This is a genomic window from Microcoleus sp. PH2017_28_MFU_U_A (assembly GCF_020738035.1).
Classification (GTDB): Bacteria; Cyanobacteriota; Cyanobacteriia; order Cyanobacteriales; family Microcoleaceae; genus Microcoleus.
The window spans coordinates 1-81967 of sequence record NZ_JAEQCX010000092.1; the positions used below are offsets into that span (position 1 = coordinate 1).

84 protein-coding genes are annotated in these 81967 nt (G+C 45.7%); 24 read left to right on the plus strand and 60 right to left on the minus strand.

What is annotated here, in order from left to right; translation table 11 throughout:
• The first annotated feature begins 105 nt into the window (after positions 1 to 105).
• Together JGK14_RS22285 and JGK14_RS22290 are read left to right on the plus strand one after the other, a co-directional pair.
• Positions 106 to 474, plus strand: a complete 369-nt coding sequence (locus tag JGK14_RS22285; protein ID WP_293192172.1) for an SDR family NAD(P)-dependent oxidoreductase — start codon at positions 106 to 108, stop codon at positions 472 to 474.
• A 39-nt stretch (positions 475 to 513) separates the two neighbouring features.
• The gene (locus tag JGK14_RS22290) at positions 514 to 1116 is read left to right on the plus strand and encodes a GAF domain-containing protein (RefSeq protein ID WP_293209065.1); all 603 of its coding nucleotides are present in this window, start codon (positions 514 to 516) and stop codon (positions 1114 to 1116) included.
• An 85-nt stretch (positions 1117 to 1201) separates the two neighbouring features.
• On the opposite strand, the gene JGK14_RS22295 is transcribed toward JGK14_RS22290, so the two are convergent.
• The 9 genes from JGK14_RS22295 to JGK14_RS22335 form a co-directional block, all read right to left on the minus strand.
• Positions 1202 to 1846, minus strand: a complete 645-nt coding sequence (locus tag JGK14_RS22295; RefSeq protein ID WP_442921471.1) for an NADPH-dependent F420 reductase — start codon at positions 1844 to 1846, stop codon at positions 1202 to 1204.
• Between the two features lie 29 nt (positions 1847 to 1875).
• Entirely contained in the window at positions 1876 to 2340 is a 465-nt protein-coding gene (locus JGK14_RS22300) for a DUF6640 family protein (RefSeq protein WP_293192174.1), read from the minus strand.
• A gap of 332 nt (positions 2341 to 2672) precedes the next feature.
• Positions 2673 to 3314, minus strand: a complete 642-nt coding sequence (locus JGK14_RS22305) for an isochorismatase family protein (RefSeq protein WP_293213027.1) — start codon at positions 3312 to 3314, stop codon at positions 2673 to 2675.
• A gap of 168 nt (positions 3315 to 3482) precedes the next feature.
• The gene (locus tag JGK14_RS22310) at positions 3483 to 3926 is read right to left on the minus strand and encodes a DUF6640 family protein (RefSeq protein WP_325315500.1); all 444 of its coding nucleotides are present in this window, start codon (positions 3924 to 3926) and stop codon (positions 3483 to 3485) included.
• Positions 3927 to 4117: 191 nt separating this feature from the next.
• Complete coding sequence (locus JGK14_RS22315) at positions 4118 to 5020, minus strand: helix-turn-helix domain-containing protein (RefSeq protein WP_293187074.1); 903 nt, start codon at positions 5018 to 5020, stop codon at positions 4118 to 4120.
• A gap of 64 nt (positions 5021 to 5084) precedes the next feature.
• A complete protein-coding gene (locus JGK14_RS22320) occupies positions 5085 to 5555 on the minus strand; it encodes an SRPBCC family protein (RefSeq protein ID WP_293187075.1) in 471 nt (156 codons plus the stop codon).
• 244 nt (positions 5556 to 5799) lie between these two features.
• Entirely contained in the window at positions 5800 to 6456 is a 657-nt protein-coding gene (locus JGK14_RS22325) for an SDR family NAD(P)-dependent oxidoreductase (protein WP_293187076.1), read from the minus strand.
• Positions 6457 to 6633: 177 nt separating this feature from the next.
• Entirely contained in the window at positions 6634 to 7194 is a 561-nt protein-coding gene (locus JGK14_RS22330; RefSeq protein WP_293219077.1) for an antibiotic biosynthesis monooxygenase, read from the minus strand.
• 15 nt (positions 7195 to 7209) lie between these two features.
• Entirely contained in the window at positions 7210 to 8127 is a 918-nt protein-coding gene (locus tag JGK14_RS22335; RefSeq protein WP_293192178.1) for an SMP-30/gluconolactonase/LRE family protein, read from the minus strand.
• Positions 8128 to 8310: 183 nt separating this feature from the next.
• On the opposite strand from JGK14_RS22335, the gene JGK14_RS22340 reads away from it, so the two are divergent.
• Positions 8311 to 9018 (plus strand): winged helix-turn-helix transcriptional regulator, encoded by a 708-nt coding sequence (locus tag JGK14_RS22340; protein WP_325315501.1) that lies wholly within the window; start codon positions 8311 to 8313, stop codon positions 9016 to 9018.
• A 62-nt stretch (positions 9019 to 9080) separates the two neighbouring features.
• On the opposite strand, the gene JGK14_RS22345 is transcribed toward JGK14_RS22340, so the two are convergent.
• The 10 genes from JGK14_RS22345 to JGK14_RS22390 all read right to left on the minus strand — a co-directional run bounded on the left by JGK14_RS22345 (position 9081) and on the right by JGK14_RS22390 (position 14715).
• The gene (locus JGK14_RS22345; protein WP_293207550.1) at positions 9081 to 9473 is read right to left on the minus strand and encodes a VOC family protein; all 393 of its coding nucleotides are present in this window, start codon (positions 9471 to 9473) and stop codon (positions 9081 to 9083) included.
• Positions 9470 to 9799 (minus strand): TfoX/Sxy family protein, encoded by a 330-nt coding sequence (locus JGK14_RS22350; RefSeq protein ID WP_293192183.1) that lies wholly within the window; start codon positions 9797 to 9799, stop codon positions 9470 to 9472. The genes JGK14_RS22345 and JGK14_RS22350 overlap by 4 nt, the downstream gene beginning before the upstream one ends.
• 59 nt (positions 9800 to 9858) lie before the next feature.
• A complete protein-coding gene (locus JGK14_RS22355) occupies positions 9859 to 10281 on the minus strand; it encodes an ester cyclase (RefSeq protein WP_293192186.1) in 423 nt (140 codons plus the stop codon).
• 94 nt (positions 10282 to 10375) lie between these two features.
• Positions 10376 to 10837: a GNAT family N-acetyltransferase gene (locus JGK14_RS22360; RefSeq protein WP_293192189.1), complete on the minus strand. Its 462-nt coding sequence runs from the start codon at positions 10835 to 10837 to the stop codon at positions 10376 to 10378.
• A 24-nt stretch (positions 10838 to 10861) separates the two neighbouring features.
• Positions 10862 to 11338: an ester cyclase gene (locus tag JGK14_RS22365; protein ID WP_293192192.1), complete on the minus strand. Its 477-nt coding sequence runs from the start codon at positions 11336 to 11338 to the stop codon at positions 10862 to 10864.
• Between the two features lie 74 nt (positions 11339 to 11412).
• Positions 11413 to 11973 (minus strand): DM13 domain-containing protein, encoded by a 561-nt coding sequence (locus tag JGK14_RS22370; protein WP_293230343.1) that lies wholly within the window; start codon positions 11971 to 11973, stop codon positions 11413 to 11415.
• A gap of 22 nt (positions 11974 to 11995) precedes the next feature.
• Positions 11996 to 13042, minus strand: a complete 1047-nt coding sequence (locus tag JGK14_RS22375; protein ID WP_293192194.1) for a DMT family transporter — start codon at positions 13040 to 13042, stop codon at positions 11996 to 11998.
• 151 nt (positions 13043 to 13193) lie between these two features.
• A complete protein-coding gene (locus tag JGK14_RS22380) occupies positions 13194 to 13547 on the minus strand; it encodes a cupin domain-containing protein (RefSeq protein WP_293192196.1) in 354 nt (117 codons plus the stop codon).
• Positions 13548 to 13562: 15 nt separating this feature from the next.
• Entirely contained in the window at positions 13563 to 14267 is a 705-nt protein-coding gene (locus tag JGK14_RS22385) for a DUF4079 domain-containing protein (RefSeq protein WP_325315502.1), read from the minus strand.
• 70 nt (positions 14268 to 14337) lie between these two features.
• Entirely contained in the window at positions 14338 to 14715 is a 378-nt protein-coding gene (locus tag JGK14_RS22390; protein ID WP_293182542.1) for a hypothetical protein, read from the minus strand.
• An 85-nt stretch (positions 14716 to 14800) separates the two neighbouring features.
• Here JGK14_RS22390 and JGK14_RS22395 point away from each other — a divergent pair, with 85 nt between their 5' ends.
• Positions 14801 to 15718, plus strand: a complete 918-nt coding sequence (locus JGK14_RS22395; RefSeq protein ID WP_293192200.1) for a LysR family transcriptional regulator — start codon at positions 14801 to 14803, stop codon at positions 15716 to 15718.
• A 147-nt stretch (positions 15719 to 15865) separates the two neighbouring features.
• On the opposite strand, the gene JGK14_RS22400 is transcribed toward JGK14_RS22395, so the two are convergent.
• From JGK14_RS22400 to JGK14_RS22455, 12 genes are all read right to left on the minus strand, one after another.
• Positions 15866 to 16099, minus strand: coding sequence for a hypothetical protein (locus JGK14_RS22400; protein WP_293225985.1), 234 nt, complete (start codon positions 16097 to 16099; stop codon positions 15866 to 15868).
• 94 nt (positions 16100 to 16193) lie between these two features.
• Positions 16194 to 16457 (minus strand): hypothetical protein, encoded by a 264-nt coding sequence (locus tag JGK14_RS22405; RefSeq protein WP_293225987.1) that lies wholly within the window; start codon positions 16455 to 16457, stop codon positions 16194 to 16196.
• 71 nt (positions 16458 to 16528) lie between these two features.
• A complete protein-coding gene (locus JGK14_RS22410; protein WP_293225989.1) occupies positions 16529 to 16798 on the minus strand; it encodes a type II toxin-antitoxin system RelE family toxin in 270 nt (89 codons plus the stop codon).
• Positions 16795 to 17013, minus strand: coding sequence for a hypothetical protein (locus tag JGK14_RS22415; RefSeq protein WP_293225991.1), 219 nt, complete (start codon positions 17011 to 17013; stop codon positions 16795 to 16797). The genes JGK14_RS22410 and JGK14_RS22415 overlap by 4 nt, the downstream gene beginning before the upstream one ends.
• 46 nt (positions 17014 to 17059) lie before the next feature.
• Positions 17060 to 17251 carry a hypothetical protein gene (locus JGK14_RS22420; protein WP_293225993.1) on the minus strand — a complete coding sequence of 64 codons (192 nt, stop codon included), beginning with the start codon at positions 17249 to 17251 and terminating at the stop codon, positions 17060 to 17062.
• The gene (locus JGK14_RS22425) at positions 17241 to 17834 is read right to left on the minus strand and encodes a TetR/AcrR family transcriptional regulator (protein ID WP_293225995.1); all 594 of its coding nucleotides are present in this window, start codon (positions 17832 to 17834) and stop codon (positions 17241 to 17243) included. Before JGK14_RS22425 ends, JGK14_RS22420 begins: the two co-directional genes overlap by 11 nt.
• A 36-nt stretch (positions 17835 to 17870) precedes the next feature.
• Positions 17871 to 18314 (minus strand): hypothetical protein, encoded by a 444-nt coding sequence (locus JGK14_RS22430; RefSeq protein ID WP_293225997.1) that lies wholly within the window; start codon positions 18312 to 18314, stop codon positions 17871 to 17873.
• A 170-nt stretch (positions 18315 to 18484) separates the two neighbouring features.
• Entirely contained in the window at positions 18485 to 20071 is a 1587-nt protein-coding gene (gene ndhD1 / locus JGK14_RS22435; RefSeq protein WP_293226000.1) for a photosynthetic/respiratory NAD(P)H-quinone oxidoreductase subunit D1, read from the minus strand.
• Between the two features lie 508 nt (positions 20072 to 20579).
• The gene (locus JGK14_RS22440) at positions 20580 to 22625 is read right to left on the minus strand and encodes an NAD(P)H-quinone oxidoreductase subunit 5 (RefSeq protein ID WP_293182562.1); all 2046 of its coding nucleotides are present in this window, start codon (positions 22623 to 22625) and stop codon (positions 20580 to 20582) included.
• Positions 22626 to 22748: 123 nt separating this feature from the next.
• A complete protein-coding gene (locus tag JGK14_RS22445; protein ID WP_293182564.1) occupies positions 22749 to 22967 on the minus strand; it encodes a hypothetical protein in 219 nt (72 codons plus the stop codon).
• A 274-nt stretch (positions 22968 to 23241) separates the two neighbouring features.
• Complete coding sequence (locus JGK14_RS22450) at positions 23242 to 23619, minus strand: thioredoxin family protein (protein WP_293182566.1); 378 nt, start codon at positions 23617 to 23619, stop codon at positions 23242 to 23244.
• A 45-nt stretch (positions 23620 to 23664) separates the two neighbouring features.
• A complete protein-coding gene (locus JGK14_RS22455) occupies positions 23665 to 24378 on the minus strand; it encodes an NnrU family protein (RefSeq protein ID WP_293182568.1) in 714 nt (237 codons plus the stop codon).
• 300 nt (positions 24379 to 24678) lie between these two features.
• Here JGK14_RS22455 and JGK14_RS22460 point away from each other — a divergent pair, with 300 nt between their 5' ends.
• The 6 genes from JGK14_RS22460 (at position 24679) to argJ (ending at position 29981) form a co-directional block, all read left to right on the plus strand.
• Positions 24679 to 25683 carry a LysR family transcriptional regulator gene (locus JGK14_RS22460; protein ID WP_293192219.1) on the plus strand — a complete coding sequence of 335 codons (1005 nt, stop codon included), beginning with the start codon at positions 24679 to 24681 and terminating at the stop codon, positions 25681 to 25683.
• A gap of 271 nt (positions 25684 to 25954) precedes the next feature.
• Positions 25955 to 26296: a hypothetical protein gene (locus JGK14_RS22465; protein ID WP_325315503.1), complete on the plus strand. Its 342-nt coding sequence runs from the start codon at positions 25955 to 25957 to the stop codon at positions 26294 to 26296.
• Complete coding sequence (locus tag JGK14_RS22470; RefSeq protein WP_293192223.1) at positions 26232 to 27674, plus strand: serine/threonine-protein kinase; 1443 nt, start codon at positions 26232 to 26234, stop codon at positions 27672 to 27674. Before JGK14_RS22465 ends, JGK14_RS22470 begins: the two co-directional genes overlap by 65 nt.
• Before the next feature lie 157 nt (positions 27675 to 27831).
• Entirely contained in the window at positions 27832 to 28026 is a 195-nt protein-coding gene (locus JGK14_RS22475; RefSeq protein ID WP_293183210.1) for a hypothetical protein, read from the plus strand.
• A 66-nt stretch (positions 28027 to 28092) separates the two neighbouring features.
• The gene (locus JGK14_RS22480; protein WP_293192263.1) at positions 28093 to 28233 is read left to right on the plus strand and encodes a hypothetical protein; all 141 of its coding nucleotides are present in this window, start codon (positions 28093 to 28095) and stop codon (positions 28231 to 28233) included.
• A gap of 506 nt (positions 28234 to 28739) precedes the next feature.
• On the plus strand, positions 28740 to 29981 hold the full coding sequence (gene argJ / locus JGK14_RS22485) for a bifunctional ornithine acetyltransferase/N-acetylglutamate synthase (protein WP_293192225.1): 1242 nt from the start codon (positions 28740 to 28742) through the stop codon (positions 29979 to 29981).
• Between the two features lie 119 nt (positions 29982 to 30100).
• Here the strand turns inward: argJ and JGK14_RS22490 are convergent, their stop codons facing one another.
• The 5 genes from JGK14_RS22490 to JGK14_RS22510 form a co-directional block, all read right to left on the minus strand.
• A complete protein-coding gene (locus JGK14_RS22490; protein ID WP_293183206.1) occupies positions 30101 to 30670 on the minus strand; it encodes a Uma2 family endonuclease in 570 nt (189 codons plus the stop codon).
• A gap of 124 nt (positions 30671 to 30794) precedes the next feature.
• Positions 30795 to 32165 (minus strand): hypothetical protein, encoded by a 1371-nt coding sequence (locus JGK14_RS22495; RefSeq protein ID WP_325315504.1) that lies wholly within the window; start codon positions 32163 to 32165, stop codon positions 30795 to 30797.
• Complete coding sequence (locus tag JGK14_RS22500; protein ID WP_325315505.1) at positions 32158 to 32622, minus strand: hypothetical protein; 465 nt, start codon at positions 32620 to 32622, stop codon at positions 32158 to 32160. The genes JGK14_RS22495 and JGK14_RS22500 overlap by 8 nt, the downstream gene beginning before the upstream one ends.
• Positions 32619 to 36482, minus strand: a complete 3864-nt coding sequence (locus JGK14_RS22505; RefSeq protein WP_325315506.1) for a tetratricopeptide repeat protein — start codon at positions 36480 to 36482, stop codon at positions 32619 to 32621. Before JGK14_RS22505 ends, JGK14_RS22500 begins: the two co-directional genes overlap by 4 nt.
• A gap of 411 nt (positions 36483 to 36893) precedes the next feature.
• A complete protein-coding gene (locus JGK14_RS22510) occupies positions 36894 to 37901 on the minus strand; it encodes a zinc-dependent alcohol dehydrogenase family protein (protein WP_293183198.1) in 1008 nt (335 codons plus the stop codon).
• Positions 37902 to 38073: 172 nt separating this feature from the next.
• On the opposite strand from JGK14_RS22510, the gene JGK14_RS22515 reads away from it, so the two are divergent.
• Together JGK14_RS22515 and JGK14_RS22520 are read left to right on the plus strand one after the other, a co-directional pair.
• A complete protein-coding gene (locus tag JGK14_RS22515) occupies positions 38074 to 38199 on the plus strand; it encodes a hypothetical protein (RefSeq protein ID WP_293203376.1) in 126 nt (41 codons plus the stop codon).
• Positions 38168 to 41707, plus strand: a complete 3540-nt coding sequence (locus JGK14_RS22520; RefSeq protein WP_293192229.1) for a sensor domain-containing protein — start codon at positions 38168 to 38170, stop codon at positions 41705 to 41707. Before JGK14_RS22515 ends, JGK14_RS22520 begins: the two co-directional genes overlap by 32 nt.
• A gap of 299 nt (positions 41708 to 42006) precedes the next feature.
• Here JGK14_RS22520 and ilvN read toward each other — a convergent pair whose 3' ends face one another.
• The 4 genes from ilvN to JGK14_RS22540 form a co-directional block, all read right to left on the minus strand.
• Positions 42007 to 42525 (minus strand): acetolactate synthase small subunit, encoded by a 519-nt coding sequence (gene ilvN, locus JGK14_RS22525; RefSeq protein ID WP_293128958.1) that lies wholly within the window; start codon positions 42523 to 42525, stop codon positions 42007 to 42009.
• A gap of 238 nt (positions 42526 to 42763) precedes the next feature.
• The gene (locus tag JGK14_RS22530) at positions 42764 to 43576 is read right to left on the minus strand and encodes a carbon-nitrogen hydrolase family protein (RefSeq protein ID WP_293271121.1); all 813 of its coding nucleotides are present in this window, start codon (positions 43574 to 43576) and stop codon (positions 42764 to 42766) included.
• Between the two features lie 312 nt (positions 43577 to 43888).
• Positions 43889 to 44017: a photosystem I reaction center subunit IX gene (gene psaJ, locus JGK14_RS22535; protein ID WP_293183192.1), complete on the minus strand. Its 129-nt coding sequence runs from the start codon at positions 44015 to 44017 to the stop codon at positions 43889 to 43891.
• Positions 44018 to 44139: 122 nt separating this feature from the next.
• The gene (locus JGK14_RS22540; protein WP_293183190.1) at positions 44140 to 44628 is read right to left on the minus strand and encodes a Photosystem I reaction center subunit III; all 489 of its coding nucleotides are present in this window, start codon (positions 44626 to 44628) and stop codon (positions 44140 to 44142) included.
• A gap of 342 nt (positions 44629 to 44970) precedes the next feature.
• Here JGK14_RS22540 and tsaD point away from each other — a divergent pair, with 342 nt between their 5' ends.
• Positions 44971 to 46053 carry a tRNA (adenosine(37)-N6)-threonylcarbamoyltransferase complex transferase subunit TsaD gene (gene tsaD, locus JGK14_RS22545; protein WP_293183188.1) on the plus strand — a complete coding sequence of 361 codons (1083 nt, stop codon included), beginning with the start codon at positions 44971 to 44973 and terminating at the stop codon, positions 46051 to 46053.
• A gap of 395 nt (positions 46054 to 46448) precedes the next feature.
• A complete protein-coding gene (locus JGK14_RS22550; RefSeq protein WP_293183186.1) occupies positions 46449 to 46940 on the plus strand; it encodes a GNAT family N-acetyltransferase in 492 nt (163 codons plus the stop codon).
• Positions 46941 to 47070: 130 nt separating this feature from the next.
• Here JGK14_RS22550 and JGK14_RS22555 read toward each other — a convergent pair whose 3' ends face one another.
• The 14 genes from JGK14_RS22555 to JGK14_RS22620 form a co-directional block, all read right to left on the minus strand.
• On the minus strand, positions 47071 to 47814 hold the full coding sequence (locus JGK14_RS22555) for an HAD family hydrolase (protein ID WP_293192233.1): 744 nt from the start codon (positions 47812 to 47814) through the stop codon (positions 47071 to 47073).
• A 274-nt stretch (positions 47815 to 48088) separates the two neighbouring features.
• Complete coding sequence (locus tag JGK14_RS22560; protein WP_325315507.1) at positions 48089 to 52291, minus strand: chemotaxis protein CheB; 4203 nt, start codon at positions 52289 to 52291, stop codon at positions 48089 to 48091.
• Between the two features lie 652 nt (positions 52292 to 52943).
• Entirely contained in the window at positions 52944 to 54155 is a 1212-nt protein-coding gene (locus JGK14_RS22565) for a S1 RNA-binding domain-containing protein (RefSeq protein WP_325315508.1), read from the minus strand.
• 346 nt (positions 54156 to 54501) lie between these two features.
• Positions 54502 to 55113 carry a transcriptional regulator NrdR gene (gene nrdR, locus JGK14_RS22570; RefSeq protein WP_293183214.1) on the minus strand — a complete coding sequence of 204 codons (612 nt, stop codon included), beginning with the start codon at positions 55111 to 55113 and terminating at the stop codon, positions 54502 to 54504.
• 394 nt (positions 55114 to 55507) lie between these two features.
• On the minus strand, positions 55508 to 55603 hold the full coding sequence (locus JGK14_RS22575; RefSeq protein WP_083622085.1) for a photosystem II reaction center protein T: 96 nt from the start codon (positions 55601 to 55603) through the stop codon (positions 55508 to 55510).
• A 409-nt stretch (positions 55604 to 56012) separates the two neighbouring features.
• Positions 56013 to 57542 carry a photosystem II chlorophyll-binding protein CP47 gene (gene psbB, locus JGK14_RS22580; protein ID WP_293183178.1) on the minus strand — a complete coding sequence of 510 codons (1530 nt, stop codon included), beginning with the start codon at positions 57540 to 57542 and terminating at the stop codon, positions 56013 to 56015.
• A gap of 521 nt (positions 57543 to 58063) precedes the next feature.
• On the minus strand, positions 58064 to 58393 hold the full coding sequence (locus tag JGK14_RS22585; RefSeq protein WP_293143313.1) for a hypothetical protein: 330 nt from the start codon (positions 58391 to 58393) through the stop codon (positions 58064 to 58066).
• 149 nt (positions 58394 to 58542) lie between these two features.
• Positions 58543 to 60780: a PAS domain S-box protein gene (locus tag JGK14_RS22590; protein ID WP_293183176.1), complete on the minus strand. Its 2238-nt coding sequence runs from the start codon at positions 60778 to 60780 to the stop codon at positions 58543 to 58545.
• A gap of 751 nt (positions 60781 to 61531) precedes the next feature.
• Positions 61532 to 64795 (minus strand): ATP-binding protein, encoded by a 3264-nt coding sequence (locus JGK14_RS22595; RefSeq protein ID WP_325315509.1) that lies wholly within the window; start codon positions 64793 to 64795, stop codon positions 61532 to 61534.
• 383 nt (positions 64796 to 65178) lie between these two features.
• A complete protein-coding gene (locus tag JGK14_RS22600) occupies positions 65179 to 65538 on the minus strand; it encodes a DUF5615 family PIN-like protein (protein WP_325315510.1) in 360 nt (119 codons plus the stop codon).
• The gene (locus JGK14_RS22605) at positions 65516 to 65899 is read right to left on the minus strand and encodes a DUF433 domain-containing protein (protein WP_293183168.1); all 384 of its coding nucleotides are present in this window, start codon (positions 65897 to 65899) and stop codon (positions 65516 to 65518) included. Before JGK14_RS22605 ends, JGK14_RS22600 begins: the two co-directional genes overlap by 23 nt.
• A 62-nt stretch (positions 65900 to 65961) precedes the next feature.
• Complete coding sequence (locus tag JGK14_RS22610; RefSeq protein ID WP_325315511.1) at positions 65962 to 66297, minus strand: hypothetical protein; 336 nt, start codon at positions 66295 to 66297, stop codon at positions 65962 to 65964.
• Between the two features lie 8 nt (positions 66298 to 66305).
• A complete protein-coding gene (locus JGK14_RS22615; protein WP_325315512.1) occupies positions 66306 to 66689 on the minus strand; it encodes a hypothetical protein in 384 nt (127 codons plus the stop codon).
• A gap of 97 nt (positions 66690 to 66786) precedes the next feature.
• On the minus strand, positions 66787 to 66900 hold the full coding sequence (locus tag JGK14_RS22620) for a HepT-like ribonuclease domain-containing protein (protein WP_325315513.1): 114 nt from the start codon (positions 66898 to 66900) through the stop codon (positions 66787 to 66789).
• A gap of 548 nt (positions 66901 to 67448) precedes the next feature.
• Here JGK14_RS22620 and JGK14_RS22625 point away from each other — a divergent pair.
• Positions 67449 to 68045 carry a hypothetical protein gene (locus tag JGK14_RS22625; RefSeq protein WP_325315514.1) on the plus strand — a complete coding sequence of 199 codons (597 nt, stop codon included), beginning with the start codon at positions 67449 to 67451 and terminating at the stop codon, positions 68043 to 68045.
• An 89-nt stretch (positions 68046 to 68134) separates the two neighbouring features.
• Here JGK14_RS22625 and JGK14_RS22630 read toward each other — a convergent pair whose 3' ends face one another.
• Both JGK14_RS22630 and JGK14_RS22635 read right to left on the minus strand, forming a co-directional pair.
• The gene (locus JGK14_RS22630) at positions 68135 to 68509 is read right to left on the minus strand and encodes a DUF5615 family PIN-like protein (RefSeq protein ID WP_293183160.1); all 375 of its coding nucleotides are present in this window, start codon (positions 68507 to 68509) and stop codon (positions 68135 to 68137) included.
• Positions 68493 to 68735: a DUF433 domain-containing protein gene (locus JGK14_RS22635; RefSeq protein ID WP_293192239.1), complete on the minus strand. Its 243-nt coding sequence runs from the start codon at positions 68733 to 68735 to the stop codon at positions 68493 to 68495. Before JGK14_RS22635 ends, JGK14_RS22630 begins: the two co-directional genes overlap by 17 nt.
• A 193-nt stretch (positions 68736 to 68928) precedes the next feature.
• On the opposite strand from JGK14_RS22635, the gene JGK14_RS22640 reads away from it, so the two are divergent.
• The 3 genes from JGK14_RS22640 (at position 68929) to JGK14_RS22650 (ending at position 72591) form a co-directional block, all read left to right on the plus strand.
• Entirely contained in the window at positions 68929 to 70851 is a 1923-nt protein-coding gene (locus JGK14_RS22640; protein ID WP_293183157.1) for an ABC-F family ATP-binding cassette domain-containing protein, read from the plus strand.
• Between the two features lie 77 nt (positions 70852 to 70928).
• Complete coding sequence (locus tag JGK14_RS22645) at positions 70929 to 72047, plus strand: AAA family ATPase (RefSeq protein WP_293183155.1); 1119 nt, start codon at positions 70929 to 70931, stop codon at positions 72045 to 72047.
• Complete coding sequence (locus tag JGK14_RS22650) at positions 72034 to 72591, plus strand: hypothetical protein (RefSeq protein ID WP_293271133.1); 558 nt, start codon at positions 72034 to 72036, stop codon at positions 72589 to 72591. The genes JGK14_RS22645 and JGK14_RS22650 overlap by 14 nt, the downstream gene beginning before the upstream one ends.
• 25 nt (positions 72592 to 72616) lie before the next feature.
• Here the strand turns inward: JGK14_RS22650 and JGK14_RS22655 are convergent, their stop codons facing one another.
• Positions 72617 to 73237 carry a class I SAM-dependent methyltransferase gene (locus JGK14_RS22655; RefSeq protein ID WP_293212910.1) on the minus strand — a complete coding sequence of 207 codons (621 nt, stop codon included), beginning with the start codon at positions 73235 to 73237 and terminating at the stop codon, positions 72617 to 72619.
• A gap of 204 nt (positions 73238 to 73441) precedes the next feature.
• Positions 73442 to 74044: a 2OG-Fe(II) oxygenase gene (locus JGK14_RS22660; protein ID WP_325315515.1), complete on the minus strand. Its 603-nt coding sequence runs from the start codon at positions 74042 to 74044 to the stop codon at positions 73442 to 73444.
• A gap of 647 nt (positions 74045 to 74691) precedes the next feature.
• Between JGK14_RS22660 and JGK14_RS22665 the strand changes: the two genes are divergently transcribed.
• The 5 genes from JGK14_RS22665 (at position 74692) to JGK14_RS22685 (ending at position 79703) form a co-directional block, all read left to right on the plus strand.
• A complete protein-coding gene (locus JGK14_RS22665; protein ID WP_293183147.1) occupies positions 74692 to 75921 on the plus strand; it encodes a hypothetical protein in 1230 nt (409 codons plus the stop codon).
• A 309-nt stretch (positions 75922 to 76230) separates the two neighbouring features.
• Positions 76231 to 76815, plus strand: coding sequence for a TIGR04376 family protein (locus JGK14_RS22670; RefSeq protein WP_293183144.1), 585 nt, complete (start codon positions 76231 to 76233; stop codon positions 76813 to 76815).
• A 304-nt stretch (positions 76816 to 77119) separates the two neighbouring features.
• The gene (gene mtnA, locus JGK14_RS22675; RefSeq protein WP_293219055.1) at positions 77120 to 78181 is read left to right on the plus strand and encodes an S-methyl-5-thioribose-1-phosphate isomerase; all 1062 of its coding nucleotides are present in this window, start codon (positions 77120 to 77122) and stop codon (positions 78179 to 78181) included.
• A 128-nt stretch (positions 78182 to 78309) separates the two neighbouring features.
• Positions 78310 to 78819 (plus strand): type IV pilin-like G/H family protein, encoded by a 510-nt coding sequence (locus tag JGK14_RS22680; protein ID WP_293196663.1) that lies wholly within the window; start codon positions 78310 to 78312, stop codon positions 78817 to 78819.
• Positions 78820 to 78833: 14 nt separating this feature from the next.
• On the plus strand, positions 78834 to 79703 hold the full coding sequence (locus JGK14_RS22685; protein ID WP_325315516.1) for a sulfurtransferase: 870 nt from the start codon (positions 78834 to 78836) through the stop codon (positions 79701 to 79703).
• 192 nt (positions 79704 to 79895) lie between these two features.
• On the opposite strand, the gene JGK14_RS22690 is transcribed toward JGK14_RS22685, so the two are convergent.
• Positions 79896 to 80243 (minus strand): hypothetical protein, encoded by a 348-nt coding sequence (locus JGK14_RS22690; RefSeq protein WP_293183136.1) that lies wholly within the window; start codon positions 80241 to 80243, stop codon positions 79896 to 79898.
• 241 nt (positions 80244 to 80484) lie between these two features.
• On the opposite strand from JGK14_RS22690, the gene JGK14_RS22695 reads away from it, so the two are divergent.
• A complete protein-coding gene (locus JGK14_RS22695) occupies positions 80485 to 81429 on the plus strand; it encodes a cation diffusion facilitator family transporter (protein WP_293183134.1) in 945 nt (314 codons plus the stop codon).
• A 227-nt stretch (positions 81430 to 81656) separates the two neighbouring features.
• On the opposite strand, the gene JGK14_RS22700 is transcribed toward JGK14_RS22695, so the two are convergent.
• Complete coding sequence (locus JGK14_RS22700; protein WP_293183132.1) at positions 81657 to 81782, minus strand: hypothetical protein; 126 nt, start codon at positions 81780 to 81782, stop codon at positions 81657 to 81659.
• Between the last annotated feature and the right edge of the window lie 185 nt (positions 81783 to 81967).

Consider the following 81967-nt stretch of genomic DNA (forward strand, 5'->3'; position numbering starts at 1 on the left):
CGGGTAGATTAAGCAGTCTGTCAAGATGAAGATCCATACGGTAGAAATCAATTAGTAGTATCTCATTATACACTTTTCACCAAAAAGCCAGAAGAGCCGGTTGAAGTGACTCAAGCCATGTTGCCCTTGATTCTAAAGAGCCAAAGTGGACGGATTGTCAATATGGCAAGTATCGAAGGATCGTTGACCCTTCACGCCGATCCAAGTTCGTTCATTTATGACTCCAAACCCTTTGCTTATGATGCCTCTAAAGCTGCGGTCAATTCTTTTACCGTGCATTTGGCGCACGAGTTACGAAACACACCCGTAAAGGTCAACAGTGCTCATCCCGGTTGGGTCAAAATCGAATTAGGCGGTGACGGCGCAATGATGGATATTACTGAGGGTGCGAAAACAGGTGTGCAGCTAGCAACTCTCTCTGATGATGGAGCAAGTGGGGGCTTTTTCCACCTCGGTCAGCCTGTTCCTTGGTAGTTTCGGAAACCATATTTTGCGCTTAGGAGGAATCAACCGATGTCTGACGTAAAGCCAGAAGCTCATCAAAATGTTTATTTGCAAAATGTCGTCACCGGGGCAACGGCCAATCCGGTCATGCAAAACCCGGATGCGATCGACGAGGAATTCATTGAAGCGGCAAATCGAGTTTTGAAGAATGCAGTTGAACTGATCCGAGTTCTGATTGGCGCTCATCAATCTGCGATCGCCATTATTGTGCAAGAAGATTGGAGTTCTATTCGGAAGTTCTTCTCACTCTCAGAGAAGTATGCAGCGTGGGCAAAATACGATACACCTGCAACTGGATATGGCACACACGGGTGGTTATTGCGCCACAATCAACCTGTACGAATGACCCAAGCGGAACTCGAAGCTCACCCTGAGTGGAAAGGTTTTGGCGGCGAGGCAAGCAAGCATCCACCGATGCGAGGTTGGCTTGCTGCCCCGATTGTCGGGCAAGATGGAATGAACTGGGGATTACTACAACTATCCGATAAGTACGAAGGGGAGTTCACGGAAGAGGATGAGCAACACTTCATCAGCTTTGCGAAGTTAGTGTCAGAGACATTGGAAGCACTGTGGAACGTGCGTAATCTTCGGAAGAACGCACCAGGAAGATAATAACCGTTTTGCAGCAGACAGATCGAGACTCGAACTCAGTATCATTGACTCTCAACCGTCTGCTGCATTTGATTGATTATGCTGCTCAACGTTGCAAAGCTTTCAACCCAAGGTTGGGAAATAGCTGACTCGTAACAGCGAACTGCACCCATGCACTTGCTAAGGTTTCTAAAGTGCGTGCTACCAGAAGATTACCTGCATTAACTGGTTTGTAACCGCAGTCTTCAATTAGATTTGCAGCAATTTGTTTTGATTCAACGTCATCACCACAGTAAAAAACGCTAGGAAAATCAGCACCGAATTGCCTTGAATCTGAAGCAATGATTTCTGCGAAAGTGGTATTGAATGCCTCAACAACTTTTGCATTGGGTAAAAGTTGCTGAATGACTTCAGCAACAGAAATTTTCAAGTCCGTTGCCAAGCCAATTGTTTGCCCCGTGAAGTCTGGCTGAATTCCACTCACACAAGTAATGATAATTTTCCCATCCAAAGAGCCAGCCGCGTGAATGACCTCTTCCAATGCTGGCAGCCAAACAGCTAGTAAGATAATGTCTTGTGCTGCTGCCTCTTGAATCGTTCCAGCTTTCGCAGTCGCCCCTGCCACTGTTGCCAGCTCAAGCAGCTTATTTTGATCTCGTGAGTAAGAAAAGACGACTTCATGTCCTGCCTTTGCCCAAAGTTTACCCAACCCAGCACCCATGTTGCCAGCACCAATAATGCCAATTTTCATTTCATTTTCCTTTTTTGATGTGCAAACTTTTACTTAGATCGTTCAATTGATTTTTGCTGCCCAGTTAAACAATAACCAACGACTGCGATCGCAATCGTGAGCAGTGCTGCCACAACGTTTGGATAAATCGAGATTCCACCCAATTCAGGCTCACGAACGGTTCCCAGAACCGGATCGTTGAGGAAACCATAGGATGTTCCAGGCCAAAACCCCGCGCCAATTAGCCCAACCCAGAACGCAGATCCGAGAAATGCAGCCAAACCCATTGAAAAGCGATCGCTCGTGGGACGCACTTTTAAAATTGCTAAAGCGGCACTTCCCAACGAGGCAGCCGCAAAGAAAGACATGGCACAGTGGAGTTTGGCGTGAGGCAACCAAGCCGGGTTGTTCATGTGACCGTTTGCTAACAAAACTGCATCAACTCCAATGGGTATCGTCAGGGTGGAAATAGCTGCGGTGATAAGCAACCATCTGGCGAGTTTTGCTCGATGCATACTGATATACCTCAGTTAAATTGTTAGGGAATAAGAAACGAGGCGCAACGAAACTATCGGGTTTGGCTAGAAAAAATACCTTGGTTATGGGATGAAAAGATAGACCTTTCTTGCGGAATATCTAGAATCAGTTAGGTGATTCTTGCGATTGTTCAAATCGATCGCAGCGTTCAGAATTAACTAAAGTTCTGACGCACTAAGACAGCTTCTGACCGAGCATCCTACTCGGTGCGATCGATTCCTATCGATTCTCGACCTTTTTCCAAGTCGATTGCGTATTAGCGGCGGGTCATTGACCGTGTTTCTCGGTTTCGGAGAATCGACCTCTAAAACTACTTCTGCAAGGATTTCCAGGTGTCCGACGTAAGTTGTAGCATAGACCACTCCGGCAGATGCTCGCGATAGATCTCCAGCAGTCCTTGTGCCGTCTTCTCGATCGCCCAGTCCTGTTGAAGTTCACAAGCCACACTGAGCCAGTTGGTTACCTTCACGCCGTATTGAGTCAGGTTGGCGGTTGAGGCTGCCAGCACCTGATTGCTATAGTTCCCCGAAGCGTCCATGACAAGTCGAACATCGTAGCCCTCCGCCGCCAGAGTCTTTGCGGGAATCCCAACACAGAAGTCTGCTGTGATGCCAGCCGCGATCACTTTTTTGCGACCAGTGGCTTCGATCGCTTCTCGTATACGTGGATCGTGCATCGAATTGATTTTGGTGCGATAGATGGGCTGTACGTCGGGGAACAGCTCCAGTATTTCCGGTAGGAACGGACCCAGAGGCCCTGCGGGTCCGAACGCGGCAGCGGACATCACGACTGGAATATTATGCAGTTTAAGCACTTTTGCCAACGCGATGCAGTTGTTGCGAAGGTGAATTGGGTCAATATCACCGCAAAATAACATTAATCCTGCTTGGTGGTCAATCAGCAGCGCACAGGCATTTTGGTCGTCAAGCATCTCGAACTTTTCATAATTCATGGAGATTCTCCTTCTGTTTGAACGATCTATAAAGTCTGAAACTGAGCTTTGAAGTAGATGATTCTTGCGATTGCTCAAATCGATCGCAGCGTTTTAGAGTTCAGCCTCAGCGAAAGTTTTCCGGCTCTTTGAGAAAACCTTAGTATGTTCCATGAAATTTCACGAAATTCATGAAGATTTTTTCAGTCGATTGCTTTCCGTGTAGTAGCAAGTTCCCAAAATGATAAAAAATAGAAAATCCATGTGAACTTGTGTAATTGGGAAACCCCCTAATGAAAATGATTGAAGACCACCATATTCTGGGTCAGCGAATGCCGTTCCAGGATAGAGAATTGCTGGTGCCATTGCCATCCAGTAAAGAGCCGCAAATAAGCAAGACATCTTTAAGTTTTCAATGTCAGTAGAAACCTTGCGAAACCATAGAAAATAAAGCGATATAATCCCGCAAATAAGACCCAAAGTCATCGTTTGTCCGTTATGAAATTTGGCGTGTGGCGGCCAAAGTGGATTGAAAACATGAGTTTCATTGAAATCGGCTAAGAAGGGACTCAGGGAACTAATAACGGCTATGAGAGAGATGGCAAATCTACTTAAATTCAACTTTCTGCTCATTTTTGTCTCCTTTAAGCTAACCCGAATCGTTTTAGTTTGGAAGTGAAACGATAAAGTTCATCTTCCGCCGTACCTCAGTACGCAGTCAAGCCTAGCAAAGATTTCTGCTGACTCACGATCGCGTCAGAAAAAATCCGGATTAATCATTGATTCTTGCCCCATTTATTAGAATCTTGCTATGAGGCTGGACATCAAAAGTGTTTGCGATAGTTGCTAGGTGTTGTACCCGTCAAGTTCCGAAATTGGATTGTCAATTGATTTTGATTGGCAAAACCAACCCGATCGGCAATCATCGAAATTGGTAGTGGAGTTTTTTTCAATAAATGTTTTGCTGATTCGATTCTTTGCTCCATTACATATCGATAGGGTGATACACCGATCGATTGCTTAAATAACCGTGAGAAATAATATTGACTCATCTCTAATTCATCGGCGATCGCTGCAATAGTTAGATTTTCAGCTAAATGATCGTGGATATATGCGATCGCTCGTTGCATTTTCCACTTCGGCATCCCTCCCTGGTAGTCGCGCAAGGGTTTGTGCCAATCTGAATAATGCCTCAACAGATGAATTGAAAGTGCGATCTTCAAGGAGTCTACCAATAACTGACTGCCAAATCGAGCCTCTATAAGTTCTGCTGTCAGAGACTTGCCAATGCGATCGATGAATGTATCCTGCATTGCATAATGCGGAATGAGTTCGATCCGCTCCGTTGTAAATGATTCATAGGCAATTTTAGTCAAGCGATCGGGTTCAAGGGATAACACGGAAAAGGAGGCTTCTTGATTCCAACTGCTCCGATGCTGAACCATTGCCGGGACGATCGCAATATTATTTCCGCCGCCAATCTGCTCTTGCTGCCTGCGTCCATCAAACCAACGTTCTGTCTGAACCAAATCCGAACTGAGTCCGACAACCACAATATGTGTAGTGTGAGCGTATTCAGGTGATTCCCAAGCGGGTTGACAATGTTGTTGAACATGAATTTCATTCCAGCCCAAATTTTCGCTCGATCGCAGCGGCAATCGGGGGACAACTTTCATAACATCATCTTTCTGAGTAAAATCGATAGTTAAGGGCTGTTTTTCTGGCATTTTATAAACTCTGGATGTAAGGACTTGGATCGATTCCGAATGCGATCGCTGGTTAGGTCATATTCTACTCAATCAGTGCTTTCGATCGTTGCAGCGCATTATTCATATAGTTGCGCCAGAGTAAATTGGTAATCAACCAAAGGATTGGAACCGCTAAAACAGACCGTGCATTGAATGTATAACGCCACTCGATCGTAGTCTGACCTGATGAGTTGATACTAAACCACCACTCGCCATTCGCAGAAGTTGTAAGAAACCCCAGCACCCCAGTAAAACCGCTAACCGTGTAGCTAAAGTATCGCGGATGCTCATATTTTGTCAGTAGCTCTTGGACGGAGCTATTATCTGATAAATGTACAGTGCGGGTTTGCCCTGCGATGTCCCAATTTCCAACTTGGTTCTTAATCCCCGTGACAGATGGTAGCAGCCCATAACCTTTAAATATAGAAGTGAGGTCAATAGGCACAATATGCTCAAAAGCCGCTGTTTGACTAGCTGTAACGGTAGTCTTAATGGTTGCTGAAAGTAAGCTCATGAAATCTTCGCCTTTTTGTAATATCTAATATCAAATCTGTTTGCATCGGAATGATATAAACGGAGAAGACAGAGTCCAAGGCAGTGCCGTGTCCCTACAATTCATCGCGGTAGGGAAACGGCACTGCCTTGGACTCTATATCATTCCGATGCAGCCGGATTTGATATCAAACAGCTCTCCTGGACTTGTAGTATCCATCGTCTTTTGTAGTTGAAAAGTAGTTGAGGGTTGTCAGAAGAAATTATTATTTGTAAATCACTTCGACTTCAGAATCTGCTGACGATCGATTGTGTAGCGCAATATAAGATTTAGCGATCGCATCAGGATCGAAATGCGTACCGACTTCTACTGTGCCACAGATAGTCACAGTACCTACATGAATCCCAAACTCCTTCAATTCTTGAGCTAGACAAAATGTCAAACTCCTTAGCCCTGATTTGCCGATCGCCAAAGAGACTAAATCCGCATCTGGATATAATGCTAGACCTCCACCTGTGAGCAAGATTGTGCCTTTCTTACTTGTTTTCATCGCTGGAATCACCTGCTGTGCTGCAACCAAGGCACCAATGACATTCACATTAAAATCGGCGATTAACTTCTCAGGTGTTAGTTCGCTAGGCTTACCCATCGCCATCACGGCGGCATTATAAATCAATACTTCTGGATCTGCCAATTTGCGAATCTCAGTAAAAGCTTGAATTAAGGATTCTTGATTCCCGGCATCTGCTGCAAAGGTATAAACCGTATAGCCTGCCTGACGGAGTTCTTGAGCATTTACTTCTAGTTTTTCCAAATTCCGAGCCATGAGTGCCAAACTGTAGCCTTCCTTGGCAAATGCCTTGGCTACGCCCATGCTCACTCCTGCTCCAAATCCAGCGATCGCACATATCGGTTGATTCATTTTTTTACCCGAATTTACTTCAAAATTATCGGTGTGATAATGAGTGTCATCAACAGCTCAAATTCTAATGTTGCCAATCATCCTATCGTAGATAGCCTTGACATTCGATCGACTTTTGGCAATCCGTACAAAGTGGTTTCATCGTGACCTTAGTTCATGAATAAACTTAAGAGTATTCTACTTTGGATAGAGCCACTTAGCAAATAACTTTGTCACCCGTGGCATGATGACGTAGGTCATTAACGAAACCATGAAAGCTGCACCGATCGCACTGCGTAACAAAGTTGGCAATGGAAAAAGCAATTGATTTAAGAAGGGTGGAATGATGTTAATCAATGGAAAAATCACTAGCCAAGTAACGAGTACCATTTTGTAACGGGGCGGTGGCACGATCGCCCCTTGAATTGGCAAGGTAAACCATGTCTCTAACCCCGTCAGCCGTTGATACTTGGAATTAACAGTTAGCCGCTTGATTCGTTCCAAAAGCCGATGACGAATTGGAGAATTTTCCCAACTGGTCAAATTACTCAAATGGTCGAACTTGAAGACGATGCGATATTCTCGGTTGCTGCGATCGCTTGAACGGAAGATATTCACTCCCAAATGTCCTTCAAATGCCGCAGCAGCGACTAATATATCGCTCAAAACTCGATCGAATTCATCCTCACAACCAGGCTTGACTTGTTGCAGAATATCAACAGTTACTGGAGGATCGTCAGATTGATTCAATGGATTCATGCAAAAAACTTCCAACTAGATTAGCGGTAATCCTTCAGCACCAATTTCTAGACGTACAACTTTTGCCGACTCAATTCCTGATGGCAATGGATATGACATACCACCGTTGCTTACCACGTAAATACTGGTGCGATCGCGCCCAGTACGACCGAATGCTAAGGCTGTAGTTCCTGCCATTCCTTGTTCTGCTTCGGCGATCGTGGTTATTTTACCATCTGGTGTAATCTTGACCACACTGTTATAAATGTGTGTAGTGCCGTAGAGATTACCGTTGCGATCGAAGGCAAAGTCGTCAATGTTTACGCGATCGATAAAAATTGTTGGTTCCCCTGGCTCAGCATCTTCGAGAATCGGAATCCGAACAATATGCTGCTTTTGGGTATTCGATACATAAAGCACATTGTTAAAGATTTTGAGTCCATTAGCTCCGGGAATTTCTTGCTCTGCGGAGGTTCGCGCCAACAAAGGATGTTCGAGCCAAATGCGAGTGCTGACTTGGGCTACATCTAATTCCCAAATCGCACCTCGATAGGAATCAGCGATCGCATAGCGACTACCAGTCAAATGCGTGATTCCATTCAGGAAGATTGCATCTGGCATTGTTAGTAAAGTTTCTACTGAACCTTGAGATGAAACTTTAAAGATGGTGGAAATTCCGTCTTGATTCCAACCTGTCAGCAATAGTTCTGTTTCTGACAGAAAAGCTAGACCTGCTGCCTTACCTGAGATCGTGGCATGAGTTACGGGGATTCGATCTTGCCCGATGCGAACGATCTTTCCTTCAAAATGGTTGGCAATAAATAACGTATTGTCAGAGTCGATCGCGATACTTTCTAGAAATGTATTGGCAGGAAATTCCGCGATTTGTTGGCTTGGCACCAACTCAATGGGAGTGCTTTCAAAGATAGGCGGTAATCCAATTGGTGTAGACATTGCGATCGTTCCTTTTTCGAGTATAGTCAGACAATCCACAAGTTGGTCAGACACTGAAAAGAATGGACAGTGCGACGAGACTTCGATATTATTTGCGCGAAGGGCACTCACCCAACGCTGAATCGAGAGTAGCACAGTCACATCTATAGTTACCAAATGGATACTAATGGAAATGTTTTACCTATGAAATTTGGATGTCCAGTTGAGCTGACGATTGAACGCATTAGTGGAAAGTGGAAAAGTGTGATTCTGTGGTGGCTAAGGCAGCACAGGAAAAGCTTTGGAGAACTGAAACATCTTATTCCTGGAATCTCCGCAAAAATTTTGACGCAGCAATTGCGGGAGTTGGAAAAAGATGGTTTGATCGATCGAGAAGCCTATCGTGAGATGCCTCGACGAGTAGAATACTCCATCACGCCTTTAGGTGAAACTCTCAGCCCGATCATCGAGTTAATGTGTGAATGGGGAAAAAATCAACTGCCTGAATTTAAGTTTGGTTTACGGGATTTGACAGGCTTGCGCGTTCTTATTGTTAGTCCAGAAATGGGAGGTTTTTTGCGATCGGAACTGGAATCTCACGGGGTACAAGTAGCGATCGCTACCTCCACAATCGAGGCGCTACAGACTTTCGATCTAACACAACCTCAAGCCTTAGTCATTGACACAGATATGCCAGACGACCAAGTATACACGCTCGTTCATCAAATCAAAGAGCTGGAGTCAGCGCAAGGCAAGCAAATTGCCACGATCGCACTGATCGCTGTTGCAAGTTCTGGCGATCGTCGGCAAGCTCTTCGCTCTGGTTTCCAGATTTGTCTGACTCAGCCTGTGGATATCGCAGAATTAGTTTGCTCTCTAGCTAGTTTAACTGGGTCGCTAGTAGATAACTAAAGCAGCCCAATATTCCCAATCAACGCCGATTAAGTTTTTACGGTCGGTGTGCATGGGCGTTGTTATGCGCCGATCGGAGAACAAAGCTCAATTAATGATCCTTCTCTAGAACGAACATATGCAACCACTTGACCCCAAGGCTTTATGGTCGGCTCCTTGACAGAAACCGCTCCAGCAGCAATTGCCTTGGTATAGGCAGATGCTACATCATCGGCGACAAACGCCAGCTCAACTCCAAAGGGTGTAGCACTGAGATCGCTTTTTTGATAATGTCCGTCAAGATTCATTTCACCCATCGCATGGGAGGCAAAAGCAAGAACCGTTTCGCCCGTGTTCAACTCGCCATACTCGCCAGACTCATGCAAAAAGCGCGTTTCAAAGCCGAATGCCTCCTTGTAAAAGGTCAGTGCATCTGCAACCGACGAGACGTAGATAATGGTGTAACCAAATTTCATATTTTTGCCTTTTTGAACTTTGATTTCTTTGGTTTTGGGGCCGGAAGCTCACTTGCTGTCAAACGAATAAGATTCGACATCCAATGCCGATCGTCAAGCTGTTCTCCAATCAGAAAGTATGGTTTTGCACCTGGGTATGGGGGGGCTTCTACGATACTATCAATCATCGATCGCCCACCAGCAGTCGCCTTTATGAACAGTTGGTTATCGCAAACAAGCGCGACGACTTTCTCGTCGCAGTAGATCGCATATTCGCCAAACATTTTTTTGAAAGAGACTTGCCCCGCTTGGTTTATTTGATCCAGAATATATTCAACAAAGTTCAAGTCCGAGGACATATATTCTCCTAGCGAATGTAGACAACACATTCTCAAATTGCTGGAATTCAGGATTGAAGTTGTTGCATTAAACCTGCCGCATCGGAAACAGACCAATGTTCGGCAATTTTTCCGTCTCGAACGCGATCGATCCGGATTACGGATGTTGAAATAGTTTTACCTGTTGGTGGAGTGCCATAAAACGTGCCACTGTGTGTACCTTGGCTAGTGATATATGTCGCGATTCGATCGCCTTCGACAACCTGCTGCACGATCTCAATCTCGATGTCGGGGAAAGCGGAGAAAAAATCATCAAAGAATGAATCATGATAGATCCGCAGCGCATTAAGACCGCGATTGTCTGTTCCTAGCATCGCATGGTTTACACAATCTTCTGCCCAGAAATCTTTCAATGCCGAGAGATCGCGACCGTTCCAAACCACTTGGATAAAGTTCTGGACGATCTGCTTGTTTTTATCAGATTCGTTCATCGGTTTTTCTCCGGAGATTAGTCCTTAATAGGGCAGTATACAATTTCAAAAGTCTGAATGATTTTATCGACGTAGGCGTTGATTATGCAACAAGTTAGTTCAGCGCTTTACGGAAAACGATCTTGTCCTCGCCCGCCTTGTAGAACTCGCGGATTCGTGCTTCCTCGTCGTAACCGCTCTTGCGGTAGAACGATCGAACGTACTCGAAGCTCTCCAGTCCCGATGTTTCCACAAGTAGCACGCGATCGCCGCGCTGCGCTAACATCTGTTCGACGTGGGCTAGCAGTGCTGCACCGCGTCCTTGCTGCTGACGATCGGGGTGGACGGCAATTAGATATAGATTCCACGTCCCCTCGGTCATTCGTTCCGGCGCAACATAGGCGACCCCCACCAGCCCGTCGTCATCGTCGGTGAGCCAGATGTCTTGGCTATTTTTGCCGTCGAAGTGGTCTGCCAGCATGAGGGCGAGTTCTTCGGTCTCGTGCGGCTCGAATCCAATTGCCTCAACTAAGGCGATTAATGCAGTCGTGTCATCGGGCGCGATCGATCGAATCATAGCAAACTCCGTGGGTATGCAAATCTAGGCAGATTTCTGAAACAGTTTAGACACAGCACCTCTCAAAATGTGCGGTATTAGCTTTGGCCCAGGCAAGAATACAATCCCTAACTGTTGCATTAATCCCAGTGCATCGCCCTGGCCCCAATGCTCCGCGATTTTGCCGTTTTCGATGCGATCGATGTGCATAACAGCTAAGCTAATTTGTTTTCCCGTGGGTGGCAAACCTTGAAATTCTCCGAGGTGTGTTGCTGTGAATTTTCCGCACGTCACCACTTTATCACCTGCAACTATGACCTCATCAAAAACGTGTTCACCCTGACTGAAAGCTAGATAAAACGACATCCCGAACTGCTTGAACTCCTCCCCGTTTAATGGCTTTGGCATTCCGGCCATGCGAGCAATAAAATTCGGCGCTAACAGTTCTAAGGCTTGTTCCATTTTGCGATCGTCAAAAGCTTTGTAGAACTGGAGAACGATTGCTTTGTTTTGGTCAGTCATTCGACTTTTGATTTTTGATTTTTGATTGATTCCACGGATAAATCCTCTTTCTTGTAGCATCAAGAAATTATTGGTCAGAGCCTTGCGGAACTCAATCTCTGAAGTCTGGCAGCACCAAAGGTGGCATTGAACTTGCGACACCAAATTGCCGCCGAAGCAAAATCTTCTGAGTTGATGCTGGCAGGAATCACATAGCTTTGAGCACCGCTGTATGACTTGAGTGGCGCGATCGACACATAGTCCCCTTTCTTGATGGGATAGGCTGGGGGAACTGTCGAGCCAATAACATCGGGCGATTTGTGCAAAATCACGACCAAATCAGGACCAGACGTTGAGGTTTGAAATGCTCGATCGAGTTCCAGAATGCGCTCATTCCCTTTCTGGACAATGCGGGCAGTGCCTTTCGTGGCGTGTTCGCCATCGACAAAAGTGCCAGAAGTTAGAACTTTTGCGGGTTGAGCCGTTGCGGGTGTCGTCACTGGCTTAGTTGGAGGGGAAGCTGCCACAGGCGTTGGCATTGTTTCAGAAGTACCGGATGACGCAATAGCAGTTCGATCGCCAGCGGTTTTGATGCAGCCGATCGCAATTGTTGACACAAAGGTAATACTAGCAAAGTTGAAATAGCGGCGTTTCATAAAAAGCTTCCTCCTTAAAGCATTAAACTCCCCGGAAACCGATCGCCGTTGACATTGCCTCGCGAGGACTGGGGTTAACTAATTCTCGATTTATTTTAGCCTCATATAGGTTGCCAATAAAACCCAAGACAATCCCCACAAACAACAAACTTCCCCCTAAATATTGAGCTAAAGTAGGAGCTTCCCCTAAAATTAAATATCCCATAACTATAGCTGCAATTGGATTCAATAAACTGGCTAAATTGAGTTCCGTTGAAGTTGCATTTTTTAAACCAGCCAACCAACATAATTGACCCAGGACGACAATAACCGCCGCATAGATTATCATCCATTGCCACAGAAAAGGAGATAACACTTCTGCAAAATGGTTTGGCCCGTAAAGGAGATTAGCCAATAGGAAAAAAATTACCGTCCCCAGAATATTGCGATAAATTGTAAAAATTCCCAAGGGAATCGATTGTAATTGCAGTTTACCAACGACGGTAGCAATGGAACCAATGATCGCTGCGATCGCCACACAAATTTCTCCTATTCCAATTTGAAATCCAGCCATCGTCATCATCGGCCCTGAACTCCCTAAAAAAGCAGTCACTATCACCCCAGCCAAGGAAACCAGAGCCCCTGCACTTGCCCAAAAATTGACCCGCGATCCCAACAGCCAAACACCCAACACCAGGGTTAAAATTGGTTCGATACGCCCAATTAACACGATATTAGTAATATTTGTCTGTCCGAGGGCTTGAAAAATTAACGCAGGAACGATCGCCCCCGATAAAATACCTGTAATGGTTAAACTAATCCAATCTTTACCAGTCAAAGCTTTCAGAGTCTGCGGTTGCCAATCTTGATGAAAAATTAGAGTCATTAACCCCAAAGCACAGATATTACCCACAAATAAAACATTGCACAGTGAGATGGGATTTCTGCCATCGATCGCATGATTTTGACCAATCTCAACTATTTTTTTAGTAACAGAATTAGAAGTTGCAAAAATCAAAACAGCTATGCCAAGATACATCGGGGCAGGAACTTTCATTAAAATTATATGCACTTTATTGGCAACTTTCATGCTTTTTATTGATGTTGATTTTATAAAATGAATTCAGGCAATAATTCAAAAATTTTAAACGAACCGCGAAGACGCGAAGAACGCGAAAAACCGCAACAGAAGAGAGTTTCACGACTCATTTAAACACTATACAACTTTACATTAAATTAGTTTAAGGTGATGCCTTTTCATAGCCAATTTGGGGAGCAGAATAAATGGAGATAAACACAGCATCTTCACTATTGTCATTCACTGCACCATGAATCTGATTTTTGTCTGCGATCGCAACTTCACCAGCATTCAAGCTTTGGCTTTGACCATTCCCTAAATAATACGTCAAAGCGCCCCGTAGCATCACCCAGGTATCTTGTCCATCCGGGTGACAATGAGCTTCTACAATTTGCCCAGGCTTGACTCCCCAAATAGCGATACTAGCATTTTTAGTCTTAATAATTTCAGTCACCGTAGCAGATTCATCCGAGAAACGCACATCAGCTTCCAGGGGAAAAACTCTTGATTTCATCATTTGAAAATTACCGTTTTATTTGGGTTGCGGACAGGTTTTATTGGTGAAATCACATTGATAAATGTATTGTGATTGCCAATGGAGGGGAATCTCTAGTAAATCTCTTGTACCAGTCATTCCCTGACCGATAAACAGCAGTAGAGCAAAACAATTGAGAATAATATGAGCGGTGCGCCAGCGATTTTGTCTATCCTGATAAATATCTTGGACGATCGCCACTGAAAAAATTATCAATAAAGCGGCTGTCATACCGTAGTAATAATGGGAAATAAACCATTCATTATCTCGACGATAAATTTCTGGTTGAAATCCTAAAACAATCAATCCCATTCCAGTTAAAGTGGCAAAAATGCCTCGCCATAGTTTAACTTTTGCCTTAAATAGTAGCGTGAAAGAAGCAATGCTTAACAGGAAAATGGCGATGACAAAAAAGACTCGAAATGGTTCTTTAGTAAGGGTGTCGTTACTGAGCATTTTTGAAAAAATGGGATAGGCCATTCCCAGTAGGGCAACCCCTACAACTGAGCCGCTCAACCAACTACCGATCGCTACGTGCTCGGAACCTACTACGGGCGGAATTTTACTTTTTTCGCCACCGGCAACTTGCAGACGACGTTGACGGGTGAGTAGGGCGCGATTCACCACAATGCCGATTAAGGGAAAAACCACGATAATGGCGATCGCCGGATGTAACAATGCAAAGAAGTCTTGAAGTTCCATGTTAAATATCCATTCAATTATATATATCGCGAATTTTCCCTTACTTACACTCAGCAAGGGAACAGGCAAATTACTTCACTTCAGCGGCGGGAAAACTCGCTACTCTCCCTTGTTTCACAGCGACAACAACATCAAAGGTTGCACAGTAAGAGAAGGTAACATTGTTGGCCTTGTTGTAGAGATTGACCACCATGCCTGCCCCACCGGGTTGTACTCCTAATGGTAATAAATCACCATAGAAAAATCGTCGCAATTGGTCGCCACTACCAACTTGTCCTTTACTTTTAGTAATAATCTGGATCTTTTCCTGAACCGTTATTTCCGGGGCTGCTATTGCCGTATTTTGGAATTTTGGCAAAAAGCTATGTACAGCTACATCTCCCGCACTGATAGCGCTAGCAATAGCGAGGGTGGCGAACAGAGGACTGAGGGATTTGAGTTTTAACATCTTCGTTTTTTGGTGAGAATGGTTGATGCGAACATCATCATCTATTTCAATTTTTTTGAGAAGGAGGCATAATAGAATATACTATATGCCATTTTGGAATAGGTACGGTATGGATCGAATTGCCTGTATGCAGACTTTCGTTCGGGCGATCGAAATGAAGAGTTTTTCGGCCGTAGCGCGGGAACAACAGACGACGCAACCGACAATTAGCAAGCAAATCGCCGCTCTGGAAAAATATCTGGGGGTACAATTAATCACTCGTTCAACTACCAACTTGAGTTTGACTGAGGAGGGGAAAAGATACTATCAATACTGTCAGCAAATTTTGGAAACCGTCGCCGAAGCGGAGGCCAGTTTAACAGGAAAAGAACGAGCAACAGGTATTTTGCGATTGGGCTGTCCCGTGCTGTTTGGGGAAAAGCAGATTGTCCCCCGTTTAAAAGCCTTTATGAAACGCTATCCCGATGTCAAGATCGATCTGATGATGGCCGATAGTTTTGTGGACATTGTAGAGAATGGATTAGACCTGTTGATCCGCATTGGTAATCGTCCCGATAGTTCCCTGATTAGCCATCGCATTGGCACGACTCGCCGCGTCACAGTGGCAACAACAGGCTATTTTGAGCAAGCGGGAGAACCTCAAACACCGGATGATTTAGTGGATCGTGATTGTATTGTCTATACGCATCTGTCAACAGGCAATGAATGGCATTTTCAAGGAACAGATGGCACTATCAAGGTGCAAGTTGGGGGTTGTTTTCAAACTAATAGTTCTGTGGCGATTCGAGCAGCAGTGTTATCGGGTTTGGGGATTGCGGTAGCGCCGGTCTGGATGTTTGGTGATGAAATTTACCGGGGCGATCTCAAGGTTGTGTTGGAGGATTATCAACCAACTCCGTTACCAATTAATGGGGTATATCGTCGCAGCCGTTTTTATCCAGCAAAAATAACTTGTTTTATTGATTTTTTAGAGGCAGAATTTAAGCTCGATCCGTGGGTTTGAGATTAATTAGTATTCTATTCTCTTCTGGCAATTATAGAAACAAGAACAATTAAGACTAAAAAAGAAAAGGGCGATCCCACCGAATTTTACGGCGATCGATTGGTAATTTTGAAGTCTTGGGTATGACGATCGAGGCACGATCGGTTCCTAAAAATTCTCAACTCCACCTTCTAGTTCATTCAAGTCATCTGCCGTTAAGGGCGATCGAGCGCTATGGCGGACATACAATACATAAACCGTAGTATCTCGAATCGCAAACAAGACCCGGTAAATGTTTTTGGATTTCCCATAAAGTAACTGCCGAACTTCTTCAGGAAAAATCTCGCTTTCAACGGCTCGCGCCACAGCGCCGAGGTTTTTCTGGGAGTGTGGCGATTTCATTCATCAAGCCTCGAAACCAGCGGCAAAATCGGGATTTCGCTCCCGATACCAGCGGTAGGCTTGCTCAATCTCAGAAGAGGCGATCGCGGTAATTTCAACCTGAAATGTCATATTTCTGCTGCATTTCTTGGATAAAATTTTCGATAGGGCGAGTAAGTCCGGCGTTGAGTTCCTGGAAGCCTTGCTGAATACCTGCAATTGTTTCCAATTGATCGATCAGTTGGCGCAGTTTAATTGGATCGATTTTGTTTGGATCGAGAAAGGTGACTAGAACTTGAGAGCGATCGCTAATATCTTGTGGTAGCGAGGCTAGCTGAATCTGCCCATTCTGATAAATGCCTTCGATGGTTTTTAGCATGAGTTGCAGTTTGGTTAGTATTCTTTTCTATTCTAGCAAGTAAAGTTAAATTCAAGTAGATGAAATAACCATTACAACTGAGATAGCAACCTGTCGTAGTCTGCGTGTGAACCAACCCAAAACCAGATTACAGTATCTCCATCCAATTGACCAACGGCTCGATAGTTGTTGCTGATTCTAGCAGAGTAGATTGGTAACTCTGAATGCACTTTTTTGAAACGCAGACTGGGATAACTTGGGTTTTCCTTGAACTGGCGATATGCCTCGCGTGTTTGCTCTTGAACTTGTTTTGGCAGTGCGGCAAAAGATTTACGGAATTCGGCTGTAGTACGAGACTTCACAATGTTTCTGGATCGAGTTCTTGGGTTTTACCTGCGTGATACTCAGCCATTGCGGAGGCTGCAAGTTTAGCAAGAACATCGGGAGAACTCGCAAATGCTCGATCCCATCTTAGATCGTCTTGAAGTTCTTCTAAAATCATTGAGGCGATCGCATCTTGCTCACTTGCAGACAAGGTTTTCAACTTAGCGATCGCACGATCGAGTAACTCAGTCATGGCTAGCACACTCTTAGCATCAAAATGGCATCTTATCTATTATTGCTTATTCTTGGCAAGTTGAGCGAATCACAACTTGCCAGGACGCGATCGCCCTTTCCAAAGAGCGCACTCTTCGTATAACAATAAGGATAGAAACCCGCAAGTGCGATCGCAATACCGAAATGGAGAGCGATCGACCTACTGGTAATTTTAAAGTATTGGGTATTGCGATCGAGCGTTGGGCACTACAACTCATCAATCGTCAAAGCCAAGCCCGTCCATAATGCCTCAATCGCATCAGAGATAGCCCGATCTGTGTCAGTAGATTTATGTAAGCCGATATTTTCCGACAACGCAAGGTTATGTAAGTATGAGAGTAAAAGTGTTGCTGACGACGCAACATTGTCTTTGCGAATTCGCCCTAATTCTGCCTCAGCATTCAGATATTCTGTCAGCTTACTGCCAAGTTGTATCCCAGGCATGGTGTGACGTTTCAGAAAGGTTTGCAAATCGAAGGATGGATGGCTGATGAGGGATAGAAAAACTGGCATCACCTCGCGGAAATAGACAACAATCTGCAAACTCACCGATTTAAGGTTTGCAGTTACCTGTTTTTTACCGGGCTGAACGCTGAATATTGCCTCAAGCTGCACGGACGGTGGCACCATCGCAGCAAAGAAGAGATATTCTTTCGTGCCAAATCGCTGAAAAATAACCGCCTCAGAAATCCCAGCCATTTTAGCGAGAGTTCGTGTAGAAGCTTTTGCCCCCTCCTTGAGAAAGAGCGATCGCGCCACCGCTAGAATTTCTTCATCTGTAACGGTTTTATGGCGTGGCATTGAATTTCATTTAGGTTTAGGTCTGTTTGAGCGGGTTCACAAAACAATACCGTGTTCTCGGCGAATTTCGATTATGGACTGTTGCTTGAGTTTGGAAAGTTCCTCGATAGCTAGCCTTTTTTTCATGCGTAGGCTCTTGAAAATGATGCCGATGATGCGTGGAAGGGATACAAACCAGATGCCGATCAACTTGAGATGCCCAATACCAGACAAAACATTGCGATGCTCTTGGTTAGCAACTGCGCGATGCATCTCACTGATTTTTGCTGTTGTAGCAAAGACCATCCATATGTGGGCAGCAATTTCGTCCTGAATAGAAGTGTCGCAATTAAACAAGATGTGTACTGCATCATGTTGCTCGAATGCTTGCGTTATTTCCGCCGACATTTTATTTGTCATGTCGCTTTCGTCTGATGCACGCAATTTTTGAATCGCCTCGCCGAGGGTAATTGAAGCCCCCGAACCAAAATGCTCATTCATGGCAATGTTCCTCTCTTTTATAGCCTGACAAACAATATAAGCAAGCACTTGCTAACTTAATCATATCGCAGTTGCAGTCTCATACTCCGATCACCCCCCAAAAAAACATAAAACCCCCAAACCCTTTGATAAATTAGGTTTGGGGGTTTTATTCCTCGCATCAGTTCAAATTACAACTTACTAAGCTCGATCGCCGGAGCACGCAGAGACACAGTTCGATCCGCAGCAGCCTTAGCCACTAGAGATGGCACTGAATCCCGCAACTTTGCAGTCAACTGAACAGTCGTCGCATCGTAAACCTGAGTCAGCATCTTCGGATACAAACCAATGCCAATAATCGGCACTAACAGCGCAGCAATAATAAACACTTCTCGCGGTTCTGCATCCACCAACTCTTCGTGTTCCACCAATTCCTTATTCTCAGAACCGTAGAAGATTTCCCGCAGCATCGACAGCAGGTAAATCGGAGTCAAAATTACGCCAACAGCAGCCAGAAATACCACGCAAACCTTGAACACCGGATTGTAAGCGTCGCTGGTTGCAAAGCCTACAAATACCATCAATTCTGCGACAAAACCGCTCATTCCCGGCAAAGCTAAAGATGCCATAGAGCAAGCTGTCCACATGGCGAAAACCTTACGCATTTTCTTGCCTACTCCGCCCATTTCGTCGAGCATGAGGGTGTGCGTGCGATCGTAAGTGCAGCCTACCATGAAGAACAAACTGGCCCCGATCAAACCGTGGGAAACCATTTGCAGCATAGCGCCGCTCGTTCCCAAATCGGTAAACGAAGCTATCCCAATCAGCACAAACCCCATGTGGGAAATTGAAGAATAAGCAATTTTGCGCTTCAAATTCCGCTGAGCAAAGGAGGTTAAGGCGGCGTAAACAATGTTTACTACACCCAAAATTACTAAGAGGGGTGCGAAGGTAGCGTGAGCATCCGGGAGCATTCCGGCATTCATCCGCAGCAAGGCGTAGCCGCCCATTTTCAGGAGAATTCCTGCTAGCAACATATGGGCGGGTGCGGTTGCTTCGCCGTGGGCGTCAGGGAGCCAAGTGTGCAGGGGAAAAATTGGCAGTTTGACGCCGTAGGCTATTAAAAATCCTGTGTACAGGAGCAATTCTACATTGGGGGCGAATTCTTTGGCTGCGATCGCCCGCATATCGAAAGTCACCGTATCGCCATAAAACGCCATTGTCAGGGCGCCAACCAAAATAAACAGCGAACCGCCTGCCGTGTACAAGATAAACTTAGTTGCTGCGTAGAGGCGCTTTTTGCCGCCCCAGATGGACAAAATTAGGTAAATCGGGACTAATTCTAGTTCCCAAACCAGGAAAAACAGCAACATATCCTGTACGGCAAAAACTGCGATTTGCCCGCCGTACATTGTCAGCATCAAAAAGTAAAATAGCTTTGGTTTAAGTGTGACCGGCCAAGCTGCTAAAGTCGCCAGGGTAGTAATAAAACCTGTCAGCAAAATCAACGGCATTGACAAACCGTCAGCACCGACTGACCAATTTAAATCAAGTTGCTGCACCCAAGTATAACTTTCTACCAGTTGCAAGTCTGGATTGCTGAAGTCGTACTGAGTGCAAAAAGCGTAAACAAGTAGGGCAAAATCGATCAAACCCACAATTAGTGCATACCACCGCACCGTCTTGCCATCCTTATCGGGAATCAAAGGAATTAGCAATGCCGCAGCAATGGGAAACAGAATTGTTGTTGTTAACCAGGGAAAGTTAGCTGTATCCATTGCGTTTTAAAATTATCCATCAATTATTAGGTTTAAACACATTTTGGCGATTTTGGTCTAAATTTTATACTTTCTTTATACGAAACAATTCTTTTTGTAATGTTTGCGACGATTTGTGCGATCGCACAATTTGAGTTTAATCAAAGATTTATTTCTATTGGCTAATTGTCAATTCTGAGTTATTGAGCTAATACCCGTTCTTAAAATATCTTCTGGTGGGAAATGGCAATGCCCTTCTTCGTGTCAACTTAAGCTGTCAGTCCACCAGGGAATTCATATCGTTTCCGGTTGGATCGGAATGATTTAACCACAGAGAACGCAGAGAACACAGAGGGAGATAAGAGAGATGAATACAGGACGATGAAGAGTGGATATGATATCATTCCCTGTCGGACTCTCGGTTTTACCTTAAGTTGAGACTCACAGGCAATGCCGTTGCCCTACCCGGAGGAGACGGCATTGCCGTTGCCCTACCCGGAGGACACGGCAATGCCGTTTCCCTACAGATTTAACCTACTCCAGAAACGATCGCAAAACCCAGAACTGCGACAAACACAATCAGGGCATAAAATTGAGCGCGACCGTTTTCAAAGTATTTCAAACCTTCGCCCGTAACCAGGGTGAGAAACCCTGTCAGGTTGACGATACCATCGACGACTCGCAAATCCACTTCCATGACTTGCCGCGCTAAACGGCGGCTGCCTTTGACGAAGAGAACCTCGTTGATATCGTCGAGATACCACTTGTTGAGGGAGAACTCGTAAAGTGGTTTGATTTTTTGGGCGATCGCACCAGCATCGATTTTCCGGCTCAAATACATCAGAGAAGCCAAAGTAATGCCCAACAAGGCAATACCTACAGAACTTCCGCCCATGATTAGAAATTCCGTCAAATCGAACTCAGCGGCGTGTGCCAAAACTTCTTCCAGAGACTCCCCTGGCGCACGCACAAACTGCTCGAAATAATTGGCAAACGGCGTACCGAGAAAACCGATAAACACAGAAGGTACAGCCAACAACACTAACGGCAGAGCCATTGTCAGAGGAGACTCGTGAGGAAAATGGTCGTGTGCGTCATGATTTTCGCCAGTTGATGCCAATTCCTTAACGTTCATCGCCCCAGGGCCGAAAACCAAACCCGGTTGGAGAAGTTGTTGCTTGATGGCGTTGTTATTGCCCCGGAATTCGCCCTCAAAGGTGCTGAAATACATCCGAAACATATAAAACGCGGTCATCCCCGCAGTCACCCAACTCACAGCCCACAGAGCGGGATTTGCATGGAAAGCTTGGGCGAGGATTTCGTCTTTTGACCAGAAACCTGCAAAGGGCGGAATGCCACAGATTGCTAAGTTTCCGATTAAAAAGCAAGTAGCGGTAATCGGCATATATTTCCGCAAGCCGCCCATGACTCTCATGTCTTGAGCGAGGGCGGGGTTGTGCCCGACGACATCTTCCATGCCGTGAATGACTGAACCTGAACACAGGAACAGCATTGCTTTGAAGTAAGCGTGGGTCATTAGGTGGAAGAGTCCGGCACTGTAGGCGCCGACTCCCATTGCCATCACCATGTAGCCCAATTGGGAGATGGTGGAGTAGGCTAAGCCTTTTTTGATGTCATTTTGGGTAATTGCGATCGAAGCACCCATGAATGCTGTAAAACAGCCGGTGCAGGCGATCAAATTCATGACTGCGGGCAGTCCTTCAAATACTGGGTACATCCGAGCGATCAGGAAGACGCCGGCTGCTACCATTGTCGCGGCGTGGATTAGGGCTGAAATTGGTGTCGGGCCTTCCATTGCGTCTGGAAGCCAGACGTGGAGAGGGAATTGAGCTGATTTGGCTGCTGGGCCCAAAAATATCAGGACTCCGAAGATGGTTGCGAGAGTTGCGCTCAAAGCACCGGATTCGACTAGGGAGTGCAGCCGTTCGCCCATTACGTCAAATTCAAAGCTGCCGGTGGCCCAGTAAATGCCGAGGATGCCCAACAGCAGGCCGAAGTCGCCGACTCGGTTGGTGACGAAGGCTTTTTGGCAGGCGTCCGCAGCGGGTTTGCGATCGTACCAAAATCCGACTAGCAGGTACGAACACATACCTACCAGTTCCCAGAAAATGTAAATCTGAACGATGTTCGGGCTGATTACTAGACCTAGCATTGAGGCGCTGAAGATGCTCAGGTAGGCGTAAAATCTCACGTACCCGTCATCGTGTGCCATGTAGCCGTCGGTGTAAATCATCACCAAAAAGGCGACCGTGGTGACGATCGCCAGCATTACCGACGTGAGGGGGTCGATGATATAGCCCATGTTCAGCGAGAAGTCCCCAGCAGAGGCCCACTGAATGGTTCGGGTGTAGGGTGCGTGGCCCTGTAGTTGACTCCACAGCAATGCGAAAGACATTACCGCTGACCCTCCGAGGGTCGAAAGGATTAAAATCGCATTCGCTTGTCGGAGTTTGTTGGTTGCCTGGTTAAAGGTGATTAAGCCTAAACCTACTAGCATTGCGCCTGCCAGTGGCAGGACTGGAATCAGCCAGGCGTATTGATAAAGCGGTTCCATGACTGATAGGTAGTTTAAAGTTTCTACTAGATATTGCCAAAACTGTTAATAATTGTGACACACGCTTGCGCGACTGGGCAGAAAGACTCTCTACAATTCTTAAGTATTGCCGATCGACAATCCTTAAGAATTGCTGCTTGTGTTGGCGATCGATCTAGTTCGTCTTAAATCTATGCCAAAAGATAGATAGACAAATGTCGCAGCCCTGTGATTCCAAGACTGCGACATTGATTTTGGATCGGATGGTCGATCGATAAATCGGGAATTCCCAATGCTTTCTACGCAAGAGGCGAATGCTTTGTGACGCTCCCACACTAATTGCAAGCAATATAGTTTGGGCATCTGAGTCCTGTTAAGGATATCAAGATCTTCCTTCGGGGTACTCCAATTTGTTTCCCTCTACAGCATTTTCAAGTGAGGAACACGTCCAGCCCCACTGTCTGTCTAATTATATCGAAGATTGTCCATTTCAGTGATGATGGCCTAAGAGCCCTACGGGATTGGTCAACCACCCCACCTCAATCAACCTAGCTTTCATCCCACACCAATCTGTAAACGATATAGTGTGGGGATTCCCGCCGATCTAGCTAAACAAGAGCCCAATGCTTTTGAAATGTTACCTGTTCAATGCTTCCTGAGGTTGTAAGCGTTGAGTCTGGGGAGAATTCTGAGTGGCGAGCATCCAGGAATCCAGAGTGCGTCGCAGTTCCTCGCGACCTTGATAATTTTCAAATCTAAATAGAACTCGATCGCCCTCAAACAAAATCAGTGTGGGCAGACTGCTCAGTCGGTAAGTATTTGCCAACTTCAAACTTTGATCGGCATTCACCCCTAGGAGCTTGACTTTTCCTGCCCACTGTGCTTCAAAACTTGTAAGCGTGGGGTCGATCGCGCGGCACAAACCGCACCAAGGTGCCCAAAAGTGAACTAAAACGGGGGTAGAGGCTTGAAATACCTCTTGTGCAAAAGTGCGTTCGCTAACCGACAACACCATGATCCCTCAAAATTTAATAATTTTTTTTCTATCCTAGGGATCATGCTACCAGTATATGTTCGCAGTGACACGCATCAGAAAAGGATGAATTTTCCACAGCAGGCCTGTAAAAATGACTACGCCTAGGTAGGAAGGGCGCAGGAACTCAAGCAAGTCAAGGGTTTGACGCTTTTGCAGGATTGCCAAAAATGGAATAATTGAGGTTTGAGATTTGATGGTTTCAAAGGATTCGCCAAAACGAGCCCGCAGTCGGCTGTCGCCGTGCCACACTCCGAACAGGTGGTGAAGTATCAAACCGATGGAAGTGACGAGGGTAAAGCTAGTACCAATCCAGAGGGTGTGGGCTACGCACCAAATCACCTGTCCCACCATTTGCGGGTGACGGGTAATGCGAATGATCCCGGCTTGGTAGAGGTGAACTTCCGGCTTTTGGATGGCGGCAATTTCTAGGAGGTTGAAGGTTGCTGGGTACAGAAACAGAAAGGAAATTGCCGACAGTATCCAAACCACTGGTTTAACTCCGGGCGCGCCCTGTACTTGCCAAAGTTGCACGCCGTCGTAGCGGTGGTTGAAAAAGTAGACAACCAAAATCACCGCCAGCGGCAAACTGACAAGGGCAAACAAAACGCGGTAAAGTCTCGGCCCGATCAGCTTTTCACCTTTTGGGCGGAGGGCTGCTAAACCGCTGTGGGCGATCGCAAAACCAAATAAAAGTCCGAGAATAACTAAGTGGGAGTCAAGCGCTAAGTCGATCGTCATTGCAAATATTAAGAAAAGTTATTGATTCGCGGCCAAATTGTGTCACAAAGTATCTATGGGAGCAATTGTCAGTTGACGGTTGGCAGTTGTTAGTTGTTAGTTGTTAGTTGTTAGTTGTCAGTTGTTAGTTCTCAGCAGTCAACCGTCAACTCTCAACTGCTTTCCTGACAACCGTCAACCGTCAACCGTCAACCGTCAACTCTCAACTGCCAAATGCCAACTGCCAAATGCCAACTGCCCACTGCCCACTGACAACTGCCCACTGACAACTGACAACCGCTTTCCTGACAATTTAGATATATGTCTGACCTTCCTTTCACTTTAGACCAGTTACGCATTCTCAAGGCGATCGCCTCTGAAGGAAGCTTCAAACGCGCCGCCGACAGCCTCTACGTATCCCAGCCAGCAGTTAGCTTGCAAGTGCAGAACCTAGAGAGACAGTTGGACGTGCCGCTGTTTGACCGGGGGGGGCGGCGGGCTCAACTGACCGAAGCCGGACACCTGCTGCTGAGTTACGGCGAGAAAATTTTATCGCTTTGTCAAGAAACTTGTCGAGCTCTCGAAGACTTGCAAAATCTCCAAGGCGGTACTTTGATTGTCGGCGCTTCTCAAACCACGGGGACATACTTGCTACCCCGAATGATTGGGATGTTTCGGCAAAAGTACCCCGATGTAGCGGTACAGCTTCACGTGCATTCGACCCGCCGCACGGCGTGGAGTGTGGCCAACGGGCAAATCGATTTGGCAATTGTTGGCGGAGAAATCCCTACCGAACTTGTAGAAGCTTTAGAAATTGTTCCTTACGCTGAGGACGAACTGGCTCTAATTCTCCCTCCGTCTCACCCGATGGTACAACAAGAAAGCATCGAAAAAGAAGACCTTTATAAATTGCAGTTTATTTCCCTCGATTCGCAGTCTACTATCCGCAAAGTCATCGATCAGGTACTGACTCGCTGCGGCATTGACACGCGCCGCCTGAAAATCGAGATGGAGCTCAATTCCATCGAAGCCATTAAAAATGCTGTTCAGTCCGGGTTGGGCGCTGCTTTTGTGTCGGTTTCGGCGATCGAAAAAGAGTTGATGATGGGCGTCTTGCACAAATCTAAAATGGACGAAGTTTTGGTAACTCGAATTTTGTCGCTGATTTACAACCCCAACCGCTACCGTTCTAAAGCAGCAGAGGCTTTCAGCAATGAAATTTTGCCAACATTTGCTACTTATTCTGCCATCCCGGAGAAAAAAGAACCTCTGGCGATCGATTTGGGACTCATAGAAATAGCAACTCCCAAGTCGGCGGGAAGTTAATTTATTAGGTCGCTGGCAGTTAGTAGTTCGCAGTTAGTTGAGAGATTAAAATCTGGTTTGATAATCGCTGGAAAAATTGATAAATTGGGAATCGAGAATCGGAAATCGGTAATGTCATGTCCGAGCGATGGCTTATATTTATTGCGAGTGCGAGCGAGACGCTCGCACTCGCAATGATAACTGATTAACCGGACATGATATAATTGGCTTGTTTGATGCCAAAACCTAATACCAAAACTAGATTAAAGAGGGTAAAAGAAACTGGAGTAGTATGAAAAAGTTTGACCACCTAGAATTAGGAATTAAACCAATTACCAATTACCAATTACCAATTACCAATTACCAATTCCCAATTCCCAATTCCCAATTCCCAATTCCCAATTCCCAATTACCAATTCCCAATTCCCAATTCCCAATTCCCAATTCCCAATTCCCAATTACCAATTCCCAATTACCAATTACCAATTACCAATGCCCAATGCCCAATGCCCAATGCCCGATGACCAATGCCCAATGCCCAATGCCCTATGACCAATTAGCAAACCAAAATGGAAGTTTACTGCACCCGCCCGGGCTGCCCGCGCCCTCAAAACGATTTTCCCGACCTCGATGATAGTTCGATGCTGAAAACAGTGCAGCAAAGGTATTGCAAGACCTGCGGAATGCCCCTGATTTTGAGCGGCCGCTATTTGCCAGTCAGGTTGTTGGGTCAAGGCGGTTTTGGGGCGGCGTTTTTGGCCAGAGACCGCTATACTCCGGCGATGCGGCAGTGCGTTGCTAAACTTTTGCAGCCGTCGGTAAATCTGACTCCGGCACAGCTAAAAATTGCTCAAACTCTGTTTGAACGGGAAGCGGCGGTGCTGGAAGAACTGGGAAACGAACATTCGCAAATTCCGAGTTTGCTGGCGTTTTTTGAGCTGACTGTTGCGAGTTTGCAGCCGGGGAAAAACGATCAGTTTTTCTATCTGGTTCAAGAATTTATTGACGGTCACAATTTGGAGGAAGAACTTGTTGTTAAAGGCAAGTTTTCGGAAGCGGAAACGATGGAGGTGCTGCGGGAAATTTTGAAGGTTCTCGATTTTGTACACTCGCGCGGTTCGATTCACCGGGATATTAAGCCTGCTAATATTATGCGGGCTAAAAGTGGTCGGCTTTATTTATTAGATTTTGGGGCTGTCAAACAGGTGACGCAAACTGCGGGTGCTTCTAAGGCTTCGACTGGTATTTATTCTTTGGGTTATGCTCCGCCCGAACAGATGAACGGACAAGAGGTTTATCCCGCAACGGATTTTTATGCTTTGGCTGTGACTTGCATTACTTTGCTCAGCGGTTTGCAGCCGACGGAATTGTTTGATAGTTATGAAAATGAGTGGAATTGGCGATCGCACGTACAGGTAAGCCCGCGTTTGGCTGAAGTTCTCGATCGAATGTTGTTACCGGCTCCCAGCCAGCGCTATCAATCGGCGATCGAGGTGGAAGCGGCTCTGAAATACAATTCTCAACAGCCTACGATGGTGGTGCAGCCGCCTCCCCAACCCACTCCGACCCCCCAACCAACTCAGCAGCCTCCTGTGCCTCCTGTGGTGGCGACTCCTCCGGGAAACCTGCAATCGGGGCCGCGAAGGGCTTTTTCGATTTGGGATATTTTGGGTGGGGCTGCGTTTACGGGTTTTGAAGGGGGGTTGCTGGCGATCGCCCTGACGAGTTTGCTGCCGAATCCAAGTGTGAGTATCGGATTGTTGGGGATGATTGTCGGGGGGCTAATTTTCGGCCAGTACCGCAGGGCGATCGAGCAAACTGAGATGCTGATTATTAGTGCAGGTACTCTGGCTGTACTGTGGTTTTTCCCGGCTTTGCGCGCTGCTGTTACGATTTATCCAAATTCTCCTTTCACAGGCGTGTTGTTTGTGGGATGGTTGGCTGCTTTAGGGGCGATCGCGGCAACAGCTATTTTTCGCTTAATTTATAAGTTACTTTCTAATATTTTTTAAGCCTCGCGGTACTCCCGCATTCTCAATCGCACTTCTCGCCTTATTGTAAACTTTTATTACAATTTTAATTTTGTAGCTTTAGATACAGAAATATCTAGTATAGTTATAAATAGGAACAAAAAGCAGCCCAAGATCGAGGAAAACGGAGGAACCGGATATGTCTACCGAAAATCAAGCCCGCTCTCTGATGATGCGCCACCACCAAATGGTGAAGAACCGGCAGCAATCCATGCTCAACCGCACCGCCAGCGAAGTCGGAATGGAAAATACTCACTACTGGGGCCACATTCAAGGCAAGCCGCAGCCCAGCCTTCAAGCCAGTTACGATCGCAGCAACGCCACCATGAGCTAAGGCAAAGCTCAATTAATTTCCCCAATTGCCCGCAAACCTATTACCTACATTTGGAGAAAACCAGTGATGTCTACCCAACAACAAGCGCGCAGTCTGATGATGCGCCACCAACACCTCATCAAAAACCGTCAGGAATCTATGCTCAGCCGCGCGGCTGCTGAAGTTGGTTTAGATATTGGTTCTGCGGCGAGTGTCGATCGCAAATAACTCGTTTTTTCAACAGCGAGACAGTTGAATCGAGTCTGTTGTTTGCCAGCTAAAAATTAATAATGACAGTTACAAAACCGTCGCGACTTGTTCTTGAGTTAGATCTCTACAGAATAAGTCGCGATTAGTTTTAGGGAATTGATTTAACACAAATAATGAAATATAATAGACCTCTTGCAAAAATAGTTAGGACGGGCTAGAAGCCCATCCCACAAAAATCTTTTTTCTTGTGGGATGGGCTTCTAGCCCGTCCCAAAATTTGGTTCGGTTGCATCGGAATGATTTAACCACAGAGGCCGCAGAGAACACAGAGAGAGAATAGAGAGATTAATAATTCCAATGCTACAGGATTTGAGATCGCGCATCGGGGAAAGAACGATTAAACGACAAAAAAACAACTCATTGATTCGTCATTTGTTGGCAATCTAAAATCTAAAATCTAAAATCTAAAATCTAAAATGATATAATCCCCTCTCAATAGAATAGAACGCTCTAGGGAGGTCATCATGTCGGACTGGAAGGAAATTGGCGGCGGAGTTACAGCACCGAGAGGATATCGAGCATCGGGAATTACAGCGGGTTTGAAGCCTTCTGGCTTGCCGGATTTAAGTTTAATTTTGTCAGAGGTGGACGCGATCGCCGCGGGAGTCTTCACCACATCCACAGTCCGGGCTGCTTGCGTGGACTACTGCCGCCAGCGCTTGCAAGCTAAACCCAGCGCCAAAGCAATTTTGTGCAATGCCGGACAAGCAAATGCTGCTACTGGCGAATTAGGTTTAGCAGATGCCCTCGAAAGCGCGAAATTGTTGGGCGAAGCGCTGAATATTCCTTCAGAATCGATTCTTTTGGCATCCACTGGCGTGATCGGGCAGCGGATTAAAATGGAGCCGCTGAGGGCGGGAATTCCGCGATTGGTTGCTGAGGCCTCGGAAACTGGTTCTGATGCGGCTGCTAAGGCTATTTGTACGACTGATTTAGTGCCGAAAACGATCGCCCTGGAAACCATGTTTGGCGATCGTCCCGTGCGTATCGGCGGCATTTGCAAAGGTTCGGGAATGATTCACCCGAATATGGCAACAATGCTGGCATTTGTAACGTGTGATGCAGCAGTGTCGTCACATTTGTGGCAGGAAATGCTGACTCGGGCGGCAAACAGAAGTTTCAATCAAATTACTGTTGACGGCGATACCAGTACCAACGATTCGCTAATTGCTTTGACTAACGGCCAATCCCGCACGCCTGCGATTACAGAAATGGGGGCGGATGCTGAAAAATTAGAGGCGATGCTAACAGAAGTTTGCGTGCATTTGGCAAAGGCGATCGCCCGTGACGGCGAAGGTGCAACTTGTTTGGTGGAAGTACAAGTTAGTGGCGCCGCCGACGAAGTTTCTGCGAGTAAAATTGCCAAAACAATCGTCGGTTCTTCTTTGGTGAAAGCTGCTATTTTTGGACGCGATCCGAATTGGGGAAGAATTGCGGCGGCGGCGGGGCGCGCGGGCGTTGCTTTTGAACAAGAGAATTTGCGGATTCAATTGGGAGATTTTTTGATGATGGAAAACGGACAGCCGAAGGAGTTCGATAAATCTGCTGCGAGTAATTATATGAAGGCTGCTGCTGCTGGTGAATATCTGAAGGAAGACACGGTTTTAATTCAGGTTGCTGTCGGGAATGGCGGCGGTTTCGCGAAGGCTTGGGGATGCGATTTGAGTTACGACTACGTGAAGATTAATGCGGAGTATACGACTTAAGGGCGATCGTAATTTCAGAAGCCCGGGCGGTTGCAAACTGCGCCTGCACAGCCCGGGCGGTTGAAATCGCGGCGACACAGCCCGGGCGGTTGAAAGAGACTGATTCCTCTAATTCTCAATCAAACCATCGGCAAACTCAGCACAAATCCAGGCAACACATCTTCGCCGGACAAACTAACCGGAAACTGTACAATTTCCACCTCACGATTAGCGCGATAAATTTCCACTTGTTCGTCTTGAGGATTAATCAACCAACCCAAACGCAAACCGCTATTGATATATTCCTGCATTTTCTCCTGAAGTGGCTTTAGCGGGTCTGTACGCGATCGCAATTCTATGACAAAATCAGGACAAATCGGCGGAAACTTCTCCCTTTGTTCATCAGTTAAAGCCGACCATCTTTCCAAGCTAACCCAAGCCGCATCAGGAGATCTGTCTCCATTATTAGGCAAGCGAAAAATAGTTGAAGAACTAAACACTATCCCTAGCTGAGTTCGTTGATTCCACATCCAGACTAAGCCAATTAAATTGGCTTCTCGATTGCCGCTGACTCCGCCTACTGGTGACATAATAATGATTTCCCCTTTCGTTGTCCGTTCAAATTGCCAATCTCGATTCATCTGGCATAAACGGTAAAACTGTTCGTCTGTTAACTCGACACTATCTAAGTTTAAAGTAACGGTTGTCATTTTATTACCTCTCTTCTCTTCTCTTCTTCTCTCTTCAGTCCGCGCAGGCGGACTTTGTTTGATAAGAAGCGATTTCAATCGCCGATTGCTGCGCCGATTCCTCTAAAATCGCCGCTAATCTATTTTAGCGCCATTTCTTGCCTATCATTATCAGGACGATCGCACCTGCTACAATTCCCAAACCCATACTCAACCCAAAAACTACATTCACATTTATCGGATTTGTGGGGCTGGCAGGACTCCTAATTTGACTAGCATAAACGCTGGCGGCTACCCCGCTGGTGCCAATTCCCACACCAACAGCCCCAATCGTAACATTCAAAGTGCGATCGCTCTTAGCCCTCTCAATCTCAATAATCCCCTCAATCGTCTGAATCGCATTTTCCAACAACCTCAAACCCGCACTCAAACTCCGATTATCCGCCGCCACTTGCCAAACATACTTCTCCTTAGCAAAATCGCTGAAACTGGCCATAAACTTGAAAGCTTCAGCATCACTTCCCATATCCTCACCGATAGTTTCCAACCGTCTTTTATAATTTTTAAGATTAGTTTTGATTGTATTTTCTTGCTCTTCCAATCTGCTAATATAATTAGCATAAACCGAGAAGATTGTCAAGGAATCAACCAAACTTTGCTGCAATTCTTTCAAGTCAACTTTCGGCGCATTCACCTGTTGCGGTAATTGCTGAACAATGTCTTGAATCGTCCGCGAAGCATCTTTCAAATCAGCCTTAAGTTGGCGGCTTTGAGTGTAAGCCCAAATCACCTTATTGCGGAAGGCAAACAATCGCATTAAATGCACGTAAAGTTTAGCGACAGTCTTGCTAATATCGCCAATTGCTTGACCGTTATTGTAAGGAAACAAGCAAATTAAGACATGATAATTTTGACTGATATTGCCCCTATCTCCCGGTGGTAGCCACAATTCGTAAAAATCAGCACCTAAAAACTTACCCTCAGCTTTCCAGTCTCTCTCCCATTTAGCATTGGGGAATAGATTGAGTTTACTATAGCAATTTTTAGCAGTTGCTAAAGCATCTTGGTCATTAGCAGTCAATTGTCCCCAAACCAGCCAACTTTGACCAATTGTCGCAGGTGGATTGACACGGGAAATTACTTGTTGTTTCAGCCATTCTAAACAGTCAATTTCTTTCGGTTTAAATGTGTTTTCCTTGTCGGATTCGATTTTCCCAGACAAGTCAAATTGTGCCGCATAAGTATCGCCGATTTTCACGGGATAAGCATAGCCATCGAGGGGAGACTCAAATGCTGCGAATTTTTTGTCGCCCAGTAACTCGATATACTCAGCAGTTTCTGTTTCAGCTTGCTTGAGTTTTGCTAATTGTGGCGCAGAGATTTTGTCGCCATAAATCTTTTGCCAAAACTGTTGGCGGTTTTGGCTAATCTTGTCCTCATTTTGCCCGATACCGTCTGCTAAATCGTAGACAAACAAATCGACAGTCGGGTAGATTAGCCAATTTTCCTTACTCATGGACGAAACCATCTGGGCTTGACAATAAGATTGTATCTCGACTTGCTTGCACAGAGTCCCCAGCTTGCAAAATCTTTCTGAGGAATCCTCCAAACCCGCGCGGCTCGATTTTTTCTTCGATTTTCTTGATGATTCTTGGCAAATTTGTCAAGTCGCTGATGTCACTAGCACTGTTATCAGTTTCAATATTAGTAGTGTTGTTTATTTCAGATTCAGCATCCGGTAAAACATCTAATCCTTTGCTGCGTTCGTTGCTATGATTCACTAACCAAGTGTCAGCTTCTTCATAGGCGGCTAGCAGAGGTGGATGCAATTCGGCAAGTCTTGCAATATCGATAATCGTGAAAGCTTCACCGATTTTATTGCACTCGGATTGGACGGCTGCGGGCAAAGGTTCAGTCTGTTGGACTAGGGCGATAATAAAAGCTTTGAAAATCTCGTTTTGCGTGTCTTTCATAATCCTGTGATGGTGAAAGCAGCCCAGTAGTAGGGATGCTGATAGGGTTGATCTAATTCCATTGTAGCTAATGCTTGGCGATTCGTGTTAAAGAATCGGCGTAGCATAAATTCAACTTCAGAAAGTTCGGGGCTGTTTGCGGAAATCTTGTCAATTTCCCCTTGATACCAGGTGGCTAAATCCTCGCGGGTGGCTTCTCGCAGCCATTTTTGAGCATTTGCTAAAGCCACGGGTAGAGAATCGCCGGCTTCTCGCCACCGTTGGTAAAAATAAATCATTAATAAGGTACTCGCACCGGATTCTATGGGCCACAGGGTACTGACGACACAGCCAACTCCCGCGCGCATAAAACCGCTAGTCAATCCTACATATTCGGCGAGAATTGTTTGTTTGTCAGTCAATGCGGTTTCGCAGGCGGGAAGGCAGATTAATTCGTAGTTACTGAGGTTAAGTTGGATAATTTCTCTGACTGTTAATCGGTGGTTGCCACTTAGGTATAAAGTTGATTCTAAGGGATGATCAAAATTATAGCTGCCGTGGCCTGTGAAGTGAAAAATATTGTGTGGTTGTTGCAATAATGTTTCGACTTCATCGAGGGTGGCTGCGTCTTCTTCGAGTCGGGTGTAATTGTCGAACATTCGGCAAATAATTTCCGATTCGATTTCGGCGGCGGGGAGAGGGGCGAGTCTTTTTTGTTGGCCGTTTTTATCGGTAATTACGCTGTGGGGATTTTCGATACTGAGGATGGAGATGGAGGGCGGGCACGGGGGCACCGCCCCTACGGATTCGGGCGGGCAGGGCATAGAGGGCGGGCACGGGGGCACCGCCCCTACGGATGGATTATTTTGTTGTAGGGGCAATCCCCCCGTGGTTGCCCATTTCGGGGTAAACCGATGTTGCAAACTAATCCCAACGGCGGCGCTAGGCAAATAACTCACCACAAAATCCCGACTAAACAAAGCATGAATCGGAAAGCGGTGCAAGTCCCGGTGCGGAATCAAAATCAACTCCGTAATTCCCTCTAATTGCTGTTCAATCACATCAATTTTCAATATTTCCTTGAGTCGTGCAAATTTACTTGCCATTTCCGCACGCCAAGGATGATTTACTTGACTGGTTTTCTCCTTAGATTGATAATCGGTGTATTGTTGATTCCACTCCTTCACCCATTTTTCAAATTCATCGGGAAAATCGCTGAAACAGGTTTCTGGAGACAACAAGCCATCGGATTTAATGATGAATGTTGTCAGGGATGCGTCGCTGAGATGCCAGTAAATGGCGGCTGTTGTGGGATTGAGGAGTTGCTGAATTTGTGCGTGAGTGACTGTCTCTTCTGTTTTGTAATCGGGAATTGGCAAGGCATCCAGCAGCCAAGATAGGCAGACATTTTTATCGGTTTCTGCTGTGGCTAAGGCTTGGGCAAATTGCCCGGATTGGATGAATATATTTACGGTTAACTGTTCAAAGCTAACTAATTTGTCGGTGAGTTGCTGTTGGGTGATTTGGGAATAGTTTTGCTGTTTCAGCAAGCGGTGCAATAAATCCGTTGCATCTCGCTGTAATTTATTGGCTTCGTCAGTTTGTTTTAGGCTAACTAAGGTTTTGATTAAATTCTGTAATACTTGTAGATGCAGTTGCAGGAAAGTATCTTTGGTTAGAGTTTTGAGTGCTTCTTGGTAGCTGGTGGTGGCTTTATTCCAATAGGTGTTGGGAGAATTGAGTTTTCCTCGACTATAATGAGCATCTCCTAGTGCTTGATGCAGTTCTCCATATCCTTCGGGATGGGTCTTTTGTCGGCAATATTCTAAGCCTGCTTTTAATGTTAATATTTGTCCTTCGTAGCCGCGCTGTTTCAGGTTGTGAGTTATGAGAGTTCTGGTAACAGGTGGAGATTTAGGGAATTTTGCTTGTAAGATTTCATAAACTAGCAGCCTATGTTTAGGTGCATATTTGACTGCTATACTCCGGTTAATCCAGGATGAGTCATCATCTGGTTTGATTTCTAAGGCTTTGTCGAAGGAGGCGATCCCCTCTTCATATCTGTTTAAATAATAGCAAAGTATCATACCTCTGCTGTTCCAGGCTCGGTCATAATCTGGTTTGAATTCTAAGGCTTTGTCGTAGGAGGCGATCGCCTCTTCAAGCCTGCCTAAATTACGCAGTGCGATGCCCCGATTGTACCAGGCTCCGTCATCATCTGGTTTGAATTTTAAGGCTTTGTCGTAGGAGGCGATCGCTTCTTCTAGTCTGCCTAAATCACTCAGTATAATGCCCCTATCGTACCAGGCAACGTGAAAATCTGGTTTGATTTCTAAGGCTTTGTCGTAGGAGGCGATCGCATCTTCAAGCAAGCCTAAATTACGCAGTGCGATGCCCCGATTGTACCAAGCAACGTGAAAGTCTAGTTTGAATTCTAAGGCTTTGTCGTAGGAGGCGATCGCATCTTCAAGCAAGCCTAAATTATCCAGTGCACCGCCCCGATTGTACCAGGCTTGGTGAAAATCTTGTTTGAATTCTAAAGCTTTGTCGTAGGAGGCGATCGCTTCTTCCAAGAAGCCTAAATTATGCAGTGCACTGCCCCGATTGTTCCAGGCTGCGTCATCATCTGGTTTGATTTTTAAGGCTTTGTCGTAGGAGGCGATCGCATCTTCAAGCAAGCCTAAATCATTCAGTGTACGGCCCCGATTGCTCCAGGCTGCGTCATCATCTGGTTTGATTTCTAAGGCTTTGTCGTAGGAGGCGATCGCATCTTCAAGCAAGCCTAAATTACGCAGTGCAATGCCCCGATTGTACCAAGCAACGTGAAAGTCTAGTTTGAATTCTAAGGCTTTGTCGTAGGAGGCGGTCGCATCTTCAAGCCTGCCTAATTTACCCAGTGCATTGCCCCGAGTACCCCAGGCAAAGTGATAGTCTGATTTAATTTGTAAGGCTTTATCGCAGGAGGTGATCGCATCTTCTAGCCTGCCTAAATCATACAGTACAACGCCCCGATTGTACCAAGAAATATGATAATCTGGTTTGAATTCTAAAGCCCTGTCGTAGGAAGCGATTGCATCTTCAAGCCTGCCTAAATCACCCAGTGTACCGCCCCGATGGTGCCAGGCTTTGTGAAAATCTGGTTTTAATTCTAAGGCTTTGTCGTAGGAGGCGATCGCCTCTTCAAGCCTGCCTAATTTATCCAGTGTAAGGCCCTGATTGTACCAGGTTGTGTCATCATCAGGTTTGATTTCTAAGGCTTTGTCGTAGGAGGCGATCGCATCTTCAGGCCTGCCTAAATTACCCAGTGCAATGCCCCGACCGTTCCAGGCTTTGTAATAATCTGGTTTGATTTCTAAGGCTTTGTCGTAAGACTTCAGCGCCCCTTCAAAATCCCCTTTCATATATTGCTCATTACCTAGCTTTGTCCAAGCCTCAGCCTCTCCATCAACATCCTCACCCCCCTCACCCGAAACTAGCGGAAACCGAACCAAAATCTCCCTACCAACATTCCCCGCCACCTTTCCCAATTCCCCACCCCCAACTCCACCCAACAACTCCAACCTGCGCGCCAATTCCTGAAGCGATACCACCGCATCCGTAGACGCTGTACTCCCCTGCGCGCCCTCCAACGATCGCACCCCAAACCTCCGCAACCAAGCCGCAAAATCACCATTTTTAATCCGTTTTGCGAGTAAGAATCCCGCAACATCGCCTCTTCCCCAGCCCTGATTCACCCCTTCGAGAAGTTCCATCAACTTCGCCTCGTATTCCGCATCAGTCAAAGTTGGCGCAGGTTGAGGTGGTGGCGGTTGAATTGTAGGATTGGTGCCGAATAGCCGCTGAATTAATTGTTTGAGGAATTGCCAGATTTTATCTAACATTGGTGAGATGGTGAGGCGGTTTGTTTTTGTTATTGTATAGCCTTTCTCAAAAAGATGAGGTATGACTGGTAGCTTATATAACCAGTTAAACTAAGAGGGCTTAAGCCCAACAACGTACCTCTAAGAGGGCTTAAGCCCAACAACGTACCTCTAAGAGGGCTTAAGCCCAACAACGTACCTCTAAGAGGGCTTAAGCCCAACAACTTACCTCTAAGAGGGCTTAAGCCCAACAACTTACCTCTAAGAGGGCTTAAGCCCAACAACTTACCTCTAAAACGTACCTCTAAGAGGGCTTAAGCCCAACAACGTACCTTATGTTTCTGATAACCGCTATAGTAAGAATTTTGGGGAGCGGCGCTCTCTCAATTCATTTATTAGTCGCCCCAGGCCGAATTCGATTCGCCGGGAATCTCAATCGCCCGCAATTTCAAGCACTATTTTACCCGTTACTGAACCTGTTTCTAACAACTCATGCGCTGCTTGAGCTTGTTCTAGCGGGAAAGTTTGGCTGACGTGAATTTTGAGCAAATTACGATCGCACAAACGAGCACACTGCTGCAAAATCTTTGCCTGCTGTTGCTGTTCCTCCACCAAATTTTGCAGCATCGGAGTTAACATTAACTCCAGACTAATCCGCAGATTCCGCATTCTCGCTGTTTTCAAATTGCCCAAAGCCGGATCTGGTTCCAAAATTGTTACCAAATCTCCGTAAATCTTCACAGCCGGAATAGTTTGGTAAAAAGTTTCTCCCCCGACTGTATCAAAAGCCAAATCAACTCCTTGGCCCTCAGTCCAAGCCAAAACCCGATCGACAACATCCGTATTTTTGTATAAAATAACTGAATCTGCACCTAACTGCCGTACAAACTCGGCTTTTGCTTCGGAACTAACAGTAGTGCAAACCTCAGCACCCTGCAACGAAGCCAACTGTACCGCGACGTGGCCGACACCGCCTGCACCTGCTAGAATGAGCACTTTCTGACCGGCTTGCAAGCGCCCTCGATCGTACAGCGACTCCCATGCTGTAATTAGAACTAAGGGTGCAGCCGCCGCCTCAACAAAACTTAAAGCAGCAGGCTTGATGGCGAGAAAACGTTCGTCTACAACGGCAAACTCAGCGTAAGTACCGATCGACCCGCCTAAACCCCCGTGGCAGAAAAAAACCTCGTCTCCGACTTGGACACTCTGCACCTCAGCACCGATAGCTTCTACCACTCCAGCACCGTCGCACCCCAAAACGTGAGGAGTTTTCTCGGGGTAAAATGTGCCGCGCGATCGCAACTTAGTATCTATCGGATTGATCCCCGCCGCCCGCAACCGCACCAAAACTTCAGTTTCTGTTTGTATAGTAGGGGCTGAGATATCTTGCAGTTTCAATACGGATGGGCTTCCGGGAGTTTCAAAAACGATCGCTTTCATAGCAGGGTATTAACTCTATTTTCGCCTTCACCTCCAATCCTACCTTGTATTCGTTACTCATCCGTGACGATACTTAGTTATTTTTAATAATATAGACTGCCTTTAATTCAACTGACAATTGACAGTTGACTTGGGACAGCTACCTCTATCTCGAAGTCCGAGGATTGGAGTGATGAATAATCTGATTTTAATTTCTCCCGATCGGGATTCCGGCTTTAAACCAATTCTTTCTGCTAACTACTATAATTGTCGAGCGGTGCTAATCGATGTTCGAGCTAGATTTATTTTTTTACTTTGAGATTCTTGCATACCTTCTGGGATTATCGGCGACTTTAGTCTTCGCGATCGCGATTTATCTCAAGTGGCACCGAAGGCATCCCAGTCTGCCAACTGCCGAAGAGCAACCGCAGTTGGCAGAATTACAGCCAGATTTATCTGCGAGATTGAAAATTAGGAAAAACTTGTTGATTTTCCCCAACTCAAATCTGTTGGCGATCGCTGACAGCTTCTTGGGTAAACTGTTAGGTATTGGCTACAATCTATTCTTAGCCCAGCAACAACGCCCAACTGTGAATTCTTCGCCTCTTGTAGGGCCTTCCACCAGCAAAACCGTTAGTCTGAGCATCGAGGGTTCGATCGACCAAAATGCCGATAGCCCTCCTAACGACAACCCTCCCAAAGCCACCACTTCCCCGCAATTAGAGGAAGACTTGCTAGGTGACATCCTGGCAGGTACTAATTCGCCCGGGGGGACACAATTCTTTGATACCTTAGTTCCCCACTTAGCCTCAGCACTAGGAGTTCGCAGCGCCATTGCTGCCAAATCGATTAAATCGATCGAACGCGCCGATCTAACTCCCGATAAATTACAAGTTATCAGTTTTTGGAGCGACGGACAGCCACAGCCAAACTTTGAGTGCAACACTGCCAATACTCCCGAAGCGCTGGTGTTTGAGCAGGGAATGTACTCCTGTCCAGACCGCCTCATGGAAACCTTTCCTGAAGACCGCAGACCGATCGTTACAGGTTCGCGCAGCTTCCTGGGAATCTTGCTGAAAAACTCCTACGGCGAACCTTTGGGCATTATTTGTATTTTCCACGATCGCCCCCTACTAGAATCACATCTTGCCAAATTTCAGCTAATTATTAGCATCTTTGCCGGACGGGCGGCTGCCGAATTGGAGCGGCAGCGCCTAGAAGCAGCACTCTGCACCGTAGAAGCGAAATACTGCGCGCTTGTAGAACAAATGCCGGCTGTCACCTACATTTCTCCCCTCAACCGCAGCGCTGCCAAACTTTACATCAGCCCGCAAATTGAGACTTTTCTCGGTTATTCTGTAGCTGAATGGAAGGCAGACCCAGATCTGTGGCTGAAACTCGTTCACCCAGAAGACCGCGATCGCGTGTTAGTTGAAAACGCTACACAGAAATTTACCGAGGGAGAAGATATTTTTAGCGACGGGCCGCTGGTGTCAGAATACCGCGCGATCGCCCGCAACGGTAAAATTGTCTGGTTCCGCGATCGAGCGATCGCAGTTCGCGATCGAGCCAGCAACTCCGTCATCCTTCAAGGCGCAATGTTTGATATCACAGAGACTAAAGTAGCTGCCAGCGCCCTGCTAGAAAGCGAATACCGCTATTACACTTTAGCTAAAATACTGCCAGTCGGGATTTTCCGCGCCGACGCTGCGGGAGATTGTTTGTATGTCAACGAGCGATTTTTGGAGATGGCGGGACTGACTGCGCCAAAGGCATTGGGCGAAGGTTGGGCCCAAAGTTTGCATCCCGAAGACCGCGATCGCATTTTGAGCCAGTGGTATCGCGCTGTCAAAGATAAATTGCCTTGTAAGTTAGAGTACCGCTTCTGCAACGGCAACCTCACAACCTGGGTATTTTGGCAAGCAGTGCCGGAAATTGACAACAATGGAGCAGTTCTGGGCTATCTCGGCACGCTGACAGATATCAGCGATCGCAAGCAGGCAGAATTCGCGCTGCAACAAGCCGAAGAAAAATACCGCAGCATCTTTGAAAACGCGATCGAGGGAATTTTTCAAACGAGTGCTGACGGACGCTATATCAGTGCCAATCCGGCTTTAGCCAGAATTTACGGCTACGAGTCGGCAACCCAACTGATCGCAAACATCCACGATATCGAGCACCAACTCTACCTCGATCCCAACCGCCGCGTCGAGTTCTTGGGTGCGATCGAAAAACACGGTTCTGTGTCTGAGTTCGAGTCCCAAGTTTACCGCGCTGACGGAACTACTATCTGGGTTTCCGAAAACGGCCGGGCTGTTCGCGACGCTGGTGGCAATTTGCTTTACTACGAAGGTACTGTCGAAGATATCACTCTGCGGAAAATAGCTGAAGAGAAGTTAGTACACGATGCTTTGCACGATACGCTGACGGGTTTGCCCAACCGAGCTTTATTTATGGATCGTTTGGGACACGCGATCGAGCTTTCAAAACGCCGTCCCGAGGTTTTGTTTGCGGTGCTGTTTATCGATCTAGACCGCTTTAAGGTGGTTAATGACAGTTTGGGGCATTTAGTGGGCGATCGCTTGCTGATCGCGATCGCCCAGCGCCTGGAAATCTGTTTGCGGGCTGGAGATACTGTTGCCCGTCTCGGCGGCGACGAATTCGCTATTTTGCTGGAAAATATCAAAAACACCGATGATGCGATCCACATTGCCGAACGAGTGCAAGCGGAACTGGCACAGCCTTTTTACCTCAACGAATATCAAGTTTTTAGCAGTGCTAGCATTGGCATTGTTTGTTCCGGTTTGCCACAGGATCCCAACAATTTTTCCGAATTTTCTAGTCCAGGAAATCTCGTCCATGTCGATCGGGAAACTGCTTTGTCTTGCCTATCTCCCGACTCTCCTGTTCCCGTCCCATTCCGAATATTGTACGATCGACCAGAAGAACTGCTGCGAGATGCAGATGCTGCCATGTATCACGCAAAGGGATTGGGCAAAGCTCGCCACGAAGTTTTCGACTTAAGTATGCACACTCGCGCCGTCGCCCTTTTGCAACTGGAAAACGAATTGCGGCGCGCTCTAGACTCCCAGGAATTTCAGCTTTACTACCAGCCCATCGTCTCTCTAACTAGCGGTAGAATCAGCGGTTTTGAAGCGCTGCTGCGATGGTATCACCCCCAGCGCGGTTTAGTAGCTCCCGGTGAGTTTATTTTAGTAGCAGAAGAAACTAGATTGATTGTACCTATTGGTTGGTGGATGATGCGATCGGCTTGCTGTCAGATCCACGAGTGGCACGAAAAATTCCCCGCAAATCCGCCGTTGACAGTCAGCGTCAACCTTTCTAACGAACAATTTAAACAGCCGGATTTAATCGATCGCATTCGTGAGATTTTACAAGAAACTCACCTTGACCCCCGCACTTTAAAGTTAGAAATTACCGAAGGCGTGATCGTGGACAATGCCGAATCAGCCGCCGCTATCCTCTCCCAATTGAAAAATTTAGAAATTGAATTATATATTGACGATTTTGGCACAGGCTATTCTTCTTTGAGCCGCCTGCACACTTTTCCCACTGATGCCTTAAAGATCGATCGAGCTTTTGTGAGCCGCATGACTGAAGATGAAGGAAACGAAGCTATTGTACAGACTATTTTGATCTTAGCCAGTCATTTAGGCATGGATGCGATCGCTGAAGGAATAGAAACCATCGAACAGCTTAACTTGCTCAGAGCGCTGCAATGCGAATACGGACAGGGATACTTTTTCTCAAAGCCTGTAGACACCATCACAGCCACAGGTTTGATCGAAAGTCAACCCAAATGGTAATCGCGAATTGGGAATTGGGAATCGGGAATTGGGAATCGGGAATTGGGAATTAGAAGTTAAAACATTCTTCCTTCTTCCTGAATTTCCCCCCTTGGGGGGCATCTGACGGGTGTAGGTTTTTGGGTAAAAGCCTTATCCCATAAGAGTTTGAAATTTTAAGAGGCAAAAGCCCAAAACCTTTGCACTGTCTAGATTTGCTGGGTTTTGCCAGGGGAAAACCTACACCTGTCAGGGGGGCATGGGGGTTGACTTTTTCCTTCTTCCTTCTTCCTTCTTCCTTCTTCCTTCTTCCTTCTTCTTTAAACTTTCGCTTCCAAAGACTTGAGAAACTCCGTATTTACGCCCGACTCCCGAGTCATAGCAATTTTTCCAGTACGAGCAATTTCCTTAATCCCAAATCTATTTAGAACCTGGACGATCGCCACCATCTTACCCGGATCTCCGACAACTTCCAAAGTCAGCGTATCATCACCAATATCCACCACTCGCGCTCTAAAAATCTGAGCTAACTCAATGATCTCCGATCGCGTCCCGCTAGCAGCATTAACTTTCAGCAACATCAACTCCCGTTCCACACAGGGAATTTCCGTTATATCCTGAACTTTAAGCACATTAATCAACTTGTACAGTTGCTTGGTCAACTGCTCGATAATCTGGTCATCTCCCGGTACAACCATCGTAATCCGAGACACTCCCACTTGCTCTGCTGGGCCAACTGCCAGACTTTCAATATTAAAACCCCGACGGGCAAATAAACCAGCAATTCGAGTGAGGACACCCGCTTCATCTTCAACTAAAACCGAAAGAGTGTGTTTCATTTCTCCAAAAAAACGCATTTCGTGCAATTCTACTGTCGCCAATTCTTCTTTTAGCAGAAGTGCACGGTCATTGAACCTGCATTAAACAATATTAGTTGTACTTGGTAGAGTGCGTGGTACGCACCCTACAGATAAAGTGTGTACGAACGTACACAATTCCTCGGTCGAATTAAAATTATTGTGGTCTTCATCCCTGACTGGGAGTGAAATTTTGAGACCAATTGGTCTCAAAATTCCTTCAAAGAAAAACCCGGTGTTGCAATGAGGGCATTTGGCGGCGGACTTGTTCTAGCCGATCGGGATTAATCTCTGCGATCGCCACACCCGGTTCCTCTCCGGCATCCGCCAAAACCGCACCCCAAGGGTCTACAATCATCGCGTGACCGTGAGTTTGACGGCGGCCGTAGTGGTGTCCAGTCTGCGCTGGGGCGATCGTATAACAAGTATTCTCGATCGCCCTCGCTTGCAACAAAACCTTCCAGTGATCCTTGCCAGTGTAAGCAGTAAACGCCGCCGGCACGAACAAAACATCAGCACCCTTGTGCGACAAATGCCTGTAAACTTCCGGGAACCGCACGTCATAGCACACCGAAAGTCCCAGCGTCCCCAACTCCGGCGACACATAAACCGGCGGCAAATCTTCACCAGCTTTCACCGTGTTTGATTCCCTGTAAGTAATCCCGTCTGGCACATTCACATCAAACAAATGTACTTTTTTGTACCTTGCCACTTCGCTACCGTTTGGGTCTACTAGCAAGCAAGTATTGTATACCTTCCCCCCATCCGTCGGCACGGGAAATCCGCCGCCCAGAATCGTCACCTGGAACCGCTGGGCCATGGTTTTGAGGAATTTTTCGCTTTGGAGTCCGATCGCCTCTGCTTGAGCAATCTTCTCCTCCTCTTCTCCCATAAACGAGAAATTTTCTGGTAAGGAAACTAACTCCGCACCCCGACGCACTGCCAGGTCGATTAATTCCTCTGCCTGCACCAAATTTTTTTGCAGGTCAGGCAAGCTAGTCATTTGAATTGCTGCGGCGAGATAAGACTTCATCGATTCACAATATTAGTCATTAGTCAGTTGTCAGTTGTCAGTTGTTAGTTGTTAGTTGTTATTGGTTCTTGGTTCTTGGTTCTTGGTTCTTAGTAGCTATGCCCCATGCCCCATGCCCCATGCCCCATACCCTATGCCCCATGCCCCATGCCCTATGCCCCATGCCCTATGCCCACTTCATGTTACTGAGAAAGTCTATAGAGTTTGAGAGTTTTGATGTTTGAGCTTTAAATTAACCTTTAACTCATCACTCAAAACTCAAAACTCTCAACTTTTTTGCCCTAATTTTTGAGACCTAATTCCGGTCAAATCTTAAGGCATCGGATGGAAAAGCAAGTCAGGGAAAAAGCGGTTAAATTCAATCAAACCCGCAGCTTGAATAGAGAACCAAAGTGCTGCCAATACTGGTGCGCTTGAAAGAAACTTGAGAAAATATTGCATGAATTCTGCTCCTGAAAATTCGAGACAGTTGGTAATTGCCGATCGCTCGGTAAGACACTAATTGCTAACTTGCAGTTAATCGATTAACTGTTAGCTATTAGCCTTGGCTCCATTTCCCTATTTTAGCGGGGGGAAACAGTAATTTCGTCGTCCTTGGCAAACATTTCACCAGTGGTGATTTCTTTGAGTGCTGCCAGAGGCCACAAAAAGCCAGTCAGCATACAGGAGATTGCCACAGGAACGTCGATAATAATCTCTTTTTCCTCTGGAGTTGCAGATTTTTTGGCAATTTGCAGATAAGCGCGGCCTACCCAACCAATCCAACCAGCAATATACAAGAACAGCACGCTAGGAATCAAAAAGTCGCCAGCCTTGTCCAAGCTGCCGTCTACGATTAAGTGCGGGTATCCTTCCGGGCCGCACATAGCTTGAGAATACATCTCGAATCTTGCCTTGGCAGATGCCGGATCGCCATTGGTAGAACGTGCATTTTTAGCCAGTTCCTTGAATTCGGGAGAGTCCTTGCACGGCACTAAATTGTAAGCCGAAGCAACTGGAACAAAACTGATCCACAGACTAACCACTAAAATTGCAGCAAACAATCGTCGCATGAAATTGTTTCCTTTTGTTACAAAACAATAAGTTTTTGTACAAGCATTTCAACTTGCCGATCGCGAATCCAGATTACCGCACTTGCTGAGGGTGTAAAGTCTCCATCATAGAGGCGGCAAAGCCCAAAAGAATGAGGGATTCGGGTTTCATAGGTCAGTGCGAGAGCTTAGTAATACCGCTAGGATATTCCACAGCTTGCATTATAATTCGATCGCCTCCGACCCACTCCAACGGCTGGCAAATATCCGCAAGCAATAACCTGAGAACAGATCGAGCCGGGGGACTTGCGCCGAATTCGTTAAGCTAGCAATAGCTAACCTATCAAATAAAATTACCAGTTAATGGCAACCATTTTCGCGATCGAAACAAGTTGTGACGAAACAGCAGCGGCAATTGTTAAGAATCGTCAAGTTTGCAGCAATGTTGTAGCATCACAAATTAAAATCCACGAGCAGTACGGTGGGGTAGTCCCGGAAGTGGCTTCGCGGAGTCACCTAGAAATGCTAAATCAGGTAATTGCCCAGTGTCTGAGTGAAGCCAACCTGAGTTGGTCAGAAATTGACGGCATTGCAGCGACTTGTGCCCCCGGTTTAGTAGGTGCATTGTTAGTCGGGCTGACAGCGGCGAAAAGCTTGGCAATAGTCCACCAAAAACCTTTTTTAGGCGTCCACCACCTCGAAGGGCACATCTACGCTTCTTACTTAATCGAACCAGACTTGCAGCCGCCGTTTTTGTGCTTGTTAGTTTCCGGGGGACACACCAGTTTAATTTATGTTAAAGATTGCGGCGTTTACGAAACAGTCGGACAAACGCGCGACGATGCGGCGGGCGAAGCTTTTGATAAAGTCGCCAGACTGTTGCAGCTAGGATATCCCGGCGGGCCGCTGATGGACAAATTGGCCGCCCTGGGAAATCCCCAAGCATACCCCCTACCTGAAGGCAGAATTTCCCTACCTGGTGGCGGATATCATCCCTACGACAGCAGTTTTAGCGGGTTGAAAACAGCAGTTTTGCAATTAGTGCAGAAACTCAAAAAACTAGATATTAATGCCGGTGGCGAAGGCGTCTTGGCTGCCTCTACAATTAATGATATTGCGGCGAGTTTTCAGGAAACAGTAGCGAAGGGTTTAACCAAAAGAGCGATCGACTGTGCGCTAAATTTCGGACTCACTACCATAGTAGTCGGCGGCGGAGTCGCAGCCAACAGCGGACTCCGAAAACATTTACAAGCAGCCGCAGTTAAGCACAACTTGCGAGTATTGTTTCCCCCATTAAAATATTGCACGGACAACGCAGCAATGATCGGCTGTGCGGCGGCAGAACACTTTCAGCGAGGACACACATCACCGCTAACATTGGGAGCCAATTCGCGGATGGCTGTTAGCGATATCATGGAACTGTACAATCTGAATGTTGATGCTTAGATCCGACGTACAGTTGAAACCGCGTCTATATAAAGGAAGTATTTGTAGGGTGTGTCGCCCTCAAAAATGCCTAAAAGTCGATCGCAAATCTTGTAGCGACGAACCTTATACCATATTTGATGCAACAAACTCGAAAATTTATGGTAGCAAAATTTTTTATAAATTAGAACTCTTGCAAAAGTCAAATTTACCCCCCTTATCAAGGGGGGAAACAAGAATAATCTTACCCCCTCCCCTGATTCAAGGGGAGGGTTGGGGCGGAGTGCTTTGTATTTTTGCAAGAGATAAATTGTACCAAGTGCGTCGCCATAAGATTGTCGATATTTGTTTGGGAATGTTTGAGGGCGACACACCCTACGACTCTCAACTGTCAACTGTCAACTCTTTCTTAAATCATGAAAATCCGCGACGCAGTAGAAAGCGATTTATCCGCAATTGTCCAAATATACAATGCAGCAATACCGGGGAGAATGGCCACAGCAGATTTAAAACCAGTCTCAGTCGAAAGCCGCCTCGCATGGTACAGAGAACACTCGCCCTATTCTTTGCCGATTTGGGTAATGGAATCAGAAAAAAAAATCGTCGGCTGGCTGAGTTTTCAGCTTTTCTACGGACGCGCCGCCTATCAGCATACCGCAGAAATTAGCATCTACGTCGCGCCCGATCGCCAAAGCTGCGGAATTGGACAAAAATTATTGCAATCGGCAATTGCGCGGAGTCCAGAATTGAGACTTAAAACCCTGATGGCAATAATTTTTGCTCACAATCAGCCGAGTCTAACGTTGTTCCAGAAATTTGGGTTTCAGCAGTGGGGATATATGCCGCAAGTCGCCGAACTTGATGGCGTTGAAAGAGATGTGATAATTTTGGGTTTGCGTTGTTTGTAGGGACTGATATCAATTCCGGCTGCGCCGTCAGGTGACAAGCGAGGAGACGGCAGTGCCGTCTCCCTACAATTGATCGCGGTAGGGACACGGCACTGCCGTCTCCTCCGTCTCCATTGATCTGAATGTTTGCTCAATCTGCTAAAATTGTAATTTCATCCAAAGATGCGATCGCCACATCAGCCTTTTCCAAATGACTAACCTGGGCATTCCCCCAACAAATCCCGATGCAGCCAGCCGCGCCAGCATCTTTCCCCATCTGAATATCACCCGCCGAATCTCCCACCATCAAAGTTTCTGCGGGATTTACTCCTAGTCTTTCACAAGCTAACAAAAATAGTTTCGGATCGGGTTTATTCAGATGTACAGAATCTACACCCATTTCTAACTGAATATATTCGCTTAATTGGTGAGCTTTCACAAGTTTTTCTACCGCTTTTGTTGTCGCAGCCGAAAGAATTCCTAGTTTCAAGCCAGCTTCACACAGAGATTTTAATACTTCCAAACTGCCAACAAACAAAGGAGAAGGTGGACTACTTTTTAACATTTGGTCGGCTTCATCAAAAGCGCGTTGAGCAATAGTTAAAGATTCTATCCATCCTCTGCCAGTTTCCGCGATATATCCTGCCGCCACAATTTCGTTTTCCCGGCGGCTACCGACTGCTAGCAAGCCCGTGGGGTCGATTTTACCAACTTCGATGCCGAAAGCCATTTGTAATGGCTCTCCAACGCCTGGGATTTGAGCATCTACGAGGCGCGATCGTTTCAGCCCTAAATGTCTCAAAAATTCTTGAGAATCCTCTAGAGTACCATCTTTGTCAAAGATTACGGCTTGAATATTAGAGAAGCTAATGCCTCGACATTTAATAGTTACCAAGAATCAAAACTCCTTAATTTTTGTATTTTATTGTATTGTCTCATATTGTGCTATTTTTGGCAATTGTTTTTAGATCGGACGTACGGTTGCAACCGCGTCTATATCAACGATGTCTGAGATTAGACGGCGGTTGAAACCGCGTCTACACAAACGATGTCCGCCTCCGCGGACTGAAGAAAACAAGGTAATTTTAACCGGCATTCTTCAACCCGCGGAGGCGGGTTTTGTTTGTATAGACGCGGTTTCAACCGCCGACTCTTATGTCCAAGATTATTTAAGATATTCCCGCTAGCTCCGCAATGATTAATGCGAGTTGAACAGGCTTCACAGGCTTAGCAATATGCTTGTTGAAACCTGCATCGATCGCCTTTTGCCGTTCTCCATCGCTAGCATAAGCAGTAAGCGCAATGGCTGGAATATTTCCACCAGCTTCGGCATCAAGAGATCGCACTTGTTCCATCAAAGAATATCCATCTTCTTCTGGCATTCCAATATCAGATATCAGCACGTCATATTTGTCAAGGTTTTCCTTCAAAGCCGCGATCGCCTCTTTTGCAGAACCCACCGTCAACACCTCGGCCCCGGAGTCTTCCAGCACAAATTTCAATAACTCACGGGTATCGATATCATCATCTACGCTTAAGATATGCAAGCCTTCAAGGCAGCGGTTACTATCTTTCAATGTGTTTAGGGGTAGTGTAAATACAGTTGGCTGCAAATTACTAGGTTGTATTGATTCTTGGGCTATTAAAACTAGCGGCAACCTCAAAATTATCGTAGTTCCTTGTCCTTCACCCGGACTATCCGCCCGCACTGTTCCCCCATGCAACTCTACTAGATGACGCACGATCGACAAACCTAATCCTAGCCCTTGATTAGCCTTGGTAGTGCTGGAATCTCCTTGATGGAAACGATCGAATATATACGGCAAAAATTCTGCCAGAATGCCTTTTCCGGTGTCGCTGACTCGAATTTGAGCATGACTGTCGATCGCCTCTAAGACAATTTCCACTCGTCCACCCGATGGGGTAAACTTAATCGAGTTAGATAGCAGATTCCATAGGACTTGTTGCAACCTGTCAGCATCGCCTAAAACAGTCGCAGAACTCAACTGAGCAACCATTTGGATGTTTTTGGCATCCGCTGATAATTGAACCCCGTCGATCGCATTTTGCGCCACCACCACCAGATCGATCGGACTAATATCGAGATGAAGCTTACCGCTCGTAATCCGGGAAATATCCAGAATATCTTCAATTAACTGATTTTGGGCGATCGCACTCCGCTCAATCACCTCTAGGGCGCGACTAGCCGTTGCTTCATTCAGCTTGCCAGAGCGCAGCAATTTTGCCCATCCCAGGATCGGAGTTAGGGGGTTACGGAGTTCATGGGAGAGATTTGCCAGAAATTCATCTTTAGCACGGTTGCTGGTTTCTGCTTGTTGACGGGCTGACTTCTCCTGCATCAATAGCTGCGATCGCTCTATCTCAAACTGTCTGCGATCGGTGATATCCTCGATCGACAACAAAATCATTAAACCTTGGTCTTCGCGTTGCAGTTTACAAGCATTCAGCAGCATAGTTTTCTGCCCAATCTGCTCAAATACGTGATCTAACTCAAAGTTTTGAAGCTGAACATCACTCACCAGAATATCTTCCAAGATCGATCGCAGTTTCGGGATATTCCATTGCCCATTTCCCAATTCAAACAGCGAAAATTCCGCTGTTTCTGGGGATGAAACCTGAAATGTTTCATAGAAACATCGATTGGCAGTGTTCACTTGTAAATTAGCATCCAGCACGACTAAAGGTATTTGAACAGTTTCGACGATCGTTTCAGCATAATTTCGGGCCAACTCTAAGGTTTTGGCACTACGTTTCAGAGCATCAATATCGATCCAAACCATTACCACACCGTCAATCAGGTTTTCCGTCGTGCGATAAGGACGAATGCGGAGGTTGTACCAATATCCCGCTAGAGTTTGGACTTCTTGTTCTTTCGTCTGGAGAGTATCAATCACCTCCAAAATCATTGCTTCCAAATTAGGAACATCAAGAGAGGAACGAATATCGCTAAAAGGTCGTCCAATATCTGTAGTAATCAGATTAAAAAGTTGCTTTGCCATTGGCGTAAAGCGTCGAATCTGTAAATCATTTGTCAGGATTAAAATCGGGATATTGATACTACCAAGCAAATTTATTAAGTCATTATTGACCTGGTGTTGTTCAATATTTCGACTGCGAAGTTCCTCATTAGTGGTGATCAGTTCCTCGTTGGTAGCTTGAATCTCTTCTTTGGCAGTTTCTAGTTCCTCGTTGGTGCTTTGCAACTCCTCGTTGCTCGATAGGATTTCTTCGTTGGCAACTTTGATATCTTGGTTGAGATTTTCCTGCTCATGAATTACCGCTTGCAGATGCGCTTGAGCCGCAAGTTTTTCTTCGTTAGCGGTGACAAGCGTCTGCCTCAGCCGCACAATCTCAGCCTCTAAATCACCAGGCTCCAAACTCTCAGAATTGACGTTATTGAGGTTGATCGCAGTGGGTAAAGCTTCTTCAAATAGAATCAACAAGTAGCGTGATTCGACTGTCGCAGGCTGGAACGGAATCACCTCAAGATTGACGAGACTCGATCGATCGCCCGTTTCCACCCCGATCCCTTCTTTTCTGACAATTACGTTCTGCATCAGTGCCTGATAAATTGCAGTGCGAAGCTCGATCAGCAAGCCTTTCCTTGCCATTGTCAGCAAGTTTAAGCTGGGAATCCCTGGTGTCAGTCTCAAGTAAGCATTGGTGTCTCCCCGCACTTGCAGAATGTTCATCTGTTCGTTGACAACCACACCTGCTGGGGCATAGCGATTCAAAATCAGTTGGTCTGTGTATCGCTGTAAGTCAAATGAATCTGGATCGTTTTCATTCATTTGCTCAGATTCATCTACTTTAGCGACGGGATAAGAACTCGTCGAAAACGAAAATATCGGACTATTTTCAGTCAATTTTTTAGCATAGATTTTGCACTTTGTGTGTACTGAATCAAATAAGGATGAGAATTTTCCGATACTCTCAGAAGTGCCTAATAGGAGAAAGCCAGTCGGGTTAAGACTGTAATGAAAAATCGGAATCACTCGTTTTTGCAACGGCTCTGCTAAGTAAATCAGCACATTGCGACAGCTAATTAGATCGAGATTGGAAAAAGGCGGGTCGCTGCCTAAGTTTTGTCTGGCAAATATACACAGCTCGCGGACTGTTTTGTTGATTTTATAGCCTCCTCCTTCCACCAGAAAGAAGCGAGCCCGGCGCTCTGCTGAAACGTCGATCATCTGGTTTTCTAAGTAGAAGCCAGACCTTGCTTTGCTAATCGCCGCTTCGCTAATATCTGTGGCAAAAATCTGGATCTGTGGTAGGGGAGCTCGATCGCTCAAAAACTCTAACAAACAAATCGCGATCGAGTAAACTTCTTCTCCAGTGGAACATCCCGCCACCCAAATCCGGATGGGAATTTCTGCCGATTTATTTTGGGTAATCGTGGGAAAAACCAGCTCTTTTAACTGTTCAAAGGCTTCTGGATCGCGAAAAAAACTGGTGACGTGGATCAGGATTTCTTGATACAGAGCATGGACTTCAGCCGGATAGTCTCGCAGATATTGGGCGTAATCTGCCAATCGTTCCAGCTTGTATAACAGCATCCGTCGCTGGATGCGTCGATCGACCGTAGCGACTTTATAGTGGGTAAAATCAACGCCTGTGGTCGATCGCAACAGTCCCAAAATAGTTGCCCGGACATCACTTTGTTCGGGTGATACTGCAACCGCGATCGTCGATATCGGGCAAGAAATCCAGGGATTGCCACTGAGATTTGCCAATTCCTGAGCAATTTGTTGAGGGGGCAGAACGAAGTCTACATCACCTGTGGCAACTGCGGTATTCGGCATACTATCGAATTTTGCCGAGGCTTCGCATTGAGCAAATGTCAAGCCACCGGCTGCTTTGATTGCCTTGATTCCCAGCGAACCGTCTCCGTCTCCCCCGGATAATATTATGGCGATCGCCTTGTGTCCGCGATCGACAGCCAAGGACACCAGAAACGCATCTCCCGGCATATATTTTCCATAAACTTTCTCGCGGGGTGTAAGTTTCAGCACCCCTTCCACGAGAGTCATCTTAGTGTTAGGCGGAATTATATATACTTGATTTGGCTCTACAGTCGTGCCGTCTTCCACCTGACTAACAGGCATTTCTGTCTTTGTGGCGAGGATTTCGCTCAACAGACTTTTGTAATTGGGATCGAGGTGCTGAATCAGCACAAATGCCATGCCGGTATCGGCAGGTAAGTGGCCCAGAAACTCTGTGAATGCTTCTAGCCCTCCGGCTGAGGCGACAATCCCAACGATGGGAAACGGGGCTTCTACTGTGTTTTGCTCTGCCTCGTCGATCGGTGATGGTGCGATCGATTCTGGTATATTTGCCTCGGAGTTGTTCATAAAAATCTCCTGAAAAACCCCGTATTTGTCAATCAGGGCTGTTTAATTTTCTGTAGGGGCGGTGCCCCCGTGCCCGCCCCATCCCTGAAACACCTACAAAATAGTGGATGAGGAGAGGAGGGTAGGCACGCACCGTCCACTACCCCTACAAATTTTCTCAATCTCTTTGTCAAGGGGAAGGATTTCAATCGATCTTCTGTCATTCTGAGCTACGCTCAGAATGACAGAAGATCGATTAACTCATATTCTTTCTTTGTAAAAATTTACTTAAAAAAAAAGAGGGTATACCCTCCTTAATTAATAACATTGACATACTCCCCGTCGTAAACGAGCGGGGATTCTTGACACTTCATCGGATGATGCAACGCCCGGTTGTCTTACTCTTCCTCCATGTCCGTTTAGAGTCGTGGCAATGCCCTATCCCGACTATATGTATCGTTTTGTTTTAACTAACAATACTTTTGTTTTGCTTCCAGGTTGGATTATAACCATTGCCCTTCAGTCTTTCCCTATTTCTTGAGCAGTCCCGGTTTCAACTCTGATGAGTATATATCGCTGCACTATACGGCGGGGATTTCAACCACCTACATTCTGGCACAAAGCCGTCCTGGAAGGACGGGGCTTCAAACCCAATTTCTTGGTGATGCCGATATTATTCGACTGTCACCGGAGGTATTTCTGAGGATACCTCTAATGTTGCTTCGGGTGTAGCTTCCGTAACTGGTTCGGATGTAGCTTCCGTAACTGGTTCGGATGTAGCTTCCGTAACTGGTTCGGATGTAGCTTCCGTGACTACTTCGGGTGTAGCTTCCGTCACTACTTCGGGTGTAGCTTCCGTTACTGCTGCAACTGTTTCTTCCGGCAAATCTTCTTCCATTGCTGACGGTACATCTTCGAGTATTTCATCGGAGAGTTCATCAGCATCAGTTGAGTCAGCAGGAACTTCAATTCCAGCTTTAGCTTGCTTTTGAGCCAGCATTTTCTCACGGAACTTAGCAGCCATTTCCTCAGCTTTCTCGTACACCAATTCACGATTTTTGACCATCGCCCCAGGCTCCGGTTCCAATTGCTTGGTGGAGAGAGAAATCCGGCCTCTTTCGGCATCCAAGTCAATGATCATCACCTTCACTTCGTCGTTGACATTAAACACGCTATGAGGCGTATCGATGTGATCGTGCGAAATTTCCGAGATGTGTAGCAAACCACTGACGCCACCGATGTCGATAAACGCACCGTAGGGCTTGATACCGCGTACTGTACCGATGACCACTTCCCCGACTTCGAGGCGGTTCATCTTGCGCTCAACCAAGGCGCGACGATGACTTAATACTAGGCGGTTGCGGTCTTCGTCTACCTCTAAGAATTTCAAGGGTAATTCTTCGGCGACTAATTCTTCCTTCGGTTTGCGGGTGCTGATGTGAGAACCGGGAATGAAGCCTCGCAATCCTTCTATTCTCACCAGTGCGCCGCCACGGTTGGTGGCAAATACTTGCGATCGAACTGTAGCGTCTTCTGCTTGCAGTTGTCGCACTCTTTCCCAGGCGCGCATATACTCAATGCGTCGAATGGACAGGGTTAATTGTCCGTCTTCATTTTCATCGGTGAGGATGAAAAATTCTCTGGTTTCGTTTGATTGCAATACCTCTTCAGGGCTTTCGACTCGATTGATCGACATTTCCTGAATGGGAATGTACGCTGCTGTTTTAGCACCGATATCAATCAGAGCGCCCCTCGGTTCTATACTAAAAACTGTACCCGCTACTACATCGCCGGGGCTAAAGTGATAGTCATATTTATCAAGTAAGGCCGCAAAATCTTCGTGAGTAAAGCCGATGTCTTTGACTGTGGTTTTGGTATTGACCATGCGAATAGTTTCCTAGGATTTCTCTCCTTCATGTTTTTCGTTTGCAGGCAGATACTAGAGATTTTGCTGAAAAAGTGGTTAACTTCTTGCAAAATCTTTTACGAAAGTCAGTTTTTGCCAACTTTTGCCCGGTGCAACCGTACACCGGCGCTTGCCATTGCTCTTAATTCCAACTCTGTGTTAAAGCGTTTGATTTTTAACATTCAGAGTCCAGTGGATTATTATACCTTATCGGCATACTGCTTTTAAATTAATTTAGGTAGGGAAACGGCATTGCCGTGTCCTGAGTTGCCTGAGAAGCATCCGGACACGGCAGTGCCGTGTCCCTACAGGTCGATGGATTATTTTAGGGTAGGGATACGGCATTGCCGTGTCCTGAGTCAACTGAGGGTGCAACCGGAATTGACATAACGCAGGATTCCTGGTTTGCTCGATCGCACGACTCATCCGGTTCCGACAAATCCGATTCATTTTCTGGCCCAGTTTCTGGGCACAAAGCTGCGTCAAGGGGACTCTGAAGGTGATTCAGGGTATCGACAAAATCTCGAATGCCCCGAAATTGCCGATATACAGAGGCGAAACGGACATAAGCGACTTCGCTGAGTGGCCGCAAATGTAATAATACTAATTCTCCAATGTTAGAACTCGTGACTTCCCGGAGCGATCGACCTTGCAGTTGGGCTTCGATTTCTTCTGCGAGGGTTTCGAGCTGTCCCGAAGACAAACCTGTTTTTTCGCAGGCCCGAACCAGTCCTCTGACTAATTTTGACCGATCGAAAGATTCGCGCTTCCCGTCCCGCTTAATCACCGTAATCGGCACAAATTCTATGCGTTCGTAAGTTGTGAAGCGGTGCTGACAGCTCAAACATTCGCGCCGCCGACGGATGCTTTGACCAGATTCGGCTGAACGCGATTCGAGAACGCGGCTATTTGTGTGTTGACAGGAGGAACAGCGCATGATTGCTGATTTTAACAGGTGTTGCCAGCAAATTGCCATTCATCTAACCGCCCGGGGGTCTGATGAATAGCTGGACTAGAAAAATTACTGAGGATACAGTGCTGAGGATGTGTCTCAACTTGAGCTAAAACCTAGTTCTAGACTGCTGTTTGATGGCTAGGCCCGATCCCCCCTAGCCCCCCTTAGGTCGGGGGGACAAGAGTGTCTTGCGTCCCCCCACTATCCGGGAGGACAGCAGTTTTATCTTTCGTCCCCTGACTATCGAGGGGGCGGAAATTCTCTCAAAGTCCCCCTTCTTAAGGGGGATTTAGGGGATCGAGACTCTGCTATAAACAAGAGATACAAAGGTTTTGAGGCCATTGTTGACACCCCTTGGCTGCCAGCGTATAGCTAATTATTTGCCAATCCGGGGTGGTTCCCGAAAGGCTATCGCAAAAAATAGTACACCTAAGGCTAAAGCCAGAATCAAAATGTAAGCAACGCTTTCCATGTTAAATTTTCCCTATCTTCCCTTGCCGTATTATTTTATCAGAAAATTGGGTTGAAAACCCCGTCCCGATCGGACGACTTTTTTACATTGTTAAGTAAAATAACAAATCCATCTTAACAAATGAATATGGTAGAATAACTAGACCAGACAAGATGTAAAAACCTACCCCCGGACTGGGGGAAAGTCTACGCCCAAAACATTTTTGAGGAGATATGACTACGCAGCTAGGCTGCAAATGTAGTCAGCCTGGGAACCCACGCTTGCGCGGGATATTTTGACAGAAATGTCTTAAGAATCCCCGTACCTTAAGGTCGGGGAGTGTCAATAACTAAAAAAACCCGGTTTCTTGAAGAAACCGGGTTTTTGTGCACCGGGGAAGTTTCCCGATGTACTCTTCGGCGGCAGAAAACTAGATAGATTCTTCTCTTCTTGTGCTCTTGTCGCCCAGTTTTTGGAACAAGCCCCACTCGACTTGTTCTTCCAGGTCAGCCTCAACTCCAGCAAACACGTCGCGGAAAATAGTCCGAGAACCGTGCCAGATATGGCCGAAGAAGAACAGCAAAGCAAAGCAAACGTGTCCGAAAGTAAACCAACCGCGAGTTGAAGTACGGAAAACACCGTCAGAATTCAAGGTTTCGCGATCGAATTCAAATACTTCACCCTGTTGGGCGGCGCGAGCAAACTTCTTAACATCTAAAGGATTCTTAAAAGTTTGACCGTTCAGTTCGCCACCGTAGAAGCTGACAGTAACTCCGCTTTGTTCAAAGCTGTATTTTGATTCAGCACGGCGGAAGGGGATGTCAGCGCGAACGACCCCATCTTTGTCCGTCAAAATTACTGGGAAAGTTTCAAAGAAGTTCGGGAGGCGTCGTACCGACAATACCCGACCTTCGTTGTCAGTAAATACTGCATGGCCCAACCAAGTTTTAGCAATACCGTCGCCGTTGACCATCGCGCCAGCACGGAACAAACCACCTTTAGCAGGAGAGTTGCCCACGTAGTCGTAGAAAGCCAATTTTTCGGGAATTTGCTCGTAAGCTTGTTGGAAGCTTTGACCGGCGGCCAAGCTAGCTTGAGCTCTGCGATCGATCTCTTGTTGGAAATAGTTGCCGTCCCACTGATAGCGAGTCGGGCCGAAAAGCTCGATCGGAGTAGCAGCAGAACCGTACCACATCGTACCCGCAACCACGAAAGCTGCAAAGAACACAGCAGCAATACTGCTAGAAAGTACAGTTTCGATGTTACCCATCCGCAGGGCTTTGTAAAGACGTTCCGGCGGCCGCACAGTCAAGTGGAACAAACCGGCAATTACGCCGACTACACCCGCTGCAATGTGGTGAGCGACGATGCCACCGGGATTGAACGGATCGAAGCCTTCAGGGCCCCAAGCAGGCGCCACTGGTTGGACGTGACCGGTCAAGCCGTAGGGGTCGGAAACCCACATTCCCGGGCCAAAAAGTCCGGAAAGGTGAAATGCCCCGAAGCCGAAGCACAGCAAGCCGGAGAGGAACAAGTGAATGCCAAACATTTTTGGCAAGTCGAGGGCTGGTTCGCCGGTGCGAGGATCTCTGAAGAGTTCCAAATCCCAGAATACCCAGTGCCAGACTGCTGCTAAAAACAGCAAACCGGAGAGGATGATGTGAGCAACAGCAACGCCTTCAACAGACCAGAAGCCCGGATCGACGTTAGTTTCGCCGGTGAGGCTCCAACCGCCCCAAGAACCGGTGACTCCTAAGCGAGCCATGAAGGGTAGCACGAACATCCCTTGACGCCACATCGGGTTAAGAACTGGGTCTGTGGGGTCAAAAACTGCTAGTTCGTAAAGGGCCATTGAGCCGGCCCAACCAGCCACGAGGGCAGTGTGCATTAAGTGTACAGAAATCAATCGACCTGGGTCATTTAAGACGACTGTGTGTACGCGATACCAGGGTAGTCCCATTGACTGCGGTTCTCCAAGGTGTAAGTGATGATGTCTATTTTGACGGAAAAATCAGATTCTCAATGCCGTGCAGTTACCTGCGGGCTGTAAATTCTGACGAGTGCCGAATCCTTTCTACCGCTTCTAAAAACCTACAGAAATCTGTAAATCAAACTTAGCGGTCTATGTTTAGCCTAGATCAAGTGCTATAAGCTTCCTGATTGCTCAGGTTGGCCTAATCTTCCCAGTTAGAGACTGCCCTTATTAGCAGAGGACTTCCATATTTGATTTTTTGATGATTAATTTGTGCCAAGTGTGTTTCTGTGGTTTTCATGCCCAGTCAGCTTTAGCAACCCGCACCAATCAAGCGTTTTTCCAGTTTATAACGATTTATTGCTCGGCGATCGTCAAAGTCTGAAAAATCTAGACAAGTCTAGATTTTTCGGCTACTGTTTTAAACCCTCACAGGGGTGGAGGCATAAAAATGAAAGTTATTTAAAGAAGTGTATCGAGTGTTAGAACCGATTGCAATATGTTCGGCCTTACATTAATTGCGGGTTCTCGATTTCGCAGCGGGTGGCGATCGTCCCGAGGCGTTCGAGGACTTGCTCGGCATCGATCAGTCTGGTGAGGGTGACGCTGCCGATATTTTTTGCCGGATCTGCGGGATCGGGAGGGGCACAGGGTTTGACTTCTACCATGAGCACGGCGTCTTCTACGCGGTAGAGCCACATTTTTTCGTTGCGATCCAACAGGGAGAGCTTGAGCTGTTGGATGTCTGGCTGGCGCCTCCAGCCGGCTGCTGTCCACTCGCCGCCAACTCCCCAGACGCGCCCCACTTTCCAGCCGTCGGATAAGAAGAAATATTTCATTTGCTGTGTGCGCTTGTTAATTATTTTTTTGTTATAGCATTCGGCCGAAGCAAGAAGGAAGTTATGTTAGGGTGCCGAGTGCGGGTACAATAATGTGGCGATCGCCTACTTAAGAATTTTCCCCTGCGATCGGCATCCTACTGACTGACTTACAAAGAAACCGGGTGTCGAGTTTCCCGATCGCAAGTTACCTGTTGTAAAGGAATCTTCACAACGAATTCTGTCCCTTTACCGGGAGCAGAAATACAACTAATTTGACCGCCGTGTTGTTCGACAACAATTTGGTGACTGATAGATAAACCCAATCCCGTGCCACTCCCTACAGGTTTTGTGGTAAAAAACGGGTCAAACATCTTTTTTACCACTGCTTCACTCATGCCAATACCGTTGTCAGCAATCCGAATCACTGCGAATTGACTGGGAGAATTTTCGGGAGTAATTGTCGCTGACAACTGATTGTAAGCTCTTGCTGCTTTGCCTTTGCCAACTCCCGAACATTCTGCTGTTTCCAGCTCAGTATGAATCTCTATTTTGGGGTAAGGTTGAGTTTCTAGGGCATCAATGGCATTATTTAGCAAACTGGCAAACACCTGATTCAACTGACTGCTGTAACAGGGAACTTCCGGCAGGTTGCCGTAGTTTTTTATTACCTCAATCTCTTGAGAAATAATGCTGCTCCCGCTTTTTTTGCTAACACCTTTACCTCCCGCTCGGTGCTGGACGAATAGTAAAGTGTGATCGAGATTTTGATTGATATCTACTTCTTTGATGCCGGATTCGTCGAGCTTTGTGAAAAACTTTAACGATTCAACAATTTGTTGGATGCGCGATGCTCCAGACTCGATTGACTGCATTAGCCGCGACCAATCTTTTTGCAAAAAATCTAAATCTATACTCTCAGCGAGTTGTTGTATTTCGGCTCCGGGTTCTGGATATTTGTTTTTGTAAAGTTCCAGGAGGTTGTTTAAATCTTGGAAATAGTGGCGGGCTGGATTGATATTGCCCAAAATAAAACTATTGGGATTGTTAATTTCGTGGGCAACTCCTGCTACCATTCTCCCGAGACTTAACATTTTTTCCGTTTGAATCAGTTGGGATTGGGTGCGTCGGAGATTGTCTAATGTTAATTTTAATTGAGTAGCTTTTTCTCGTTCCCGCAGTTCGCTTTTTCGCAGTTCCAGTTCGGCTTGTTTGACAGCGGTGATGTCGCGGCTGACAGATAAGACAGATGCAATTATCCGATCGCGCTTAAATTCAGGAACCATGCAAACTTGATAAAATTTAGTGCCTGATTTTGTGAGAAAATTAAACTCAAAGCACTGTTCGGTGCCGTTAGCGAATACGGCGCACAAAGCTGCTTCCGAGAGCATCACCACTTCCTCAGACATTCCTAACTCTCGATGGGTTTTACCCGTGAATGCTGCGGCGGGGATTCCTGTCGCTAATTCGGCTGCTGGATTGACGTAAAGGTGGCGCAGTTGCTTGTCAAATCGGGCAATCATATCCGGGGAATTTTCCGCTAAGGCCCTGAATTCTTGTTCGCGGCGGTATGAGGTTTCTTGTGCAAGCTTTTGCTCGGTAATGTCGTAAGTCATCATTAGAATGCAGTTGGTGTCGCCAATGCTAATGATTTCTGCGGATATGAGGACACACTTGATATTGTCGAACTTGGTACGAAACTGGAATTCTTGTTTGTAAATACTGCCGGATATGTGCAAGATTTCTAAGAAACGATCGCGATCGCCCAAATTCTCCCATAAATTGATTTGGCGATCGGTTTTTCCCAAGATTTCCTCGGGAAAATAGCCGGTGAGGTTGCAAAAGCTCTGGTTGACTTCCGTTAAGTATCCCTTTTCCAGTGTGGCGATTGTCATGGCGGCGGGGCTGCTGCGAAAAGCTTTGGCAAATTTTTCTTCGGAAAAGCGCAGGGCTAACTCGGCTAATTGGCGCGATCGCACTTCCGATCGCAACAGCATATTTTGTTGTTCTAATTGTTTGGTGAGGTTTCGCAGTTGTAGGTGAACGTTGATGCGGGCGATCGTCTCTTCGTGCTCCAGCGGTTTAGTGATGTAGTCTACTGCACCCAAAGTCAACCCTTTCACTTTATCCGCAGCCTCGGAAAGAGCTGTCATAAAAATTACGGGAATGTCCTTAACTTCATCTATTGATTTCAGGCGGCGGCAGGTTTCAAATCCGTCTATTCCCGGCATCATCACATCTAGCAAAATGATATCTGGCAAGATTTTTGTGACTCTATCCAGCGCTTTTTCTCCCGTTGTAGCTACAAAAATCTCAAATCCGTATTCCACTAGGAAATATGATAATATGTTAATATTAGCGGGTTGGTCGTCTACGATTAATACTTTGCTTTTTGGCTGAGTCTGCATATTTTTATGTTTGAAAATCAACGAAATGGCTCACATAAAGTAGGTTGATTGGGAGTGTCTTAACCCAACATACAAGAATATGAGAAGGCATTGAATAGAGAAACAGAGTTGCTTGCCACAAACTCAACCTGAAAGCCGAGATGTTGCATCGCTGTTACTCGGCTGCTTGAGTTTGGTAGAATTTGGTGCAACAGATCGGATGTAGGAGATGGAACCCTTATAGAAATCTATTCTACTATTTATTCTTCAAATTTGCTCGGTTATATCAACTTTAGAGTGTGAAAAACTGGGTTTCTGGTGCCGTGACGTACAACTGCCATACATACCAGCGGGAGCATCTCATTTTCGCAAAAAGGATGTTTTTTACAGTGCTGTCCCCGCTCGCGTGCTTTACACAGCACGCGAGCGGGGACAGCACTACTAAAAATGCAAAAATAAGATGTACCCAATACCAGCGATGGCGATCGTCGCGCATCCCAACGCTTACGTTTCACTGGCCATGACTTACTTACCAGAAAGAATTGGTTGAAAGCCCGCCCGTCTTTGAGGGAGAAATTAAAATCAGACTATTCATTACTCCAATCCTCTTCCTTCTAGGTAGAGGTCGCTCTCAAACTGTCAAGCGGTCAACTGTCAACTGTCAACTTATTTATACTGCAAGTTTGCTGGCTCCGAACGATTTTTAGGATTGAGGCTATAACTGCTTGTTAAATCAGATTATGAGGATTGAACTCCGTACTAGGAAGCAATTTTAGTCGCCCGGATTTAAGTAAGGCCCAATTAGTTTAATTATCGCGTCATCGTCATAGCGATCGACTAACTGCCAAATTTTCCGAGCAAATAGGGCATAGGTCGGATTTAACTCTTGCAGGCGCTGTGCTTCGTACTTAACCTGCTCGAAATTACCGATTTGAGCGGCTTCGTACAAATAAAGTAACTCTTCGCGGGGAGGCATTTCTACGTCTTCTGAGCCGATCGCCAATTCAGAGAAAGTACGCGCGATGGAGTTATCCCGTAGGGAATCGCCCGAAGCCTCAAAAATCCAAATCAGTCCCAGATAATTCTGTATTTTTGCCAAAAAATCATCAATTATAAAAAATTTACTGATAAAATCAGTGTAGCCTATTTCCTCTTGCTTTTCCAACTCCAACTCGAACAGCCCGCTAGTAGCAATCAAGATTGGCGTCTCCCGAAACATTGGCAAACAACGCAATTGAGCGCAGAGTTCAAAACCGCTGATTCCAGGCATCAACAAGTCAGCAATAATTAAATCCGGTTCCTGGGAAATCGCTATTGCTAAACCTCTTTCACCAGAATCAGCCTCAATTAACTCAAAACCCAGCGGTGCTAAAATATCCACCATCAAAGAGCGATTTTCTGGGCTATCGTCAACAACTAATATTCTACGCCGTTGACCTTCATAACCTGTAATTACGGGTTGCTGTGGTGGTGGCAAAACTGGTAGGAGCACATCTGCGAGGGACAATTCAATCTCAAACCAAAACGTACTCCCAACACCCCAACAACTTTCGACTTTGAGTTCCCCTCCCATCAGCGAAACTAAGGTTTGGGCAATGTTTAATCCCAAACCCGTCCCTTCTGTTTTCTGCCCGATTTCGTTCACTTGTTCAAAAGGTAGAAATATTCGTTCTATTGCATCGCTAGTAATTCCGATGCCTGTATCTTTAACTTGAAAGTGGATTTTGGTAATTGGGAAGGCGGGACTTGCATTAAATAAAAAATCTGATTCCTGGCCCCCGCTCAATATTCCTGCAACAGGTTGACTGTTCTCAATTACCTCTACCTTAAAAAGTATGCTACCTTCATCAGTAAATTTAATCGCGTTACTTAATAAATTCAGGAGAATTTGACGCAACCGCTTTTCATCGACAGATACAAAATCCGGAATTTTACCTGCTATTTGGGTGACAAAGACCAGGTTCTTTTCTTCGGCTTTGAACCGAAAAATTTCTAATATGTCATTGAGAAAATCCGACAAACAAACATCGTTAACAGTTAACTCCATCTTTTCAGCTTCAATTTTAGCCAAATCTAAAATATCATTAATTAAAGTCAGCAACTGAGAACCGCACTGCTGGATCGTGCGAATTTGCTCTTTGTCGCGGGGAGAAAAATCTGGCTGTCGGGAAAGTATTTGAGTGTAGCCGAGAATGGCATTGAGGGGAGTACGCAATTCGTGGCTCATATTGGCAAGAAAGGCACTTTTAGCAAGGGATGCGACTTCGGCGGCTTCTTTTGCTCTTTGGAGTTCGGCAATGCGATCGCTCACCTTTTGTTCTAAAGTGCGATTGTAGTCTGCCTGCAACTTCTCGGCTTTTTTGCGATCGGTGATGTCTTGAGAAGCTGCGATCGCGCCGATAATGTTGCCAGCTTCATCAAACAGCGGCGTACTAAAAACTTCTAAAGGAATAGTGCGATCGGGCAAACGAATTTCTATGTCTTCCACTCTCACGGTTTCTCCTTTGAGCGATCGAGCGACTGGATTTTTTTCAATTGAATATAATTCATCTGTTCCTGCATCGTAAAGTCTAAAAACTTTTGCTATTTGCTCAATTGTAGACTCCGGTATAGTTTGGATATTTACTAACTGTCGCGCTATCTGATTTATGTAAATCAGTTGTCCAGTAATATCATGAACTGATACTCCCACCGGCATAGCTTCGAGGATTTGTTTCATGCGGCTTTCACTGTCGGTTAAGGCAGCATTTAAAGATTGGAGCGATTTGAAAGCAGATTGCAGTTTGTCTGCCATATAATTGAACGAATTTGCCAATTGCCCGACTTCATCAGCGCGATCGATCTCGACATTTGTATTCCCTTCATTGTTAGCTAGAGCTTTGGCGGCAGTATTTAAGCATAAAAGTGGCTCTGTTATCCATTTAGCTGTGAAAATGCCGACAACAATTGCTCCCGTTAAGGCAGTCGCACATAGTATAATTGTGGTGAGATTGTTGGCGTCAATTTCTGCCATAAAATCAGATTCTGGGATGACGATCGCAATCAACCAATCTAAACCAAAATTATCCTTGTAAGGTACTACTTTGAGTAATTGGGATTGGCCGTCAATTTCAAATTCAAGGTGTTGAACATCATTAATTTGGGAAAAATCGCCAAAGTGATTCGTTAAAAATAGACCCGTGGCGCGGATTGTAGCATTTGGGCTTGCCGTTAATTTTAATCGATTAAACTGCTGGTTGCTCAAAATATAGGGATTGTCGGGCCCGGAATTGGCTACTAACAACCCGCTGCGTTCGACAATAAAAATTTTTGCCGACTTGCTAGTTTTTATGCTGTCGAGAAAGTTGGCAATTTTTCTAATGTTGAGGTTTACCGAAAATACTCCTAGCAGTTCCTTTGTAGTCTCATCATAAATCGGTCGATTGCCGTTAATTACTAAATCTGTATTGTTACCGACTTGAAAAATATTACTCCAGGTGGATTTCCCGGCAGCTTTAGCAGCTTGGTACCAAGGCCTATTTGTGGCATCAGGTTGTCGAAAAGTTTTGTATAGTTTGGTTCTATTACCTAGCAAGTCTGGAACATACATATTGATGATGCCCCGATCGAACTCATCCGATCGCATAATCAGATTCTGTCCGATAGTGCGATCGCTTCCCACGAAGTCTCCCCGTTTGCTACCAAAAATAATGGTTGTCGGCGAATCGAACTGTTTGAGTTGAAACGAAAGGTAGCGTTCGAGTTGCCGCAAATCTTGTAAATTGATTGTTTTTTGGCGCACCGCATCGGCGTTAATGCGGTTGATCGAATGAGGCGCAGACAGATATGTATCGAGGTAATGTACGACGCGATCGCCAATTTGTGCTGCTAGCCGATCTGCTAGGTTGTTAACCGCCTTTTGCCCGTTTGTATAGGAAAGATACCCCACCAACCCCGCAGTCCCGACAATTTGCAGCACAAACGGTACAATCAGCACTGTTCGTAGCGGGATTTTTTTGAGATGGGCAGTTAGGCGATAGACTGTTTTAATCGACATGATAAAACCGTGCTTATCAAAGTGGGGAAAGCGAAGATACCTGTAGGGAAACGGTATTGCCGTGTTCGACTCTTGGAACTCCGACTTTTAATAATTGTATAACTCTGGACAGTTTTGTAAACTGTTATGTGTGTGTTTTTCACCAGAAATAATTGTTGAAAGCCGGAACGAGAGCATCTCATTTTTGTAAAAAGCATTTTTTTCTTATAGTGCTGTCCCCGCTCGCGTATCGTATAATACGCGAGCGGGGACAGCACTGTAAATGCAAAACTGGGATGCTCCCGATGATTGATGATTTGCCTGTGTTGGCAGAATTTGGTGATTTGGTCGATTGGTAGGGCGATCGCGGTTTTCATTCAGCCTCCTCAATCTTTCTCTTGAGATTAATAACTCCATTGATTGAGAACAATAAACTGATTTTTGAGGTCATATTCTGCTGTTTCTAAATTATCAATTGCCTTAACTATCGCCTGATAACTCATATTTTTGGAAGCCTCAGAATCTTGATAAACTGCCAAAATCCCTGAATGTTCTGGGTTGGCTTGATGTAATTCCTGAAAGTCATCACAATTGCGTGTAAGCAGGACTCTTTCATTTTTTCTAGCAGCGTCTAGCACGACTGAATCGGGATGATTCATTAAATTCAGTGTATTGACTGTGGCTACATCATGACCGGCTGCTTGAAGTAGATCAACCAAATATTTTGCTTGAGAATCTTCGTCAAGCAGCATTTGTAGACTCAAGTCGAACTCCTTTTGCTTCCAATCGATAGCGTTCTTCGTCTGCTTCTAATTTTAAAAGTTCCTGATGATTCTCACAGTAATCAATCGCTTCATAGATAGCAGACAGCGGTAAATCCCAATTTTCGGCGGCTTGTTCGGGTGACATCCCATTAGCAGTCATGTCTCGCCAAATAGTCGATGCCAGTAATTTACGTCCTTTAATGTACAGTTGTTTGCGCCAAGCATGAGGACGTGCAACTAAATATTGCCAATTCTCGATTTCTGGTGTAGTTTGGAGCGATTGAACGATCGCACTTAGCAGGGCAAGGCGATCGCTGACTGAGAGTTGACAGGCTTTTTCTTTAAGCTGTTGCAAGGACATATAAAAATACTCCAACAAAGGTTGGTATCTGAATTATAGTACAAATGTCGTTTTACTGACAACTACTCGTAGCGTATCTTCTTAGATTTAATCACCTCAATTACATCATCGTGCTTTTGCCCCTCAATAATATCCTTGAGATGAATTTGCCCATTAATGTATTGAACGTGGATACGCCAACCTGAGACTTTATCGATATCAGCACGATAAATTGCCTGCTTCACACCTTTTACTTTGTGCAGTCTCGTTTTTGGAAAATTTCTGGTTCTGTGACACTCGTTGTCTTCAAGTTCTGCCAAAGCTTCCAGAAAACAAATCTTTAGCTCGTTATCTGGCAAAATCTTCATGGCTTCGTGAATAATGCCATATTCATCGCAGAGCGTAATAGTCTGTGCCATAAATAAGTTTACGAAATCTGGGCAGTTGCTAGATTGTGGTGAAGCAGATCTTGATATAAAGACTCTGCTACATCCTGATATGCTTTATTTAGTTCATCGTCTTTGACTACTCGAAAAAGAGTAAAAATAACTTGCCCAAAAATTGGATCTTCGTCAACGGCCAAAATTACTTTTAATGTTCGAGAAACCCGTAAAGTGTACAGTGAAGATTCGTAACCATTAAGATTTGACGGTAGGCGAAGGCGGCGCAGCTTACGATAGACATCAGCTTTGTGAGTTGGGAAGAGGCTGGCGCAATCGTTGATTTTGGCGATCGCTGCTGCTTTTTCAGCTTCACTCAACTTAGCAAGATCTTTCTCAAATCGCCTTGTTGACTCAATTAAAATATCCACGTTAGGAACCGCCAGTCTGATTAAGTGTATTATACCGCATTTATAGAATTTATTCTTCTAGTAGTAGAGGTTCCAAGGTGATCGGCAGTGTTGGAATTTAATTTGAGGTTTTCCAGACTTCATCTAGGTCGATGTCATCATATCGATGAATCAAGTTATCTCGCATTCTGGCGATGAGTGACCAAGGAATTTCTGAATGTTGCGATCGCAATTCCGAAGAAAGTTGTTAAAGATTCCGGAATTCAATGCGGTCATCCAGTAGATAGAGCTTATGAGATTTTCTTACTACATTTAGCCAATGACTCAGCCAACGCCAGATCCCCAATCTCAACCGTCCCAGTCTGCTCATTCCGGACGCGATAGCATTCAGACTGGGAGAGATCATGTGCATAACTCTTCTAACAGTCCCTCATCTACCTTCAACCTTTCGATTCCGACAGTGATTGTTCTGGGTGGTATGATAAGCCTGGGTCTTGTTTTTGGGCGAGGGATTGGAACCCAGCTTAACTCACCCCTATCACCCCCCAATACTCCTACTGCCCCTGCATCGATTTCTCCCAAGCCCTAGTGGTCAGGTACTTACATACAGCATATTCCATGTATATGTGGTACACACAATCTTGTGGATCTACGTGGTTAGTTGACCAAGAGTTTTGCTACGGTACTTCATGAACCTGGAATATGCTGTATTTAACTGGTCTCTAAAGCTTTTTGTCTGGACTGGACTTCGCGATATAGTAATTTATTCAATTAATATTAATGTCAAATCAACCAGAGCATAGACCAAAGTCTCAGGACGCTCACGCGGGTCGAGATATCATTCAGGTCGGTCGCGACTATATTCAGAATATTCATTACAATCTCACCTCTGGAAGTTGGATTATTGGAATTCTACAGCTACTCCCACTCGGCTTGATTACTTGGTTAATATTCAACTTATTTCTGACTGTAAAAAGTTCCTTTGTATACGGAGAGTTTTCCGGCAGTGCACTCTTAAATCAGGGGACTATAAACGTTATTTCTTCGGATAAAACACTCTTACTAAGTTCCGCCAACCAAGGTAGTCAAAGCAATGTCTATGTCTCTGTGATCGCTAACAGTATTCCACTCAGCGAATATCAGCAGGGAACCGTTCATATTGGTGAAGGGTCTGGAGTGACTGGCTTACTACATATTATCGATGTTAATGGTACTGCAACGTATCAATTAAATACAGTCGGCACAGATTTAACCTTATCATTAGACAAAAATCCTCTAACCGTGGGTGCTTTTATGGAAGGTCGGCTTCACGGTAAGGTCACGGATGGTAATAAGTCGAAACAGGTTGACTTGAAAGTAACTGTACCTGTGCAGTGAGAGACGGTTAAGATGTCTTAACAAATTGTCGCTGTTGTTTTGGCGACAATTTTTATTTATATTTTAGCGATCGTGCCTTTGACTATTTTTTAGACATCCGGTATGAGTGGCAGACGGCGAATCCGAATACGGCTTGGCTCGATCGAAATGGCAGAGCCTTGTTCTAGATCCTCCTCGCACTGAGCAATTACCATCAGCAGTAAATCCATTAATGCTTGGGCGCGTAACCTTTCAATCCGAACGCGAATAACTGAGGGAGAAACTGCTTCATCAAGTGCTAGTAATGTATGAAAATCTGCATCGAGGGTAACAACTACACGTTCCTCTTCTCTGGCTTTCTGGATGATTTCGGCATCTTCGGCTTGAGACATACCAATTTCACCAACATGGATGGTGTCGATACTTGCATCACGTAATAATGCTGCCGCAGAAAGTGGTAATCCCTGGTCAAGCAACAGCTTCATAACGATTAGGTAGTTCAATGATCCGATCGTCAAGATAAGAGGATACAAAAATTAAAGCTTGTCGGATATCTTCATCCTCTAATTCTGGAAACTCTTGATGTAGTTCTGCTCGATCGGGATAAGTTGCTAGCAGCTCGATTACCCGACGAACAGTCAGCCGAAGATCGCGAATACATGGTTGCCCATTCATTCGCTTGGGATTGCTTGTAATACGATCTATTTTCATTGATCCTAATCTCAACTCTTACTTATTATTTTATATCTCATCTTGCCAGTTCGGAAACTTAGACTGATAAATTCTCGCTTGCCTTGGGTGAAATCGCAAATCAAAATCAAGTGCGGTACAAGACATGATATAATCTAAAATACTGCAAATTGCTAGTGAATGTCAAAAGCTAAGTAGATAATTTTATATACTCATGACTATTTTTACTCTGCGATCGATCAAAAAAGACTTCGGCATCAAGGAACTCTTGACAAATGCCAGCTTCAGCCTGGATGAAGGCGATAAAGTCGGACTCATCGGTACCAACGGTTCCGGCAAATCCACGCTGCTGAAGATGATTGCGGGCTTGGAGTCGATCGACTCTGGCGATCGCTGGGTCAATCCAGGGTCTACAATTGTCTATCTCCCGCAACAGCCGGATTTAGACGAAAGTCACACGGTTTTAGAGCAAGTATTTGCCGACAGCGGCGAACAAATGGCTTTGGTGCGGGAATATGAAGAAATTTCGGATGAATTGTCCCACGGTAAAGGCGATACCGACAAGTTGATGGCGCGTCTGTCTACTGTCTCGGCGCGCATTGATGAGGTGGGCGCGTGGGATTTGGAAACTAAGGCTAAATTGATTTTGACGAAGCTGGGGATTGAGGATTTTCATGCCAAAATTGGCGACTTGTCCGGTGGCTACCGCAAGCGAATTGCCTTAGCAACGGCGCTGTTGTCTGAACCTGATGTGTTGTTGATGGATGAACCGACAAACCACTTGGATGCGCTGTCTGTGGAGTGGTTGCAGAACTATTTGAACGGCTATCGCGGTGCTTTGTTGCTGATTACGCACGATCGCTATTTTCTCGATCGCGTTACCAATCGCATCCTAGAGATCGATCGCGCCGACCTATACAATTATGCTGGCAATTACGCTTATTATTTGGAGAAAAAAGCCCTAGCGGAAGAATCCGCCGCCAGCACTCAGCGCAAATTTTCCGGAGTATTGCGGCGTGAGTTGGAATGGCTCAAGAAGGGGCCGAAAGCGCGCAGTACGAAGCAAAAAGCTCGGATCGATCGCATTAAAGATATGCGCGCAGAAGAGTTTAAAACAGCCAATGGCAAAGTCGAGATTGCTACAGCGGGCCGCCGAATTGGCAAGAAAGTCATTGAGTTGTTGAATATTCGTAAAGCCTATGGCGATCGCACTTTAATTAAAGATTTTACCTACAATTTCACTCCCGAAGACCGGATTGGGATTATTGGCTGCAACGGCGCCGGCAAATCGACGCTGATGGATATTATTACCGGACGCATTCAGCCGGATTCCGGTACTGTGGAAATTGGCACAACCATTCATATCGGTTATTTTGACCAGCATTCAGAGGATTTGACACCCAATGAAGACCAGCGGGTGATTGAATACCTCAAAAGTGTGGCGGAATTGGTGCAAACGGCGGATGGGGAAATCATTACCGCTTCTCAAATGCTGGAAAAGTTTCTGTTTCCGCCCAACCAACAGTATGCACCCATTAACAAGCTTTCAGGCGGGGAAAAGCGCAGGTTATTTCTGCTGAAAGTGCTGATGAGTGCGCCGAACGTGCTGATTCTCGACGAACCGACAAACGACCTAGACGTGCAGACTCTGGCGGTTTTGGAGGATTATCTGGAAGACTTTAACGGCTGCGTAATTGTAGTATCGCACGATCGCTATTTTCTCGATCGGACGATCGACATGGTGTTCGCCTTGGAACCTGGCGGCAATTTGCGTTTATATCCCGGCAATTACTCAGTGTATTTAGATTACAAGAAAGCCGAAGAAGCCAAAGAACTCAAAGGACAAAAAGACAAAGAAAAACTTACACGCACCGCTGAATCCAACAATTCATCAGCCAAAGTTGCTCCTCAAAAATCAACTAAAGTTTCCTTCAATGATAAGCGGGAATACGAGCAATTAGAGACTAAAATTCCGAAGCTGGAAGCAGAGAAAGCAGAGATTGAGAAGATTTTGTCCAACAATGCTCCGAGCGGGTTTGCGGAGGTGAAGAAGTTATCCGATCGTTTGGCTAAATTGACTCACGAAATTGATACTGCGACTGAGCGGTGGTTGGACTTAGCCGAACGGCTGGGGTAATTTTGGTTGTCCGAGTGTTGTGTTTGGCTCCTGTTAACAATGACAGGAGCTAGAGGAATTATAAGTAAAAAAATCCCATGCTGAAACGAATATATATTGACAATTTTCGCTGTCTGGTAAACTTTGAACTTGACTTTGATGCAATTAATCTATTTCTAGGTGCTAACGGTTCAGGTAAATCGACTGTTTTTGAAGTATTGCAAAAAATTCAAGCATTTATCAGCGGCGACAGTAAGGTAGAAGGAATTTTCAAACCTGCGGACTTCACCCGCTGGCAAACCTTACAAATTCAGCGTTTCGAGTTAGAAATTCTCGGTAATGACGGCTGCTACACATATCAATTACAAATCGATGAGTATGGAGATAAATGTCGTGTTAGGTACGAGAGTCTGCTCTTTGATAACCGACTTTTACTACAATTTGAATTCGGCGAAGTTCAACTCTATCGAGATGATTATTCGCCAGGCCCGAAATACCAGTTTGACTGGTCGCAATCTATTCTGCCTTCATTAATGCCAAGAAACGACAACACGAAGTTAACTTGGTTTAGAGAACGGATGGCGCGATTTATCATCGTGCAAGTTGTTCCCAGCTTGATGGTTGATGAAAGCAAGCAAGAACAAATGCGTTTGACTCCAAAAATGGAAAATTTTGTTTCTTGGTATCGCTACTTATCTGAAGATCAAGGTAAGGTTGCGGAAATAGGAAATATTTTAAAAGATGTTTTGAATGGATTCAACAATTTTAAATTTGAGCGAGTCAGCGAAGAAAATGTGTTGTTAAAACTGCGGTTTTCAGGAGAAACAGACAATATCAAACCAATTGAATATCGCTTGGGAGAATTGTCGGATGGACAAAAAACCCTAGTTGCTTTATATACCCTGATTCACGGTACAAAATCTGAAGACTATACTTTGTGGATTGATGAACCGGAAAACTTTTTAGCATTACCAGAAATTCAACCTTGGCTGATTGAACTTTATGACCTTTGTAACGAGGGAAAACTTCAAGCTTTACTAATTTCTCACCATCCTGAGTTAATTAACTATCTGTTAGCTTCACCGATTGGCTATTGGTTTGAGCGTCAAAGCAATGCTGCGGTTCGAGTTAAACGAATTAGTAGTGAAGTAGCTGATAATTCTGGATTGCCAGTTTCTGAATTGATTGCACGGGGATGGTTGAATGAGTCAGCGTAGAGTTCAGATTGTCATTCTCTGCGAGGACAGACAGCAGGAGGTTTTTGCCCGTCATTTCCTGAAAAAGCGAGGTTTCACAGGTCTATTTCGGACTAAGATTTGTCCGCCCGGTAGCCAATCTGGAGAACAGTATGTACGCACTCAATATCCGGTGGAAGTGAAAGCTTATCGCCAAAATAGAAACCGGGTTTCGATCGCATTAGTGGTATTAATTGATGCAGATACTGGTACGCTACAAGAGAGACTCAATCAGTTAGCTAGTATACTCGATCAAGATGCTCAGGAAAAGAGGGAATCCCATGAGGCGATCGCAATTTTCGTCCCCAAGCGCAATATTGAGACTTGGATACACTATTTGCAGGGAGAAACTGTGAATGAGGAGGATGCTTACGCAAAATATGAGAAAAATGAGGCTATTTGCAAAACCTATGTTGAGAATTTAGCCGATCGATGTTATTCTCAAAGCTTACCAGAAGATGCACCGCGATCGCTTCAGGCAGCTTGTGGAGAATTACAGCGGTTATTATCACTGTTGGATCAATGAGTTAATCAATCATAAAATCTAAAATCTAAAATCGATTGACTGCTGTCGCTGTCATCATCCCCCAAAACCAATCGATTTTGTATCGTTCAATTTCAACTTCTTGCAATCCCTCACTTTGCATCATCGCTTGACATTCAGCGACTCCATAGGTACGGAAATGAGCGCGATTAAAACATCGCAGGAAAAAGTCACAAACCTTGCAAGTTAGATAATCATAACACCAATCTGTAATCACTAGACGACCATTAGGTTTGAGAACCCGTTTTGCTTCTTGGAGTGCTTGGAATGGATCTCGAAAAAAATGAAATGCACTGGTTGAAACTACTAGATCAAAATAGTTGCTGGGAAATGGCAGGTTGTCAGCACTACCTAGTTTTAACTCCACAAATTCAGGTAGTTTCTGTTTGGCAATTTCGAGCATTTCGGCACAGGTGTCTACTCCGAAAACCTCTGCTTCTGGAGACACCTGTAACAGACGTTGAATTAAAACCCCGGTTCCACAACCAAGGTCTAAAATATGTTCCCCTTGATTAATGTCTAGACGGTTGAGTGTTTCCTCTATTGTGGTATTGATATAAAATGACCAGCGACTATCATATCGCTTGGCGAGGCGAGAATATTCTGTTTGAACTGGATCTGAGTACATGATTTTTAATTAGAAGGAAGACATAATAAGCTGTTCCGCATCTAAGTTAGGTTTTTTGTGCGGGCGAGACGCCCACCCCACAATAATTTTATCAAAATCTAAGTGAATTTTTCGGGCGAGACGCCCACTCCACAATAATTTTATCAAACTTAACTGTGAAATTTAGATGCACCTCAGCTTATTAGATGAAAGCTCGGAACTGTCTTATTTTATTTTGGATTTTACAGCCCGAGATTCTAATGTAAATCCGGGAATATCTGCTAATTCTGTTTCACTCAAACTGTACTGTTCGCAAACCAAACTCAGGCGAGTCCCAGGACTTGTAACTGCATTCACAGAATGGGTTAAGTCTCCTTGGAAATACACCAGCGTATTTGCTTCTGGCTTAATTTGCCCGACTTGTTTTTTGTGACAGCGCAACACCAACTCTCCGCCTTCGAGATTTATTGGTACTTGCACATACAATACGCTGACTGTCGCGGGCGGTTCAACTGTTTTGCAATACGATCGCAAAGATCGATCGATATGCGGATCGACGCGAGAACCTTCTTTCAGCAGTAGAGGGTTGAGGTAAAAAGCATTGCAAGCTGACTGTAGGGCTTGCTCTAGATAGGGTTTGAAGCAGGGGAATTTCTGTTCGACTTGTGCAATCTCTGAACGCTGGAATACCAGTGAAAACCCTTTTGTACCGATGAAGTCGCGGTTGAGATTATTGATGGCAAAATAAGGAGATGCGAGAATTGCTCCGCGCAAATCGTTGAGATAAGTAGTGGAGAAAGCGTTAAGATGTTTGCTATAGTATTTCAAGGAATTCAAAGGTAATGTTGACGATTTCTTTGTAACTTTTTTAAATGGCAAAAATAAATACTATTTAACTGCCATCCTAAATGTTTGGCAATATCTCATACATTAATATATAGCCTTTCTCAAAAAAGTGAGGTATGCCCGCGAGTCCTATGCTCTATGCCCTATGCCCTATGCCCATTAGTACCTCATCTTTCTGAGAAAGGCTATAACCTTCTTTTTTTATAGATGTAACTGTATTTTTTCACCAGGTAATTCTATTTGTCCCTTATATTGTATTTCAATAGTCATTGGTGTCAATTCTTGAATTCTCCAATTCTCCAATTCTTCAATCGATTAGCCGTAAAGTCAAGTTGTGTGTCTAGAGCCGGGGAAAGCCCTGAATGGGCATTGACAAAAAAACTAAAATGTGTATGAGACTAAGGCTGAGTAAAAGTGGCAGCAGAAATTAGCAGGCAAAAAGGCGGAAAACAGCTTGCTTCAGAAGTAGAGACCGGGCAATAAGTTTGCCAAAGACTAAAAATTTTGTTATGAGTTGAGCTACAATTAACCTGTTCTAAGCCAAGAATTGGTCAACATCACAAGTATCCTGTAGAAATCTGAAGTTGAGAATCTCAGAGTTGTCGAGGAGCGGGAGCCAACAAAAAACTATGCCTCAAAAAGTAATCGCCAAACAGATGTCCTTGGAATCAGCGTCCGATCCGATCGCCGTGGTGGCGACCGTCGAAACAGTGCCATCCGAAACAGTGGCAGTAGAGTCCTACGCCGATCGGTTGATGGACGAACTGTTTGAAGGAGTCGATCGAGCATTCGACGGCAGCGAGGGACTGCCAGCCGAGCAGATGCCACCAGCAGAATTCGTGGCGCTAAAATCCATCTCGGTACCTCAAATAGTTTTGTCGCAGTTGGCGCCAGAACCTCCGCGAGGCGGGGAACAAGAGGTAGCAGCGATCGCCCGCCAAGTCGCCCTAGAAACAACCAAAAAACAGTCCAAACAATCATTTGACCGAATCCTGCTAGGAGCAGCCTGTGGGTCGCTGCTTCTAGTCATGGGATTGTGGCTGGCAAGCAGGTCGGGACTGGTGCGCTTGCCCGCAGCCCCGACCCCGCAGACGCCGGCAGCAAGTGGCAAAATTGCACCAGACACCCAGTTTGTCGAATACGTGCAGCGATCGCTAGTAGCGATCGAACAAAAAAAAGCTCCTCAGGCTAACTCGCAACTTGCCACAGTTCCGGGAGCCGCAACCCCAGGAACACTCCCGAGCATTTCAATTTCCGGCGCGCCACCGGCAACCGCAGGTCTTTCGACAGCAGTCAACCGCATCGCGAATGCCCTAGAACAAGCCGCCGCCGCGCCGGGAGCACCTGCACCCCAAGTCGTAGTCATCCCTCCCCCCGCTCAGGTGACTGTGGCTCCGGCGGCTCCGACTCAGGTGAATGTGGCGGTTCCGGCAGCTTCTCAAACCGCAGCAGGTTCGCCTTCACCGTCAGCCTCTGCCTCCGGTCGCGCGATCGCCACCGCTGGCAATCGCAGTCCCCTCGCGGCTGCTGCTTCCCCCTCGGAGTCTGTGCAGCCAAAGATTTTGGCTCGCGAAACTGAATCAGCACCAGCGCCAGCAGCAGGGCAATCCGCGCCAGCGCCCCAGCAATCGGCAGCGGCTGTTACCGGCGCGCCGACTTCCGCCCAGACGCTAGTGGGGATTTTGGAATTGGGCGATCGATCGGCTGCTTTGTTTGAAGTAGACGGTGTAGCCCGCAGAATTTATGTCGGTGAAAGCATCGGCGCTAGCGGTTGGACTCTGGCAGAAATCAAAAATCAAGAAGCAGTTATCCGCAAGGGTGGAGATGTGCGATCGGTTTTTGTCGGACAAAAGTTCTAATCCGTTAGTTGACAGTTGACAGTTGTCAGTTGTCAGTTGTCAGTTGTCATATCAATTCCGGTAGCATCGTCCTGTATTCAGCTCTCTATTCTCGGACTCTGTGTCAATAGTGTTCTAGAAAGGTTAAATCACCTGACCATGCAACCGGAAACGATATCAGTTATCAGTTGTCAGTTGCGGTGCCTTGAGCGAAGTCGAAGGGTCAGTTGTTAGTAGCTAATAAATCGATCGCTGGGGAATCTCCACTGCTAAAAACGAATAACAAATAACCAATAACAAATAACCAATAACACAGAATTTTCATAAAAAATGAGCATATTTGATGATGTCAGCCGCTTTCTAGAAACCCGATTAGAAGAATTTTTGCGTAGCAACCCCCACCTGGAATTGCAGGCAATAGAAGAACAACTCAAGGAACAAGAAGAAGACACCCTGCGACTGATTCTAGAGATTCAGAAACAAGAGAAAACACTGCAAGCAGAAATTCTGTCCGCCGCCCAAGAAATTCAGCGCTGGAACGATCGCGCCAACAAAGCCAAAGCAGCTCAAAGGCTGGATCTCGCTCAAGCCGCCCAAGAGCGACAAGCAGCTTTGCTGCGTCAGGGAAATCAGCGCTGGGGACAAATGCAAGGCTGCAAAGAACGGATAGAAAAAGCCAAAGAATTGTACCGCCAAATTCAATTGCGCCGAAAAGAAGTCCGGGCCAAAGCCGCAGAAGCGAAAACTAAAACTACCGCTAAAGCAGATAAAACTGAGCAGAATTGGGATACAAAGGGTTGGAATCAGAGTTCTAATTATAACAGTTTTAAGGCGGCAGACCCTCTAGAACAAAAGTTTCAAAACTGGGAAGCTGAGGAAGAACTCGATCGCATGAAACGCAATATGGGTCGATAAGCTGCTGGGCGAGCGAGAGATAGCGTGCTATGTTCCAGAGGAGAATTTGAGGAGTGGGGAACAGTTCCGGGAAATATACAATTTAAATCCGCAACAGCCGATCGAGAGTATCCCTGTTGAACAATAATTTTTGTTAATTCTGTACCCATATATTCGTAAATATGCAATAAATCTCCAATCTCCAATCTCCAATCTCCAACGGCAGGACAGGGATTTTGGCAAATCCAGCCTATCGCTCATAACATAGGAGGAAGAGTCGCCTTCATGGCATCATAGAAACTTGTCCCTCATATCATTGAAATCGATGACAGCTCAAAAATCCCCAGTTTCCCCCGTCACCTGGATTGAAGACCGAGTGCTGCTAATTGAGCAAAACCGACTGCCCAAAGAATACGCTACAGTCGAAATTACCAACTCTCAAGATATGGCTGAGGCGATTAAAACTATGATCGTGCGAGGTGCTCCGGCGATTGGGGTAGCAGCAGCTTACGGGATGTATTTGGGTGCGAGGGAAATCGAAACGGGCGATCGCACTGAATTTCTGGCTAAACTAGAACAAGTTGGTGAATTATTGCGATCGACTCGTCCCACAGCAGTTAATTTGTTTTGGGCAATATCCCGAATGCTCAAAACAGCAAATCAAACTAGCGGTTCCGTCGAACAAGTACAAAAAACTTTGTTAGAAATGGCTAAAACCATTCAAGCAGAAGACGTACAAACTTGTAAAGATATCGGCGACAAAGGTTTAGAAGTTCTACCAGCAACACCAGAAAAATTGAACTTACTAACTCACTGCAATGCCGGTGCGTTAGCCACAGCCGGCTACGGTACAGCATTAGGTGTATTTCGTTCTGCTTGGCGAGAAGGCCGACTCGGCAGAGTTTTTGCTGACGAAACTCGCCCCCGTCTCCAAGGCGCCAAACTCACCACTTGGGAATGCGTGCAAGAAGGAATTCCCGTCACATTAATCGCCGACAATATGGCCGCCCACTGCATGAAACTCGGCATGATTCACGCCGTAGTTGTCGGTGCAGACAGAATCGCTGCTAACGGCGACGCCGCCAATAAAATTGGCACTTACAGTTTAGCAATTGTTGCCAAAGCTCACAACGTCCCCTTCTTTGTCGCCGCTCCTCTGTCAACAATTGATTTTGAACTTTCCGACGGTAGCCAAATCCCCATTGAAGAACGCGATTCAGTTGAAATGTATCAAGTTGGAACTACCCGAATTTGTCCTGAAGGAGTAGAATTTTACAATCCAGCTTTTGATGTAACTCCGGCTGCATTAATCTCGGGAATTATCACAGAATACGGCACGGTTGCTCCGGGAGATTTGAAACAGTTTCAAGCAAAACAATTAGTTTAATTGTATGTTACTCCACCGCTCAGTTCATGATTAATTTTTGCGAATAATACTGCTTTGGCTAATTAGGTCGAGCGATGAATTTGACGTGAAATATGTAGCCAAAGCCGCAGATATGTAAAGACACGGCCGTGCAGCGTCCTACCGCCATTCAAGTTTTAAGCAATGGTAAAAACATGATTTATAGCTCTCGTAACCAGCAGATAAAAATTGCGATCGCAACTCTAATTCTACCAGTTTTGTTTCCTACAGTGGCTCATGCTCAGTTGTCGCCAACCCTTAAAACTCAGGAATCAGCAGCCAAACAATATGTGGTAGAAATGAATAAAGCTCAGCAAGACTACTATCGCAATAATACGGGTTTTACAAGTTCTGTTTCTAATCTAGCTCTCGGCATTAAAGCTGACACAGCTAATTACAAATATTCAATTGATACAGTAAACAAAGCTGTATTTAATTATGCAGTGTCGAATCAATCTAATCTCAAAAGTTTTGTGGGTGGAGTCTTTTTGGCAGGAAATAAGACCCAAACAATCTTGTGTCTAAATGTTGCTTCTGGCAAGATTAAACCAGCTAAGCCAACAATGGATACTAAAGGGGTTGTAGCCTGCGGTGCTAATACAGCAAAAGTTGCTCAATAAATTATCTCTAATTGATGTGTAATTTAGCAGATAATTGGATAGTAAGTGCAGATATAGCTAAGGAGTTGCTGTCACGAGGAGCTACCTTGCTCGATGCTCGCGCACCTATTTTAAAGTGGTTTTGCCGTCTCCCGCCAGCTATTCCCGTAACTTGGCAGGAATTTTCGCGATCGCACTTTCCGCACAAAGGCAAAATTCTCGAAGATGACACAATCTTAACAGAAAAACTGCAAGCACTGGGAATTTGTCAAGACAAACCTGTAATCGCGATCGCCAATTCCGTGAAAGGATGGGGCGAAGACGGGCGGATTGTTTGGATGCTGCGAAGTTTGGGACACGAAAAAGCTGTTTTTGTAGGTGGAGGATATCAAGCTTTAGTCAAAGCTGGAATTTCTCATGTAACAGGTACAAATAATCCACCTCAGCCCGGAGATTTTATCGTATCTCGCCGCTCGACTTGGGAAATCAATCGGGATGATTTAAAAGCTATTTTAGGCAATGATAATTTAGCAGTTATTGATGCCCGAGAGCCGCGAGAATATGCAGGTAAAACACCTTACGGAGAAACGCGGGGCGGCCACATTCCCGGGGCAATTCACCTTTATTACAAACAGTTGATGGACAAGCAGGGACAACTGCTGGCTCGTGAGGAAATTGTCGAAATCTTGCAGCAGAAAGGTGTTTCGCTGTCTGCTCAAATTGTAACTTATTGTAGTGGCGGAATTAGGTCTGCGTGGTTGACTTCGGTCTTGACAAGTTTCGGCTTTGATGCTAAGAATTATGCAGGTTCAATGTGGGAATGGTCGGCTTCGCCTGCTGATAGCTATCAGTTAGAAAAAAGTCGTAGGTTGCCTCAGCTTAGAGCTTGTCAATTAGAGATATAGCGGTTCTCAGAATGATGAGGTACGTTGTTGGGCTTCAGCCCTCTTAGTTTGGTCGTAGGGTGCGTCAGCTCAGAGCTTTTTAATTATATATGAAATAACCATAGCTGACGCACCCTACTAAGCTTTGACAAAACCTGCTAATTCATTAAGAATGCAACCTTGATAAACCGACGGGTTTCAGGTTGAAGCATCTCAACCAACTTGTTCGATATACTGAGCGAGATCGTCGCGCAGGCGGCTCAGTTCGGCTTCGGTGGTGACGCGCAGGCGATCGTCCCTAACCGTAATCAGCACTTTCGCAGCAAAAGGCGTCGCCCAAATATTTGGGTTGCAGAAAACCTCCAAAAATACATCCCCTGCATACCGATATTCCATCGGTTTTTGGGGAGAAGCTTTAGCACCAGCGGTTTTGGCTGCTACGGCTTTCAAGCTGTCCATCAAAGTGGCGATCGCACTTTGCAAATCCCGCGCAGCTTCCGGGGAAAAGCTAAACGAGACAGAACCTTCAACTAAATTCAGTGTCAGCGGAGAAAGAGACATGGGCAATGAAATTTAATATACAATCGTTAATGCTAAAAAATATAGTAACCCAAAAGAAGTACGTTCCAGCTCAATTGGACTGCGAGAATGCTATTAATTGAAACTTCTCTCAACAAGCTTGGCTAAATTAATGAAAATAAATCTAGTTGCAAGCTAGATTCTATAATACTTTTAACCTTTCGTGACTTGATACGCTTTAAACTAGAAGCCAGAAAACTCGATCGCTGATAGAGGAGATTCTATGGTTGCCGATAACCGTTCCGAAGTCCGCAAGGTTTTAATCATTACCTTATTGCTAAACTTGCTAGTGATGGCAATTAAAGCAGGCGTGGGATGGCTGACTGGTTCCTTGAGTTTGCTGGCAGATGCCTTGCACAGCGTCACGGACAGCGCTAATAATATTTTAGGATTGGTAACTAATCATTATGCCAATCCGCAACCCGATCGCGATCATCCCTACGGACACCAGAAATTTGACGCTCTCGGAGCTCTGGGAATTGCAGTTTTTCTGGGAATTGCCTGTTTTGAAATTCTCAGCGGTGCTGTCGAAAGGCTGCTACACGGCGGTAAAGCTGTCAAAATATCCCCAAATGAACTGTGGATTTTGCTGCTGGTACTGGGGATTAATATTTTTGTAACTTTTTACGAGCGCAGAGTTGGCAAACGTCTCGGTAGCGCGATTTTGGTGGCTGACGCCCAACACACGATGAGCGATGTTTGGGTGACAATTATGGTCATCGGCGGGTTGATTGGTGTTTGGCAAGGTCAGATTTTCAAGATACCTCAATTGCAATCCCTGGACGTGTTTTTGTCTTTTCCAGTGGCTCTTTTGGTATTTCACAGCGGTTGGAAAGTTTTAACGGAAAATTTGCCTTGGTTGGTGGATGAAATGGCGATCGCACCGGAAGTCATCCAAGCAATTGCCATGGATGTGCCCGGAGTTGTTAATTGTCACTCGATCGCCTCTCGCGGGCTGATCGGGCGTCAAGTGTTTATTGATATGCACATGATTGTCGATGCTGTCGATGTAGAAACTGCTCACCGGATTACAGAAGAAGTTGAAGCCCGTTTGGAAGAACGTTTCAGCCCTGTACGCATCTTAATTCACGTTGAGCCGCCTGCTTACCATTCCGACCAAATTAGCTACGAGGCGCAAGAGAGGGAAGAAGGAATCAGCAAGAGGTAAGGATGAAGCAAGAAAGATTTAGGCTGTATTTCCAGTAAAAAGCAGGTTGAGTGATAAAGGAGGAAGGCGATGAAAGGCGATCGCAATTCCTCCAATTTTTTAAATCCTATCAATCTGGTGAGAGCAATCGCACTTCGTTTAGTTGTGGTTTTCCACAGGAAAAAGGGGGTTTTCCACAGAAATATGCAAGTTTTCCACAATAGCTTTAATAATTATCGGGCAAAAGACTATAGGTATAAGTTGCCAGTATTTTGGATTTCTACAGCTATTTTCTCTCGCAAGTCCCAAGGTACCAGAATTTCGACTTGCGATCCCAAAGCTCCCAACCACCTCAGCGGGTAGTAATCTCTCATTGACATACTCCCCGGCGTAAACGCGCGGGGATTCTTTACGCCTCATCGACTGATGCTACCTTTCATAGTCTTACTCTGTCTCAGCATACATTTAAGGTCGTGCCGATGCCCCATGCCGACCATTTCTATATTCCTAGCAGCGTTTTCATCTCTATCTTGCGGTAGGCCGCAACTGACGCAAAGCA

Bases quoted from the DNA above. Each gene is read 5' to 3' on its own strand.
- JGK14_RS22650 (WP_293271133.1), top strand. From the start codon at position 72,034: ATGAGTCAGCGTAGAGTTCAGATTGTCATTCTCTGCGAGGACAGACAG.
- JGK14_RS22490 (WP_293183206.1), bottom strand. From the start codon at position 30,670: ATGACAACCGTTACTTTAAACTTAGATAGTGTCGAGTTAACAGACGAA.
- JGK14_RS22400 (WP_293225985.1), bottom strand. From the start codon at position 16,099: ATGAAATCGCCACACTCCCAGAAAAACCTCGGCGCTGTGGCGCGAGCC.
- JGK14_RS22340 (WP_325315501.1), top strand. From the start codon at position 8,311: ATGAAATTTGGATGTCCAGTTGAGCTGACGATTGAACGCATTAGTGGA.
- psaJ (WP_293183192.1), bottom strand. From the start codon at position 44,017: ATGCAATATTTTCTCAAGTTTCTTTCAAGCGCACCAGTATTGGCAGCA.
- JGK14_RS22385 (WP_325315502.1), bottom strand. From the start codon at position 14,267: ATGGAACTTCAAGACTTCTTTGCATTGTTACATCCGGCGATCGCCATT.
- JGK14_RS22495 (WP_325315504.1), bottom strand. From the start codon at position 32,165: ATGAGTAAGGAAAATTGGCTAATCTACCCGACTGTCGATTTGTTTGTC.
- JGK14_RS22380 (WP_293192196.1), bottom strand. From the start codon at position 13,547: ATGATGAAATCAAGAGTTTTTCCCCTGGAAGCTGATGTGCGTTTCTCG.
- psbB (WP_293183178.1), bottom strand. From the start codon at position 57,542: ATGGGACTACCCTGGTATCGCGTACACACAGTCGTCTTAAATGACCCA.
- JGK14_RS22500 (WP_325315505.1), bottom strand. From the start codon at position 32,622: ATGAAAGACACGCAAAACGAGATTTTCAAAGCTTTTATTATCGCCCTA.
- JGK14_RS22325 (WP_293187076.1), bottom strand. From the start codon at position 6,456: ATGAATCAACCGATATGTGCGATCGCTGGATTTGGAGCAGGAGTGAGC.
- JGK14_RS22590 (WP_293183176.1), bottom strand. From the start codon at position 60,780: ATGCAGACTCAGCCAAAAAGCAAAGTATTAATCGTAGACGACCAACCC.
- argJ (WP_293192225.1), top strand. From the start codon at position 28,740: ATGTCGGACTGGAAGGAAATTGGCGGCGGAGTTACAGCACCGAGAGGA.
- JGK14_RS22295 (WP_442921471.1), bottom strand. From the start codon at position 1,846: ATGAAAATTGGCATTATTGGTGCTGGCAACATGGGTGCTGGGTTGGGT.
- JGK14_RS22460 (WP_293192219.1), top strand. From the start codon at position 24,679: ATGTCTGACCTTCCTTTCACTTTAGACCAGTTACGCATTCTCAAGGCG.
- JGK14_RS22630 (WP_293183160.1), bottom strand. From the start codon at position 68,509: ATGAAGCTGTTGCTTGACCAGGGATTACCACTTTCTGCGGCAGCATTA.
- JGK14_RS22595 (WP_325315509.1), bottom strand. From the start codon at position 64,795: ATGTCGATTAAAACAGTCTATCGCCTAACTGCCCATCTCAAAAAAATC.
- JGK14_RS22310 (WP_325315500.1), bottom strand. From the start codon at position 3,926: ATGAGCAGAAAGTTGAATTTAAGTAGATTTGCCATCTCTCTCATAGCC.
- nrdR (WP_293183214.1), bottom strand. From the start codon at position 55,113: ATGCGCTGTTCCTCCTGTCAACACACAAATAGCCGCGTTCTCGAATCG.
- JGK14_RS22635 (WP_293192239.1), bottom strand. From the start codon at position 68,735: ATGAAAATAGATCGTATTACAAGCAATCCCAAGCGAATGAATGGGCAA.
- JGK14_RS22470 (WP_293192223.1), top strand. From the start codon at position 26,232: ATGGAAGTTTACTGCACCCGCCCGGGCTGCCCGCGCCCTCAAAACGAT.
- ilvN (WP_293128958.1), bottom strand. From the start codon at position 42,525: ATGAAACACACTCTTTCGGTTTTAGTTGAAGATGAAGCGGGTGTCCTC.
- JGK14_RS22575 (WP_083622085.1), bottom strand. From the start codon at position 55,603: ATGGAAAGCGTTGCTTACATTTTGATTCTGGCTTTAGCCTTAGGTGTA.
- JGK14_RS22355 (WP_293192186.1), bottom strand. From the start codon at position 10,281: ATGAACGAATCTGATAAAAACAAGCAGATCGTCCAGAACTTTATCCAA.
- JGK14_RS22520 (WP_293192229.1), top strand. From the start codon at position 38,168: ATGTTCGAGCTAGATTTATTTTTTTACTTTGAGATTCTTGCATACCTT.
- JGK14_RS22510 (WP_293183198.1), bottom strand. From the start codon at position 37,901: ATGAAAGCGATCGTTTTTGAAACTCCCGGAAGCCCATCCGTATTGAAA.
- JGK14_RS22700 (WP_293183132.1), bottom strand. From the start codon at position 81,782: ATGAGAGATTACTACCCGCTGAGGTGGTTGGGAGCTTTGGGATCGCAA.
- JGK14_RS22685 (WP_325315516.1), top strand. From the start codon at position 78,834: ATGTGTAATTTAGCAGATAATTGGATAGTAAGTGCAGATATAGCTAAG.
- JGK14_RS22480 (WP_293192263.1), top strand. From the start codon at position 28,093: ATGTCTACCCAACAACAAGCGCGCAGTCTGATGATGCGCCACCAACAC.
- JGK14_RS22610 (WP_325315511.1), bottom strand. From the start codon at position 66,297: ATGGCACAGACTATTACGCTCTGCGATGAATATGGCATTATTCACGAA.
- JGK14_RS22445 (WP_293182564.1), bottom strand. From the start codon at position 22,967: ATGCCCAAACTATATTGCTTGCAATTAGTGTGGGAGCGTCACAAAGCA.
- JGK14_RS22455 (WP_293182568.1), bottom strand. From the start codon at position 24,378: ATGACGATCGACTTAGCGCTTGACTCCCACTTAGTTATTCTCGGACTT.
- JGK14_RS22425 (WP_293225995.1), bottom strand. From the start codon at position 17,834: ATGCCACGCCATAAAACCGTTACAGATGAAGAAATTCTAGCGGTGGCG.
- JGK14_RS22365 (WP_293192192.1), bottom strand. From the start codon at position 11,338: ATGACTGACCAAAACAAAGCAATCGTTCTCCAGTTCTACAAAGCTTTT.
- JGK14_RS22690 (WP_293183136.1), bottom strand. From the start codon at position 80,243: ATGTCTCTTTCTCCGCTGACACTGAATTTAGTTGAAGGTTCTGTCTCG.
- JGK14_RS22605 (WP_293183168.1), bottom strand. From the start codon at position 65,899: ATGTCCTTGCAACAGCTTAAAGAAAAAGCCTGTCAACTCTCAGTCAGC.
- JGK14_RS22370 (WP_293230343.1), bottom strand. From the start codon at position 11,973: ATGAAACGCCGCTATTTCAACTTTGCTAGTATTACCTTTGTGTCAACA.
- JGK14_RS22440 (WP_293182562.1), bottom strand. From the start codon at position 22,625: ATGGAACCGCTTTATCAATACGCCTGGCTGATTCCAGTCCTGCCACTG.
- JGK14_RS22665 (WP_293183147.1), top strand. From the start codon at position 74,692: ATGCCTCAAAAAGTAATCGCCAAACAGATGTCCTTGGAATCAGCGTCC.
- JGK14_RS22640 (WP_293183157.1), top strand. From the start codon at position 68,929: ATGACTATTTTTACTCTGCGATCGATCAAAAAAGACTTCGGCATCAAG.
- JGK14_RS22550 (WP_293183186.1), top strand. From the start codon at position 46,449: ATGAAAATCCGCGACGCAGTAGAAAGCGATTTATCCGCAATTGTCCAA.
- JGK14_RS22420 (WP_293225993.1), bottom strand. From the start codon at position 17,251: ATGAGTTGTAGTGCCCAACGCTCGATCGCAATACCCAATACTTTAAAA.
- JGK14_RS22375 (WP_293192194.1), bottom strand. From the start codon at position 13,042: ATGAAAGTTGCCAATAAAGTGCATATAATTTTAATGAAAGTTCCTGCC.
- mtnA (WP_293219055.1), top strand. From the start codon at position 77,120: ATGACAGCTCAAAAATCCCCAGTTTCCCCCGTCACCTGGATTGAAGAC.
- JGK14_RS22395 (WP_293192200.1), top strand. From the start codon at position 14,801: ATGCCATTTTGGAATAGGTACGGTATGGATCGAATTGCCTGTATGCAG.
- JGK14_RS22645 (WP_293183155.1), top strand. From the start codon at position 70,929: ATGCTGAAACGAATATATATTGACAATTTTCGCTGTCTGGTAAACTTT.
- JGK14_RS22625 (WP_325315514.1), top strand. From the start codon at position 67,449: ATGTCAAATCAACCAGAGCATAGACCAAAGTCTCAGGACGCTCACGCG.
- JGK14_RS22465 (WP_325315503.1), top strand. From the start codon at position 25,955: ATGAAAAAGTTTGACCACCTAGAATTAGGAATTAAACCAATTACCAAT.
- JGK14_RS22390 (WP_293182542.1), bottom strand. From the start codon at position 14,715: ATGTTAAAACTCAAATCCCTCAGTCCTCTGTTCGCCACCCTCGCTATT.
- JGK14_RS22405 (WP_293225987.1), bottom strand. From the start codon at position 16,457: ATGCTAAAAACCATCGAAGGCATTTATCAGAATGGGCAGATTCAGCTA.
- JGK14_RS22695 (WP_293183134.1), top strand. From the start codon at position 80,485: ATGGTTGCCGATAACCGTTCCGAAGTCCGCAAGGTTTTAATCATTACC.
- JGK14_RS22415 (WP_293225991.1), bottom strand. From the start codon at position 17,013: ATGACTGAGTTACTCGATCGTGCGATCGCTAAGTTGAAAACCTTGTCT.
- JGK14_RS22540 (WP_293183190.1), bottom strand. From the start codon at position 44,628: ATGCGACGATTGTTTGCTGCAATTTTAGTGGTTAGTCTGTGGATCAGT.
- JGK14_RS22565 (WP_325315508.1), bottom strand. From the start codon at position 54,155: ATGGTCAATACCAAAACCACAGTCAAAGACATCGGCTTTACTCACGAA.
- JGK14_RS22670 (WP_293183144.1), top strand. From the start codon at position 76,231: ATGAGCATATTTGATGATGTCAGCCGCTTTCTAGAAACCCGATTAGAA.
- JGK14_RS22345 (WP_293207550.1), bottom strand. From the start codon at position 9,473: ATGAAATTTGGTTACACCATTATCTACGTCTCGTCGGTTGCAGATGCA.
- JGK14_RS22315 (WP_293187074.1), bottom strand. From the start codon at position 5,020: ATGCCAGAAAAACAGCCCTTAACTATCGATTTTACTCAGAAAGATGAT.
- JGK14_RS22320 (WP_293187075.1), bottom strand. From the start codon at position 5,555: ATGAGCTTACTTTCAGCAACCATTAAGACTACCGTTACAGCTAGTCAA.
- JGK14_RS22450 (WP_293182566.1), bottom strand. From the start codon at position 23,619: ATGGTGTTGTCGGTTAGCGAACGCACTTTTGCACAAGAGGTATTTCAA.
- JGK14_RS22560 (WP_325315507.1), bottom strand. From the start codon at position 52,291: ATGAACAACTCCGAGGCAAATATACCAGAATCGATCGCACCATCACCG.
- JGK14_RS22515 (WP_293203376.1), top strand. From the start codon at position 38,074: ATGAATAATCTGATTTTAATTTCTCCCGATCGGGATTCCGGCTTTAAA.
- JGK14_RS22300 (WP_293192174.1), bottom strand. From the start codon at position 2,340: ATGCATCGAGCAAAACTCGCCAGATGGTTGCTTATCACCGCAGCTATT.
- JGK14_RS22305 (WP_293213027.1), bottom strand. From the start codon at position 3,314: ATGAATTATGAAAAGTTCGAGATGCTTGACGACCAAAATGCCTGTGCG.
- JGK14_RS22290 (WP_293209065.1), top strand. From the start codon at position 514: ATGTCTGACGTAAAGCCAGAAGCTCATCAAAATGTTTATTTGCAAAAT.
- JGK14_RS22655 (WP_293212910.1), bottom strand. From the start codon at position 73,237: ATGTACTCAGATCCAGTTCAAACAGAATATTCTCGCCTCGCCAAGCGA.
- JGK14_RS22505 (WP_325315506.1), bottom strand. From the start codon at position 36,482: ATGTTAGATAAAATCTGGCAATTCCTCAAACAATTAATTCAGCGGCTA.
- tsaD (WP_293183188.1), top strand. From the start codon at position 44,971: ATGGCAACCATTTTCGCGATCGAAACAAGTTGTGACGAAACAGCAGCG.
- JGK14_RS22330 (WP_293219077.1), bottom strand. From the start codon at position 7,194: ATGAATCCATTGAATCAATCTGACGATCCTCCAGTAACTGTTGATATT.
- JGK14_RS22475 (WP_293183210.1), top strand. From the start codon at position 27,832: ATGTCTACCGAAAATCAAGCCCGCTCTCTGATGATGCGCCACCACCAA.
- ndhD1 (WP_293226000.1), bottom strand. From the start codon at position 20,071: ATGGATACAGCTAACTTTCCCTGGTTAACAACAACAATTCTGTTTCCC.
- JGK14_RS22430 (WP_293225997.1), bottom strand. From the start codon at position 18,314: ATGAATGAGCATTTTGGTTCGGGGGCTTCAATTACCCTCGGCGAGGCG.
- JGK14_RS22360 (WP_293192189.1), bottom strand. From the start codon at position 10,837: ATGATTCGATCGATCGCGCCCGATGACACGACTGCATTAATCGCCTTA.
- JGK14_RS22335 (WP_293192178.1), bottom strand. From the start codon at position 8,127: ATGTCTACACCAATTGGATTACCGCCTATCTTTGAAAGCACTCCCATT.
- JGK14_RS22585 (WP_293143313.1), bottom strand. From the start codon at position 58,393: ATGAAATATTTCTTCTTATCCGACGGCTGGAAAGTGGGGCGCGTCTGG.
- JGK14_RS22530 (WP_293271121.1), bottom strand. From the start codon at position 43,576: ATGAAGTCTTATCTCGCCGCAGCAATTCAAATGACTAGCTTGCCTGAC.